Raw genomic sequence first — 115,343 nt, forward strand, 5'->3', positions numbered from 1 at the left:
GCGGTTGACCAGGCGGTTTCCTCGGCGCGGGCGGGTCACATGTTCTGCGCGCCGGCTTTGATGGCCCTGCGGATTCGGGTGTAGGTGCCGCAGCGGCAGATGTTGCGGATCTCGTCCAAGTCCGCGTCGGTGATGTCGCGGCCTTCCTCGGTGACCTGCCGGACCTTCGCGACGGCGGCCATGATCTGGCCGGGCTGGCAGTAGCCGCACCGGGCGACGTCCTCCTCCAGCCACGCCTCCTGCATCGGGTGGAGGTCCTGGCCCACGGTGCCGGGCAGGCCTTCGATGGTGGTGACCTCGTCCTCCGGCGTGATGTCACCGACCCGCACCGAGCAGGGGTTGAAGGCCTTGCCGTTGAGCGGCCCGCGCCACGGGCTCGCGCCGGGCGCAGCAGCACTGCCCGCTGGATCGGGTGCTGCACGCGTGGCGGCTCGGCGGCCAAGTGCTGTGGGCCGACCTGGCCTCCCGCACCGGCGCGCAGAGCCCCGAGGAGGTGCGCCAGCTCGTCGGCGCGGCCGGTGAGCTGTGGGGCGTCACCGAGCGGTTCTCCACCGAGATGGCGCTGAGCTACCACACCTCGGAGCAGGAGAGGCTCGGCGGCGTGGAGCTCCGGCACACCATGATCCTGGACGCGCTGCTGGACGGCCGGGCCGCCGAGGTCCGCGCCGAGGCGGAGCACCTGCTCGACCTGGGCCGGGGCCGCAACTTCGTGGTGGCGGTCGCGGAGACATCGGGCGAGCACCAGGTCTCCCCGCGCGAGCTCACCCAGGCGTTGCAGCGCCGCGGGCTGCGCTCCGCGTGGCGGCTGCGCACCGGGTGCCAGGTCGGCATCATCGGCGTCGACGACGGCCGGGTAGGCGAGGTCGCCGCCGCGTTGCGCGAACACGCGGTGTCCCGCATCGGCGTCTCGCAGACGCTCACCGCGCTGATGGAGGTGGGCGCCGAGTACCGGATGACGATGCTCGCGATGGCCACGCTGCCCGCGCACCGGCGGGGTGCGGTGGCGCTGGACGACTGCCTGCCGGACGCGCTGGCGCTGAGTTCGCCGGAGCTCGCGGACCGGATGGTCGCGGTGCCGTTCGGCCCGGTGCTGGCCCTGCCCGCGGCCGAACGGGAGGAGCTGCTGCGCACCACCTCAGTGTGGATCAGGTCGCTGGGTTCGACGCTGCGCGCGGCGAAATCCCTGTACTGCCACCGGAACACGGTGCTCAACAGGTTGCGCCGACTGGAGTCCCTGACCCACCTGGACCTCAGCGATGTCACGGTGGCCGCAGGTGCTGCTGGCCCTGTCCATCCTCCGCCGCGAAGGCCGCCTCCCGGCGGAACTCGACTCGGGGTGACGGCTCCCGCGCACGACGAACGCCGACGGCGCGGTGCCCCGACGACCGCCGTCGTCGGGACACCCGGCCGTCAGCTCACAGGTCGCCGGTGGCGTAGTAGGCGCGGCAGGTGTCGTTCTCGTCGTAGTCGGTGGCGATTTCCAGGATCTTCGCCGTGTCGGCCAGCGGGGTGAGCGAGGAGCTGTAGTTCGGGCAGGGTTCGTTGCGCGCGCCCGGAACCTGGACGGGCGCGGCGATCTCCGCGTTGTCGCCCGAACCCGGCTGGTCGCTGACGAACAGGGTGGCGCCGTTGCCTTCGGCGACGGTGCCGTCGGGGTGCTTGAGCTCCTGGCCGACGGTCACCACCTTCCCGTCCGGAGTGCCGTCGCCCACCACCGTGATCTTCGGCGCGTGCGCGAAGAACCTGCCGTCCGGGAGCGCGAGCAGCGTCCCGGCCTCGGCCGGATCGCCCCAGTTCGAACCGTCCTCGGAAACCCGGAAGTACGCGGCGCAGTCGTACGCGTCGCCGGTGCCGCAGATCTCGTAGGAGAAGTAGTACCGGTCGTCGGGCAACCGGCGGATCACCGGCATTCCCGGTCGCTGCCCCGGATTCTCCAGCGCCACCACGTTCTCCGGCGCTGCCCAGTTCACCCCGTCCGTGGACGCGGTGCGGCGCAGCACCTGGCTGTGCGCGGGCTGGTCGTTCTCATCGGCGAAGTAACAGCCGAGCGCGCCGTTCGCGTCCACCGCCAGCTCCGGCTCCCAGAAGCCCTTGTCCCCCGAAGCGGTCCCGCAGGTCGACAGGTACGACCAGGTCCGTCCCTGGTCGCGGCTCTGGAACACCGGCAGGTGCATCCGCCGGTTCTCCTCGTTTGCCCCGACGCTCGCCGTCCACAGCAGGGTCCCTGCCGGCAGTTCGCCCACCTGCCGGGGCAGTTCGAGCATGCTGCCGCAGCACAGCCCGGTCTCGAACGACGGGTCGCTGATCCGCCCGACCTCGGTGAACGTGACGCCTTCGTCGGTGCTCTCGTAGATCGGCGCGGCGCCGCCGTCCGCGCCGAAGCTGACGGTGGCGGCCAGCACCGTGCCCGACGCCTCGCCCGCGTGCTGCAACCGCACCGACGTCGGGTACAGCCCCATGTCGTCGGACAGCGGAGTGCCCGTCGCCGCGGGAGACGCCGCACCGGTGGTGGGGAGCGCCAACGCCACCAGCGCCGCGCACAGCAGGAACGTTCTCAGTTTCGCACCACGCATAGGTTCACTCTCCCCAGAGCGGGTTCGGTGAGCGCACGGACCACCCGGCGACCACGCCGAAGTCTGCCCCGGCGAGCGCGGGCGTGACGACCGCCACCGGGGTGGGGAGGGCTTTCCCCGCCCCGGAGCGGGATCAGAGGGGGCCGGTGGCGAAGTAGGCGTGGCACTGCTCGCCTTCGTCCTCGTCCGCCGCGATCTCCAAGATCTGCGAAGGCTCGCCCAGCGGGACCAGCGCGGAGCTGTAGTTCCCGCACGACTCGCCGTCCGCGCTCGGCACGTGGACCGGGGCGGTCGAGCCGGTGAACTCCGCCGTTCCCGGATGTTCGCTGACCAGCAGGGTGCCGCCGTTGCCGTCCGCCGTCGTTCCGTCTGCGTTCTTGAGCTGCTGCCCGACGGTGACGAGCAGTCCGTCGGGGGTGCCGTCGTCGATCACCGCGATCTTCGGGGCGTGCGCGAAGAACGTGCCGTCGCCCAGCGCGATCGGCGTTCCCGGATCGGTCTCGTCGCCCCAGTCGACACCGTCGGGCGACACTCGCAGGTACGCGGCGCAGTCGTGGGAACCGCCCGAGCCGCAGATCTCGTAGGACATCACCGATCGCCCGTCCGGCAGCCGCCGGACCACCGGCATTCCCGGCCGCCGTTCCGGCTGCTGCAGTGCCACCACGTCCTCCGGATCGGACCAGGTCACGCCATCGCCCGAGGTGGTCCGGACGATCCGCTGGCTGTGCTGGAAGTCGGCGTTCTCATCGGCGTACGAGAAGTAGCAGTACAACCGGCCACCGGCCACCGTCAACTCCGGTTCCCACAGCCCGTCCTTGCTGGTCGCCGCCGCGCAGGGGTGCTCGAGCGGTGTCCACTCGACCCCCTGGTCCCGGCTTTGGAACACCGCCAGCCGCATCCGCCGATCGTCGTTCGGGTCCTCCGGGGGCTGGGGGTTCTCCAGGTCGGGGCCGTTCGCGCCGACGCTGGCCGACCACAGCAGAGTTCCCGCGGGCAAGTCGCCGACCTGCTGCGGCATTTCGAGCAGGCTGCCGCAGCACAAGCCGGTCGTGAACGACGGATCGGTGATCCGGTGGATCTCGGTGAACGTCGCGCCGCCGTCGGTGCTCCGGTAGATCGGTGCGGATCCCTCGGGGCCGAAGCTGACGGTCGCCGCGAGCACCGTTCCGTCGGCCTCGCCCGAGTGCCGCAACCGCACCGCCGCCGGGAACTTCCCGTTGTCCTCCGCCAGCCGCGTGCCGGTGGCCGCCGCAGCGCGAGTGGCGTGCTCAGCGGCCGGTGCGGTGACCGCCCCGCACCCCGTCGCTCCCAGCAGCACCGCTGCCAGCGCCGCGCACACCAGTCTCCCCGATTTCGAACCCACCCTCGCCCCTTCCTCCGCGCGGCCCGGACCGCGACGTGCCCGCGACATCGCGCGGTGATCGGAGCCCAGTGTCATCGGAGGCCGACTCCCGGCATACCGCGACACGGAGGCCTCCCCGCCGTCGATCGGGCATTCATGCCTGCCCGATCGACGCGCCGCCCTCCCGCTACCGACGTAGGTGTCCGGGCACCTGCACCGGCACATCACCGAAGGCGACCTGCTGCGGCTGAGCGCTCCGTTCGGCGACGTCACCCTCGGCGACGGCGACGGGGCGGTGCTGCTGGCCTCCGCGGGCATCGGTTGCACCCCGGTGATCGGCATGCTCGCCCACCTCGCCGCGACCGGATCACCGCCGCGTCGTCGCCGTGCACGCCGACCGCAGCGAGCGCACGCACGCCCGCCGGGCCGAGTTCGACCAGTTCGTCGCGAAGCTGCCCGACGCGACTGCGCACGTCTGGTACGAGGAACCGGAAGGAGCCGAGCACCCCGGTGACCGGACCGGCTTGGTGGACCTCGGCACCGTCGACATCCCGGACGGGACGACCGTCTACCTGTGCGGCCCGCTGCCGTTCCTGCGCGCGGTGCGCGCCCAGCTGCTGAACCGCGGAGTGCCCGCGGACGCCATCCGCTACGAGGTCTTCGGTCCCGACATGTGGCTGGCGCAGTGACACCGGAGCCGACGCGGTGCCGACGGGCCGGGGTCGGCGGAGCCCCCGGGCCGCCCGGTCGACGTCAGGACCACTCCGGTCCGTCTGGGTAGCTGAAGCGGCGCAGCGAGTCGCGGTGGATTTCCGCGCTGTAGCCCGGATTCTCCGGCGGGAGGTAGTGGCCGTCGCGCATCCGGACGGGATCCACGAAGTGCTCGTGCAAGTGGTCGACGTATTCGACGACGCGGTCGTCGAGCGAGCCGCTCACCGCCACGTAGTCGAAGATCGACAGGTGCTGTACCAGCTCGCACAGGCCCACGCCCCCGGCGTGCGGGCACACCGGAACGCCGCGCGCCGCCGCGAGCAGCAGCACCGCGACGGCCTCGTTGACCCCGGCGAGGCGGCACGCGTCGAGCTGGCAGATGCCGATCGCCTCCGCCTGCAGGAACTGCTTGAACATCACCGCGTTGTGCCCGTGCTCGCCGGTGGCGACGTGTGTGGGGGCGATGGCGCGCTGGATCGCCGCGTGCCCGAGCACGTCGTCGGGGCTGGTCGGTTCCTCGAACCAGTGGATGTCGAACTCGGCGAGGCCGCGGTGCCAGCGGATCGCGTCCTGCACGCCGAGCGTCTGGTTCGCGTCGATCATCAACCGCCGCCGCGGACCGAGCACCTCGCGGGCGATGCGGCAGCGCCGCCGGTCGTCGTCGAGGTCAGCGCCGACCTTCAGCTTCACTGAATCCCACCCGGCGTCGACCGCTTCCCGGCACAGCCGCCGCAGCTTGTCGTCGTCGTAGCCGAGCCACCCCGCGCTGGTGGTGTAGGCGGGATAGCCGGACTCGCGCAGGTGCCGCTCCCGTTCGGCGCGGCCGGGTTCCGCGGCGCGCAGCAGGTCGAGCGCCGCCGCCGGGCTCAGCTCGTCGCGCAGGTACCGCCAGTCCACCAGGTCGACCAGCTGCTCCGGGGGCATGTCGGCGAGCAGCTTCCACACCGGCTTGCCCGCGGCCTTCGCCGCCAGGTCCCAGACCGCGTTGACCACGGCCGCCGTCGCCAGGTGCAGCACTCCCTTGTCCGGGCCGAGCCAGCGCAGCTGGCTGTCGGCGGCCAAGTGCCGGGCGAAGCCGCCGAGGTCCGCGGTGATCTCCTCGACCGGCAGCCCGCTCGCCCGCCGCGCCACGGCGGCGATGGCGGCGACCACGAGTTCGTTGCCGCGGCCGATGGTGAAGGTGAACCCGTGGCCCTCGGGGGCGCGCGGGTGGTCGGTGCGCAGCACCAGGTAGGCCGCCGAGTAGTCCGGCGCCGGGTTCATCGCGTCGGAGCCGTCGAGCTCCCGCGACGTGGGGAATCGCAGGTCCACGGTCTCGAAGTCCAGGATGCGGGCGGTCATCGGCGGCTCCTCGCTGCGGGATCGGCACCGGCTCCTGCCCGAACCCACCAGAGGAGCCGCCCGCGCGCAAGGAGGAATCCCGCCGCCTCGCGCGGAATTCCTCCATCCGGCCCCGTGCCGGGCGCGGACCTCAGCCCACGGGACGCCGGGCGCGCTCGACCGCCGCGACCAGTTCGGAGTCCGGGCTGGTCAGGAATTCGCGGATCCACGCCACGTGCTCGGGCTTCGCGCGCTCCGGGGTGCCCGCGTCGAACGGCGGCGCCGGGTCGTACTCCAGGACGAGCTGCGCGAACTCGGCGGTGGCATCGCCGAACATCCGCGCCACCAAGGTGAGCCCGAAGTCGATGCCCGCCGTGACGCCGCCGCCGGTAATCCGGTTGCCGTCCGCGCACACCCGCTCCGCGGACACCTCCACCCCGAGCCCGCCCAGCAGGTCCCGCGTGCTCCAGTGCGTCGCCGCCCGGTGCCCGTCGAGCAGCCCGGCTGCCGCCAGCACCATGGAACCGGTGCACACGGAGGTGACGTATCCGGCCGTGGCGCCGCGGTCGGCGAGGAACGCTAGCGCCGTCTCGTCGGCCATCACCCCGCTGACATCACCGCCGGGCACGAACAGCACGTCCACCTCGGCCGGGCATTCCGCGGTGGTGGTCGTCGGTTCGATGCGCACGCCGGTGTCGCAGCGCACCGGTCCCGGTGCGACCGCGACGAGCGACACCTGCATGCCCGCGGCCGTGAACACCGTCTGCGGTCCCACCAGGTCCAGCAACGCCATGCCGTCGAACACCAGCATCGCCACCGTGCGGGTGGGCGCGTCCGCGTCGAGGGCGGGAATCGGCGTGTCGGTCATCAGGCCTCCGTCGTTCGATCGATCCGATGACCTCACGCTAGGGATGATCGACTCCGGGTGACCGGGGCGAAATCGCCAGGTTCCGCCGGGTTCCCGCCGTTCACCGGCGGCCCGGCGCCGAGCGGTCCAGGCCGAACAGGTCGTAGAGCCGCTGCTGGACCTCGGTCCGGTCGGTGATCACCCGCCGGGTGCGCGGCCTGCCGCCGGTCGAGGGGTAGCGCAGCACCGTCTCCTCGATGCCGGCGAGCTGCTCGAACAGCTCCCGCACCGACAGGTCCAGTCCGGCTTCGGTCGCCTCCTGCCGCATCAGGTGCAGCACCGCCACCGCCAGCACCGAGATCATCCGGTGCACCGCGATCCGCTCCGCGTCACCGCGCTCCGGCGCCTGCGGTGCGCTGAGCCTGCCGAAGGTGGAGTCCAGGTGGTAGCGGGCGCGGTAGGCGGTGATCACGTCCGCGGCCCGCCACGAATCCCGGTCGGTGACCAGCAGCTGCTTGCCGAAGAACTCGGCGGCGACCCGGCGGCGGGCGGTCTCGTCGATGTGCCAGTGCAGCCGCAGCTCGCCCGGCGTCGACCCGTGCAGCACCGTCACCAGCACGCGCTCCACCCAGCGCACCCGGGTGATCCGGGAGATCTCCGCGAGCACGTGGTCCCGCGAGCGGCGGTTGCCGCCCGCCGCCAGCGCCTCGGCGAGCCCGTCCAGCCGCCGCGCGGCCTGGCCCAGCGCTTCGGTGAACCCGCGCGCCTGCGCCGCGTGCAGCGTCTCGGAATGGGTGAGGATGACCCGCCTGCTCACCCCGTCCATCACGATCCGCGTGTCGAGCGCCGTCAGCCCCGGCAGCCGCCGCTGGTCCACCGGGCGGCGCGCCGTCGCCGGGTAGGCCAGCAGCTCCGGGTGGTCGCCGGGCAGCAGGCCGCCCACGAAACCGAGCCCGGTATCCGGGTGCGGCCGGGGGTGGGTGCCCGCGTCGTAGACCACGGTGATCTCCCCCGCGCCCGCGTGCTCCCGGTACCGCTCGGCGAGCCGTTGCGCGAGCACGCCGTAGGGCGCGCAGTCGTCCCGGTCGCGCAGGTGTTCCTGCGTCAGCAGCGGAATCGCGCCGTCCCGGCTCACCAAAACGCTCATCCCGGCGAGCTCACCGCAGTCCGGGACCGCCGGTGCGCCCAGGTGCGGCACGTCCACGATCAGCGCAGGCAGGCCGCCGGAGGCGCCCAGCTGGCCGCGCACGGCCGCCGACACGCGCGCCTCGACCTCGCCTCGTTCCACCGGCCCCAGGCGGCGCATCGCACGCCGGAAGCGACCGCGTTCCCACAGCTGCGCGGGCGGTTCCGGCCGGATCAGCCGGGAGACCTCCGGCCACCAGCGTCCTGGATCGGCGCGGCCCGCGGTGGCCCGGTGCAGCACGGCCAGCGCCAGGCAGGTGCCCGCGGAGACCGCCGCGCGCTGCCTGCCGACGACCTCGTCGACGATGCCCGCCAGGTCGAGGCGCCGGATCACGCCCCACACCGCGGCCACCTCGCCGAACGGGAGGTGCCGGGTGTGCTCCGGCTCCGCGGCCACCCGGCTCAGCGCGGCTTCGACGTCCTCGGCGGTGCCCAGGTAGCGCTGGGCGACGATGCGCGGCCGGCCGTCGACCCGGGCCGAGTCGGCGGCGTAGTAGTACGTCCGGCCGTTCACCCGTTTGCCGATGATCGAAGACACCCTTTAGGTAATACACTCGCCGACCCCGCCGGACAACCCGATGTGACGCGCTGATCAGGGAGAACACCTCGTCCCGCAGGATACTGCCGACGACGCGCGTTCGTGCAGTGGCGGACGCGTGCGGCAGCCGCTTAGCGTTTCGCGCATGGCTTCCGACGACGTTCCCACCACCTCGGCCGCCCCGAACGCCTCCGCGATGCGCCGCGCGCTCGCCCGCGCGCGCGACGGCAAGGCGCTGGACCACGACGAGGTCACCGTGCTGCTGCAGGCGCGGGACTCCGACCTGGACCGGCTCGCCGAGTACGCGGCCCGCACCCGCGACGCCGGGCTGGAAGGCGTCGGCAGGGAAGGCGTGATCACCTACAGCCGCAAGGTCTTCATCCCGCTGACCAGGTTGTGCCGGGACCGCTGCGGGTACTGCACGTTCGTCACCGTGCCCGGACGCGTCGAGTCGCCCTACCTCTCCCCCGACGAAGTCCTCGACATCGCCCGCAAGGGCGCGGCGATGGGCTGCAAGGAAGCCCTGTTCACCCTCGGCGACCGCCCCGAGGACCGCTGGACGGCGGCCCGCGACTGGCTCGACGCGCACGGCTACGACGACACGCTGTCCTACGTGCGGGCGATGGCGATCCGGGTGCTGGAGGAGACCGGCCTGCTGCCGCACCTCAACCCCGGCGTGATGAGCTGGCAGGACCTGCAGCGGCTCAAGCCGGTCGCGCCGTCGATGGGCATGATGCTGGAGACCACGGCGAGCAGGCTCTACACCGAGAAGGGCGGGCCGCACTTCGGCTCCCCCGACAAGGACCCCGAGGTCCGGCTGCGGGTGCTCGACGACGCGGGCCGCACCACGGTGCCGTTCACCACCGGCATCCTCATCGGCATCGGCGAGAACCACGACGAACGCGCCGACACGATCTTCGCGATCCGCAAGGCGGCCCGCGCCTACGGCGGCATCCAGGAAGTCATCGTGCAGAACTTCCGCGCCAAACCCGACACCAAGATGCGCGCCACCCCGGACGCCGACCTGCAGGAACTCGCCGCGACGATCGCCGTCACCCGGCTGGTGCTGGGCCCGAAGATGCGGGTGCAGGCACCACCGAACCTGATCGGCGACGAGTACGCGCTGATGATCCGCGCGGGCATCGACGACTGGGGCGGAGTGTCCCCGCTGACCCCGGACCACGTGAACCCGGAACGAGAGTGGCCGCAGATCGACGAGCTGGAGAGGCTCACCGAGCAGGCCGGGTTCGCGCTGCGGGAACGGCTCACCATCTACCCGGAGTACGTGCGGGCGGGCGAACCGTGGCTGGATCCGCGGGTGAGCGCGCACGTCGCCGCGCTCGCCGACCCGGAGACGGGCCTGGCGAAGGAAGGTGTGCAGCCGACCGGGATCACCTGGCAGGAACCGGACGGCGGTTGGCAGAACCTCGCGGGCAGCGGGCGCACCGACCTGCACGTCGAGGTGGACACGGTGGGCCGCACCGGTGACCGGCGCGGCGACTTCGACTCCGTCTACGGCGACTGGGACGAGCTGGCCGAGCGGGTGCCGAACGCGCCGGAGCGGATGGACACCGACGTGCGGGACGCGCTGCGCCGCGCCGAGCAGGACCCGGCGGGCCTGTCGAACGAGGACGCGCTGGCGCTGCTGCACGCCGACGGCGCCGACCTCGACGCGGTGACCCGTCTGGCCGACGGCCTGCGCCGCGACGTCGTGGGCGACGACGTCACGTTCATCGTCACCAGGAACATCAACTTCACCAACGTCTGCTACACCGGCTGCCGGTTCTGCGCGTTCGCGCAGCGGCGCACCGACGCCGACGCCTACACGTTGTCGCTGTCGCAGGTCGGCGAGCGCGTCGACCAGGCGTGGGAGGCGGGCGCCACCGAGATCTGCATGCAGGGCGGCATCCACCCCGACATGCCCGGCACCGCGTACTTCGACCTCGCCGCCGAGGTCAAGCGCAGGCAGCCGGACATCCACCTGCACTCCTACAGCCCGATGGAGGTCGTCAACGGCGCCTCCCGCACGAACCTGTCCATCCGGGACTGGCTCGGCAGGGCCAAGGAATCCGGCGTCGACTCGCTGCCCGGCACCGCCGCGGAGATCCTCGACGACGACGTCCGCTGGGTGCTCACCAAGGGCAAACTGCCCACGTCGAGCTGGGTCGAGGTCGTCGGCACCGCGCACGAGCTCGGCATCCCGACGACCTCCACGATGATGTACGGGCACGTGGACACCCCGGAGCACTGGGTGGGCCACATCAAGCTCATCGCCGAACTCCAGCGCAAAGCCCTGGACAAGACCGGCAAGCCCGGGTTCACCGAGTTCGTGCTGCTGCCGTTCATCCACCAGAACTCACCGATCTACCTGGCCGGGCTGGCGCGGGCGGGCACCACGCCGCGGGAGAACCGGGCGGTGCACGCGGTCGCCCGGATCCTGCTGCACGGGCTGATCGACAACATCCAGTGCTCCTGGGTGAAGCTCGGCGTCGACGGCTGCCGCGACGTGCTCGCGGGCGGGGTGAACGACCTGGGCGGCACCCTGATGGAGGAGACGATCAGCCGGATGGCGGGTGCCGACAACGGCTCCTACAAGACGATCAGCGACCTGGAGGAGCTCGTCGGACCGACCGGGCGCCCGCTGCGGCAGCGCACCAGCCTCTACGGCACCCCCGCCGCCGAACGCGTCGAAGCCGCCCGAGCCAGCGACGGCGTCACCCCCGCGGTCCGCAACTCCCTCCCCATCGTGAGCTGACACCCGGGTCGCCCACGTCGACCCGCCCGGCGCCGGGATCAAGTGAACGGACCGTTCGCCCAACGGGATTGGTCGAACGGTCCGTTCGCCCCTCCCCGAATTCGAGTCAACGGACCGTTCGCCCAACCAGCCCGGACAAACGAGCCGCTCACCCCTCCCCGGAGCCGAGTCAACGGACCGTTCTTCCAACGGGATTGGTCGATCGGTCCGTTCACTCCGCGAGGTCGTCGTGGGGGATGTGGCCGGAACCGGTCCGGGCGGCCGGGGTGAGCCGATAGGGTCGGGGAAGCTGATCTTCCGGAGGCGGAGTCGATGCCGCACCGGGGGCATCGGTGACGACGACCCCTACCCCGGAGCGCGACGCTTGGTGCCCGACGAGGCTGGACAGGAGCAGGCCCGCGCGCAGCGATCGGGCTCCCGCCGCACGTTCGCCCCCGGTGGGCGCCGATGACCTCGCCGCAGCTCATCGTGCTCATCGCGGCCTGCGAATCCGCGGGGGTCGGCCTGCTCGGGGCGACGGTGCTGCACCTGCTGCGGCGCCAGCCGCTGGGCCTGTCGCTGATCGTGGTCGTCGTGATCACCGTGTGCGCCACCAACATCAGCGTGATCACGGCGATGTTCGTGACCGGGTCCGACAGCATGCCGGTTACGGTGGGCCTCGCCGTCAACTGCGTCGCCGGGGTCGTGTCGGTCGGCGTGGGCCTGGTGCTGGGCCGGTCGGTGATGACCGGCGGCAGGCAGCTGGCCGACGCCACCCGAGCCTTCGGCCGCGAGCAGCGGTTCAGCGCTCCCGCCGACCTGCCGAGCGCCGAATTCGCCGAGCTGGCCCGAGAACTGCGGGTCACCAGCGAGAACCTCGCCGAGTCGCAGCGCAGGGAGCGCGCCCTGGACGCGTCGAGGCGGCGGGTCGTCTCGTGGATCTCGCACGACCTGCGCGCCCCGCTGCAACGGATGCGGCTCAAGGCGGAGGCCGTCGAGGACGGGATGTCCGCGGACCTGCCGCGCTACTTCCGGGAGGTCCGCGCCGATGTGGACCAGCTCACCGAGATGGCCCAGGACCTGTTCGAGCTCTCCAAGCTCCAGGCGGGGACCTTGCGGCTGAAACCGGTGCGGCTCCCGCTCGACGACCTGCTCAGCGACGTGGTCGCCCGGACCGACGTGCTCACCGACAAGCGCGACGTGCGGCTGCGGGCGGAGCGGATCGACCCGGTGGTCGCGACCGTGGACTACGACGCGATGAGCAGGGTCTTCACCAATCTGCTGGTCAACTCGGCGCAGTACGGCCCGGTGGGCGGCGCGGTCTCGCTGGAGCTGCGGTCCGATGGCGACCACGCGGTGGTCTCGGTGTCCGACGAGTGCGGCGGAATCCCGGCGGCGGACCTGGATTCGGTGTTCGACACGGGATGGCGCGGTGACGCCGAACGCGACGCGGCGCCCCAGGGCGGCGGACTCGGCCTCGCGATCGTGCAGGGCTTGGTCGAGGCGCACAGCGGGCGAGTCCGGGTGTTCAACGTCGTGGGCGGATGCTGCTTCGAAGTCCGGATTCCGCTGGAGGCCGCCTGATCATCCGCCGCCGTCCACCCCGATTCACCCCCGGACGGCCCTGCGGTAGCGTCGGTTCGCGAGAAATCGATCACCTTGCGTGAGATTCGGATGCGGATGCCTCGATTCGACGATCAGCCCGTCGACCAGCCACACGACGAGATGTCGCCGAACCCCCGCTCAGACCATCCGGCCGACGCGAGGCCGGACGCGCCTCACCGGCAGAATCGGATGGGACTGCTGGTCGCCTCCGTCTGCGGCATCGCGTTGATCGCCGCTCCGCTCGTGTGGGCGGTCACCGCGCAGCGCCCCTCGTCCGTTCCCGCCGGTCTCGGCGCACCGGCCCAGCCCGGCCCGGCCGAGCACGCCGGATCGTTGCCCGCGGGCCCCGCGAACCTCGACGCCAGGGGACGGCTGGCGCTGGTGGCGCGGCAGGCCGACGGATCGGTCGGGCTGAAGTACCAGCGCGAGTCCGACCGCGGCCAGTGGGACGGCTGGTACGCGATCGGCCGAGGAGCCGCGGGCGACGTGGTGACGGCCCAGGACTCGCGCGGTGGCATGGGCGCGTTCCTGATCGACACCGGCGGCGCCCTCCAGTTCGCCGCGGAGGCCGGGCCGGAGTCCCCGCGTCCGGCCGAGTGGACCGACCTGGGCGGCACCGACCTGCGCGGCACGCCCGCCGCCTCGCGGAACGCCGACGGTCGTTTCGTCGTCGTGGCGCGGGATTCCGGTGGACGCCTGCACGAGACCCACCAGGTCGGCGACGGCTGGAGCGACCTGCGGGAGCTGGCCGGGCCGCCCGTCGACGGCGATCCGGTGCTGCGCCAGGACAACCAGCAGCGCCTCAACCTGTTCGCGCTCGACGGCGAGCAGCGGCTGCGCGTCCAGCGCGAATCCGTCCCCGGCGAGTGGGAGCCGGCGCGACCGGTCGGCGAGCGGTTCGCGGGACGCCCCAGCGTGGTCGTCGACTGGGACGGCAAGCAGCGCGTCTACGTGCGGGGAACGGACGGCGGCGTGCAGGAGATGGTGGAGACCGAAGCCGGTTCGGGCCGGTGGGCCGACTCGACCGAGCTTTCCGGGGACGCGCCCGCGAAAGGCGATCCGATCGCCACCGTCGACCCCAACAGCACCGTCGTCGTGTTCGCCGTGGCCGAGGACGGGTCGGTGCACGAGCGCTTCATCGGCCCGAAGAAGAAGCGGTGGACGGAGTGGCGCCCTCTCGACGGCCAGGTCGAACGACTGCTGGCCGCGGTGCAGGACGGTGGCGGCACCCTGGTCGTGCTGGGGATCGGGAAGACCGGTTCGATGGAGCAGAACTACCAGAGCTCCGGCCCCGCTCCTTGGGAAGGCTGGCAGCACGGCCTCGGCGGCCGGTTCGCGCCGCGGTGACGGCGCTCAGGCCGGTCCACCATCGCGCGCGACCGGCCGCACTGGCCCCAGGCGCCCTCGCACCATCGTGGATTTCACCGGGACGGCGCGGCATTCGCCGCATCGCGGCGGGTGTTCGAGGCGGATCCCCTGGGCAAGCCCCACCCGGTACGGTCAGGAGCGGCGATCATGGAACTAGCGCGGGGTGGTGTCGTTGCCGCAAGCAGAGGGATCGGGGCCGGCGGCCGGGCCGGAAGAGCACACGCCCGCCGACCCGGGCCGACGACCGCGCAAGGACAGGCGGTTCATGCTGGCCACGGGCCTCGGCGGGATCGGCCTGATCGTCGCCCCGCCCTCCGTGTTCGGTCTCCTGACGAGCGCCCGCCCCGAGGAGGACGGCACCGCCGCCCGCCCGCGCCTGTCCCCCGATCCCGGCGGGCCGGTGCACTCGGACGAGCAGAACCAGATCGTGGTGCTGGCGAAGGGCACCGACCTCGCCGTGCAGCGCAACCACCAGACGACCTCGCGGGACGGGGCGGCCGGTGACTGGCTGCGCCTGGGCGAGCGCGCGGCGGGCCAGCCGATCAGCATCATCGGCCGGGACGGCAGGCTCGCCGCGTTCGTGATCGACACCGCGGGGTCCCTGCGCTACGCCGAGCAGATCGCGCCGAGCGAGCAGGCGGCGCCGCGGTGGCAGAGCCTCGGCGGCGGCGAACTCGTCGGATCGCCCGCCGCCTCGCAGAGTTCCGCCGGGCTGCTCGCCGTCGCCGCGAGGGACCGCGGTGGAGCGCTGTGGGAGACGCGCCAGGACCTGTCCGGCGGCTGGAGCGAGCTGCGCCGCCTGCACGGCTCGCCCGTGCGCGACGATCCGGTGCTGCGCTTGAACCGCGACGGTGCGCTGGCGCTGTTCGCCTTGGGCCGGGACGGCCGGGTGCGGGCGCATTCCGAGCGCGGGGAGGGTTCCGGCGAGTGGCTCCCCGCCGTCGACATCCCGGGAGTGGTCGAGACCTCCCCCGCGACCATCGTCGACAAGCAGCAGCGGCAACGGCTCTACTCGATCCGCGCGGACGGGACGATGTGGGAGAACGTCGAGACCGCCGCGTCCTCCGGCCAGTGGCGGGGATGGCGCGAGTTCGGGCTCGGCGGCCCGTTCGCGGGCAGGCCCGTCGCCGTGGCCGACGGCAACAGCACGCTGGTCGTGCTGGCGCGGCACGCGGACGGAACGGTGTGGGAACGCTTCCAGCGCAACCGGGCCGAGGACCGCTGGTCGCTGTGGAAGCGGCTCTACGGCGACCTCGCCGAACTCGTCGGGGCCGCGCAGGACGCCAACGGCGTCCTCGTGGTGTTCGGAATCGGGAACAACGGCGCGATGCAGCGCAACTACCAGGTCAAGGGCCAGCTGACGCCGTGGTCGGGATGGCACGCGGACTTCGGTGGCGAATTCCCGGCTCAGCGAACGCCGTGATCTCCCCTTTGTTCAACACCGCGACCGGGAAATTCCCGAACCATGGGAATGGCGATCGAGTCGCGCGGAAATCCCTTCTCCGGCGCAATGCCGCGGACCGGGACGCGGGCGATTCATGAATTCCGCCCACGCGCCGCCGACCTGTCGCGCGACCACCGCGGTGAGCACCGGTCCAGCGGTGGACGACCACGTCGCGGTCGAGCCGGAACGCGCCTCCCCGAACTGCTCCTATCACTCGATTCCGCAGTGGTGAGACCGGAACGCGCCCCACGCGCGCCCCGATCCGCACCACTGCGGTCGACACCGCGAACGCCGGCCTCCGCCGGTCCGCTCGAGCCGGTGAGCGGGCCGCGGCCGGTCGTTCAGCCACTCCTCACCGCACGGCCCGCGAAGCCGGGAGACGGGCTTCGGAACCGATTCCGATGACGAGCACCGCAGAGTTAACAACACGGCCATAGCAGCGTCAAGACCGAAGCCGTCGATCTACGCAAACTGCTCGTTCCCATTCACATTTCCGCGAACACCTCGGCCGATCACCCCCTTGACATTCCGGAATCGACGTTTAAATTCGTGAGAGCGTTCTCATGGAGTGCGTTCCCACCGCTCTGAGCACTCCGCGAGCAACGGCGAGCCGGATGGATCCCCGCGTCGACCTTCGCTTCCGCGATGGTCGGCGAACTTCGTCGGAAGGGCTCGCCGTGCCGCTGTCACCTCCCGTTCAACCCCCGGACGTCCCGCGCCGCGGGACCGCTCGCGGCTAGCGGCGCCGAGGAGTTCAGCGCGCCCGGATCCGACGGCCGCCCCCGAACCACCCGCCTCCGGGCGGGTCTCCCGCCATCCCCGACGAAAGGACGAGACCACCTCCCTCCCCCAACGCAACACGATTCACCGGCGAGGAGCCGACCGGCACCTCACCCCGTCAGACAGGCAGAACCATGAAGATCTTCGGTAGAACCGAGACCCGCCCCCGGCAGGCGGTGATGGCGCTGGCGACGGCGTCGGCCGTGGCCGCCGGGCTCGTCACCGTCACCGCTGCGGGAGCAGAGCCGCAGGCTCCGGCGCCGCAACCGGCGCAGGCGGTGCGCGACACCGACCCGAAGAACCCGGACCTCGGTCCCAACACCTACATCGCGACCCCGTCCACTCCCGCGGGCGAGTTGCAGGGCAAGCTCGACGAGATCGCCGAGCGCCAGCACACCAACCAGTTCGGCCCGGAACGCGACGCGGTCCTGTTCCAGCCCGGCGACTACTCCGCCGACGTCAACCTCGGCTTCAACACGCAGGTCGCCGGTCTGGGCATGTCGCCCGACGACGTGAACCTCAACGGCCACGTGCGGGTCGAGGCGGACTGGCTGGGTGAAGGCAACGCCACGCAGAACTTCTGGCGCTCGGCGGAGAACCTGGCGGTCACGCCGCCCTCCGGCGAGATCGAGCGCTGGGCGGTCTCCCAGGCCGCCCCGTACCGCCGGATGCACATGCGCGGCCAGATGCAGCTGTGGAACGGCTACGACGGCTGGGCCAGCGGCGGTTACATCGCCGACTCCAAGATCGACGGCCTGGTCGAGTCCGGTTCGCAGCAGCAGTTCCTCACCCGCAACAGCGAACTGGCCGGCGGCTGGTCCGGTTCGGTGTGGAACATGATGTTCACCGGCACGGTCGGCGCTCCGGCTCAGCACTTCCCGGACCCGTCGCACACCAACGTGCCGGAAACCCCGAAGTTGCGGGAGAAGCCGTTCCTGAACATCGGCGAGGACGGCAACTACAACGTGTTCGTCCCCGCGCTGCGGGAGAACACGCAGGGAGTCAGCTGGGCGAACGGCGCACCGGAAGGTGAGCAGATCTCCTTGGCGGACTTCTACGTCGCCAAGGAGGGCGACAACGCCGCGACCATCAACGCGGCGCTGGCCGAGGGCAAGCACCTGCTGTTCACCCCCGGTGTCTACCACTTGGACGACACCATCAAGGTGGACAACCCGAACACGGTGGTGCTCGGCATCGGCATGGCCTCGTTGGTGCCCGACACCGGCAAGCCCGCGATGTCGGTGGCCGATGTGGACGGCGTGAAGCTCGCCGGACTGTTCATCGACGCGGGTGAGCAGAACTCTCCCGCGCTGATGACGCTCGGCGAGGAGGACGCGAACGCGAGCCACGCGGAGAACCCGACGCAGCTCTCGGACGTGTTCTTCCGCATCGGCGGCCCCTGGGCGGGCAAGGCGACGACGACGCTGGACATCAACAGCAACGACGTCCTGCTCGACCACTCCTGGCTCTGGCGCGGCGACCACGGTGAGGGCATCGGTTGGGATGTCAACACCGCGGAGACCGGGCTCGTCGTGGACGGTGACAACGTCACCGCGCACGGCCTGTTCGTGGAGCACTACCAGAAGAACAACGTGGTGTGGAACGGCAACGGCGGTCGCACCTACTTCTTCCAGAACGAGTTCCCCTACGACCCGCCGGACCAGGCGGCGTGGGGCGGTGACGGCGGCTGGGCGGCCTACAAGGTCGCCGACAACGTCACCGACCACGAGGCGTGGGGCCTGGGCAGCTACTGCTTCTTCAACACGAACCCGGCGGTCACGGCCCCGCGTTCGTTCGAAGTGCCGGTGAACCCGGGCGTCAAGATGCACGACCTCGTGTCCGTCTCGCTGGGAGGCACGGGCACCATCAACAAGGTCATCAACGACCAAGGTGACACGGCGAACGCTGACAACCAGATCAGCTACGTTCCCGAATTCGGCGGCTGAGCAGCACTTCCGCCACAACTCCGTTGCCCGAGCGCGATTCGCGCTCGGGCAACGGTGCGTCCAGCCGCGGTCGGCACGGGCTCCGGTACCGGGTGGATCTCCTCGGTGATGCGCCGGGATCTCCGCCTCACCCGGCACGGGGGATGTAGGCGGGGCCGTGCGCGCCGACCTCCCCGGCCTTGGCCGGCTCGACTCGCGAAAGCAGTCGCAGCGAGCCCAGGTCGACGACGTCCACTACGGAATCGACGACGCACGACACGTACCCGAGGGCGCCGTCCGGCGAGGACGCGATGGTGAGCGGGCTCCGCCCGATCTCCAGCTCTCCCAGCCGCTCGTGGCCGTCCGCCGCGAACACCGTCAGCCGTCCGGGATCCTGGCTGGTGACGCCCGAAGAGCCCGAAACCGGCCGGATCTCGCCCGCGAGCAGCTTCCCGCTCGCGCTGAGGTGCACCGGCATCACCCGGTTCTCGGTGGGCAGCACCTCGACGACCGATCGGGTCTTCGCGTTGATGACCCGGACGCCGTTGGCGCTCGCGGCGCCGTCATCGGCGAACGAGACGTACGGCCCCCCGACGTACAGCGGGAACCGTCCGCCGACACCGCCAGGCCTTCACTGCCCGGGACCTCGACCTCGTCCACGAGCCGGCCCGCGACGAGATCGACGACGGAGACGAACGGCGCCTCCTTGTTGGTGGCGTACCCCGTCGTGCCGTCCGGGCCGACCGCGAACCAGTGCGGACCGGGCGCTCCGGTGTCGATCCGGTCGAGGGGCTTGCGCGTGCCGGTGTCCACGACGACCACACCACCGGAACGGTCCGGCGAACCCTCCACGCTCACGTACAGCCGACCGAGTCCGGCGTCGAGGGCCAGGCCGTGCGGAGCGTGCTTCGGGGCGAAGTCGACCGCGTCCACGATCCGCCTGCTGCCGGGGTCGATCGCGGTGATCTCGCTGCGACGGCCCGTGTTCGCGTGGTAGTAGCCCGATCGGTACGTGTGCGTGCACCACAACACGCGCTGGATCGGGTCGAACAGCAGCTCGTGCGGTTCGGACAGGACCTCGACGGTGCCGACGTGCTGATCGGACTCGGCGTCGAAGAAGGAAACGGTGGAGCCGCTTTGGCTCACGACTGCCAGCAGGTCGCCGGATCTCCCTGGGTTCGCCGAACCGTTGCTCTCCAGGATCCAGGCGCGGGCACCGGCCGTGAGCATCGTCTTCCTGCCTGAGTCCGCTGAGGACACTCCCGCGCTCCGGCAGGGCGTGGTGGATCTGGAACTGGGCGTGCTCGGCCACCTCGACCCGGAGACGTGCGCCGAACGGCTGATCACCACGTCGTTGCTGGGCGTGGCCCGGCAGGGCCATCCGCTGGTCGACGGTCCCATCGATGCCCGCCGGTTCGCCGAAGCCGACCACATCGGCACGTCCCGGACCGGCAAGCGCCACGGCCCCATCGACACGGCCCTGGCCGAGGTGGGACTGCGGCGCAGAGTCCCGATCGTCGTGCCAAGCCACACCAGCGCGATGCTCCTGGCCAGGACGACCGATCTGGTCTGCCTCGCCCTGCCCGGAGCTCCCGCGGCCGACCGGATCAGCGCGCTCGGACTGCGCACTTTCCCCGTAACGCTGGAAATCCCGCCAATCGAGATCGGCATGGCCCGGCACCCCCGGAGCGACGCCGACCACGCGCACCGGTGGTTCCGCGACCAGGTCCGCGCCGTGCTCGCTCAGCAGCGCCCGGCCGGCTAGGCGTCCGCGGGGAACGATCTTCTGGTCGTTGTCCTGGCCGTGGCGGAGGCGCTGGCAAGACGTTCAGCGGTCGTTCCGCGAGGACTCCCGAGCGTCAGAGCTGAGGAATCCGGGCCCGCAGGAGGCAGAACTCGTTGGCCTCCGGGTCGGCGAGGACGTGCCAGGGTTCCTCGCCGCTCTGGCCGATGTCGGCCGGTCGCGCACCGAGCGCCAGGAGGCGTTCGAGTTCGGCCTCGTGATCGCGGTCGGTGGCGTTGACGTCGATGTGCAGCCGGGGTTTGCCCGGCTCCGGCCGCTCCCGGCGACTGAGGATGATCGTCGGCTGCGCGCCGCCGAACCCCTCGCGCGGGCCGATCTCCACCATCTCGTCGCCCTCGCGGTCGAGCACGACGAAGTCCAGGACCTCGCACCAGAACCGCGCCAGCACCTCCGGGTCGTGGCAACCGAGCACGAGCTCACTGATCCGACACGCCATCGACGAAACCCGCTCTCAGCTCGGAACCACGTCGCACGAGCTCCCCCAGCGCGAACCTGCCCGAACCGTAGCGGGCGACGAGCACGGCCGCGACGGATTTTCGACGCTTCGCGGTGAACCGCACGTTCATCGCGCAACGGCCCCATCCCCCACCGTTACGGCAGAACAGCAGTGCCCGATTCGACCGCTACGGCCGACGTCGTGAACGAGAGCACGTCGACCGCCACCAGGCAGGCGACGTCCGCCGTGAGACGTTCCGCGCCGACCGGTCCCCACTCGAACCGCACCCCGCCGCCGACCCGCGCACGCCGGTCTTCGCCCTCCGGCCAGGCGAGGCACCGCCCACGCCGCGGACATGCCTAATCTGGGTCGCGGAAGATCAGGGCGAAGGGCGAGGGCGGTATGGGGTCGCGGAGTTTGCTGGTGGTGGACGACGAGCCGACGGTGCGGGAGCTGCTGGCGGCGACGTTGCGGTTCGCGGGGTTCCGGGTGACGGCCGCCGCGACCGGGGCCGAGGCGGTGCGGGCGGCGGTGGGCGAGCGCCCCGACCTGGTGCTGCTGGACGTGATGCTGCCGGACGTGGACGGCTTCGAGGTGCTGCGGCGCCTGCGGGAGGAGCGCGGCGGGCAAGTGCCGGTCCTGTTCCTCACCGCTCGCGATGCTCCTCGGGACAAGGTGCAGGGGCTGACGTTGGGCGGTGACGACTACGTGACCAAGCCCTTCGACCCGGAGGAGCTGATCGCCCGAATCCACGCGGTGCTGCGTCGTTCCGGGCACGCTGCGACCTCGGGCGCGATGACCGTCGCGGACCTGGAGGTCGACCCGGACAGCCACCAAGTGCTGCGCGGCGGGGAGCCGATCCGGTTGTCCCCCACCGAGTTCCGGCTGCTGGTCTACCTGGTGCGCAACTCCGGGCAGGTGGTGTCGAAGCGGCAGATCCTCGACGAGGTGTGGCAGTACGACTTCGGCGGCGACCCGAGCATCGTGGACACCTACATCAGCTACCTGCGGCGCAAGGTGGACACCGCCGAGCCGAAGCTGATCCACACGGTGCACGGGGTGGGCTACGTGCTGCGCGGACCGCGCTCATGATGGCCCGGCTGTCGTTGCGCGCTCGCGTGCTGCTGATCGCGGTCGGCCTGCTCGCCGCTGGGCTGGCGATCGGCAGCGCCGTGGTGATCGGCTCGCTGGAGCGCAACCTGGTCGGCAAGCTCGACGCGCAGCTGGTGGCGGTCGCGGGGGCCGGAGCGCAGATCTACAAGGTGCCCGAACCTGGTGCGACCCATCCAGGCACGGTCGGGCAGGGCACGGTCGTGGTGCGGGACAACTTCGCGCTGCCCGGCTCCACCTTGTACACCGCGCGGCTCGGCGCGGACGGGACGATCGCCGAGGAGCGCCGGGCTGCCGGGCTTCCGACGGCACGGCCCGAACTCCGGGGGCTCCCCACCGCCGAGCGACCGGTCGACGTGCCGAGCCGGTCGGGTCCGGAGCGCTGGCGCCTCCTTGCGCTGCCCCGCCCGGACGGGATGGCGGTGACCGCGATCTCCCGGGCTGAGGTGGACGACACCGTGGGCCAGCTCCGCGCGATCTCCGCGGGCACCGCCGCCGCGCTGCTGACCGTGCTGGCGCTGGCCGGGTGGTTCGCGATGCGCGCAGGGCTGCGACCACTGCGGCGGATCGAGGAGACCTCGGCCGCCGTCGCGGCGGGCGACCTGGGCAGCCGGGTGCCGGAGTCGGGCGGGCCTGGCACCGAGATCGGGCGGCTGTCGCGGGCGCTGAACGCGATGCTCGGCCAGAACGAGGCCGCGTTCGCCGCGCGCAGCGAGTCGGAGGCGCGGATGCGCCGCTTCGTCGCGGACGCGAGCCACGAGCTGCGCACCCCGCTCGCGGGGATCAAGGGGTTCAGCAAGCTGCACCGGATGGGCGCGCTGCCCGAGGGCGTGGATGCGATGTCCCGGATCGAGAAGGAGTCCGACCGGCTGGAGCGCCTCGTCGAGGACCTGCTGCTGCTGGCGCGGCTCGACGAGCAGATCCCGTTGCAGCTCGCCCCCATGGACCTGCGAACGCTGGCCGCCGACGCGCTGCACGACGTGCACGCGCTCGATCCGACCCGGACGGCCGAGCTCACCGGTCCGGGCGGCGGCCCTCCCGCCGCCGCGCCCGCGCTGGCCGACGAGGAGCGGCTGCGGCAGGTCGTGACGAACCTCGTCGGCAACGCGGTCCGCCACACGCCGCAGGGCACGCCGGTGCGGATCGGAGTCGGCGCGGTGGAGGCGGGCGCGGTGCTGGAGGTCGCCGACGACGGCCCCGGACTCGCCGCCGAACAGGCGGAGCGGGTGTTCCAGCGGTTCTACCGGGCAGACGACTCCCGCAACCGCTCCAGCGGCGGATCCGGGCTGGGCCTGGCGATCGTGCGCTCGCTGGTGGAGGCCCACGGCGGGCGGGTCGAGCTCGACACCGCTCCCGGGGCGGGCACGCGGGTCCGGGTCCTGCTGCCGTCGGCTGCCGATTCGGAGTGATCTCGGGGAAGTTCTGGGAATTCTCCCGGAGAAGCACCCGCGCCGGTCCGCCGCCGCCGGTCCGTCCGGGAGGAACGGGCCGCGGCTCCCAGGAATCTCCCAGATTCGCTCCGACTTCACCAAGATCGACCGGTCAACCTGAGTGGGTCAGCTTCCACGAGGAAAGGAAATCCCATGCGGCTCACCACTCTCCGACGCGCCTCCGCGATCGCCGGAATCGCCCTGATCCCCGCGCTGGCCTTCGGCGCCGCGGCGCAGGCCGCGCCCGCCGCGCCGACCTCCGCGTCCGCCGAGCAGGCCCCGGCCGCGGCGCCTCAGGACGTCATCGCCGAGACCGGCACGATCTCCCAGGTCGGCCAGGTCGAGACGCCGGAAGGGCGGTTCACCACGTTCCAGTTCGGCCCCGAGGGCACCTGGTGGCTCGCGGGTGCGGACACCGTCGTGATCAAGGGCGGCCAGGTCGTCGCGCCGGAGGCCCTCCAGGTGGGCGACCACGTCACCGCCGAGGGCGAGTTCGACGGCCGGACCGCCTCCGCGTCGCGCGTCGAGGTTCGCTGAGACCAGCCGTGCCGCGGAGGGACGAGGAGCCCCTCCGCGGCACGGCCGCGCTCTCCGGTCCGCGTCTCATCAACGCCGCTGGGGCGCGGCCCCGTCCGACTCCGCGCATCGTCCCGCGGCCTCCCCAGGGCGTGCGCGCCACCGCGGCGAAGCAGACGGCGTTGCGCGGGTTCTCCGCGGCGAACTCGTCCCGGCTCCTCCCGCAGCTGAGGATGACGATTCACCGCCCGCACGGGAGCAGTTACGGTTCCGCAGCAACACAGGTGGCCGCTCAAAGCACCCGGCGATATGCAACTGTCCACAAAAGACATTTGGCCGGGTCGTGAACTGACGTAAGCCCGAGGGCACCTCGAACTGGGAAAGTTCCGCCGCAGCGCCGTCAACGGAGGTCATCTCCGGTCCACGGAGGAGCAACGCGGGGCACCGGACCAACCGGGCGGAGTCGTGATGAACGCCACTCCGCATCTTTGATCAACCCGCATTTCAGCTCGCTGATCCAAACCTACGGTGTTCACGTTCAGAGCAGTGGAACGTCTACTCCGAGGTTGCTGAGAACAATGCGAATGAGGATGCTACTCACTTCCGTCGCTGCCGGTGCCGCAGCGCTGACCGCTGGAATCACGGCTGCAGTTCCGGCCTCGGCAGGCCCCGCCGTGACAGTGGGGGGAGCTCACCAGGCCGCTCCGAGCGAAGTCCGCAGCGTCAAAACCGCCATCGACGACGTGACGGTGCGCCGAGGCCCGGGAACGTCGACGGAGGCGCTCGGCATCATTCCCAAGGGCGGTGTCGTGCCGCACACGTCCGAGCACAACGTCCAAGGTGAGGTCTACATCGACTGCACCAACCAGGAGAACAACTACTGGGTACCTGTGAATTGGAACGGGGCCAGTGGTTTCGTCGCGGCCGGATGCGTCATCGCCCAGTAGGCCGGCTAGCCGGGTGCGGTGTTCGCACGGCAGCGAGCGCTCCGACAAATGAAGCCGCCCTTCGCAAGTCGTGAAAATGCGGGTCGACGACCACCGTCGAGTGCGATCACCGCGGCGGGACCAGCGTGAGATCCATTGACCCCGGCCGGGTGCCGCGGAGGGACGAGGAGTCCCTCCGCGGCACGGCTGCGCTCTCCGGTCCGCGCCCCGTTCAACGCCGCTGGGGCGCGGCCCCGTCCGACTCCGCGATTCGTTCCGCGGCACCCGGCTACGGCTTGCGCGCCACCGCGGCGAAGCAGACGGCGTTCTGCGGGTTCTCCGCGGCGAACTCGTCCACCTCGGTCAGGTCGGAGCGCCATTCCGAGGTGAACGCGACACCGGGGTCGAGCAGTTCCCAGCCGGTGAAGAAGCGGCGGAACTCCAGTTCGTCGCGGGCGGTGAAGCCGGGGTTCTGGGTGTCCTTGTAGGAGTCGATGAAGTCCAGCGTCTGCGACCGGACGGGTTCCGAGACGCCGTCGACGGTGGCGTGGCTGATCGCGAGCCTGCTACCGGGGGGGAGCGCGTCCTTGTACTGCTCCAGCGCGGCTTCCGGATGCTGGTCGCGCGGGATGAAGTGCAGCAGCGCCACCGCGAGCACGCCGATCGGGCGGCTGAAGTCGAGCAGTTCCCTCGTGGCCGGTGCCGCGAGGATGGCCCCGGGTTCGAGGAAGTCCCCCTGCACCACGTCGGTTCCGGGCACCGCGTCGAGCAGCTCCTTGGTCTGCACGACCGCCACCGGCTCGTTGTCCGCGTAGAGCACGCGCGCGTCCGGATTCACCTGGTGGGCGATCTCGTGCGTGTTGCCCACGGTGGGCAGGCCGGCGCCGATGTCGAGGAACTGGTCGATGCCCTCTTCGGCCATGGTCTGCACCGCGCGGCGCAGGAAGGTGCGGTTCCACCGCGCCACGTCGGCGATGTGCGGCAGCTTCTCCTTGGCCTGGGCCACGAACGCCCGGTCCGCCGCGAAGTTGTGCGCTCCGCCGAGGTACGCGTCGTACACGCGCGCCGCGCTCGGGAGCTCCACGTCCACACCGAGCGCCCGCCACCTGTCTTGATCACCAGCCATTCACCCAAAGTAGTGATCACCGGAGGTGACGACAACCACCCGATGGACGGTCGGATTCCCCCTTCCAGTGCCGGAGAGCAGGCGTGACCTGGGTAATCCCGATCTTGAAACTTCGCTCAGTAACGAACCTCACCAGCGATCACCGCGCCGTCGTGCCCAGGGCGCCGGCTCAGACCGCGGCCTCCTCCCGGGACCGCTGGCGTTCGAGGCCGCTTTCGGTCTGCAGCGGGATCTCCTTGATGCCGAGCACGGCGATCAGCGACACCGCGCCCAGCACCGCGGCCACCACGAAGATGGTGGCGGTGCCGTTGCCGTAGGCGCCGCGCACGATGTCGGCCAGCGCGGGCGGAAGCTGGTTGAGGCTGCCCAGCCCCACACCGGCCGAGTCGCCGCCCGCGGGGACGTGGACGCCGATCGCGGCCAGCCCCTGCGCGATCCGGTCGCTCACCTCGGTCGCCAGCACCGCGCCCAGCACCGACACACCGACGGTGCCGCCGAGCGAGCGGAAGAACGTCACCGTGGAGCTCGCCGCCCCCAAGTCCGACGGGGCGACGGTGTTCTGCACGGCCAGCACCAGGTTCTGCATCATCATGCCCATGCCGCAGCCGAGCAGGAAAAGGTAGCAGCCGAGCAGCACCATGCTCGTGCTCTCGGTGATCGTGCCCAGCAGACCGAATCCGACGACCGTGAACACCCCGCCTGCGCCCAGGTAGCCCTTCCAACGGCCGAAACGAGTGATCAGCGCGCCGGACCCGGCCGAGGAGAGCATCGATCCGATCACCATCGGCAGCGTCAGCAGCCCGGCCGCGGTGGGGCTGTAGCCGCGGGCGATCTGGAAGTACTGCCCGAGGAACACCGCACCGCCGAACATGGCGATGCCGACGGCGATGCTCGCGATGGTGGCCAGCACGGTGGTGCGGTCCCGGAACAGGCGCAGCGGGATGATCGGCTCCGGTACCCGCGCCTCCACCGCGACGGCCAGCGCCAGCAGCACCGCGCCGAACCCGGCCAGCCCCCAGGACGTGCCCGATCCCCAGGCGAACTGCTTGCCGCCGAGCGTCACCCAGATCAGCAGCGCGCACACCCCGCCCGCGATGAGGGCCGCGCCGAGGTAGTCGACCCGCACCTGCCGCTTGATGACGGGCAGGTCGAGGGTGCGCTGCACGACGATCAGGGCGACCACCGCCAGCGGCACCCCGATGAAGAAGCACCACCGCCAGCCGAGCCAGCTCGTGTCCACGATGAAGCCGCCCAGCAGCGGCCCGGCGACGGTGGCCACCGACATGACCGCGGCGATGGGGCCGGTGTACTTGCCGCGTTCCCGCGGGCTGATCATGGCCGCGACCACGATCATCACCAGGGATTGCAGGCCGCCGAGCCCGAGTCCTTGCAGCGCACGCCACGCGATCAGCGTGTCGACGGACTGCGCGAGGCCTGCCGCGACGGAACCGGCGGTGAAGATACCGATCGAGACCTGCACCAGCAGCTTCTTGCTGAACAGGTCGGCGAGCTTGCCCCAGATCGGGGTGCTCGCCGTGGAGGCGAGCAGGGTCGCGGTGACCACCCAGGTGTACTGGTCCTGGCTCCCGCGCAGCTCGGTGATGATCGTGGGCAGCGCGGTGGAGACGATGGTCGACGACAGCAGGGCCGTCATCATCGCCAGCAGCATCCCGGTGAGCGCCTTGATGATCTGGGGTTGCGTCATCCGGCCGCTCTCCTCGGCCGTGGACTCCGGTACGGGCGCGTCCGCGTTGGGCACGGGTGGTCTCCTGTGGGGAACGTCGTGGGAGTCAACCTGGACCGCCCGACGGCCCCTCCAGACCGCCACCGCTGCACGGTGACCCGCGGGCAATGGTTGATACCTTCAACCATACGCGATCCGTTGCATCGTGCAACCAGTCCCCGTCCGGAACGCGCGGCGGCTCGCTCGCCCCCGCAACGAGGAAGCCTCCGCACGAACGACTCCTCAGCTCCCGGCGGCGGCCCGGACATCGGCCAGGTACCGATCGAAGGTCTGCCGCCCCCGGACGTGCTCCCCGCGCGGCAGCAGCCCGCCACCGCGCATGTCGACGCCGACCCTCCCGGGCGCGGAGACCGGCAGCACGAGCTTGCGCAGACCGCGCGCCCCGACCAGGCGGCGTGCCATGTCGACGACGTCCATCCGCTCGGGCCCGGCCAGCTCCGGCGCGCGGCCCGCCGCTTCCTGCTCGGCGTGCGCGACCAAGGCCGCCGCCACCTCCGCTGCCGCCACCGGTTGCGACAGCATCCGCGGCACCACCGCGACGGGCGAGCGGTTCGCGAGCAACGGCGCCGGGAACTCGAAGAACTGCGTGGCGCGCAAGATCGTCCACGGTACGTCCCCGCCCGCGACGACCTCCTCTTGAGCGCGCTTGCCGTAGTAGTAGCCGAAATCGACGACGTCGCAGCCCACGATCGACAACGCGACCACGTGCCGCACACCCGATCGCCGCGCCGCCGCCAGCAGGTTCTCGCTCGCGCGGGCGAAGAAGTCGACCGAGGCCCGCTTCCGGACCGTGACCACGTTGCTCACGTCGATCACCGCGCGACAACCGGACAGCTCCTCGTCCAGCCCGGTGCCCGTCATCAGGTCCACGCCCCGCGAACGCGCCAGCACCACCGGCTCGTGCGCCGCGGCCAGCAACTCCGCCACGACCAGGCGCCCCACCAACCCGGTGCCTCCCACGACCGCGATCTTCATCGGCTCCTCCTCCCGCCCTCGGCCGGTGCTCACCGGCGTCGAGTCGGGGACGAGGCGGCCCGCGCCCGATGTGACAGGAGGTGATCGGAGTCACCACCCCGAGCGGACCCGCAGAAGCCTTGTCACACCTGCGGCGTCGCTCTCGTCATCAGAGCGCGGCACGGCGGACGAGCCGGACGGCCCGAACTCCCCGGGGACGTGCAACGGCCGGTCCTCCGCCCGTCCTCGGCACCGCGGCTCGCGAACCGGAAACCGATCAACGAAAACCGGGAAGGACACCGACCATGTCGAACGAAGCACGGCCCGAACGCGGCACCCGAACGAAGGTCGCCGTCGACCGCACCAGCCTGGCGGCGCTGGCGCTGATCGCCGTCTACAGCGGTTGCTGGGCGTATGTCGCCCCGCTGTCCTGGCACCGGTCGTTCCCCGGCTTCGGCCTGAGCTGGCTGCCCCAGCTCGGCCCGTACAACGAGCACCTCGCGAAGGACACCGGTGCGATGTTCCTGGCGCTGGCGGTGCTCAGCGCGCTCGCGCTCTGGCGGATCGCCGACGGGGTGCTCGTGCGCGTCGCGGGTGCGTCGTGGCTGGTGTTCGACGTTCTGCACCTCGGCTACCACCTGACGATGCTGCACATGTACGGCTTGCGGGACCAAGTGCTCAACGTGCTCAGCCTCGGTCTCCTGGTCGTGCTGGCACTCGTCCTCGTCCTGCCCGCACGCCGCCGCTGAACGAGGACCGCTCAGAGTTCCGCCTCGCCGAGGCGGTGCAGGAGGCGGGTGAGCTCGGCGATGTCGTCGGGGTTCCAGCCGCCCAGCGCCTCGCGCCACCGCCGCGCTTGGTCGTCGAGCTGCTCGGCGACCTTCGCGCTGCCCTCCTCGGTGAGCACGACGAGGCGGGCGCGGGCGTCGCTGGGGTCGGGCACCCGCTCGGCGAGGCCGATCCGCACGACGGCGTCGACCTGCCTGCTCACGGTGGACTTGTCCAGCGACAGCGCACCGGCGAGGGCCGACATGCGCATCGCCCCCTCCTTCGACAGCAGGACGACCAGCGGGTAGGCGGTCGGGTCGAGCCGGGGGTGCACCGCGCGGGCGAGCTCGCGGGTGCGCAACCGCGTGCGGCGCCCCAGCTCGCGCATCTCCTCTTCCAGGGCTGGCAGGTACTCCTCCGCGGACACCTGGCTCCTTCCGTGCCGAACCGATCAGTTGATCTTAATGCCCACTTCGCGGATCGATCGGGTCATCGCCCGATCACCCTGGGTGCACGTCGCGCCCTCCCCGGTGCTCACACCCGGTGCGGGACCAGGCATCCTGGGCACCGTGCCGTCCGCCAGGCGGCACCCGTTGAAGAACCGGAACCAGAGGAGGCCACGGCATGAGCGAGCCCGACCCGTTGATCGACCCGTCCCGCGACCCGAACCCCGGCGTCGCCGACCACGCCGCCCCCGAGGGCGCCGGCATCGATCCCTTGATCGACCTGTCCCGCGACCCCAACCCCGGCGTCCCCAACCACGCCAAGCCGGACGAGGACTGAGCGGTCCCTCCCTGAACGACTTGCGCAGCGGGTCAGGTAGCGGAACCTCAGCGGTTTCCTCGCTGCGGGACCGATCATCCGAGTGGCGCCGCCACGAGGGACATCGCCGTCCTCGCGAGGAACCGCTGAGAACCCGCCGGTGGTCGATCCGCGCAGGTGGTCACTGCTCGGCGGCTCCGCCGACGAGCCCCAGAACCGAAGGCCGCCGTGACAACGGCGGGCCCTACGGGCTGTAGCGCAGCACCGGGTCCTCCGGTGGTCTGCGCCGGCCCTTCTCCGCCGGGCGGCCCTTGAGCTGCCAGCCGATGCCGCGGGCCATCTCGCGTTCCGCGTCGCGGGCCGCGATGTCGCGGCGCTTGTCCCAGTTCTTCTTGCCGCGGGCCAGCGCGAGCTCGACCTTGACCCAGCCGTCGCTGAAGTACATCGACAGCGGGACCAGCGCGAACCCGGTCTCCCTGGCGCGCACGTTCAGGCTTCGGATCTCCTTGGCGTGCAGCAGCATCTTGCGAGTGCGGCGCGGTGTGTGGTTGGTCCAGCTGCCGTGCCAGTACTCGGCGATGTGCAGGTTGCGCAGCCACACCTCCCCGCCGTCGACGGTGGCGAAGGCCTCCGCCAGCGAGGCGCGGCCGAGCCGCAGGCTCTTCACCTCGGTGCCGACCAGGACGAGCCCGGCCTCGTAGGTGTCGACGATCGTGTAGTGGTGCCGCGCCCGGCGATTCGTCGCGATCACCGAGCGGTCGCCGTGCTGGACCATGCGTCCGACTCTACGACCTCCGCCGGAGATCGTGTTCCGGCCGCCGCGATCATCCGATCGGGTGGGTTCGGCGCCGGCAGGGCGGTGATCGGCCGCGCGCCTGCTGGACTGGCCGTGATCGCTTTCCGCCTTCCGGGAGGACCACGGTGCGACCCCGACTCGACCGCCTGCGCGGCGCGGCCCTGCTGCTGCTCGTCCCCACCTTGATCGCGCTCGGCTGCCCGCCGGCGAGCGCGACGCCCACCCGCGACGGGGAGTCCTGCGCGGCGACGCTGGACTGCTCGGCGCTGGAACTGGACCGGTTGCCGTTGAGCGAGCGGCTGGTGTTCGTGCGCGCGATCCAGGACGAGATCGCCGCCGAGTACATCCCCGGGTTCCGGCACTGGCGCAACATCGAGGGGATCATCCGGTTCTTCGCCGAGAACGGCTTCGGCGAACCCGGCACCTGGGTGTCCTATGTGGACGCGGGGATCCTGGAGGGCGTCGAGCGCGGCGCGGCCATCGCCCTGGGCCGCTCCGAGGACGACTTCGGCAATCCCGGGTCCGAGCTGTGGGCCGACTACCTGCGCCGCCTGCACCGCGGCGAGCTCACCGAGCGGTGGGTGCACGACCCGGCGTGGGGCAACGCCGAGCAGGCCTCCACCGAGCACGGCGTGCGCTTGGCGGCGGCCCACGGCGCGGTGGCGAGCAGGGTGGACCAGCAGATCTACGACTTCTCCGAGTTCTACCGGTGGTTGCTGCGCAACCCGCAGACCGCGCTGCTCGCGCTGAACGAGGCGCTGCGCGGGACGGTCGGGCTGCCGCTGCCCCCGGCGGACTTCCTGCGCTGGTTCACCGACGTCACGATCTCCGAACCGACCTACCGGGGCGGGCACCTCGCACGTGATGTCGCGGTGCCCGACCCGGTGGCCGCCCCGATCAGCGCGCTGCGGCTGCTGCTGGCCTACGCGCCCGAGCTGCTCGCCGGCGACCGGGTCAGTCCGTAGGCCAGCGGGGTTCGGCGAGCGGGTCGATGCCGAGCGCGCTCTTGCCGATCGTCTCCAGCGCCACGTCGTTGTTCGGCGGGTGGAACTGCCCGGCCCGCACGTCGCGGTAGAAGCGTTCCAGCGGCAGCTTCCGGAAGATGCCGTGCCCGCCGACCATCCGCACACACTGGTCCACCGCCTCGTCCGCGGCGTTCACCGCCACGTACTTGAGGGTGTTGAGGTCGGCGGGCGCGAGCACCTCGCCCGCCGCGCGCCTGCGCAGCCCGTCGGAGACCAGCGCCTCCGCCGGTCGCAGCAGCAGCTCGATCCGGCTGGCGTTGAACACTTGGGCGGGCTGGCGCGCCATCGGCAGGCTCGCCCCGGTGACGGTCCGGTTCGTGACGTAGTCGAAGGCGAACCGCACCGCGGCCCGCGCCACGCCCAGGTAGATCGACGCGACGGTGAACGCGAACCACGCGAAGCCCCGCTCCTGCACCTCGTCCCACACCGCCGGATCGCTCGGTTTGCGACCGCGCTGCACGGCGGCGTCGGGGACGAACACGTCGTCGAACTTGACGTCCCACGAGCCGGTGCCGCGCATCGCCATCGTGTCCCAGGTGTCCACGAAGTTCAGGCCCGGAGCGTCGCGCTGCAGCCCGAACAGCAGCAGCTCGCCGGTCTCGGTGTCGGCGGCGGTCCCCCAGAAGAAGCCGAGCACCGGAGCCAGCGAGCAGAACGACTTGCGCCCGCTGATCACGTAGCCGCCGTCGGTGCGCTTCGCCGGGGTCGACGAGGTGCGCACGTTGAGCCCGGTGGCGGCGTCGGTGAGGCTGCCACCGACGATGGTGCCTCCCGCCACCATCCGGAAGATCGGCTCGGTGGCCGGGTCGCCGGCGGCCCAGCTCTCGGCGGCCGAGCCCAGGCCGAACACGTGCATGTTCGCTGCCAGCGCCGTCGAGGCGCAGCCGCCAGCGAGGATCCGCTGGCATTCGGCGACCGTGGCGAGGTCCGCGCCACCACCGCCGAACTCCGCGGGCACCGCGATGGTCAGGTATCCGGTCTCCCGGAGGCGCTCCAGGTTCTCGACCGGAAATCGGCCGGTGCGGTCGACCTCGGCCGCCCGTTCGGCGAATTCCGCCGCCAGGTCGGTGGCGAGCGCGGTCCAGTTCGTCATTGCTTCACGGCTCCACGATGATCTTGCAGTGTTCTTCGGGATCGCCGAGGGCGTCGAACGCCCACGGCACGTCGTCCAGCCCGACCCGCGCGGTCACCAGCGGGGCGACGTCGACGTCCCCGGCGGCGATCGCCCGCAACGACTCCGCGAACTCCGCGGGTTCGTAGCCGAAGGCGAACCGGACGGCGAGCTGCTTGGTGATGGCGAAGTAGGGGTTGATCACGTCATCGCCCATGCACACGCCCACCACGACGACCTGGGATCCGGCGGGCGCGTGGCGCAGCACGTCGTTGAGCACACCGGGCACGCCGACGGCCTCGAACACGACGAGCCGCCGGTCCCCGCCGACCCGGCGCCACGCCGCCCATCCGGTCTCGGTCGCGGGATCGACCACGTGGTGGGCGCCGAGGCGTTCGGCGAGGAGGCGCCGCGCCGGGGAGAAGTCCGCGGCGACGACCGGCGCGACGCCGCGGGTGCGCAGCGCGGCGATCACGGCGAGACCGACCGGCCCGCAGCCGAGCACGACGGCGCCTTCGTCGGTGGGTGCGGCGAGGTTCACCGCGTGCAGCCCGACGGCCATCGGCTCGGTGAGCGCGGCGTGGTGCGCGGGCAGCCCGTTGGGGACCGGGAGCACCAGCGGCGCCGACAGCAGCATCCGCTCGCCGTAGCCGCCGTGCACGGTGTTCGAGTACACGATCGGCACCGGCCCGTTCTCCGAGAGCAGCACGGGGAACGACGTGACCAGGTCACCCGGGCGCACCGCGGTCTCGGCGCCCGGCCCGACTTCCAGCACCTCGGCCGCGAACTCGTGTCCCATGTGGACATCGCGGTGCAGTTCCACCTCGTCGGATTCGAACGGCAGGCCGCTCATCTCGCGGCCCAGCGCGAGCATCTCCGCGCCGTGCCGGGCGAAGTGCAGGTCCGAGCCGCAGATCCCGCAGGCCCGCACCCGCACCAGCACCTGCCCGAGGTCCGGCCGCGGTTCGGCGACGTCGTCGCGCACGAGGACCCGGCCCGAGTTGAGCACCGCGGCGCGCATCAGGGTCGCTCCTGCTCGGCGGCGTGCGACTTGATCGCGTTGCCGATCGCCTCGCCCGCCCGGCCGAACAGCTCCTCGCGCTTGCCGGTGGCCCACTCGTGCGAGGCCCGCGGCGCGCTGAGCCTGCCCTTGAAGTGCGGCAGGACGTGCTGGGCGAACAGCCGGTACGAGTTGAGCGTGCGTTCCGGCGATGCCCAGTCGTGGCCCAGCAGCAGGAACGTGCCGAACCCGCCGGACTGGTCGAGCAGCACCTCGATGTGCGCGATGGCGTCGTCCGGGGTGCCGATGACCACGCTGTCGGATTCCGCGTAGGCCGCCGCGTACTCGTGGCGGGACTGCGGCTCGCCGTCGACCTGCTGGGCCAGCGGCACGAATCCGGCGCCACCGCCGAAGTACGCGCCGAACTCCGGCAACCCGTAGGCGCAGTCGGCGATGGCCTGCTCCTTGGTCTCGGCCAGGTGCATCGCGCCCAGCACCCGCCAGCTCGCCCGGTCCGGCGCGGGACGGCCTGCTCTCTCCGCCTCCTCCTCGACGACGCCCCAGGCTCGTCCGATCGCGGCGAAGCCGTCGGCGAGGGCGGACATCGACAGCGACAGCAGCGAGGTGCCGTGCAGACCGGCCAGCCTCGGACCGGACGGCGAGACCATCGCCGCCACCGCGACCTCCGGGTGCGGCCACGAGTAGGGCCGCAGCTGGAGCCGCGCCTCGTTCATCTCGAACCAGTCGGTGCGGCGGGTGATCGGCCCGTCCTCGGTGAACAGCGCGAGGACGGCCTCCAGCGACTCGGCCATCATGCGGCGCTGCTCGACGGGGTCGATGCCGAGGATTGCGGCGTCGGTGGGCAGCGCGCCGGGTCCGGCCCCGAAGATCAACCGGCCGCGGGTGAGGTGGTCGAGCAGCACCAGCCGGTCGGCCAGCAGCCAAGGGTGGTGGTACGGCAGCGACACCACGCCGGTGCCGAGCTTGATGTGCCGGGTGCGCTGCGCGGCGGCGGCGATGAAGATCTCCGGGCAGCCGATGATCTCGTAGCCGCCGGAGTGGTGTTCGCCGAACCACGCCTCGTCGAACCCGTACTCGTCGAGCGCTTCGACGCGCCGCAGGTCGTACTCCAGCGCCAGCGTCGGGTCCTGGCCGGTCGGGTGGAAGGGGGCGTAGAAGACGCCGAAGTTCATGGGTTTCATGCGCGCTCCTGCTCGGCGACGAAGTCGAGGAACGCCAGCAGCGCCGCGTTCACCTCGTCCGGTTTCTCCTGCTGCACCCAGTGGCCCGCGTCGGGCACCAGCACGTCGCCCTGGTGCCGGGTGAGCCACCCGCCCTGAGTGGACGATGGCGCGCCGACGAGCACCGGATCGAGCTCGCCGCCGATGAACGCGCTCGGCACCTGCACCTTCGCACCGGCCAGCTCGGGGGTGATCTCCCAGTTGCGGTCGAAGTTGCGGTACCAGTTCAGCCCGCCGGTGAATCCGGTGCGGGCGAACTCCGCGGCGTAGTGGTCGAGTTCGGCCTGGCTCAGCCACGCGGGCAGGCCGTCGGGTTCCGGGAAGCGGTCGAGGAAGTCGCGCCCGTCGTCGGCGGAGACCAGACCCGATTCCGCCCCCGGCTCCACGCGGACACCGCAGAGCAGCCTGCGCATCGTCACCGCCGGGTCCGCGGCCAGTTCCGCGTCGGCGACTCCGGGCTCCTGGAAGTGCAGGATGTAGAAGAACTGATCGCGGAACGCCTCCCGCCACAACTCCGTCGGCGGACGCGGCGGTCGCGGCGAGAACGGCACGCTCATCCCGCACACCCCGGCGACGCGGTCCGGGTGCAGCAGCGCCGTCTGCCACACCACCATCGATCCCCAGTCGTGGCCGACGAACACGGCCCGCTGCTCCCCGAGGTCGTCGAGCAGCGCGATGAGGTCGCCCGCCAGGTGCCGGATGTCGTAGGCGGCGATGTCGTCCGGCTTGCCGGAGCGGCCGTATCCGCGCTGGTCCGGTGCCACCGCGCGGTACCCGGCGGCGGCGATGGCGGGCAGCTGGTGGCGCCACGAGTAGGCGAGTTCCGGGAAGCCGTGCGCGAAGATCACCGGCGGACCGGCGCCCTCCTCCACGACGTGCAGCTCGACGCCGTTGACGGCGACGGTGCGCTCAGGCATCGGCGGGTCTCCTTTGACATGAGCCGGGAGCGTGCGGGCTGCTCGACCAGGCGGCCGGAGCGGATTTTCCTTGTGGTGCGGGAGAAATCGTCGATCCTTCATTTTGGCAACGCCTGTGTCCAAATATAGGGCATGGCAACACCCGTTGCCAATACCCGATCACTCGCGGCCACCACCCCGCCTCCAGGACCGCCGCCGCGCACGGTGAGGCGGCCGAGGCGAAGTAAGGTGAGCACCGTTGTCCACCTTCGATGAACCCGGCAAACCCGGCCGCTGGGCCGGAAAACCGCCCGCGGACCGAGTCGCGGAGCGGCGAGCGCTGCTGCTCGACGCGGCCCTGGACCTGCTCGGCACCGAAGGCTGGTCCGGCACCTCGGTGCGCGCCGTGTGCCAGCACGCGCGGCTGAACCCGCGCTACTTCTACGAGAGCTTCCCCGACCTCAACGCCCTGGTCATCGCCCTCTACGACCGCCTCATCGACGACCTGCACACCGAGGTCCGCACCGCTGCCGAGGCAGCCGGGAACGAACCCCACGAGCGGGTGCGCGCCGTGGTCGACACGACGACCCGCTTCGTCGCCGAAGACCGCCGCCGCGCACGCGTCCTCTACGTGGAGGCGCTCGGCAACGAGGCCCTCAACCGCCGTCGCATCGAAACCGGCCACCTCATCGCCCGCTACGTCGAAGCCGACGCCACCCGCGGCGCACCGGGAGACCCGGTCGTCGCCATCACCGCCGCCGTCCTCGTCGGCGGCTTCAGCGAACTCCTGATGAGCTGGCTCGACGGCCACCTCCCCATCGACCGCGACCGCCTCGTCGACGATGCGACGACGCTGTTCACCGGCCTCGGCGACACCGCCGCCACCATCGCCACCCGACGCGGGCGCGGCTGATCCGCGGCCAGTACCGGCAACCGACGGCCGACCTGGACGTCCTCTGGTCGAGGACGAATGCGAACCGCGTCGCCGCCGCCGACGACCTGCTGGAGTTCGCCACCTCGGTCGCGCACAGGGCCGGACGAACATCCGCCGAGCACTTCTTCAACGGCCCGCCGAAAAGGCTGACGGCCGACGGCACCGAGGTGACCGACGCCGACCGGGCAGCGAACGCCCTCGCCTTCGAATACGACGCACGGGCCCGCGATCGGCTGGCCACCTGCCCCCTCCCGTTGGCATGGTCGTGCCACTGGACGTAGCGGGTCGCCCGGCCGTGGTCGGGCTACAGAGCGGGGACATGCCGTGAACTTGGATCTTGTCGCGATCGTCGTCGACGAATACGACCCAGCGATCGATTTCTTCGTGGGCACCTTGGGGTTCGAGCTCGTCGAGGACTCGCCGTCCTCGACCAACGATGGCCGAGCGAAGCGATGGGTCGTCGTGCGGCCACCTCAGGCTCGAACAGGAATCTTGCTGGCGCGAGCCGATGGGGACAGGCAATCCGCCGTCGTGGGCGAGCAGGTCGCTGGTCGTGTCGGGTTCTTCCTCCGCGTCCACGACTTCGACGCCGCCTTCGAGCGGATGCAGGCGGCCGGGGTCGAGTTCGTGAGCACACCGCGCACCGAGCCCTACGGTCGCGTCGCGGTCTTCCTGGACATAGCAGGAAACAGTTGGGATCTTCTCGGCCCTCCCGGCGCCGACTGAGATCACCAGCGCGCCTCACGCGCACGCAACGATGCCGGATGCCGGCAACTGACCCCCTAGCACGTCCGCTCGCGCGTGCGATCGAGGCAGGCATGCGGGATGGCGGCAAGTGACCCACAACGACGGCGCCCCTGGCCGGTTGATCCTGGGCTCCAGGTTCGGCCGAACACGCCTGTCTCGTGTCGGGCACGTCGACCAAGGGCACATGCGGCCCGCAGACGACCGAGGACGATGGCCACTGACCGATGCGGCGCAGCTGCCTACCGCGGAGGCGGCCGGCCGCGCCGCTGGTAGGCGCTGCGGCTGGAACGCCCTCCGGCGGCCGTGGTCGTTCGCCAAGGCGGCTCGTGGACTTTGAAGGGCGGGGGTCGTACCGGTGTGACCAGTCCGTCTCTCTGGCGATCATGGGAGCTCTCGCTACGCATCCACCTCGTCGGTGCTCGCCGCTGCCAGGCCCTGCTGCAGGTCCGCGATCAGGTCGTCCACGCCTTCCAGGCCGACGGACAGGCGGATCAGGCCTGGGGTGACTCCGGCGGAGCGCTGGTCCGGTTCGGGGAGTTGGGCGTGGGTGGTGGACGCCGGGTGGATGACGAGGCTGCGGACGTCGCCGATGTTGGCCAGGTGGCTGAACAGGGTCAGGGAGTCCACGAAGCGGCGTCCGGCGGCCACTCCCCCGGCGAGGTCGAACGCGAGGACCGCGCCCGCGCCCTCGGTGAGGTAGCGCTTCGCCGAGGCGTGCCACGGGCTCGACGGCAGGCCCGCGTAGTGGACTCGCGTCACGCTCGGCTGATCCTCCAGCCAGTCGGCGATCGCGCCCGCGTTCGCGGTGTGGCGGGTCATCCGCAGCGACAGCGTCTCGATCCCTTGCAGCAGCAGGAAGCTGTTGAACGGGGACACCGCCGGTCCCAGATCGCGCACCAGCCGCGTGCGGACTCGCATCAGGTAGGCGAGCTCGCCGAACTCGGCGTCGAAGATCAGGCCGTGGTAGCTGCGATCGGGCCGGGTGAGCTGCGGCCAGCGCTCCGGCTCCGCGGCGTAGTCGAACCGGCCGCTGTCGACGATGATGCCGCCGATCCCGGTGCCGTGGCCGGAGAGGAACTTCGTCGTCGAGTGCACCACGACGTCCGCTCCGTGATCGAGCGGGCGGCACAGGTACGGGGTGGCCACCGTGTTGTCCACGATCAGCGGGACGCCCGCGGTGTGCGCGACGGAGGCGACGCCTTCGACGTCGAGCACGCCGCCGCTCGGGTTCGCGATGGTCTCCGCGTACAGCGCCCTGGTCCCGGGGCGCAACGCCCCCCGCCACTGGTCGAGGTCGTCGGGGTCGGCGACGAAGTCGACGGTGATGCCGAGGTCGGCGAGGGTGTGGGCGAACAGGTTGTAGGTGCCGCCGTAGAGCGCCGAGGACGCCACCACGTGATCCCCGGCCTTCGCGATCGCCAGCAGCGCCAGCGTCGAGGCGGCCTGGCCGCTGGCCACCGCGACCGCGCCCAGCGCGTTCTCCAAGTCGGCGATGCGCTGCTCGACCACCGACGTCGTCGGGTTCGACAACCTGCTGTAGGCGTAGGTGTCCAGGTCCTGCAGGGCGAACGCGGCGGCGGCGTGCTCGGCGTCGTCGAACACGAACGAGCTCGTCTGGTAGATCGGGGTCGCCCGCGCCCCGGTCGTCTCGTCCGGTGCGGCACCGGCGTGCACCTGCCGGGTCTCGAAGGACCAGCGTCGATCGGTCACGGTCAGCGCACCTCCTGCGCGTCGAGCACGTCGGACCACCAGCGCCGCGCCACCTCCGGGTGCGAGCGCAACCAGCCGAGCACCGCGTTCTCGCCGAACGCCGCCAGCAGCGGGTTGTCCGCGTCGGCGCTGATCCCGCGCGCCTCGGCGGCGAGTTCGGCGGGCAGTTCCAGCGGTTCCACGACGGCGTCCAGCCGTGGTGCCAGGAAGAACGGCACCGAGTAGCGATCCACCCCGGCGGCGGGGCTGCGGACGCGATGCCTGGTCGCGGTGAGGTAACCGCCGGTGGCGATCTCCAGCATCTCCCCGATGTTGACCACGAATGCGCCCGGCACCGGGTCGGCGTCGATCCAGCCGCCCGCGGCGTCCTGCACCTGCAGGCCGGCGATCGAATCCTGGTGCAGCAGCGCCAGGTAGCCGTAGTCCTTGTGCGCGCCGACGCCCTGATCCGAGTCCGCGGTGCCCGGGTAGTGGATCAGCTTGAGGTGGGTGCTCGCCTCCTCGTCGAACCACGTGTCGAAGTGGTCCTCGGCCTGCCCTAGCGAGGCGGCCAGCGCGCTCAGGACCTCCCGGCTCACCCGCAGCACCTCCGCCTGCCAGGCCAGCGTGGTCTCGCGCAGCTCCGGCAGCGCCGCCGGCCACTGGTTCGGGCCGATCAGCCGCCGCCAGGCCGGATCTCCCGGCCCGGTCGGCACCGCGTCGCGCTCCGGGCCGATGTCGAGCTGCTCGCGCTGGTCCGGGGCGCCGCCGGTGAGTTCGTGGCCGGTGGCGGTGTAGCCGCGGAACTGCGGCGAGCGCACGTTCTCGATCTCCCGGCGCTGCTCCAGCGGCAGGGCGAAGAACCGGCGGGTCGCGGTGAAGATCCCGCGCATGAGCTCGTCGGGGACGCCGTGCCCCACCACGTAGAAGAACCCGACCTCGTGCGCGGCGTGGCGCAGTTCGGCCAGCAGCGCCTCGCGTTCGCGGGGGTCGCGGAACCGGGACAGGTCGATCAGCGGGAGCGCGGGCTGCGGCATGGTGGCACCTCCGAGCGGGAGCGTAGGCCGCGAAGATCCACCTGTGGTGATCTCCCACTGGACGGGACCCGATCGGGTCACGAGATGACGCCGAGCGCGTGATCCGGTGCGACGCGGGGAAAAGCCGCCGCTCGATACCAGACCCGATCGCACGCGCATGGCTCTTATGAAAATGATTTCCATCTTCAGTTACACTGTGCTCGTCATCGCGAGAACGGGAGGGACGAATGAAGGTTCGGGCATCGCTCAAGTCGCTGAAGGAGAAGGACGGCTCCCAGGTCGTGCGCAGGCGCGGCAAGCTCTACGTGGTCAACAAGCGCAACCCCCGCTGGAAGGGCCGCCAGGGCTGACCCGAGGCCGGGGTTCCCGATCCGGCGAACCCCGGCCGGACACCCCGCCACCGCGACGAAGGCCGCGGCGAACCGGACTTTCGCGATGAACCGCGCACCCGGTCTCCGCAGCTCAGCACACCCCTCGACACGGGCCCCGTCGCCCGACCTGCGGCGCGAGGTGTAACGCCGAGATCAGCGATCTCGAAAAGCTGGTGAGCGACAGGGAACAGCGCCACCTCCGGGCTGTTCGTCGCGGCGGACAGCGAGGGGACCTGTCATGTCGTGGGGTTATGCGGTGATCGACGTGGAGACGACGGGCCTGCTGCCGAGTGCGGGCCATCGCGTCGCGGAGATCGGAGTCGTGCTGCTCGATCCGGCCGGTGCGGTCGAGGACGAGTGGCGCACGCTGGTCAATCCCCTGCGCGACCTCGGCGCGCAGCGCCTGCACGGCATCACCGCCGCCGATGCGCGGCAGGCGCCGACCTTCGCCGCGCTCGCCCCCGAGCTCACCCGCCTGCTGACCGGCCGGGTGCTGGTGGCGCACAACCTGAGCTTCGACGCCCGGTTCCTCGCCGCCGAGTACGAGCGCATCGGGCACGGCGCGCTGCACCTGCCCGCCGCGGGCCTGTGCACGATGAAGCTGTCCAACAGCTTCCTGTACGCGGCCGGTCGCAGCCTCGTCGCGTGTTGTGAGGCCGCCGGGGTGGCGCTCGCCGAAGCGCGCTCCGCGTTGCACGACGCGCGGGCCGCCGCCGGGCTGCTGCGGTACTACCTGCAGCTGTCGCCCGACGATCCGCGCTGGGCATGGGCGGAGCGGACCGCGCAGTCCTGGCCGTGGCCGGTGCTCGACGGTCCCGATGTGGCGTTGGCGCCGCGCCGTCGCCCCGACGCGGTGCCGGACCACTTCCTGGCGCGGATCGTCGAAGTGCTCCCGAGCGTGCTCGAACCGCCGCAGGCCGACGAGTACCTGACCGCGCTCGACGCGGCCCTCGTCGACCGGAACCTGTCGATCGGCGAGCAGGACGCCCTGGCGCAGACAGCCGAGCACTGCGGCCTGGACCAGGAGCAGGTCACGGCGCTGCACGACGACTACCTGCGCGCGCTGGCCGCGGCGGCGACCGCCGGTGGCGTGCTCGGCGAGCCGGAACGCGAAGACCTGGTGCTCGTGGCCGAGCTGCTCGGCTCGTCGCGGGCCGGTCTCGACGTCGCGCTCGCCGCGGATCACCCGGCGTTGGCGCCGCGCCTCCGGCAGGCACCGGAGGCCGCCGTGCTCACCCGCTAGAGCCACCGGCCCCGTCCCGCCTGGCTCAGCCGGGCGGAACGGACGACGTCGGCGGCGACTCAGGTTCGGGCGGGCAGGATCCGGTTGGTGAGTTCACCGAAACCGAGCCGAGCGCCGGAGGCGGTGGGCGCCGCGGCGGTGAGGGTGATCTCGTCGCCGTCCTCCAGGAACGTCCGCTCCGCACCGTTGACCAGCACCGGTTCCGCGCCGCCCCAGGTGAGTTCGATGAACGCGCCGCGCTGGTCCCGCGCCGGCCCGGAGACGGTGCCGGAGGCGAACAGGTCGCCGGTGCGGCAGGTGGCACCGTTGACGGTCAGGTGCGCCAGCATCTGCGCCGGGGACCAGTACATCTCGCGGTAGGGCGGGCGGCTGACCTCCGCGCCGTTCCACCGCACGCTGAACTCGACGTCCAACCCCCACGGTTCGACCTCCCGGAGGTACGGCAGCGGCTCCGGGTCCTGGTGCGGCATGGGCACCCTGGCGCCGTCCAGGGCGAGCAGCGGCACCACCCACGGCGAGATCGAGGTGGCGAAGCTCTTGCCGAGGAACGGCCCCAGCGGCACGTACTCCCAGGCCTGCAGGTCGCGCGCGGACCAGTCGTTGACGAGCACGGCGCCGAAGACGTGCGAAGCGAACTCCTCCACCGGCACCGGGACGCCCAGGTCGGATCCGGTGCCGACGACGAACCCGAGCTCCGCTTCGATGTCCAGCCGCCTGCTCGGCCCGAAACCGGGAGCGGGCTCGTCCGGCGCTTTGCGCTGGCCGCTGGGCCGCACGATCGGCGTGCCGGAGGCGATGACCGTGCCCGCGCGGCCGTGGTAGCCGACGGGCAGGTGCTTCCAGTTCGGCATCAGCGGTTCCGAGTCGGGCCGGAACAACCTGCCCAGGTTGGTCGCGTGGTGCTCGGAGGCGTAGAAGTCGACGTAGTCGGCGACCTCGAACGGCAGGTGCATCGTCACCTGCTCCACCGGGTGCACCGCTGCGTCGGGCACGTCGCCGGACACCAGCGCGGTGATCCGGTCGCGGACCTCCCGCCACTCCCGCGCGCCGCGACGCATGAACGGGTTCAGCGACGGGGCCGCGAAGACGTCGTCGCGCAGCGCCTCGGCCAGGTCGATGACCTGGTCCGCGAGCCGGACCCCGACCCGCGGCGGTGCTCCGGGCGTGCTGAACACGCCGTAGGGCAGGTTCTCGGTGCCGTAGGGGGAATCGGCGGGAACGTCGATGATCACGCGGTGGCTCCTTGCGGGTGCGCCAGGTCGTCGGGGATGAGGCCGAGCTCGGACAGCTCGACGAGCGGGTCGGTGATGCTGCAGGTGCCGAAGGAGACGAAGCGCTCGCGCGCGGCCCGCACCCGCGGCTCGCCCAAGTCGGTGATCCGTGCGGCGATGCCCGCCGCGTCCCGGTCCGCGAGCTCCCGTTCCAGGTCGGCGGCGGCACCGCCGCGCAGCGCCGAGTCCACGGCGAGCAGGATGTTCAGGAACCCGTGCTGGTCGAAGCCGGTCTCCGGGTCGGTGTTGCGGACGGCGTGGTGCAGGCCCGCGGTGGCCTTGAAGGGGATTCCGGCGCGCACCACCGCCTCGATCGCCGCGGCGAGCTCGGGGACCGACGGGTAGAGCTCGGCGCGGACGCCGCCGGTGCGGAACTTCGCCCGGCAGCCCAGCGGTGCGAGCGACGCGAGCACGTCGAGGCGCCGCTCGTCCCTCGGGACCTCGACGAACACGTCGGCACCGGTGGCCGCCCGCACCCGTTCCAGCTCGGTCCGCAGGGAGTCCACCGCCATGCGCTCGGGAACCGGAATCTCCAGCGCGCGCAACGAGAACCGCCCGGACATCGCGTCGAGCACGCCGGAGACGCCCGCCGGCCCCTCGGGCACGGTCACCGACAGCGGCGCGGCGCCCACCGGTTCCAGCTCCTCCGGCGTCGCCAGCGCGGACGCGGGCACCACCAGCGGTCCGACGATCTCCGCGCGGCCCGCCGCGCGGTGCCGGGCGTGCGCCCGCGCGGCCTGCGGCAGCGGCAGCAGGCCGGGCGGGAACACCGCCGCGTCGTCGAGCAGCCCCCGGACCAGGGCGGGCACCGTCATGATCGCTTCCCACCCGCCCAAGTCCACGCGTACTTCCCGTCGTCGCAGGCGGTACCGCCCTCGCCGAGCTCCAGGGGGCGGAACGTGTCGACCATGACGGCCAGCTCGTCGAAGAACTCCACGCCGATGCTGCGCTCGTAGGCGCCCGGCTGCGGCCCGTGCGAGTGGCCGCCGGGGTGCACCGAGACCGAGCCCTGCCCGATGCCGGATCCCTTGCGCGCCTCGTAGTTCCCGCCGCAGTAGAACATGATCTCGTCGCTGTCCACGTTGGAGTGGTAGTACGGCACGGGGATCGACAGCGGGTGGTAGTCCACCTTGCGCGGGACGAAGTTGCAGATCACGAAGTTCTCGCCCTCGAACGCCTGGTGCACCGGCGGCGGCTGGTGCACCCGCCCGGTGATCGGTTCGAAGTCGTGCACGCTGAACGTGTACGGGTACAGGCAGCCGTCCCAGCCGACGACGTCGAACGGGTGCTGCGGGTAGACCAGGCTGGTCCCCACGACGCCGGTGGACCCGCGGTGCTTGAGCAGCACCTCCACGTCGGTGCCCTCCCGCAGCAGCGGCTCACCGGGCCCGTGCAGGTCGCGCTCGCAGTACGGCGCGTTCTCCAGCAGCTGCCCGAACCGGGACAGGTAGCGCTTCGGCGGCACGATGTGCCCGTTGCCCTCGATGGCGTAGGCCCGCAGCGGTTCGCCGTCGTGCGGCAGCCAGCGGTGCGTCGTCGCGCGCGGCAAGAGCACGTAGTCCCCGGTCTTCACCTCCAGCGCGCCGAACACCGTCTCCACGGTCGCCGCACCGGACTCGACGTAGACGATCTCGTCGCCGATCCCGTTGCGGTACAACGGGGAATCCTTGCTCGCCACCACGTAGGAGATCCGCACGTCCGCGTTGCCCAGCACCAGCCTGCGGCCGGTGACGACGTCGGCGGAACCCGCCGCCTCAGCCGTGAACAGGTCGTGCAGCTTCAGGTGGCGCGGCGTGAGCGGGTGGTTCGGGGTGGTCGCCTGCTCCGGCAGCTCCCACACCCGCGAGTCCACGATCGCCGACGGCAGGTTGCGGTGGTAGAGCAGCGAGGAGTCCGAGGAGAAGCCCTCCTCCCCCATCAGCTCCTCGTAGTACAGCCGGCCCTGGTCGTCCCGGTGCTGGGTGTGCCGCTTCGGCGGCACCGCACCGACCTGGCGGTAGTACGCCATGACTTCCCCTCCTCGATCCTTCGTCCACGCTGCGCGGTCATTGCACAGAACGAGCCGCGAGCCCACCACCGCTGAACGCCTGAGGCTCACCCGGCCGTCGGGGCCGAGCCCGCGGACCGCTTCCGCTCAGCACCGTCGTCCCTGGGTACCCGCACCGCCAGCAGCATCACCGCGCACACGATCAGGCACCCGATCGGGAAGTACAGGCCCACGGACACGTCGCCGTCGCCCGCGTTGATGCCGATCACGTACGGCCCGAGGAACCCGCCCAGCGCCGCGATCGAGTTGATCGCCGCGAGGCCGACCGCGGTGTGCTCGCGGGAGAGCACCCGCGCGGCCATCGCCCAGTACGGCGCCATGTAGCCGAGCACCCCGATCGCCACCAGCGACAGGCACACCAGCGCGGGCACGGGTTGGTCGCGGAAGGCGATGGTGCCCGCGAGTCCCGCCGCGGCCAGCACCATCAGCACCACCACGTGCCCGCGCCGCTCCCCGGTCCGGTCCGAGTTGCGCGCCACCAGCAGCATGCCGACCGCGCCGATCAGGAACGGGATGGCGCCGAGCACGCCGATGTTGGTCGCCGAGTAGTCCGGGTCGAGCTGGCTGATGATCTGCGGCAGGAAGAACGTGAAGCCGTAGAGCCCGCAGGCCGCGAACAGGTTCGCCACCGCCAGGTACAGCACCTTGCGGTTCTTCAGGATCCGCAGCTGCCCGAGGAGCGTCTCGGGCTCCTCCGAGTGGTACTCGGCGCGGATCTCCCGCTCCAGCCACTCGCTCTCCTGCTTGCTCAGGAACCGGGCCTGGCTGGGCACGTTGGGCAGGTACAGCAGGGTGAGCGCGCCCAGCAGCAGCGCCGGGGCGCCTTGCAGGATGAACACCCAGCGCCAGCCGCTGAGCCCGAACCACTGCACGTGGTCGAGGATCACGCCACCGGTGAGGCTGCCCAGCACCATCGCCACGGGCTGCGCCAGCGCGAGCGCCGCGATGGCCCTGCCCCGCTCCCGCGTGCGGAACCACAACGTCATGTACAGCAGCAGACCGGGGAACAGCCCGGCCTCGGCGATGCCGAGCAGGATGCGCGCGCCGTAGAGCTGCGGCACGTTCTGCACGAATCCGGTGAGCACGGTGACCAGGCCCCAGCTGATCGCGATGCGCGCCAGCCAGATCCGCGCCCCGATCCGCTTCATGATCATGTTGCTGGGGATCTCGAACAGCACGTACACCAGGAAGAAGATCGATGCGGCGACGCCGAAGGTGGCGGTCGTGATCGCGAGCTCGTGCTGCATGCCCAGCTGGGCGTAGCTGATGTTGGCCCGGTCCATGTAGTTGAACACGTAGAGCAGGCCCACGATCGGCAGGATCCGGGTCGAGACCTTCCGGACCGTTCTGCTGCCGATGTCACCGCCTTCTACCTCGGCGGGTGCTGACATGACGTTCTCCTCGACGTTGAGCAGGTGGATCCTCGCCCTGAACGAGTCGCTCAGGGACGGTGTTCAGGACCGGTCGGCGCGGTTCGCCGCCGCCCGGCCCGCGATGCGGCCCATGGTCACGGCGTTGGCCACGGCGTTGCCGCCGCCGACGTAGCGAGCACCGAGCACGCCCGCCCCGGCCTCACCGGCGGCGAACAGGCCGGGCACGACCGCTCCGTCCTGGTCCAGCACGGCCGCCGAACCGTTGATCTCCAGCCCGGCGTGGGTGCAGACGAGTTCCGCCGGCAAGGTGCGCACCGCGTAGAACGGCGGCTCCGCGATCGGGTCGGGGTGCGCGACGGATCCCTTGTTGCGCAAGGTCTCGTGGCGCCGGAAGTCCTCATCGGTGCCGTGCGGCAGCTGGTCGTTCCAGCGCCGCACCTCCGCGCTCAGCGCGGCGGCGGGCACCCCGATCAGTTCCGCCAGCGCGGGCAGGCTCCCGGCGCGCGCGGTGCGCCCCTGCTCGGCCTCGCGGTGGACCTCCGCCGCGTCCCAGTCGGCGTACCCGGCGGGCAGCGCGCGACGGGCCCGTTCGTCGAAGACCGCCCACACCGGGCCGGGCTGGGCCTCGATGATGCCGGTCGACACGGCGTAGGAGGCGTCCTCGTCCATGAAGCGGCGGCCGTGCGCGTTGACGTGGATGCGGGACTTCGGCGGGAAACCGGACTGCCAGTGGTGCATCCGCTGGAAGTACGCGGTGGGCAGCATCAGGCCCCAGCCGTCCCCGGCGAGCCCGGCGCGCACCTGCTCGCCGAATCGCAGGTGGTCTCCCCGGCTGCCCTCGGCGGCGACGACGAACAACGCCTCGCCGGCCCGCGCCGCGGCCGGGTAGTACCGCGCCACCAGCTCCGGATCGCGGGCGAAACCGCCGGAGGCGACGACCACGGCGTCCGCCGAGACCGCCACGTCGTCGGCGACGACACCGGTCACCCGGCTCCCGTCGGTCAGCAACCGCTGCACGCGGGTCGCGAGCACGGTCTCCACGCGGTGCGCTCGGCGGGCCGCGTCCAGCGCCCGCACCACGCCGTAGCCCTGGTCCTTCGGCACGTGCCCGCGCCACACGTCCTCCACCCCGGCCTGGCACAGCCCCGGCTGGTGCGCGTTCCCGGATACCTGCGCGGGAATCTCCACGCCGAGCCCGATCAGCCATTCCAGCGCCGCCCCGGCGTTCGCGCAGAACGCGCGGATCAGGCCGGGCCGCAGCAGCCACTGGTTGAGGTCCATGTAGTGCTGGAAGAACGCGTCCGGCGAGTCCCGCACGTCCAGCGCCGCCTGCACGCTGGTTCCCGCGGCGGTGAACATGCCCGCCGACAGCTGCGTGGAGCCGCCGAGTTCCCGTTCCGATTCGAACAGCAGCACCGAAGCGCCTCGTTCGGCGGCCGAGACCGCAGCGGCCAGCCCGGCTCCGCCGCCGCCGACGACGATCACGTCGTAGTGCTCGGTCATCAGAGCTCACCTCCGGCGTCGGCGAGGATGCGGTGGTAGAGGCCGTTGGAGACGAGGCCGCCATCGACGGTGACCTCGCTGCCGGTCATGTACGCCGAGCGGTCGGAGAGCAGGAACAGGACCGCGTCGGTGACCTCCTCCGGGGTTCCGGTGCGCCCGGCGGGAATGCTCGCCACCGCGGACTCCACGAAGGTGTCCGATCCGGCCAGCAAGCCGGTGTCCACCAGCCCCGGGTGCACCGAGTTGACCCGGATCCCCCACTCGGCGAAGTTGCCCGCCGCCGACTTCGACAGACCCGTCAGGCCCCACTTGCTCGCCGAGTAGGCGGGTGAGAAGTAGCCGATCTGCCCGGAGATCGACGAGATGTTCACGATCGAACCGCCGCCGGAGTCCCGCATCAGCCCGGACGCGGCCCGCATCCCGTGGAACGGCCCGTACAGGTTCACCCGCAGCACCAGGTCCCAGATCTCGCCGGTGGTCTCGGAGAACTCCAGCCGCCGCGAGATGCCCGCGTTGTTCACCAGCCCGCCCAGCACGCCGCGGTCCGCGCGGATCTCGTCCACCACGCGCTCCCACCCGGCAGGGTCGGTGACGTCGAGCTCGTGCGCGGAGGCGGACCCGCCCGCCTCCGCGATCTCGGCCGCCACCGGTGCCGCGTCGGCGACGTCGGCGAGGCACACGTGCACTCCGCGCCGCGCCAGCGCCCGCGCGTGCGCCGCGCCCATCCCGGCCGCGGCGCCGGTGATCAGCACGACGTCCGGGTAGCGCACGGACTCGGTCGCATCAGACATGCCGGGACCCGCCGTCGACGGCGATGCTGTGCCCGGTCACGTAGCGGGCGCTGTCGGACAGCAGGAACAGCAGCGCGCCGAACACCTCCTCCGGGGAGCCGATCCGGTGCAGCGGCACGGTGTCCACCGCGTGCTTGAGGGCCACCGGATCCTCCTTGACCCAGCGGGTCATGTCGGTGTCGATGTAGCCGGGGGCGATGGAGTTGACCCGGATCCCCTTGTCGCCGAACTCCACCGCGAGCGATTCGGTCAGGTGCGCCACCGCCGCCTTCGAGCTGCAGTAGGCGCCCCGGCCGCGGCGCACCCTGGTCGCCGACACCGAGGACATGTTCACGATCGCGCCACCGGGGGCGAGGTGGCGCGCGGCGGCCTGCGCGCCGTAGAGGACGCCTTCGACGTTGACCTTGAGGGTGCCGCCGAACTGGTCCGGGGTGATCTCCTCGGCGAGCGCGAAGGGGAAGATCCCCGCGTTGTTGACCCAGAAGTCCAGCCTGCCGAACTCCGCGAGCGCCGTGGCGGCGAGCCGCTCGTGCTGCTCGGCGAGCGCGACGTCCACCTCCTGCCCGACCACGCGCCCAGGTCCGTCCACGAAGGACTCCTCGGCGACGGCGGCGTTGATCCGCTCGGCCTCGGCCGCCATCCCGGCGGCGTCGATGTCACCGCCGACCACGTGCACGCCGCGCGCCGCCAGGCCGCGCGCGAACACCGCTCCCATGCCGCGGGCGGCTCCCGTCACGACGGCCACCTTTCCGGGCAGTTCCGGGTAGACGGCGCCGATCGGCCGGTGCAGCGCCCCGCCGGGGCCGGTCGCAGTGCTCATGGGTTCTCCTTGCGCTATCAGAGGGATCGGCGCGGTTCGTCGTCGCGGCGCACCACGCGGCGGCGGATGCGCCACTGCTCGTCGAGCAGCACCAGGTCGTCGGTGAAGGTGGTCATCCGCGCCAGCCGCGACGCGCCGCCCGCTTCGGTGACGACGATCTGGAGGTAGCCGCGCACGACGAGCGCGTCGCCGTCCTCCGGTTCGACGTCGAGGTTCGTGATCACGTGCCGCGTCCTGGTGCCCGCCTGCTCGTCGGCGTCGGCGAAGCGCTCGGCGAAGGCGACCAGCGCGGCGGTGCCGACGGCGGGCTCGGGGTAGCTCGGCGACCAGAACTCGCCGTCCGGGGTGAACGTCGCCGCCCACTCCCGCGCGCGAGCGCCGTCGATGCGGTGGCTCTGCGCGCCGTAGAGCCGGTGGACGTGCCCGATCACCTCGCCGCTGACGACTCCTGCCGGCACGGAGCACCTCCTCGGATCAGCCGTCCGAGTTCGGGTCGATCACCGGAAACCAGACGTGCTATTATCGCACTCGGTGTGCGATTTAAGAGGACTGTAAGCGGGCTCACCTACCCCGTCAAGAGCCGTACGAGAGGTGCAGCATGTCCGAGACCAACGCGGAACCGACCGCGCCCGGCGTTGCCGAACTCGACTCGGGAATGTCGAAAACCCTGCACAACGGGCTGCGCATCCTCGAAGTGCTCGCCGAGCACCCGCGCGGGCTCACCCTCAACGAGATCGCCGAACGCGTCGGCGTGCACCGCACCGTCGCGCACCGGCTGGTCCGCACCCTCGAAGCGCACCGGCTGTGCCGCCGCGACGACGTCAAGCGCATCTCGCTCGGCACCGGGCTCGTGCACCTGAGCGAGCCCGTCGAGCAGGACCTGCGCACGCTCGCCCGGCCCGTGCTGGAAGAACTCACCGAACGCACCCAGGCGACCGCGCACCTCGTGGTGCAGGAGGACGAGCAGCAGGTGCGGATGCTCATGATCGTCGAGCCGCGCCGCGCCCGGATGCACGTGTCGTTCCGCCCCGGCCAGGTCGACCCGATCGACCGCGGCTCGGCCGGCCTCGCGCTGCTGGCCGCCGCGCCCGCCCGCGAGCACGAGCGGGACGAGGTGCGCAGCACTCGCGAACGCGGATTCGCCGTGTCCTACGGGGAGATCGCGCCGTCGGTCACCGGAATCTCCGCGCTGGTCCCGGGAACCGAGCGCCCCACCAGCCTCGGCCTCTCCCTGTTCGAGGTCGACGACGAACGCGAACTGGGCCGCGCGGTCCTCGACGCCGCCCACCGCCTGAGCACGCTGCTGCGCTGACCAGGGCCCGCCGCGCTGCTTCGCGCCAAGGCGAAACCGCTGAGCAGTGACCGCCCACGGCACCGGCGCCGAGGCGGGTTCTCAGCGGCCTTCTCGCGAGGACGGCGATTCCGCCGCGCATCGAACACCGATCCCGCAGCGAGAAGACCGGTGAGGTTGCACCACCCGACCGCCCGAGCAGACCGGGAACGGCAGGTCAGTCCTCTTCGTCGGGATCGCGGACGTAGAGCGGCTTGCCGCGCAGCACGGTGCGCTGGCAGCGCGGCAGCGGAGCTCCGGGGCTCAGGTCCGGCAGCGGCGGCACGCCCGCGCGCGGGTCCGTCGACCAGCGCTGCACCCGCGAATCCGGTGCGGTCACGACCAGATCGCCCGTTTCCCACACCGCGTAGGTCGCCGGAGCGCCCGGCACCAGCGCGCCCGTCACGCCGTCGTCGAAACCGGCGGCGCGCCAGCCACCTCGGGTGTGCGCGGTGAACGCGGCTCGCGGCGAGATCCCGAAACCGTCCGTGCGGTGGTGCACCGCGGCCCGCACCGACGCCCACGGGTCCACCGGTGTGACCGGGGCGTCCGAGCCGAAGGCCAGCACGATCCCGTTCGCGGCGAGCGCCGAGAACGGGTTCAACCGGGTGCCCCGCTGCACGCCCAACCGGCGCGCGTACATGTCCGACGCGCCGCCCCAGGCGGCGTCGAACGACGGCTGCACCGAGGCGACGACGCCGAAGGAACCGAGTTCGGCGGCCTGCTCCGCGTCGACCATCTCCAAGTGCTCCAGGCGGTGCCGCATGCTCGCCAGCGCGGGAACACCCAGCACCTTCGCCGCCCGGCGGAAACCCTCGCAGGCCTCGGCCACCCCAGCGTCGCCGATCACGTGGAAACCGGCCTGCAGACCCTGCCGGGTGCAGTCGATCAGGTGCTCGGCCACCGCTTCGGCGTCCAGGTAGAGCACGCCCGACGTGGCCGGGTCGTCCGTGTAGGGCTCGCCCAGCGCAGCCGTGCGCGACCCCACCGCGCCGTCGATGAACAGATCGCCGCCTAGTCCGCGCACCCCTAGCTCGCGCGCGGTCTGCAACGCGCCCAGTTCGCCCCAGTAGCCGATGACCTCCGGCACGTCGCCGCGGGCGGAGAGCTCCATCAGGTCCCGGAGGTCGTCGGCACCGGAGATGTCCGGGCCGGCGCATTCGTGCACGCTGGCCACGCCTTGCGAGGCGGCGTGGCGCAGGAACGCCAGCTGGGCCTCGCGGCGCTGCCGCAAGCTCAGGGATTCCCGGGCGGCGCTGCGCGCGTGGTGGTGCGAGACGCGGGTGAGCGGGCCGTCCGGGCTCCAGCCCTCGGTGTCCTTGGCCAGCGGTGCGCGGTCGATCAACGCGCTCGACACCAGGGCCGAGTGCACGTCGATCCGCGACAAGTAGACGGGCGCGCCACCGCAGGCGGTGTCGATCTCCGCGCGGGACGGCGGGCGGCGCTCCGGCCACCACGTCTCGTCCCAGCCGTGCCCCCACACGAGCGCACCGGGATGTTCCTCCACGTGATCGCGCAACGCGTGCAGGAACTCGGTGAGCGAAGCGCAGCCGGTCAGATCCAGGCCGTTGATCAACAACCCGGACGAGGTGGCGTGCACGTGCGCGTCGACGAACGCGGGCGCGACGAACGCCCCGCCGAGGTCGACGATCTCTGCCTCGGGATGCAGTGCACGGCCGACCCTGTCAGAACCGACCCAGGCGATGGTGCCGTCGATGACGGCCATCGCGGTGGCGTCGGCATCGGCGGGCGAATGAATCCGGCCGCCGAGCAGCAACGTGGTCTCGGACATGTCCTGTGTTCCCTGTCCTGGGGATCTCCCCCGGCTTCGGCTTGCTGGCGGCGCAAGGCGTGGCGACCTGTTTCACCTGGTCCCCGCCCATCGGCGGACCCCTCCACTCCGGGCCGCGCCGACCGCCTCGGTCGACGCGGGACCGCCGGTTCCGCATGGCCGACCTGGTCCGGCCGATCAGGGCGGCACTCTTCCACCCGAACGACCCCACCCGCTCGGTCAGGAGCCGGGTCGATCACCTTACGCGGATCACCGCGGCTGGGGTCGATCGAGGTCCGCGCCGTCCGGACTTCGCCCGTGCGCCACCGTGGCCGGCGCCTGGAGCGTCGCTCCCGACTCCGGCCACGATCGTTCGCCGAAGCTTACCCGCAGTGCCCGCGGGATCGACGTCACGCCGTGCGGTTCACCGAGCCGAGCCGCCGTCCGGCCGCTCTGCCTGCGTCGATGCGTCCAGGGACGGGTGCTGCTTCGGGATGTCGTCCTCACTGACCGACACGACCTCGCCGTCGATGACGTCGCCGTCGTCGCGGTAGCCCGCGCCGGGCCGTCCCGCGCCGGGGAACCGGGCGCCGGGCATGCCGCCGCCCCAGCCGACGTTCGCGCCCGCGCGCATCCGCTCCTGCATCTGCTCGGCGCGGCGTTCCGCGGCGCGCCGCAGGCGGCGGCGCAGGAACGCCCTGGTCGGCGGCAGCAGGCACAGCAGGCCGAGCACGTCGCTGACGAAGCCGGGGAGCACGACGAGCAGCCCGCCCGCGACGATCAGCACGCCGTCGGCGACCTCCCGCTCCGGTGGCCTGCGCAGCCGGGCGGCCTCGTTGAACGCTTCGAAGGCGCGGCGGCCCTCCCTGCGCAGCATCCAGCTGCCGAGGGCGGCGCCCGCGATCAGCAGGCCGATCGTGGGCAGCACACCGATGGCGCTGCCGACCAGCACGAGCACGCTGATCTCCACGACGCCGATGGCCAGGAGCAGCAGGAGAATGGGCAAAGCGAACCTCCGGAGGCATTTCGTCTCACTTGCTCAACGCACGGGATGCCCGATTTTCTCCCAAATCGGACGACCGATCCGCGCGGTGTTACCGGCACCACTCCGGACACCGCCCATGATCGAGTTCGGCTGCTCATAGACTGCTCGGCGATGCGGGCGCACAAATCGAGATTCCTCGCACTGCTGGCGGTCTGCGGCGTCTTGGCGCTCGCGATCCTGGTCAGTGATCAGTACCTGCCGAGCCTGCCGCAGCAGCCGCAGCGGCTGCCCCCAGCGGTGGTCACGCTCGGCGACAGCACGCTGTCCGGCGAGGGCGGCGGGCGTTACGAAGCGGGCACGAACGGTGAGAACGGCGACTGGTGCCACCGCTCGCCGGCCGCCGCGGTGCACCAGCTGGCGCTGCCGCCGCAGGTGACGCGCATCAACCTCGCCTGCTCCGGAGCGCAGGCGAAGCTGGTCGGTTCCGCCGACGACCCCGAGCACGCCGAGGGTTCCCAGGCTGCGCGGCTCGCGGAGCTCACCGAGCGGTTCCGGATCACCGACATCGTCGTGCAGGTCGGCGCCAACGACGACCCCGGTTTCACCGACGTCGTCAACCGCTGCGTGGAGGCGTGGGCGACCCGCGCCCCCGGGGGCTGCGCCGAGCCGATGCGCGACGCGTGGCCGCAGCGGGTGGCGGCGATGCGCCCGAAGGTCGTCTCCGCGCTGCGCGACATCCGCTCCGTGATGGACGAGGCCGGGTACACCCCGAGCGCCTACTCGCTGGTGGTGCAGTCCTACGCCTCCCCCGTCGGCCCGGACGTCGACCCACGGCTGAACAACCTCTCCGGCTGCCCCTTCCAGCCGGGCGACCTGCGGTGGATCCGCGACACCGGGGTTCCGCAGCTGTCCGAGGGGTTGCGCGCGGCGGCCGACGAGACCGGGGCGCGCTTCCTGGACCTCTCCCGGGCGGGCCACGGGCACGAGGCCTGCACCGCGGCCCCCACCGGCGGCACGCCCGCGGGCCAGGTGCCCGCGCCGCGCAACGACGCCGAGTGGTTCACCCGGCTCACCGTGGATTGGGAGAGCCTGCAGGACGATTACCGCGCGCCGCACGCGATGCAGGAGTCCTTCCACGCCAACCCCGCCGGGCACGCGGCCCTCGCGGGGTGCCTCGGTGAGTTCCTCGCGGGCGACGACCAGCAGGCGGCCTGCGTCGCCGACGAGCGAGGAGAGCTCAAGCCCGTTCCCGAACAGGCACCTTGATCCGGTCCGCTCCCCCGATCGCGCTTCGCGGTCGCGCGTGCGCGCGTCGTCATCCCCCGCGACGTGGTGGCGATCGGGCGGCGTGAGGCTCGTTCTCGTTGGCGGACCTGGACGTTCGCCCCGAACGGCGGCTCCGCCGCGGCGGGCGGGGCTGAGCCCCCGGCTTCCGCGATGGGACGATCTCAGCGGTACCGGACCGTTCGGAGGGGAGCCGTCATGGCGACAACGCCGGAGACCGCAGCGGACGGGGCCTGGGACGTTCCCGCGCTGCTGCGCTCGTTGACGATCGAGCAGAAGGTGGCGCTGCTCGACGGCGCGGACTTCTGGACGACCGAACCGCTGCGCGAGCACGACGTCCCGTCGATCATGCTCACCGACGGTCCGCACGGCCTGCGCAAGCAGCGCGCCGGTGGTGATCACCTGGGTCTCGCCGACAGCGTGCCCGCCACCTGCTTCCCCACCGCCTCGGGCCTGGCGAGCTCGTGGAACGTGGACCTGCTCGACGAGATCGGCCGCGCGCTCGGCGCCGAGTGCCGGGCCGAGGACGTCGCGGTGCTGCTGGGGCCGGGCGTGAACATGAAGCGGACCCCGCTGTGCGGGCGGAACTTCGAGTACTTCGCGGAGGATCCGCTGCTGGCCGGGCACCTGGCGGCGGCGCTGGTGCGGGGCGTGCAGGCCCAGGGCGTGGGCACCTCGGTCAAGCACTTCGCGGTGAACAACCAGGAGACCGAGCGGCTCACGATCTCCGCGGAGGTCGACGAGCGGACGCTGCGGGAGATCTACCTGCCCGCGTTCGAGCACGTCGTCCGCGAAGCCCGGCCGTGGACGGTGATGTGCTCCTACAACCGGATCAACGGGGTGTACGCCTCGGAGGACCGCTGGCTGCTCACCGAGCTGCTGCGCGAGGAGTGGGGGTTCGACGGGCTGGTCGTGTCCGACTGGGGCGCGGTCAACGCCCGCGACGAGAGCCTCGCGGCCGGGCTGGACCTGGAGATGCCCTCCTCGGGTGGCGCGGGAGCCGAGGTGATCTTGGAGGCCTGCCGGGCGGGAACGCTGCGCGAGCAGGACGTCGACGTCGCCGCCGGGCGGGTGCTGCGCCTGGTCGAGCGCGCCGCTTCGGCGCCGGCCGCGCCCGGTTTCGACCCGGAACACCACCACGCGCTCGCCAAGCGGGCCGCGATCGAGAGCGCGGTGCTGCTCAAGAACGACTCCGGCGTCCTCCCGCTGCGGCCGGAGTCGACGAAGGTCGCCGTGCTCGGCGAACTCGCCCGCACGCCGCGCTACCAGGGCGCGGGCAGTTCCCAAGTGCGCCCGACGCGGCTGGACGACGCGCTGAGCGCGCTGAACGCCGCCGGGTTCGCCGAACTGCGCTTCGCCCCCGGTTACGAGGTGGAGGCCGGCGCTCCCGATCCGGACCTGGCCGCCGAAGCGGTGCGCCGGGCCGCCGACGCCGACGTCGCGGTGCTGTTCCTGGGCCTGCCCCCGTCCGCGGAATCCGAAGGCTACGACCGGGATCACCTGTCGCTGCCCGCGAACCAGCTCCGGCTGCTGCGGGAGGTGGCGGCCGTCAACGAACACGTCGTCGTGGTGCTCGCGGGCGGTTCGGTGGTCACCGTCGACGAGTGGCAGCACCACGCCACGGCGATCCTGCAGGGCTGGCTGCCCGGCCAAGCGGGCGGCGGCGCGCTCACCGACCTGCTCACCGGCGCCGCGAACCCGTCCGGACGGCTCGCCGAGACGATCCCGGTGCGCGGCGCGCACGCCCCGGCCGTCGGCCGGTTCGCCGGGGAGCACGGGGCGGTCCGCTACGGCGAGGGCCTGCTCATCGGCTACCGCTGGTACGACGCGCACGAGCTGCCCGTGAGCCACGCGTTCGGGGAAGGCCTGTCCTACACGACGTTCGACTACACCGAACTGGACGTGTCGGTGCTGGAGGACGGGCCGCGGCCGAGGGTCAGCGTCTCGCTCACCGTCACCAACACCGGTTCCCGCGCGGGCCAGGAGGTCGTGCAGCTCTACGTCGCCGATCCGGAGTGCTCCGTGTCCCGGCCGGAGCAGGAGCTCAAGGCGTTCGCGAAGGTCGCGCTGGAGCCCGGCGACAGCACCCGCGTGGCGCTGGAGCTCGATCAGCGCGCGTTCGCCTACTGGCACCGGCCGCTCGGCCGCTGGGTCGTGGAGGGCGGCGAGTTCGAGCTGCGGGCCGCGTCGTCGTCCCGTTCCGTGCGGCTGTCGGCCGTGGTGGAGCTAGCGGGTGAGCGGATCCTCAGCCCGCTCGCGCCGGAATCCGAGCTGGGCGCCTGGCTGGATCACCCGGTGGCGAGCCGCCTGCTGGGCGAGGCTCTCGCGGCGAGCCCGATGAGCGAGATGGCCGCCGATCCGCAGCACGTGCGGATGATGCGGTCGTTCCCCGCCGCGCGGCTGGCCAGGTTCCCCGGCGTGCCCATCACCCACGAGCAGTTGCGGGAGTGGGCGGAGCAGGCGAACAGCGCGCAGCGGTGACCGGCATCTCGCGGCGCACGCCCCGGTCGAGGCCGGTTCGGCCGGGGCGGCACACTGGGGGTGTGGAGACGGTGAAGAACGCACGCCCCCGGCTGGACGCCTCGTCGGTCGCCGTGTGCGCACACGTGGGCATCGGAGCGGACGACTCGGTGGCGCGGGCCGCGCGGGACCGGCTGGGCAACGCGCTCGCGAATTACCGCAGGCACTGGTCGGCCAACTCCGAGCCGCAGGTGTTCGAGGATCGCCTCCTTCCCGGCGACGAGGCCAAGAACCCCGCCTGACCTCCCGTTCCCGGGCGTTCCCTGGTCATCTTCGGATCCGCCGCCTCCTCCGACGGCGGGGTGCCCGGCGGCCCTCGACGATCGCGGCGGCGGGCAGCACCGCCGGATGCACCGGTTCCGGTGCGGCGTGCCCCGGTTCCCCGTTCAGCGGCAGCAATCCTGGCCGGTGGTGCGGTTCCACCCGCAGCAGCCCCCACAACCCGGCGTTGACCTGGTTGATGGTCAAACCGTCCCGGATGAGGAAGTCACCGGTCCGGCCCCTGGGGCCACCGGCACCACCGATGAGCTCGATGGTCGCCTCGGTCTCCGGCAGCATTCCGCCGACGGCGGAGCGGATCGCGGCGTTCGCGTCGCCGCGCTGGTAACGCCACATGTGCCCCGCCACCAGCATCGTGTGCACCCGCCCCCGATCGGCGCCGTGCACGAACCGCACGGTCACCGGATCACCTCGGTGAGCGCGGAACACCGGCGTCGCCGGGTCGCCGTGCACCCGCGAGCTGAACACGTGCGCCTGTTCCGGATCGTCGCGCAGCCGCGGGGCGAAGCGTTCGTTGCGGTAGTTGATGCCGCGGTTGCCCCGCTCGTAGGGATCCAGGTCGACGTCCTCGCCCGACACGGCCTCCGGGATCGGTTCGCCGTCGCGGTCGAACAACCGCACGCCGTCCTGCCAGATCGCCACGAACTCGCGGGTGGCCCGCGCGGCGCCCTCCTCGACCCAGCGGACGTCGGCAACCGCGCCGGTGGCCGGTCCGCCGGTCACCGGATCCGTCCAGCTCGCCCCCGGTGGTTCGATGATCAGCGTTCCGAACAGGCCGTGGTGCGCGTTGCCGCGGCGGTCCCCGAAGTCGGACAGCGCGATCGTCGAACCCGCGATCTCGGGTGCGGCGAACCAGTAGGTCGTGATCGACTCGCCGGGCCGCACCGTCTGGTCCGCGTTGAACCCGACGGTCGACCCGTCGGAGGTCCGCACGTCGTAGTCGACCATCCCGCCGTGCAACGACACCCGGTCACCGCGCGGGAACGGAGCGTCCGCGGGCAGCGGCACGTGGTCGCCGTGCGGTGGCTGGCCGCCGGGGCGCAGCCCGTTGGTCAGCGTGATCTCGATGCACTCACCGGCGCTCGCCCGCAGGACCAGCGGTGCCGGTTGCCGGAGCCCCGCGCGCACCGCCGCCGCGTCCTGCGACCTGACGTAGGCCAGCCCGAACGGATCGTGGTCCCGGTCCTCGGGGTTGAACCTGAGCGGATGCTCGACCGCGTCGACGTCGAACGAGCGCACCGGTGCCGTGCGCGGGCAGGTGTTCACCGGTTCCGCGCGCGGTGGCGCGTGCCCTGGAGGCCGAGGCCGGTCGACGACCGGCCTCGGCTCGGGCGCCTGCCCCGGGAGGCCGTGATCGGGCAGCGGAGCCAGGTCCCGCTGCGGCCGGTCGGTGGTGCGGAAGATCCCCCACAGCCCCAGCCACTGGTCGTCGAGCGCGGTCGATCCGTACATGAAGTCGCCCGGACCACCGGCACCTCTGTTCACGATCGCCGGGCCGCCGTTGCCCGGTGTCACTTCGGCTTCGTCCTTGAGCTCCTCGCCCTCCATGCCCCGGTGGACGATGGTCGACCCGACGATCTCGTAGTTGAAGTACTCGGCGAGCCCGAGGGCCTGCTGGTCGGTGAGATCGCTGTTCGGGTTGTCGGGCTCGTTGAGCCATTTGTGCCCGTGCAAGGTGAAGTCGTGCATCTCCTCGTGCGCCGCGGCGATGTTGCGGATCAGCACGGGTTCACCGGTGTAGGCGCGCAGCACCGGAGTGGCCGGGTCGCCGTGCACCGTCGAGGAGTACGCGTAGGCCGGGTCACCGCGAGGCCCCGGCACACCTGGCCGGGTGCGGATCTGGAACGGCTCGTTGCGGTAGTTCACCGCGTACCCGCCCTGGTCTTCACCGAAATCACCGGGAACGCCGGGCGGCTGGACCGGCGGCCCCGCGCCGAAGTTCCGCCACAGCGGGACGCGGTCGGCGTAGTAGAGGGTGAATTCGCGGAAGTCCATGCCCAGGTCGGACTCGATGATCGCCACGGTGCCGACGCCGTCGGTGGGCTCGCCGGTCCGGGTGTCGCGCCAGATCGCGTCCGGCGGTTCGACGTTCATCGACGCGTACAGCCCCTTCTGCTGGTGCAGGCTGGGGTACTGGTGGTCGTGGAAGAACACCGATCTCAGCGGTTCGTCCACGTACCACCGGAACGCGGCCGTCTGCCCGAGCATCGCGGTCTGCGCGTAGTTGAACCCGACGGACGTGCCGTCCGAAGCGAGCTCGTCGAACCGGACCAGGTGCACGTGGGCGGAGACCTCCGAGGTCTCCTCCGGCAGCATGTAGTCGCCGTCGAGGCGGTTGACGTGGTCGATCGGCTCGTCGGGATCCTCGTCCAGGTGCAGGTCGTTGGTGAGCAGGATCCGCATGCAGTCGCCCTGGCGCGCTCGGATCGTGTACGGCTCGGGTCTCTCCCGCCCGGAGGTGACCGCGTCGAGGTGGCTCTCCTCGACGTACAGCCGGCCCTGGCGGTCCTTCCACCCCGCTTCGTTGTAGAGCAGCGGCATGTCGACGGCGTGCGGCCGGTAGGTGCGTTCCGGGCGCTCCGGCGGGCACGGGTCGACGAACCCGGCGCCGGGCTTGTCCGGGTCCAGCGCCGGCATGTTCGCCGCCTCCATCGGCGTAGGCCCGCGGACCGTGTCGCCGGGGCGCCGAAGCTCCGCGAAGTCGTCCTCGATGACGGTGTGCGGCGGTTTGTACGCGCGCTGGCCGAATTCTCCTTTGACGAACAGCGGAAAACCGGGATGCCGGGCGTCCGGCGCGGGTGTCGCACCGGCCCGGTCCGGCAGCTCCTGCAGCGCTTGCAGCGGCGTGCCGTCCGGGTTGGACGCGGTGCCGTCGCGCAGCCGGTCGAAGATCCGCAGGTGACCCCAGAAGCCCTGCGCGAAGTGCGGGTAGAAGTGGCAGTGGAAGACCGAATCGCCGATGGTGCCCTGCACTCCGCCCGCACCGCCTTCCAGGCGCAGCTCGAACGCCTCACCCGGCCCGATCGCCTGGACGTCCTTGCGCGGTGACGCCGGGTTGTTCGGGTCGGCGAACCAGCGTTGGGTGTGCTGGTGCCAGGGGTGGGTCTCGCGGACGCCGGGGTGGATGAGCGCGAACCGGACCGGGTCGCCCAGGTACGCCTTGGAGATCATCGCGTCGGTGTCCACCACCGGCGGTCCGCCGGGTTCGCCCGGTCGCGTCAGCTTGCCCTCGTCGCCGAAGACCCACGACTGCAGGTGCGATTCCTCGCTCTGGCACTTCGCGCCGGGATCTTCGACGACCCGCCCGAGGTCCGCCACGAAACCGTCGCAGAAGTGATCTTCCGTGGTGAAGGTGCGCCCGTTGGGCAAGGTGATGGTCTTCGCCACGCCCGACGGGTTCTCCGGGGTGGGCGTCCCCCGATGTTCCAAGATCGCCCGCAACCGGTTCCGCAGCGGCTCGCTGCGGTAGTTGATCCCGAACGTGGAGTCCGGCAGGCCCGTGGTGGGGAAGGTGGGTTGCTCGCCGTCGCGGTCCCGGACCCCTTCGACCTCGTCCATGATCATGATGGCGAGGGAGCGGTGGTCCTCGCCGTCCGGAACCCGGACGTCGGCGAACAGCTCGGACTGCACCGCCCGGCCGGTCCCGCGGTCGAGCAGGTCCGCGCCGGTGATCGGGTCGTGCCAGGTCGAACCCCGCGGGTGCACGATCACGCCGCCGAACAAGCCGCGCTGGGTGCTCGTGGAGCCTTCGGCCGCGCTGTCGAGGTTCGCGATGTCCACGACCGGCGCCTGCCCCTCGTGGTCGGCGTACCAGGTGAACGTGCCCTGCTCGCGGTGGCCGAGCGAGGTGTCCGGGTTCCCGCCGACCATCGCCCCGTCGGAGTCCCGCGGGTCGAACTGCACCAGGCCGTCGGGATGGATGCCCACCCGGCGGTCTCGGATGTCGTTGCGCAGCTCGATCCGCACGCAGTCCCCGACGTTCGCCCGGATCGTCAACGGCTGGGACAGCTGCGGATTCCGCTGCAGGTCCCGCTTGCCGACGCGGGCGTCGTCGTTCTTCAGCGCGTAGACCAACCCGTCCGGCAGGTGGTCTCCCCAGCCGTTGAGCGGGATGTCCAGCTGGAACGCGGACAGGTCGTAGGTGATCTGCCGAGCTCCGGCCGGGCACACCCCCGACGGCGGCGGCGCGGCGGGAGCAGGCGACGTCCGGCCGGGATCACCTGTCGCCGGTAGCGCGCAGAGCGGCACCACCACGAGCACCGACAGCACCCCTGCCACCGAAGCCCGCCGCCACGACCGCTCGCGCCACCACCGGCCGACCGCCACGATCGCCGCCGTCGGCAGGCAGACCACGGCCGCCGACGCCAGCATCACCGGCGCCGCCACCGCCGCCTGGTGCACGACCCCACCCGCATCAGGCAGCGACTGCGCCCTGCCGAGGAGCAGCCCGGACAGCGCCGTCCTGGCCGGGAGCACGACCGACAGCGCCGCGCACATCGCGAGCGCGGTGGCGCACGACCGCTGCACCCACCGGGTCGCCGGCGCGGCGGCGCCCACCGCGACGTCGGCACCCGCCAGTGCCAAGACCACGGCCGCCATGGCGAACGCGAACGCGAACAGCCCGAATCCCACCGCTTGCACCGGCGCGGGAAATCCGCCGACGCCGATCCACCCGACGCCGCGCGGATCGGCCAGCGCGACGCCCGCGGTGATCACCGCAGACACGGCGCTCCGGGCCAGCACCGACGACCGGTACCGGCGCTGCATCGTCGTCCGCACGAGGCCTCCTCCCGCTTTCTTCCGTCGAGCTGTCGGATGAATCGCTGTGCGGGCGGGCCCCTCGGACTCCACCGCCGCGCGAACCGCCTAATGACCGCCGTGACCGCGCCCCAACGGCTCGGGTTCTCGCGGCGGGACCGGCTCCTGCTCCATCGGCCGAACCGGCAGGCCGACGGTGATGTCGTCGTCGCCGTCCGGAACGGTCAGCCGGACGTGCTCGGCGCCGTCCGGGGCGCGGAACCGCAGCCGTTCCTCGACGGTGCCGCCCGGCCGGATCCGCCGCGGCCCGCCGACTCCCGCGACCGCCTCGGCCGGTCCGACCGCATCGTCGATCCGCAGCTCTACGTCCTCAAAGGACAGTCGCACGGGTGCGCCGGTCGTGTTGCGCAGTTGCAGCACGATCTGAACTTCGGGGCCGTGTTCCATCGGCATCGGCGCGATCATCTGATCCATCGGCGGTGACGGGATCAACGTGGCCGTGGCGTCCAGCCAACCGGAACCCCACCGCGCCGGGACGCCGACCGCGGGTTCCGGTGCCGCGACGCCGAATCCCACCGCGCAGGCGGCGAGCAACGGCAACGGCAGCAGGCCGAGCGTCCGCCACCTGCGACGGGACCGAGCGGGGAACCGCATGTGCACCTCGCATGCGCGGCCGAGCGTGCACCGCATCCAGACGGACCTTCACCAAGGGGAGCACGACGAGATGTACCGCTCCGCCCACTGCTGCGCCAACAAGCGCAACCAAGAAGAACCCGAAGGGATCAGTGTTGTCCGGCATTCAGAGCGCGTCTCGTCAACGGGGCGCGAATCTCGTGCCATGCGGGGGATCCGGTGAGGTTCTGAGCTGAGTTCCGCTCGCGGGCGAGGAGTTCGTCGCGACCGCTCCCGAGGAATCTCCCCGGAAGAACCCCGATCAGATCCGGGTCAGTCGAGCACCATCAGCCATCCGGCCAGCGCGAGCAACGTGACCAGCAGCACCGGCACGGTGAGCACGATCCCGGTGCGGAAGTAGCGCCCCCACCCGACGTGCAAGCCCTTGCGGTCGAGCACGTGCAGCCACAGCAAGGTGGCCAGGCTGCCGATCGGCGTGATCTTCGGCCCCAGGTCGGACCCGATGACGTTCGCGTACACCATCGCCTCGTGCGCGAGCCCGGTCGCGCCCGCGCCCGCGATGGCCAGCGCGGCGATCAGCACCGTCGGCAGGTTGTTCATGATCGACGCCAGCACCGCCACCACCACCCCGGTGCCCACGGCGGCGGCGACCGCGCCGTGCTCGCCGAAGTGGCCGAACAGCGTCCCCAACTCCCGCGTCAGGCCGAAGTTCCGCAAGCCGTAGACGACGAGGTACATGCCGATGCTGAACAGCACGATCTGCCACGGCGCCTCGCGGACGACCTTGCCGACGGCGATGCGCCGCCCACCGGAGTCCGGCATCGCGGGGCCGCCACCGGGCACGACGAGCGCGGTCCGCTCGGCGCGGAACAGGAATCCGGGCCACCGAGCCGCCACCGCGAGCAGCACCACCGCGCCCGCCCCGATCACCGCGGACAGCGGCACCCCCAGCGGTTCGGCCGCGAAGTACCCGACGAGCAGCATGCCCAGCACCGCCCAACCGGCGCGGAACGTCGCCCGGTCCCGGATGGCGGACGCGGGCTCTGCGAGCGCGGTCAGGTCGTAGGCCGCCGGGATGTCCCGGCGGAAGTACCAGAGCAGCACCACCAGGCTCGCCGCCACCGAGACCAGGCCGACCGGCACCATCACCAGCGCGTAGCGGGCGAACCCGATCCCGAAGAAGTCCGCGGACACGATGTTGACCAGGTTCGACACCACCAGCGGCAGGCTGCCGGTGTCGGCCACGAACCCCGTGGCCAGGGCGAACCCGAGCGTGGCGGTTGGGGTGAAGCGCAGCGCCAGCATGATCTGCAGCACGATGGGGGTGAGGATCAGCGCGGCGCCGTCGTTGGCGAACACCGCCGAGATCACCGCGCCGAGCAGCACCACCAGCACGAACAGCCGCCGCCCTCGCCCGCCTCCCCAGCGGGCCACGTGCAGCGCCGCCCATTCGAAGAAGCCGGACTCGTCGAGCAGCAGCGAGACCAGCACGATCGCCACGAAGGCCAGCGTCGCGTTCCACACCAGTCCGACCACAGTGGACACATCGGAGACCCCGACCACGCCGGTCAACAGCGCCACGGCGGCCCCGCCGAGCGCGCTCCACCCGATCCCCAGACCACCGGGACGCAGGATGACCAGCGCCAAGGTCAACACGAAGATCGCCCCAGCGACCACCGTCATCACGAGCTCGCACCCCTCCGCCATGCGCGGTGGAACCCTCGCCGCCGCCCCGGGAGACTAGGCCATCCCCCGCCCGCGAGGACGACCTGCCGTGGCCGAGGCCACGTCCATTTCATGGGAATCGGTTCCCGCTGGATGGGCGACGAGCGTTACCCTACGTGTGCTCATTTTGGTCTGAACGTGTGAACAGGGAGGTTCCGGACCATGGCGGTCGGCCACGTTCCCGATGCCGTCGCGGATGACGCCGCGCCGCGCAACTCCACTCGCCAAGTCGTGGTGGCCAGCCTGGTGGGGACCTCCATCGAGTTCTACGACTTCTACGTCTACGCCACCGCGGCCGTGCTGGTGTTCCCGAAGCTGTTCTTCCCCGCCGGAGACCCCGCCGCGGCCACCTTGCAGTCGCTGGCCACGTTCGCCATCGCCTTCATCGCGCGGCCCGTCGGCTCCGCGCTGTTCGGGCACTTCGGCGACCGCATCGGCCGCAAGTCGACCCTGGTGGCGTCGCTGCTGACGATGGGGATCTCGACGGTGCTCATCGGGCTGCTGCCCGGTTACGCGTCGATCGGCGTGGCCGCCCCGCTGCTGCTGGCGCTGTGCCGGTTCGGGCAGGGCCTCGGCCTCGGCGGCGAATGGGGCGGCGCGGCCCTGCTGGCCACCGAGAACGCGCCCAGCGGCAAGCGCGCCACCTTCGGCACCTTCCCGCAGCTCGGCGCCCCCATCGGCTTCTTCGTGGCGAACGGCCTGTTCCTGCTGCTGTCCGAGACGATGGACGACGCGACCTTCCTGGCCTGGGGCTGGCGGGTGCCGTTCCTGGTCTCCGCGGTCCTGGTCATCGTCGGCCTGTGGGTCCGGCTGAGCCTGCACGAGACACCCGCGTTCGCGAAGGTCGTCGAGTCCGGCGCACGCGCCAAGGTCCCCTTCGTGCAGGTCTTCCGCACCGGCCTCAAGGGCCTCGTGCTGGGCACGTTCATCATGCTCGCGACGTACGTGCTGTTCTACCTGATGACCGTGTTCACCCTGTCCTACGGCACCGCCGAGTCCGGACTGGGCTACAGCCGCTCCGAGTTCCTGGTGTTCCTGCTCATCGGAGTCGTGTTCTTCGGCCTGACCGTGCCCATCGCCGGTGTGCTGGCCGACCGCTTCGGCCGCCGCTCCACGCTGCTCGTGATCACCTCGGCGATCATCGTGTTCGGGCTGCTGATGGGGCCGTGGTTCGGGAGCGGTTCGCTGCCCGCGGTGCTCAGCTTCCTCATCGTCGGTCTCGCCCTGATGGGCTTGACGTTCGGCCCGATGGGCGCGGTGCTGCCGGAGCTGTTCCCCACCGCGGTGCGCTACACCGGAGCATCGGTGTCCTACAACCTGGCGAGCCTGCTCGGCGCCTCCGTCGCGCCCTACATCGCGACCTGGCTGGCGGGCAGCCACGGCGTCGGCTGGGTCGGCGTCTACCTAGCCGCGATGGGCGCGCTGACGCTGATCGCACTGCTGATCAGCCGCGAGACGAAGGACTCCGCGCTGGACTGAACGCGCCGTCGCCGGTTCCGGAGGGAGCCGGCCACGCTCGTCCTCCAAGGCCGGAATCACGTGGCACGGCGGCGAAGTCTCGTCCTTTCGGCCGCCCGCCACCGACCTCGAGTCCGATGCGCACGTCCCGCCCGCGCCCTAACGTGAGCTCATCGCCGACGGACGGCGGCACGAGCACTTCGAGGTGAGCGAATTGATGCACGCGGACGTGGAAGCGGTCACCTGGACCCTGGAGCACGGCGGCACCCGCCCGTCCGACTCCGACCGGGCGCAGGGCCAACGCCTCCTCGACGAGCACGTGGCGATGGGCCGCCTCACCTCGGAGGAATTCGGGGACCGCGCCGCGCAGGTGCAGCACGCCCGCACCAAGTCCGAACTGCTCGCGGCGTTCCAGGGCCTGCCGCGATCGCACCCCCGGTTCGACGAGCAGGTGCAGCCGCGGCGCTTCGCGATCCCGGAGCCGACCGCGGACGTCCCCCACCTGCGCTACGCCGTCACCGCGATCGTCTCGTCGTGCGCCGTCGCGGGCGCGATCGGCACGCTGCTGCTCGCCCTCCAGGAGCCGGCCGTCCTGTTCGCCGCGGCCGGGGTGCTGCTGACGGTGTACTTCGCACTGGTCATCCTCGGCCACCGCACCGAAAGCTGACCCTCACCCCAAGCCCAGTCCGCCCAGCAGCCGGGAGAGGAATTCCGCCTGCGCGGCAACGATTTTCCCACGAGCCGTCACCGGATCGAACCACTCGGCCCGGTCCACCTCGGGGAAGCTCTGCGTGCGCCCGGACCGCGGCGGCCAAGCCAGCTCCACGAGGTTGCTGCGCAACGAACTCACCTCGAACTCGCCCGGCACCGCCCACGCCGTGACCACCTTGCCGCTCTTCTGCCGCACCTCGCCCAGGTCGATCGTCGAGTCCGCGGCGAGCCGCATCCCCGTCTCCTCCTCGAACTCGCGCAACGCGGCGGACAGCGGCGCCTCGTCCTCGGCGTACTCGCCCTTCGGGATCGACCAGGCGCCGAGGTCCTTGTTCTTCCAGAACGGGCCGCCCGGATGCACCAGCAGCACCTCCGGAACGCCCTCGCGCATCCGGTACAGCAGGATCCCCGCGCTGCGCTTCGCCATCCGCCGACCGTACCGCCGAGCTGCCGCGACACCGCGCACCAGGCAAGCTGAGGACGTGGAGCAGGTGGTGCTGCACGTGGACCTCGACCAGTTCATCGTCGCCGTGGAATTGCTGCGACGCCCCGAACTGCGCGGCGAACCCGTGCTCGTCGGAGGCACCGGAGACCCCACCCGCCGGGGCGTCGTCGCCGGAGCCTCCTACGAGGCCCGCGAATCCGGCGTGCACTCCGGAACCCCGTTGCGCACCGCCGCGAAGCGCTGCCCCCGAGCGGTGTTCCTCCCCCTCGACAAGGACGCGTACCTGGCGGCGTCGGCGACCTTCGTCTCCGCCCTGCGCGACCGCTCCGAGGTGGTGGAGGAAGCAGGCTGGGACGAGGCGTACCTCCTGCTGGACACCGACGACGCCACCCGATCCGCCACCGAACTCCGCGTCCACGTGCACGCCCGGACCGGACTCGCCTGCTCCGTGGGAATCGGCGACAACAAGCTCCGCGCCAAAACGGCCTCCGGCTTCGCGAAACCCACCGCCGGCTTCACCGACACCGGGATCTTCCGCCTGGACAGGCGCAACTGGCCGCACATCATGAACGAACGCCCACCCGAAGCCCTGCGAGGCGTGGGCCGCCGCACCGCGACCCGCCTGGCCGAACACGACCTCCACACGGTCGGCGACCTCGCCGCCACCGACCGCTTCGCCCTGGCCGAGCACTTCGGCCCCCGCACCGGCCCGTGGCTCGTGGCCCTGGCCCGCGGCTACGACCCCACCCCCGTGCAGCCCGAGCCGTACCGCCCGCGCTCCTACGGCCGCGAGATCACCTTCCAAACCGACGTCACCGATCCCGAGCCCCTGCGCACCGAACTCACCCGCCTCGCCCACCTGATCGCCGAAGACCTGGCCGCGCACGACCTCCTCGCAGGCCGGGTCGTCGTCAAACTCCGCAACTCCCACTTCCGCACCCACTCGCACGGCGTCCGCCTCACCACACCCACCCGCGAGCCGACCGCCCTCGCCGCCGCCTCCCACAAGGCCCTCACCGCCTTCGCCCTCACCCGCCCCGTACGCCTCATCGGCACCCGCGCCGAACTCCTGACCAGCACGAACACCGAAACTGAGGGGCGATGAAGATCCTCTGCGAACAGTGCGCTAAGCTTTCCGCACACCGCAAACAACGGGTGTGGCCGGGACGTGGCGCAGCTTGGTAGCGCACTTGACTGGGGGTCAAGGGGTCGTGGGTTCGAATCCCGCCGTCCCGACGGTCGAGAGGGTCTTCGCAGGTCAGACACTGCGAAGACCCTCTTTTTATGATCTTGGCGAGTGCCCCGAGGCCGTGCACGCCGCTCGCCGACCCCTTTACCTCAGGTCAAGCAGCCAACCACCCACTGGCGCCCAAGAACGCCCCCTGGCCCTGAAAAGGCAAAACTTCTCATAGCGCTCCCTCGAAGGGTGCGGCGAATCGACGTTTAGCCACCTTGACCAGCCCTGCCGAGCGAGATCCAGCCGGCCTCGAACGAAACCGACACGCACTACTCCCCTGGTCGATACGATCCGATATCGATCGAATTCGGGAGGACGCCGATGAAACGTGAGCGTGCAACGGAGATGCTCGAAGAACTCATCCAGCGCGCCTCCGGGCACGACTGGCCGGTAGAAACGGTCCAAGCGATGTGGGTCTTCGGCTCATATTCCCGAGGAGCCGTCGAACCAGGTGACGTCGATGTCGCTATCGACCTCGACCGCAGCAACGACCGCTGGCGCTCTCACTTCGTCAACAGCATGATGCACGGACGGTCCCCCTTCGGAGTCCTTCGGAAAGCACTGCGCGGACGGCGCCGCGGCTACGAGTTCGTGTTCGAACGCGAGCACGGATACGACGACGTGCCCATGACCCTGCTGTGGAAACGCGGCGAATCCCTCGCCACAGCGAGGAAGCGACTTCAAGCCATTCCCATCGACCCACAGCAGGACGAGCTCCCCGAGACGCGATGCGCCCCTGCTTCGAAGGACTCGAACACCGAATACCCCGCGCACTCCGGGAAGAACTAGGCGAACTGATCGACGACGACGCCGTCACGGTCGACCAGATCACCCTTGAAGACTCCAAGATCAATGACCTGTGGGTGCGCGAACAGATCGACCACCGCTGGAACCAGGACAGTCCCCTCCGCAGAGCGGCACACGCTGCCCTGGCCCATCTCGAAGCCCACGGCATCGATCCACACGCCGTCCACCTGCACGGCAAAGACGTGCACGACAGCCGAACCCCGCACTTCGTCGGCTTTCAACTCAGGTATCTGAGTGGGGCGCTGAACTGCTTCGTCGAACACGACGGAGTCCAATGGCTCGAAGTCCTGCATCCGACACGTCGCGGCCCGCTACACGCGCTCATCCTGCGCCCCGGCAGGCAAGAGAAACTCACTCGCCGCCCGACGGATGCCGGCAGGTTCTTCCACTGACTTGAAAGCTTCAAGCGACCTCGCCCCGCGCACAGGCGTGCCGTATACGGGGCGCAGAGGGATGCAGGTGGAACGACCGGCAGCCTCGCGCAACACACTTGTGATCGTGTGACCGAGGCGTTCCGGAGTGGTGCGTTCAAATGCCTTCGTGGACAGCGTCAACTCTTGCCCCGTGGCCACCGTGTCCACAGTGGCCGTGACTATCCCGTCTCGCGAGGTCACCTCCGTCGTCCGCTGCGTAGCTTCGGCCCGCTTCTCACCCAACTGCGCCGTCCGACGCCGCAGATCAGACAACATCGAGTCGATCTGACTCCGAAGTCCCGCGTTGCGCGCTTCGAGCTCTTCCCGCCGGGCATCTGCTTCGGACGTTCCTGAACCCACTGCTGGCTACCCTCGACCGGGCGACAAGTTATCAACGGAGCACACGACGCAGGCCAGATTTAGCAAGATCGAACCGCCCAGTGACTGAGCTCATGCCACCGTGTCCGAGCTCGCCGCCACGATCCAACTACCGGCTCGCGACGAGTCGTCCGCTCCCGGGGAGACCCATCAGCTCGCTTCAGATTCGGCCTCCCCCGCGGGGTGACGCTCGCGATCTTCGAGGGCGTCGATGGCAGAGCCCGTGAGGCTGCGTTCAATGTGCGCGCTCATGAGTGAGCGCGCCCCGGCGGCGTCTCCGGCCGCGATGAGGTCGACCAGGTCGTGGTGTTCGCGGTGATCGCGGGTCCGGGGTTCCTCGCCGGGCGGGAGTTTCAGGCCGATGCGCCGATAGCGGTCGGACTTGTCCCAGAGGTCGTCGAGCATCCGGATCAGCACGTCGTTGCGGGACGCGAGGTAGAGGGCGCGGTGGAAGGCACGGTGGGCGGTCAGCGCTTCCTCGCCCCAGGCGCGGGTGACCGGCAGCAGTCGTGCTGCCGAGGAACGAAGGGCTGCGACGTCGGAGTCGGTGCGGCGCTGCGCCGCGAGTTCCGCCGCCGTCGGATCGAGTGAGAGGCGGACCTCGAACAGCTGGCGTGCCTCGGCGGCGCTCATGCTCGCGACTCGCGCATCGCGCTGGGAGTCCAGGTCGATCAACCCCTCACTGCTGAGCCGGCGAACCGCCTCCCGAAGTGGCGTGAGGCTCATGCCCAGCTCGACAGCAAGTTCGTGCTGTGCGAGCCGTGCGCCCGGCTGCAGCCCACCGGAGAGGATGCGCTCCCGGAGCTCGACGTAGGCGACGTCGCCCTTGCTCGAAAACATCTTGATGTCGCCCACCTTCGCTCCGAACCAGGGGTTGTGCTGAGACTCCTTACCACCCTACCCTCCGGTTGCAAATTATAAATTGCAACGAGGAGGACGGCGTGAAAATCACCGCTGTGCACGAGGGCGTGGTCCCGATCAGTTCGTCGATCCGCAACGCGTGGATCGACTTCAGCTCGATGGACTGCTCGATCGTTGCCGTCGTCTCGGATGTCGTGCGCGATGGCGAACCCGTCGTCGGCTACGGGTTCAACTCCAACGGCCGGTACAGCGCAGGCGAGATCCTGCGCCGCCGGGTCATCCCCCGCCTGCTCGACGCCGCCCCGGAGGCCCTGCTCGGCGAGGACGGCCAGCTGGAACCGACTCGTGCCTGGGACTTCTTGATGAACAACGAGAAGCCCGGCGGTCACGGCGAGCGCTCGGTCGCGGTAGGCGTGATCGACATGGCGCTGTTCGACCTCGCCTCCAAGATCGCCGGACAGCCGTTGTACCGCTGGCTCTCAGACCGCTACGGCGACGGCGCACCCGACGACAGCGTCTTCGTCTACGCCGCCGGCGGCTACTACGCCCCCGGCAAGGGCCTGCGCGAACTGAAGGACGAGATGAAGGGATTCCTCGACCAGGGCTACCGCGTGGTCAAGATGAAGATCGGCGGCGCCGACCTCGCCGAGGACCTCGAGCGCATCGAAGCCGTCCTGGACGTGCTCGACGGCGACGGGTCCCGCCTCGCCGTCGACGTCAACGGGCGCTTCGACCTGGCCACCGCGCTGGAGTACGGCAAGGCCATCGAGCCATACGGCCTGTTCTGGTACGAGGAGGTCGGCGACCCGCTCGATTACCGGCTCAACGCCACCCTCTGCGAGCACTACCGCGGCCCGGTCGCCACCGGCGAGAACCTGTTCTCGTTGCAAGACGCGCGCAACTTGATCCGCTACGGCGGCCTGCGCCCGGACCGGGACTACCTGCAGTTCGACCCCGCGCTCAGCTACGGGCTCACCGAGTACCTGCGGATCCAGGAAGTCCTCGCGCAGCACGGCTGGTCATCCCGCCGCTGCGTCCCGCACGGGGGACACCAGTTCTCGCTGCACATCGCCGCAGCGCTCAAGCTCGGCGGCAATGAGTCCTACCCCGGCGAATTCCAGCCGACCGGCGGCTTCGCCGACGGCGCCGTGGTCGAGGACAGCCACGTGAGCCTGACCGAGACGCCCGGCATCGGATTCGAGAGCAAGTCCGCCTTCTACGAAGTCCTGCGCGAGCTGCACACCTGAGCCCGCCCGGCGGGATCCGCTCGCCCACCGCTGCCCGCTGCCCGCGGATTCCGCCGATCCGGCCGGCAAGGCCGCCGTCGTCCCCCGAAGCCCCGAGCTGTGCGGGACACGAACTCGACCGCCACATCTTCGCGCGAAAGGGAGCAACAACGATGTCGCTCACGACCACCCCAGGCCGCCCGCAGCGGCCTCGCGTTCGCAAGTTGCTGGGACAACTCTGGTTTCAGGTAGTAGTAGCCGCCGTCCTCGGCGTCGCGGTCGGGCTGCTGCTGCCCGGCGTCGGAGCCACTCTCAAGCCGCTCAACGACTGGTTCATCGCCCTCGTCAAGATGATCGTGATCCCAGTGGTCTTCTGCGTCGTCACCACGGGTATCGCATCGATGGACAACCTTCGCAAGGCCGGCCGGATCGGGGTGAAGGCCATCGGCTACTTCTTGGTCCTCTCACTGGTGTCCATGCTGATCGGCCTCGCGGTAGCGAACGTGTTCAAGCCGGGTGCGGGCATGAACGTCGACCCGGCGACCCTCGACGCAGGCAGCGTGCCCTCGACCGGTACCGACGAACATCTCACCTTCACCGGGTTCATCTCCGACCTCATCCCCGACTCACTGCTCGGCGCGATCACCGGGGACAACATCCTCGCCGCGCTGGTCGTCTCGATCGTGTTCGGCGTCGCGCTGAACACGGCGGGCCCCGCGGCAGCACCACTGAACAAAGGGATCTCCGCACTGTCGGTCGTGGTCTTCCGGATCGTCGGCTGGGTCATGCGCCTGGCGCCGATCGGAACGTTCGGCGCTCTGGCCACCGTTGTCGCCACCTACGGCGCCGAGAGCCTGCAGCAGCTCGGCTACCTCATCCTGCTCTTCACCGGCACTTGCGTCGCCTACGTGATCATCGTGCTCGGCGCGATCATGCGGGTCTGCAAGCTCAGCCTGTTCGGGCTGATGCGCTTCCTCAAATCCGAACTGCTCATCGCGCTGTCAACCTGCTCCAGTGAAGCCATCCTGCCGCAGCTCGTGCGCAAGCTGGAGATGATGGGAATCGGTCGACCGGTGGTGGGCATCGTGATCCCGTCCGGGTTCTCGTTCAACCTCGACGGATCCGCGATCTACCTGACGATGGCCTCACTGTTCCTCGCGCAGGCCCTCGGGATCGATTTGTCCTGGCAACAGCAGCTGGCGATGGTCGGGATCATGATGCTCACGAGCAAGGGCACCGCCGGTATCGCTGGTGGCGCCTTCATCGTGCTGGCCAGCACCATCACGGCCGTTGGCCACATGCCCCTGGCCGCGCTCGCCCTCATCGTCGGGATCGACCGGATCCTCAACGAGGGCCGGGTGTTCATCAACGTCCTCGGCAACGCCGTCGCCGCCATCGTGATCGGCAAATGGGAGAACGACCTCGACGCGGAAAGGGTTCACACCGTCCTGCGCGCCTCGCCCGCCGAGCGCGAACTACTCGAAGCCGAATACGACGCGACCGAAACCCACGGTAGAGGCCGCCCTACCACGCCCCACACGACCGACGAAGCCACCGATCCGGCGAGCGCCTGATTGTGGTGTTCACAATGGCTGTTCCAAACATGATCGCGCGACACGCGTTCGTCGTCCTTTGAGGTATGAGGAAGGCCTCCGGGCTCGCAGTGGTGAAGATGCGAAGCAACCACTCCCACAACCTGGAGGCCTTCCGGGCCGCCCCAAGGCGCTGTGGACGTTCCCAGGTGTCGTCGTGATCAGAGGAAAGGAAGCAGTGTGGAGTCGAGCGTGCAGGACGAATCCCGGGAGTGCTGCTGGCAGCTGCCCTGGGGCCTGCGTTATGCCAAGAGCAGTCGTAACCACGGCTGCGGCCACGCCTCGACACGACCGACGCCTCCCTGCCATCCCGTCACCCGTCTTCGAGCCGGTCCCCATTGCGGCGCGTTGGTTTCGCCGAACGGCCTCCACGGATACAGGCTGCCACCAACTTCCCAAGCCGGTCCTCAGCTTCGAACGGTGTTCACAGGTACCCGGCAACCCAATGAGCTTTCGACCGACTTTCGTCAGTGACACAACCTTGCCCTCGTCACTACACCCTCAGCGGTTCGACGACCGGCTATTCTGGACCCGTGCGCTATGAACACCTACGGCGAAACACACTCCTTTACTTTGCCAAGTACACTGGGAACTGGCCTCGAAGAACAGACCTGAGCATGCCGCTGACCCCCGATGCAACTGGGAGTCAAGGGGTCGTGGGTTCGAATCCCGCCGTCCCGACGGCCACGAAAGCCCGCCGATCTAGCACGTAAGTGCAGGTCAGCGGGCTTTTTGATGTTGCGAAGTCGATCTCGTAGTGGATCTTCCCGGCCCGGCTGTGCCGATTTTTGGGAGGATTTTGGGAGGATTCGTGCGCGTCCCGCGAAATGGGGTCGCGAGGTGGGAGGATTTCCCGGTCACCCAGCCGGGTGATCTTCACGGCAACGCCCACACCCGCCTGCACCGCCGCACTGCGAACCGAGAACACATGAACCCGACGACCAAGCTCCACGCCGACCCGCGATCCGGAGTGAATGAAAACCAGGCCTGCCCGAGATAAACCACCAGGTCAAAAAGTGTCGGCCCCGCGCACGCGGGGATGGTTCCCGTGACAGGCCGCCGCATCCGCACACACCGCAACCCCGGTGCTCCCGGCGGCGAGTCGTGTGCACTGCTGCTCAACCCGCAGCCCGCGACACAGGCGGAATCGCCCCGTAGGGGCGCCAGTCACCGGACACGATCTGCCCCGTGCCGATCACCGCCCGTGCACGCACCGCCAGATCGGCCCCGGCAGCGACCCGGTCACCAGCGCGATGTGCTGATCGAGGCCGGCCAGCTCCACCGGCCAGTGCGGCACGACCCAGCCGTCGGGCGAGGTGGCCGGCGTGCTCGCCGCCGCCCGGTAATCCTCGGCTTGAGCGAGGACCTTGTTCACGTACCAGTCGGCGTGGTTGATGCTTCTCATGCCGTCAAGGCGCGAGCGGCGGGATCTGCCACGCGCTCGCGGTGGAGACTGTCTGGACACCGGCTCCGTGTCATCGTTTTGTGGAAATCTGTGATCGTGGGGATAGACATGCCTGCTTGGTGTGTATAGATTTCGGTCCTCTACGGGCGAGCGTGGTGTTGACGTGGGTAAGAGGAACTACCCAGGAACGTGCGAGGCAGTCAGGGGCGCCGAGGGCCGAGGTCTGTGATGGGCTCTGGGCGACTGGCTGTACAGGGTCGACCGGGTTTCGCGTGTGTGGCAGGGCTCGGGCCGGTGGCGTGGTTCCGTGCGGAGAAGGGCCGAGTGTGACGTGTACGGGCGAAGGGAGGTCGTACTCCATTGGATTACCTGCTCGCAGCGATGATCGAGCCGGGTAGGTGAGCATTTTCGCTGGATGGAAGGTGATCTCTGGTTACGCGCATGCGCTTCCCGCAGTTCACCCCTCTGGGGAGACAGCGGAGACAGCAGGCCGGTGCACAGATCGGCTGATGGATAGTATGACCTTTAGTTGAAGGGGCCCGGCGCGTGATGTGCCGGGCCCCTTCAACTGGCGCAGGCTAGCGGTGGGTTTCGTCGATGCGGAGTGCTGCGCCGAGTGCGAAGAACGCTGGAGCCCACTCGCCGACGAAAATGCCCCATCGATCGGCACGGGCGACGTCTTCGGCTTTCCGGGACGACGCCCAGCTCGCCACGCTCAGGCCGATCGAGACTACACCTGCGGTGAACAGGTAATCTGAGCGCACTCCGTAGTTCCGCAACGTCGTCAACATCGCCGCCCCCTTGTGTCCTGCTCGGTGTGATGCGGTGTCCCCACCAGCATGGGCACTGCCCCGCCCACGTGCATCCCGCAGCTGCGGGTCAGCACCGAAGTCCCACCCTGGCTCCGCGAATCGACCGCTTCGGCCGCAGGCGGCACGAGTGACTGATCTGCGCACTGCGTTCATGCCGTCAGAGTGTCGCGGTGAGCAGGACGAGCCAGATGGTGATGTGGTGGCAGACCGCGGCGGCGGACACGGTGGTGTGGAAGAACTCGTGGTAGCCGAAAGTGTGTGGCCAGGGGTCGGGCCAGCGGGTGGCGTAGAAGATCGCGCCGAGGGTGTAGAGGCCGCCGCCGGCCAGGAGAAGGCTCAACGCGACGGGTCCTGTGGTGTGCAGGAGGTCGCCAAGGACGAACACGGCGACCCAGCCGAGGGCGATGTAGAGGGGGACCCCGACCCAGCGGGGCGCGTTCGGCCAGGACAGTTTCAGTGCGACGCCGCCGAGCGCACCGGCCCAGACCACGGCCAGCACGGTGCGGGCCGTGTCCGGAGGCAGGGCCAGTAAGCAGATCGGGGTATAGGTGCCCGCGACCAGCAGGAAGATCATGGAGTGGTCGAGGCGGCGCAGCCAGGTGCGCGTGACCGTCGAGTTCCAGGTCTTGAGGTGGTAGAGGGCGCTGACGCCGAACAGGCCGAGCACGCTGGACACGTAGATCGTGATTCCGGCGACGACCGCAGGCGGGCCGATTGTTGCGGCGGCCTTGATCAGGACCGTGCCGGCCCCGACGAATCCCAGGGCCGTGCCCAGGTGTATCCAGCTCCGCAGAGCGGGTTTGACCGTAGCGTGTGGCCGTCGGGTGGTGAGTGCTCGGCTCATGCCCCCAGCATAAAAATCCCCGGCCTCGACCTCGCCGTGGTGGTGCTCACGCAGCGGTACACGCCTCGACTGGGGAAGGCGTGAACGGGGTGCGCAGGACGCGCATGTTCTCCGCACTGCGGTCCGCACCAGGGTGATGTTCGGCAGCGTTGTCGCTGCGGTCGGGCTCGGTGAATTCGACCGGGTCGATCGCAGGTGTGGCCTGACGGGGCCGGACGCCGTGGGGCGTTGCCGGAGTGCCGGGCCTCGGGCGGGTGCGGGTGCGGTCAACGGTGGAGACGTTCATCAGCGAGATCCTTTCGGAAAAGTGTTGCGCCGCGTAGGCCGCAGGGCGGTGCCGTGGGAACGGCGGTGAGGACGTCAGTCCAGGGAGGTGACCAGCACGGTGCCGCCGCCGAACGCGGCAAGTTGGCGGTGGGCTCGGGTGACGGCGTCGTGTTCGGTGCCGGAGAGCCGGGCGGTGTGCTGGCCTTCGCCGTCGGTGATCTGCCAGGCATCGTCGGACAGTGTCCGGGCGATGTAGCGGGTCGGCCGAGCAGCGGGCCGGGGCGTTGAAGAACGCGCCCTGGTCGCCCTGAGTCGATCGTCCACTGCGGACAAAGCAGGGGAAGCAGGCGTGCCGAGGTAGGGAGTCATGGCCCGCGTCGGGCCTCCAATATGGTCGAGGGGCTTTCTACCGGCCCGTGCGTACCGGATCGTGCACGCACGTACGAACGAGGCGGGGAAATGCGATGTGCCCGGGAGTCGGCTACTGATCGGCAGCGGCACTCGGCTCAACCGGGCGAAGAGGAAAGCGTGTCAGCCCACGGTTCGCGGCACATCAGCTGCGGTGGGCTCTCAAGCAGAGCGGCAGCACCGCGAGCCTTCGGACGTGCCCGGGAATGACGGGATTGCGACCGTCTCACCGTGCCGTCATCACGAGGCGAATAAACGGGAGTGGCACGGGAACCCGGCCCCCAGCACGGATCGGGGGCCGGGTGAACTCAGTGCGGCCTCAGGAAGCGCGGACGAGTTCGGCCTGCGGGCCCTTGGGGCCCTGGGTGACGTCGTAGGACACCTGCTGGTTCTCGTCCAGGCTGCGGAAACCCGCGCCGTCGATGGCCGAGTAGTGCACGAACACATCCGGTCCGCCCGCGTCCGGGGCGATGAAGCCGAAGCCCTTGTCGGCGTTGAACCACTTCACGGTTCCCTGAGTCATGTGCGTCTCCATTCGGGAGCTGAGAGATAATCACGGGCGCCACGCACCGTGCGGGAGGCCCGGGCCGGGGATCTTCAGACGGCGGCTTAACTCCAGCTACACCAAAGACAGCAGCTCGCCCGCATCAACATCCTGCGAGCATGCGCGAAACACGAACCCAGAAACAACGACCACCACAGACGCTACACGTCACAGGCGATCTTGGCCAATCCGCCCTCCGGTCGAGCCGATCTCTGCTCGACAAGCGCACAACCCACTGGTGGTTCGGCGCAGTGGTTGTGGTGACCGGTGCTAGTCAGCGGGAAGATCCGAAGCGCGCAGTTCCAGATAGGACTGCCCGCGGTGGAATCGCAGCGCGCTGTGCAGGACCGGCAGGACGAGCCGGTTGCCGACGTTGACCGCGACCGGCGTGTCACCAGCGTCGGTCTCCTGCAGCTGACCCAGCACGGCCGCGAGCTCATTCACGGTCGTCTGGGCTTGGTTGTTGACCGGTTCGGCCACACCGCACCGGCTTTCTCCTCGGATCGGGACACAGCACGCTACCTGCTCCTCCGACCACGATCGCCGCCCGCCAGACTCCGGGCGCAGTGGAAGAACTCGTGGCAGCCGAAGGTGTTGTGCGACCAACGGCCCGGCAAGCGGGTGACCTAGAAGATCGCACCGACGACGCAGAGGCCGCCAAGCAGCAGGAGGGTCAGTGCGGCTGGTCCACTGGCGTGGCGCCCAACCCGGCGAGCTGATCTTCCAAGGCGATGATGCGGCAGGCACCCCATACCGGCATGCCCTGGTCCACCAACTCGCGCACTCGCGACGCCCGCCGCAACTGCGCGCGGGAATACCGCCGATGCCCACCGCCGGATCGCACCGGCACCAGCAGCCCCGACTCCTCCAGCGAACGCAGGAACGGCTGCGTCACGCCCACCATCTCCGCGGCCCGGCCCATCGTGTAAGCCGGGTAATCGGCATCGTCGAACTTGTCCTCGATCTCGACGTGTTCCTCGCCCATGCACTCTCCCCACCGCCCCCACGAACAAGGCCCCCGGCGCACCATCGGTGCACCGGGGGCCGGAGGGAGATGTTCTAGTCAATTACCACTGCCGCTCATCCACCCACGAACACGAGGATGACGCGGCGTCGAACATCGCGATACGACACCTTCCTTCCCGCTCGCCTGCAGATGACCTTCACTTGGCCCCGGGGCGGAGACCACCCTGCCTGTCCCCGCCCCCTGGCTGACCATTGCACACTCATTCCACTGATCGCGCCGATTCATCGATGATCGCGCTGCAATGACCTCTCCCGTTTGCTTGACAGGAAGCCTAGCAGGGCCGTGGCCGCATGTCTACACCCGCCAATGCAGAAAACTTCGCGGCTTATCAGGTGATCACCTGTTTGCGTCCCGACACAGAGCTGGCGCCGCCTGCTGCCGGTAGAACGCGACGGGATCGACGGGCTCGCCGACACGCTCAAGCTGGAAATGCACGTGCGGCCCCGTGGACTCACCCCGGTCGCCGACCTCAGCGATCAGCTGTCCTGCCTGTATCGGCTGCCCCGGCTGGACGAGGTTGCGGCGGTTGTGGCCGTAGGTGCTCACCACGCCGTCGGGGTGCTGAATGCGGACCCACAGGCCGTACCCGCTGACGGGCCCGGAATCGATCACAGTGCCGTTACTGGCCGCCATGATGGGTGTGCCGATGCCGGCAGCTAGGTCCTGCCCGGCATGGAATTCTCCCTGCCTCGGACCGAATCCGGAGCTGCACCGCCCGTGGACGGGCAAGGCCCAGGCCCCCGTCGAGGAAGCTGCGGCCCGATACGTCTGGGCTTGGCCGAGAACCTCGCGCCATCATCGGCGGGCAGGCCGAGTGTTTCGGACAGGATCCGGCAGCGCTCCGCGCCCAGATGGCCACGCTCGTTCCCATGGGCCGCCTCGGGCGATCCGAGGAGCTCGCCGCCGCCCTGTTCCTGGCCTCGGGCGACAGCAGCAGCTTCGAGACCGGCGGAGAGGTCTCCGTGGACGGGTGACATGGGCCAGGTGTAGCCGCCCGCGCCGTCGGAGAACGGTCGCGACGCCGGCTTCGTGATCATGCGGATCGAGGACATCGACCATCGAGCTCGCACTGACCGCCGCAGAGATCTCGCCCCGCGGTGTGGTCATCGCGCCGATGCCGACTCCCCCGCACATCACTTCGTCGATCGAGCCCCACGACCGTCACTACGGCGCGCTGTTCGGTCACCGACCTGACCTGACCAACTACCGGCTTCACTCGCCCCATCACATCCGGCGCGTGATCGCCGAACGCCGCCAACGCCCGGCTTCGTCCGATGCGCCCCGGCTGTGACCGCTCCGGCTCCGTCCTGCGAGTTCAGCGGTGATCGGACGGAACCGGCCGAGCCATCCCCGGCCTGCCGCGCCTGTCTGCAACACCCCGCCCGGTCACCCGGCCCGCAGCAGCCGACCGGGCGGCGAGCCACCACCTGTCCGTGGTGTGCGACCACCTCGTCGGCACCCGCACACTGCTCGCCCGCATAGCCGCGGTGGGTCCGCTGGGTCGAGGTCGTCGTCGCCTGACCACCGCGACGCCCCCCTGCCGGACCCTGACCCTGGGAAAAATCACTTGCCCTGAAACAGCCTCTAGACATGAGCGATTGACCGATCGTATCTTGATTTCATGGTCACTCGATCAGAGTCACGGGTCTGTCTCGTCGCCGGGGCAGGGCGAGGCATCGGGGCTGCGGTCGCCCGGCGGCTCGGCGCCGCGGGGCACCGGGTCGCCCTGGCCGCCCGCACCGCTTCGGAGCTGGAGGCGGTCGCCGCCGAGCTGCCGGGGCCGACCCTCACCCTGCCCCTGGACCTGACCGCACCGGAGGCCGCGGAGACCGCGTGCGCCGCGGTCGAATCCCGATGGGGGCACGTCGAGGTCCTGGTGCTCGCGGCGGGTGCCGGGACGTCCGCCCCATTGGCGTCGACCACCGATGAGCAGTGGGAGCAGATGCTCGCGCTGAACCTGACGGCTCCGTTCCGCCTGCTGCGCCGGGCGGCCCCGCCGATGGCCGACGCGGGGTGGGGCCGGGTGGTGTCGATCGCGTCGGTGGCTGCCCGGCGCGGCGAGCGCTACATCAGCGCCTACGCCGCCAGCAAGCACGGCGTGCTGGGCCTGGTGCGCTCGGCGGCGGCCGAACTGGCCGGGACGGGCGTCACCGTCAACGCCGTGTGCCCCGGGTACGTCGACACGCCCATGACCGACGCCACGGTGGCCGCGATCAGCGCCCGCACCGGCCGCGACCTCGCGGCGTCCCGGGCGGTCCTGGCCGCCAAGCAACCGATCGGCCGGCTCATCACCGCCGAGGAGGTCGCCGACGTCGTGGCCGTCTGCATCGCCAGCGGTGCGGTCAACGGCCAGGGCATCGTCATCGACGGCGGCGGGGTGCACTCGTGATGGACCGCGTGAATCCCCCCGAGCTGGCCCGGCCCTCGGGCTTCAGCCACGCCGTCGTGGCCGAGGGCCGGATGGTGCTGCTGGCCGGGCAGACCGGAACCGACTCCGAGGGGCGCATCGCCGACGCCGGTGTCCTCGACCAGTTCGACCGCGCGCTGGCCAACCTGGTGGCGGCGCTGCGCGCGGCGGGCGGATCCCCTGACGATCTCGCCCAACTGACGATCTACCTGGTCGACGTCGAGGCGTACCGGGCCGCCGGCCGCGAGCTGGGGGCGGTCTGGAAGCGGCACGTCGGCGCGCACTACCCGGCGACCGCGGCGGTCGGGGTGACCCGGTTGTGGGACCGCGCGGCCCTGGTCGAACTGCAAGGAATCGCCGTGCTCGACGTCGAGCCGCGGAACCCGTAGTCACCTGCGAGCGAGGAGGACCTGGCCGTGGTGCCGACGTCGTCCCTCAACCCGTCCGCGCACATCGACACCTTCTGCCGGAACCGGCTGCCCGCCGAGGAGGACTGGCCGGAGCTGCTGTTCGACTCGCCGGAACTGCGCTACCCCGCGCAACTCAACGCGGGCTCGGAACTCCTCGACACCACGATCGCGCGGTACGGCCCGGCCCGCCCGGCCCTGCGTGCACCGGCGCCGCACCCGGTCGCGTGGACCTACGGCGAGCTGCGGGACCGCGCCGCCGCCGTGGCCGCCGCGTTGACCAGGGAACTCGGTGTCGTGCCGGGGAACCGCGTGATCCTGCACGGGCCGAACACCCCGTGGCTCGCGGCCGCCTGGCTCGGAGTGCTCAAAGCGGGCGCGGTCGCCGTCACGACGACCGCGATGCTCCGGCCCGGCGAACTCGCCACCGTCGGCGGGCTGACCCGGCCGACCGTGGCCCTGTGCGACCACCGCTTCGCCGCCGCACTGGCGTCCGCGGGGATCGCCGGGATGCCGATCGTGCCGTTCGGCGGTGACGGCGCCGACGACCTCGCGGTGCGCGCGACCCGGCAGGACCCGTTCGACGACGTGCCAACCTCGGCGGACGACGTCGCGCTGCTGGCCTGCACGTCCGGCACGACCGGCGAGCCGAAGGTCACGATGCACTTCCACCGCGACCTGCTCGCGATCGCGGACACCTTCGCCCACCACGTCGTGGCGCTCCGCCCGGACGACCTGGTGACCGGGACCCCGCCGTTCGCCTTCACCTTCGGGCTCGGCGGGCTGCTCGTCTTCCCCCTCCGGGCCGGTGCCGCCGCGCTGCTGCTCGAACGCGCCACTCCCGAGGAACTGGCCGCGCACGTGGCCGAGAACCGCGCGACGGCGCTGTTCACCGCCCCCACCGCCTACCGCGCGCTCGCCGGGGACGGCCGACCCGAGCGGCTGGCGAGCCTGCGCCGCTGCGTGTCGGCGGGTGAGCCGCTGCCCGCCTCGGTGTGGCACGGCTTCCACGCGGCCACCGGGATCCGCGTCATCGACGGGATCGGGTCGACCGAGATGCTGCACGTGTTCGTCTCGGCCGCCGACGACGACATCAGGCCCGGGGCCACCGGCCGGGCGGTTCCCGGGTACCGGGTCGACGTCGTCGACGACCTCGGGCGCAGCGCGCCCGACGGCGTGGCGGGTCACCTCGTGGTGCGGGGGCCGACCGGCTGCCGCTACCTCGATGGGCGCCGGCAGCGGGAGTACGTGGTGAACGGCTGGAACCGCACCGGCGACATCTACGTCCGCGACGCCGACGGCCGGTACTGGTTCCAGGCCCGCTCGGACGACCTGATCATCACCGCCGGGTACAACGTGGCCGGGCCGGAGGTGGAGCAGGCGCTCCTGCAGCACCCCTCGGTCGCCGACTGCGCGGTCGTCGGCACCCCGGACGCGGAACGCGGCCACGTCGTCACCGCCCACGTCGTGCTGCGGCAGGGGGAAACGGCCACCGCCGCCGAGCTGCAGGCGTTCGCGAAGGGCGTGATCGCCCCGTACAAGTACCCCCGCCGCATCCACTTCGTCGACGCGCTGCCGCGCAGCAGCACCGGGAAGTTGCAGCGGTCCGCGCTCCGCGAGGCGGTCTGAGATGGCGAGCATGCGGATCGCGATCGCGGGCGGCGGACCGGGCGGCCTGTACCTGGCCGCTCTGCTGGCGCAGCTCGGCCGGCACGACATCACGGTGTGGGAGCAGAACGCCGCGGACGACACGTTCGGCTTCGGCGTCGTGCTCTCCGACGAGACCCTCGGTGGGATCGAGCAGGCGGACCCCGCCGTGTTCGCCGCGATGTCGGAGCGGATGGCGCGCTGGGACGACATCGACGTGCACCACCGCGGGGCCGTGTCCACCTCGGGCGGGCACGGGTTCGCCGCGATCGGCCGCCGGGACCTCCTGGGCGTGCTCCAGCGCCGCTGCGCGGAACTCGGGGTCACCGTGCACTACCGCACGCGGTGCCCGGACGCCGCGGTCCTGCAAGCCGATCACGACCTGGTCGTCGCGGCCGACGGGGTGAACTCCGCGGTCCGGGCGGCGCGCGCGGAGGACTTCGGCGCGCGCATCGCGACCGGGCGCAGCCGGTACATGTGGCTCGGCACCGACCGGGTCTTCCCCGCGTTCACCTTCGACGTCGTGGAGACCCCCTGCGGCGTCGTGCAGCTGCACGGCTACCCCTACTCCGACCGCGCCTCGACGATCGTGGTGGAGACCTCGGAACCGGCCTGGGAGCGACTCTTCCGCGACCGCTGCTCCCGCGATCCGGGACCCGGCGAGAGCGACCTGGGGTCGCTCGAGCTCGTCGAGGAGCTGTTCACGGACCGGCTCGACGGCGCCGCGCTGCTGGCGAACGCCTCGCGCTGGTCGCGGTTCCGGACCCTGCGCACCGACCGCTGGCACGCGGGGAATCTGGTGCTGCTCGGCGACGCCGCGCACACCGCGCACTTCTCCATCGGATCGGGGACGAAGCTGGTGATGGAGGACGCGCTCGCCCTGGCGGCGTGCCTGCACGAGCAGGAGGACGTCGCGACCGCGCTCGCCGCGTACGAGGCGGAGCGGCGGCCCGTGGTCGCCTCCACCCAGCGCGCGGCGGCGGCGAGCCAGGCCTGGTTCGAGGACGTCGACCGCTACGTCGGCCAGGAACGGCAGCAGTTCGCGTTCAACCTTCTCACGCGCAGCCGCCGCGTCACCCACGACAACCTGCGCACGCGGGACGCCGCGTTCGTCGAGAGCGCCGAGCGCTGGTTCTGCGGCGGGAGCGCCGAAGCCGACCCCGTGCCGCCCATGTTCACGCCCGTCCGGATCGGTGGTCTCGCGCTGCCGAACCGGGTCGTCGTCTCGGCGATGGACGTCTACTCGGCCCGCGACGGGGTGCCCGCGGACTTCCACCTCGTCCACCTCGGCGGCAAGGCGCTCGGCGGTGCGGGGTTGGTGATGACCGAGATGGTGTGCGTCTCGCCGACCGGCAGGATCACGCCGGGGTGCACCGGCCTGTGGAACGCCGAGCAGGAGGCCGCGTGGCGCCGGGTGGTCGACTTCGTCCACTCGTCGACGCCCTCCCGGATCGGTGTCCAACTGGGGCATTCGGGCCGCAAGGGCTCGACCCGGTTGATGTGGGAGGGGATCGACGAGCCGCTCGACGACACCGGCGGGTGGCCGGTGGTGGGGCCGTCGGCGATCCCGTACTCCGCGAGGAACGCGGTGCCGCACGAGCTGACGGCGGGCGAGATGCGCGGGATCCGGGACGAGTTCGCCGCCGCCGCCCGCGCCGCCGCCCGCTGCGAGTTCGACCTGCTGGAGCTGCACGTCGCGCACGGCTACCTGCTGTCGTCGTTCGTCTCCCCGCTGTCGAACCGGCGCACCGACCGCTACGGCGGCGACCTCGACGGGCGGCTGCGCTACCCGCTGGAGGTCTTCGACGCCGTCCGCGAGGCGTGGCCGGCGGAGCGGCCGATGTCGGTGCGGATCTCGGCGACGGACTGGCATCCGGGCGGCATCGACGCGGGCGCCTCGGTCGCGATCGCCCGCGCGTTCGCCGAGCACGGCGCCGACGCCATCGACGTGTCGACCGGCCAGGTGGTGAGCGAGGAGGCCCCCGAGTTCGGCAGGAGCTACCAGACCCCGTTCGCCGACCGGATCCGCAACTCCGTCGGGCGACCGCACGACGGGCCCGCGGTGATCGCGGTGGGCGCGATCTCCAGCTGGGACGACGTCAACTCGATCCTGCTGGCCGGGCGCGCCGACCTGTGCGCCTTGGGTCGCCCGCACCTCTACGACCCGCAGTGGACCCTGCACGCCGCGGCCGAGCAGGACTACGCCGGTCCCGCCGCGGTGTGGCCGGAGCCGTTCGCGGCGGGTTCCCGTCGTCCGCGGACGGGCCGCACCGACGGGCCGCCGCCACGGCTGGACCTCCTCCGGCGCGGCCCGGTCCGCGCGCGCCACGCCAGGTGGAACCCGGCCGGCTTCCCGCCCGAGCCGGCCCGAGGATGACCGCCCCGGCGGGCCATGCTCGGGCTCGCATCGACACAGCCGCAACCAGACCGATCAAACGTCTTGCCCTATGCCCAATCACAGATACACTTGAATAATATTGTGCGGTAAATACGATCAATCGTTCATTTCTGACCGGTTCATCCGAGGGGTTGCCAGATGGCGCGCGTACCGCAGCAGGATCGCCCCGCCGAGGCGAGCACGATCACCTACACCCGGCGCGAGGGGCAGGCGATCATCGCGATCGACCGCCCGAAAGCCCTCAACAGCCTCAATTTCCTCGCCTTCCAGGAGATCCAGGACGCGCTGCGGGTGGCCGAGCGGGACGACTCGGTGGCCGTCATCGTGATCACCGGCACCGGGAGCAAGGCGTTCTGCGCGGGTGCCGACCTGCACGAGCACTGGGAGCTGTGCCAGCGCCCGCGCGACTACGTCCCATGGGTGCGCGAGTTCATCGCCATGCAGACGGCCATCGTGCGCTGCGGCAAGCCGACGATCGCCCGGCTGAACGGCCTGGTGGTCGGCGCCGGGAACGAGCTGGCCCTCGCCTGCGATCTCGCGATCGCCAGCGACGACGTCGTGATCCGGGAAGTGGGCCCCCTGGTCGGCAGCGTCTCCGGCATCGGCGTCACGCAGTGGCTGCCGCTGATGATCGGCGACCGGCGCGCCCGCGAGGTCGTCCTGCTCTCCGAAGACCTCCCGGCCGCGACGGCGCGCGACTGGGGAATGATCAACAGGGTCGTTCCGGCCGCGGAGCTGGACTCCGCCGTCGACGCCGCGGCGCGGCGGCTCACCGACACCTTCCCGGAGTCCCTCCGGTTCACCCGCGCACTGGTCAACCAGGCCAAGGAAGCCGCGTGGGCCGCGAGCGCCGCGCTCGCGGGCGAGTGGTTGGCGATCCACAGCGGGTCCGTCGAGACCCGCCGGGGCATGGGGTCGTTCATCGAGAAGCGCCCCGTCGACCACGCGGAGCTGCGGGAGCGGGCGGCCCGGGACGAGTCGCCGGAGTTCCCGCACGGCCCGCCGGTCGGATCGTGTCCCAGCTGCGGGACCGCGGACCTGCCCGCGACGTTCCGGTGGTGCGGGGCGTGCGGCGCGGAACTGGCCGCGGACTGAGGGCGGCGACGATGGACCACACCGCCGACGAGGGGCTCGCCTCGGTGCTGATCGACGACGCCGCCCGCTCGGAGTTCCGGGGACGGCTGCGCGAGTGGCTGCCGGAGCACCTGCCCCGCACCCCGGAACCGGACGGCGTCGAGGACCGGTTCTGGTGGCGCCACGCCTGGCACCGGACGCTGCACCGCGGTGGCTGGATCGGCGTCGACCTGCCCGCCGAGCTCGGCGGGCACGGGCTCGACGTGCTGCACCGGGCCATCGTGATCGACGAGCTCACCGCCGCCGATGCCCCGCCGATCGCGAACTGGGTCGGGGTCGAGCTCGTGGCGCCCACCCTGGTGGCCTGCGGCAGCGCGGACCAGCGCGCCGAGCACGTGCCGGCGATCCTGGACGGCAGATCCGTGTGGTGCCAGGCCTTCTCCGAACCGGAGGCCGGTTCGGACCTGGCCGCGGTGACCACCCGGGCCACCCCGGACGGCGACGGTTTCGTGCTGCGCGGGCGCAAGCGCTGGAGCAGCTGGTCGCGGTTCGCCGACCAGGTCCTGGTGCTGGCCCGCACCGGGAGCGCGGAGGCTCGGCACAAGGCCCTCTCGTGCTTCGTCGTGCCGCTCTCGCACCCCGGGGTGAGCGTGCTGCCCGTCCCGATGCTCTACGGCGACGCCGAGGAATCCGACATCGTGTTCGACGACGTCCGCGTCGGGGCGGACGCCCTGGTCGGGCAGCTCGACCGCGGCTGGTCCGTGCTGATGACGAGCCTGTCCCTGGCGCGCGGGCTCTCCACCCTCACGCGGGTCGGCGCGCTGCGCCGAGCGCTGGCCCGCCTGATCTCCGAACGCATCGAGGCCTGCGGGTCAGCCGCGGACCTGCCGCCGACCGAGGTGATCGCATTGACCGACTTCCACGCCAGGGCGGAGGCGCTGCGCGGCCTCGCCTACCGGAAGGTGGCCGACCTGGCGGCCGACGGGGTGCCGGGCCCGGTCGCGTCGACCGAGAAGCTGCTCTGGGGCGAGCTGTCCCGGCAGGTCGCCGATCACGCGGTGCTGCTGGGCGGGCTCGACGCGCTGGTCCCCTCCGGCGGGATGGCCACCGGGTGGCTGATGGAGCTCTACCGGGGGATCGGCAACGCCATCGAGGGCGGCACCAGCGAGATCCAGCGCACCACGATCGCCCGCCACGTCCTGGGACTGCCCGCATGAGCCCGGAACGCGCCGCAGAACCGTCCCCTGTGGACGGTGATGCGCTCGCCGAACTCGCGCTCGGCTGCCTCTCCGCGGAGCGCGACGGGACGGCGGAGTGGCCGGCCGGTGCGGCCGTCGCGGAGTGGATCCGGGCGCAGCTGGCCCCGGACTCCCTCCCGGGCACCGTCGCCACCGGGACCGGCGGGCGGTTCGACGTCGTCGCGGTCTCGCCGCCGGACGTGCTGCTCGAGCGCCGGGAACCCGGCGCGGGGTGGGTACTGCGCCCGATCGGGTCCGCCGAGGGCACCGAGCTCACCGACCCCTCGGTCCGCCGGTGGAGGGGCGCGGTGGAACCGGACTCCCCGGCCGAACCCGCCCGTCTGCCCGAGGACGCGGCCGAGCGGCTCGCGGTCGTCGACGACATCGCCGTGGCCGCCGCCCTCGTGGGGGTCGCGGACCGCTCGCTCGGCCTCGCCGTCGCCCACGCCCGGGAGCGCACCCAGTTCGGGCGCCCGATCGCGTCCTTCCAGTCGGTCGCCCACCGACTGGCCGACATGTACTGCGCCGTCGAGCTGGCCCGCTCCGGAGTGCTGCTCGCGGCGGCCACCGGCACCGCGACCGACGCCCGGCTGTCGCGCAGGCTCGCGGTCACGACAGCACCCGACGTCGTGATCTCCGCCGTGCACCTGCACGGCGCGATCGGTCTGACCGGCGAGGTCGCGGTGCACACCGCTTTGCGCCGGGCGCTCGTGCTGCGCGCACTGCCCCCGCACCCGGACCACGTCCTCGATGCGCTGTGCGGCGACCTGCAGGACCTCGCCGAGCGCGCCCGGCGGACGACCTCGATCCCAGGAGACCAGCCATGATCGTCGAGCTCGAGGACCACCGGCCTGCCCTCCCCGGTCCGGACGCGGTGCCCGGCACCCGCGTGCGCCGGCAGGACCTGGCCCGCACGACGTCGAACTACCCGAGGACGGTGGCGCGATGACCCGGCCGACGAACGACGCGACCGTGCACTACGCGGACGAGGGGCGGGTCCCCCTGCTGCCCGACCGCCGCGTCGCGGTGCTGGGCTACGGCTCGCAGGGCCGCGCGCACGCGCACAACCTCCGCGACTCCGGGATCGCGGTGCGGGTCGGGCTCCGGCCGGACTCGGCCCGAGCGGCCACCGCCCGCGACGAGGGCTTCACCGTGACCGACACCGGATCGGCGGCCGGGTGGGCCGATGTGATCGTCATGCTGGTCCCGGACACCCTCGCGCCCGCGGTGTTCGCCGAGTCGGTGGAGCCGAACCTGGCACCCGGCGACGCGCTCGTCTTCGCCCACGGGTTCGCCGTGCACCACGGCCTGATCACCGCACCGGACGAGGTCGACGTGGTCATGGTGGCCCCGAAAGCACCCGGCCGGGACGTGCGGGCGAGCTTCGAGCGCGGCCGTGGCTGCCCGGCGCTGGTAGCCGTGGCGCAGGACGCCACCGGCACCGCGTCCTCGCTCGCCCTGGACTACGCCGACGCGCTGGGGGCGACTCGGGCCGGGGCGTTGGAGACGACCTTCGCCGAGGAGACCGAGACCGATCTGTTCGGCGAGCAGGCCGTGCTGGTCGGCGGGGTCACGGAGCTGATCAGGACGGCCTTCGACGTGCTGGTCGACGCCGGATACCAGCCGGAGTCGGCGTACTTCGAATGCCTCCACGAGCTCAAGCTGACCGTCGACCTGATCCAGCGGCACGGCCTGGCCGCCATGACCGACCACATCTCCGACACCGCCGAGTACGGCGGCTACAGCCGGGGTCCGCGCGTGATCGACGCGCACGTCCGCGCATCGATGGAGGCCGTGCTCGACGACATCAGGTCCGGCGGGTTCGCCTCGGAGTGGGTGGCCGAGGACCGGGGCGGTCGCCCGCACTTCCGGGCGGCGCGGGCCACCGCCAGAGCGCACGCGATCGAGGCGGTGGGGGCTCCGCTCCGCCGGATGACCGGCGGCCCGGCCACCTCCTGACGCGGCGCCCGACAACACGTTCCTCACCTTCTGATCTATGGAGTGGTTATGCGGGTGGACTTCGCTTGGATTGCCCGGGCATTGGAGGAGGGCGCGGAGAGCGCTGCTCGGTACCGCACGGCGGGTGGTCTCGACGTCGAACGGCGCGCTCGCCCGCTGCCCGGGCCGAACGCCGCTTCGAGGTCCCTGAGCCGAGTCGCCGCCGCGCTCGATTCCGCGCCGGGGGCGCTGTTCCACGGGGCGGTGACCCAACCCGGGCGCTACTCGCCGTGGACCCGCGCCACGGAGCGGGTGGCGCTGGCCTTCGAGGCCCGAGGCCGCGCGTTCCGCGTGCTCGCCCTCGACCCTGGCGCGGGCCCGCTGCTGGAGCTGGCCAGCAGCGCGCTGGCCACCGACCCGCAGGTGCGCGGCCTCGCGGCGCTGCCCGACGGCTCGGGACTGCGCGGCGCCGTCGCCCCCATCGGCACCGGCTTCGCCGAGGAGGAGCGCACCCGGCAACCGTCGACGGTCGGCGTGCTGCGCACGCTCACCCGGGCCCTCGCCCATCCCGACGAGCCGGTGCTGGGCTGGTATGGGGCCTTCGGCTACGACCTGATGCTCGGGTTCGACCCCATCACACGGCGGCACCGCCGACCAGCGGGCTACCGGGACCTCGTCGCGTTCCTGCCCGCCTCGGTGATCGTGGCCGATCCCGAGCGCGAGCTGGCGGTCGAGGTCGACTACACCTTCTCGGGTCCGACCGGCACCTCCGGGCCGGTCGCGACCGTTGACCTCGCCGGTGCTCGCCGGGCCCCCGATCCGCCCGCGCGGACCGATCCAGGGCACTACCGGGCAGGTGTGCGCGCGGCGCTGTCGAAGTTCCACGCGGGCGATGCCTTCGAGACCGTGCTGAGCCAGACCCTGACCGTCGACCGCGACGGCGAGTCGGCGAGCGTGGTCTTCGAGCGGCTCACCGCCGCGAATCCCAGCCCGTACGGGTTCCTCATCAACCTGGGGCGCGGTGAGTCGCTCGTCGGCGCCTCACCGGAGATGTACGTGCGGGTCGCGGACGGCGTCGTGGAGACCTGCCCCATCTCCGGCACCATCGCGCGGGGCGCGTCCGCGATCGAGGAGTCCCGGAACGTGGCCGCGCTGCTGGCCTCCGAGAAGGAGGCCGCCGAGCTGACGATGTGCACCGATGTCGACCGCAATGACAAGAGCCGCGTCGCGGTCCCGGGCTCGGTGCGGATCGTCGGCCGACGCCAGATCGAGCTCTACTCCCGCCTGATCCACACCGTGGACCACGTCAAGGGCGAGCTCGAACGCGGTTACGACGCCTGGGACGCCTTCCTCAGCCACATGTGGGCCGCCACGGTGAGCGGCGCGCCGAAGCGCGCCGCCGCCGAGTTCATCGAGCACTGGGAGACCTCGGCTCGACGCTGGTACGGCGGTGCGGTCGGCTACGCCACAGTGGACGGAGCGATGGACACGGCGCTGACCCTCCGGACGGCGCGCTTGACGGACACGACCACCGAGGTCCGCGCGGGAGCGACCCTGCTCATCGGCAGCGACCCGGACGCCGAGGAGGCCGAGACACGGCTCAAGGCCTCCGCCGTGCTGGACGCGCTGCGCGGCCGGGCGGCTGCACCCCCGCGCACCGAGCGACCGGTCGGCTCGCGCGGCGGAGCCAGGACCAGCGCGCGAGGGCCGCGCGTCACGCTCGTGGACCACGAGGACTCCTTCGTCCACACGCTCGCGGGCTACCTCCGGCAGAACGACTGCGAGGTCGTCACGCGGAGGTGGTCCTCGCTGACCGGGTTCGACGAGGGCACCGATCTGGTGGTGCTCTCCCCCGGGCCGGACCGACCGGCGGCCTTCCGCATGAGCGACACGGTCGACGCCGCACTCGCGGCGGGCGCCGGTGTGTTCGGCGTCTGCCTGGGGATGCAGGGGATCGTCGAGCACTTCGGCGGGCACCTGCGCGTGCTCCCCGATCCGATCCACGGCCGCGCGTCGCAGATCCGCGCGGTCGACGGCGGCGGCGCGCTGCTGCGCGGACTGCCCGCGCGGTTCACCGCCGGGCGCTACCACTCGCTCTACGTCACCTCCCACGAGGTACCGCCGCCGCTGCGCGTCACCGCCGTCACCGACGACGGCGTCGTCATGGCCGTCGAGCACCCCGCGCTCCCCATCGCCGGGGTGCAGTTCCACCCCGAGTCCCTGCTGTCGCTCGACGGCGAGGTGGGGCATCGCGTCATCGCGAACCTCATCGACAGCTGCCGGACCGGTTCGGCTTCTGGTGGGCGGCGCGCCGCCACGGCCCAGGTCAGGCCGGCATGATCCACAGTCGCACTGCCGAGGCCCGGCGCACCCCGTGGACACCTGATTCCTGGCGTTCACTCGTCGCGCACCAGCAGCCCGCGTGGGATCCCGCCGAGCTGGAGCGGGCCGTGGCGGAGCTGCGGAGCCTGCCCGCCCTGGTGCAACCCGGCGAGATCTCGAACCTGCGCCGAGCGCTCGCCGACGCGGCGCACGGCAGGGCGTTCGTCGTCCAGGCGGGCGACTGCGCCGAGTCCTTCGAGGACGCCACCACCGAGCACATCACGAGCCGGGGTCGGCTCATCGCCCGGCTCGCGCGCGGCTTCGAGGAGATCTCCGGTCGGCCCGCCGTCGCGATCGGCCGCATCGCCGGGCAGTACGCGAAGCCGCGCAGCGCGCCGACCGAACTCGTGGACGGACGGGCCCTCCCGGTGTTCCGCGGACACATGGTCAACGGTGCCGCACCCACGGCCTCGGCGCGGCGCGCCGACGCTTCCCGGCTCCTGCAGGGCTACTACCGATCGGCCACCACGCTCAACCTGCTCCGCACCCTGCACGCGCACCCGGCCGGGCAGCTGTGGGTCAGCCGCGAGTGCCTGCTGCTCCCCTACGACCGGTCGACCCTGCGCAACGACCCCGCCAGCGAGCAGTGGTTCCTGTCCAGCACCCACTTCCCGTGGATCGGCGAGCGGACCCGTGACATCGGAGGAGCCCACGTCGAGCTGCTGAGCGGCGTGGTGAACCCGTTGGGGGTCAAGGTGGGGCCGGCGGTCACACCGGAGGAGATCGTGGCGCTCTGCGCCCGGCTCGATCCGGAGCGCGCACCGGGCCGACTGACCTTGATCACCCGGTTCGGCGCGAACGCCGTCCGCCGCGTCCTGCCCGGGCTCGTCGCGGCCGTGTCCGCCGCCGGGCACCCGGTGGTCTGGATGTGCGATCCGATGCACGGCAACACGATCCGGCTCCCCTCGGGGATCAAGACCCGCCGGGTCACCGATCTGTTGGCCGAGCTCGACGGCTGGTTCGACGTGCTCGCCGGAGCCGGGGTGTACCCCGGTGGGCTGCACCTGGAGTGCACGCCCGACGACGTCCGGGAGTGCGTGGACGAGGACACGTCCGAGGTCGGCGAGGAACAGCCCCTGTGCGATCCCCGCCTCGACGCCGACCAGGCCTCAACCCTGGTGCGCGGCGCGGCTCAGGGCCTTCGGCGCGGTGCCCGGCCGGTGCCCTGAGCCGACGACGTCACGCCTCGTCGCTCGCCGTCTGGCTCTGCTGGTTCCCGGCGACCGCGACGGGCCGCCGGGCCCAGTAGGTGGCGACCAGCGAACCGGAGATGTTGTGCCACACCGAGAAGATCGCCCCGGGCAGCGCCGCGACCGGGGAGAAGTAGGTCGACGCCAGGCTGGCCGCGAGGCCGGAGTTCTGCATGCCGACCTCCAGCGCGATCGCGCGCCGGGCCGCCTCGTCGATCCCGACCACCTTGGCGGCCACGTAGCCCAGGGCGACGCCGAGCAGGTTGTGCAGCACGACCGCGAGCACCACGATCGGTCCCACGCTGAGCAGCTTGTCCGCGCTGCCCGACACCACGGCGACCACCACGCCGGTGATCCCGATGACCGAGATCAACGGCAGCACCGGCAGCGCCTTCGCCACAACGGATCCGGCGACCCGCCGCAAGGTGAAGCCGAGGATCACCGGGATCAGCACGATCTGCAGGATCTCGACGATCAGCGCGGCCGGATCCACCGGCAGGTAGCTGCCAGCCAGCCAGAGCACCAGGAACGGCGTCACGAGCGGGGCGACCAGGGTGGACACGCTGCTCATCGCCACCGACAGCGCGGTGTCCCCCTTGGCCAGGAAGACCATCACGTTCGACGAAGTGCCGCTGGGAGCGCAGCCGACCAGGATCACCCCGACTGCCAGCTCGGGGCTCAGCGGGAGGACCAGGGTCAGCAGCCAGGCGAGCAGCGGCATGATCACGAAGTGCGCGACGACCCCGATCGCGAACGCCACCGGACGGCGTGCCACGTAAGCGAAATCCCGCGGTTCGAGGGTCATGCCCATCCCGAGCATGATCACCGCGAGGAGCCAGGGAACCACCGAGGTCAACCCCGCGAAGAAGCTGGGGAAGGACAGTGCGATCGCCCCGGCGATCAACACGATCAGCGGGAACCAGCGGCCGACCAGCTGGCTGAATGCGCCTATGCGCGAGGTCATCGTTCCTCCACACCGGGCGGTCCCGGCTACGCTGCCGATGCCACGGTCGATGGCACGTGGCGAAGCGAAGCTACCGCATGCGGGCCGACGACTTCTAGATCGCGAGGCACGATCGCGGAACATCTCGCATTTCCCCTTGGGCCGGAACGGTTTCGCCCACGAGCGGGCCGGTTCTCCGCGCCACTGCTCGGATTTCGGATCGACGAAGGTGGTGCTGCCCGTGGACACCGGGGCTGAGTCCCGTCCGGAAGCGACGGACGAGCGCGGCGAACCGCGCCGCTGGCTGATCATGGCGGTGCTGAGCGCGGTGGCGTTCATGGCCCAGCTGGACTTCTTCATCGTCAACGTCGCCGTGGACGGCATCGGGCGGTCCTTCGGCGGGGCGTCGACGCCGGCGATGTCCTGGGTGCTGTCGGCCTACGCCATCGTCTTCGCCGCGCTGCTGGTGCCCGCGGGGCGGCTGGCGGACCTGCACGGCCGCAAGCGGATGCTGCTGGCCGGGGTCGCGGTGTTCACGCTCGGTTCCGCGCTGGCGTCGTTCGCGCCCTCGCTGCCGGTGCTCGTGGCAGCCCGGGCCGTGCAGGCGATCGGTGCGGCGATGAGCGTGCCGCCGTCGCTGGGGCTGCTCTACCCCAGCTTCCCGCGACGCCAGCACGCCCTCGTCGTCGGGTTGTGGGCCGGGGTGGCCGGAGTGGCCGCCATGGCCGGGCCGCCGCTCGGCGGGCTGCTCGCCAGCCTGGACTGGCGGTGGATCTTCCTCATCAACCTGCCGATCGGTGCCCTCACGCTCCTCGGGGGCGTCCGGCTGCTGCCGGAGGTCCGGGAGCCGAGCGGCCGTCCCCTGCCCGACGTCGTGTCCACCGCGACCCTGCTCGCGGCGGTGAGCGCGCTGGTCCTGGCCACCACCCAGGGCCCGCAGTGGGGCTGGGGCAGCCCGTGGACGATCGGGCTGTTCGCCGCGGCCGCGGTGCTCGCGGCGGCGACGGTGCGACGCGGCTTCACCGCAGCCGCACCGATCATCGAACCCGCGCTGTTCCGCAGCCGGGAGTTCACCGCCGCTGCTCTCGCGCTGCTCAGCCTGTTCGCGGGCTTCGCCGTCTACTTGTTCGGCGGAGCGCTGTTCCTCCAGCAGGTGTGGCACTTCAGCGTGCTGGAGGCCGGGATCGGCATCGCCGCCGCCCCGATCGTCTCGGTCGGCTTCGCGATGAACGCCGGTCCGATCCGGCGCAGGTTCGGCCGGGTGCTGCCCGCCGCCGTCGGAACCCTCACGATGTCCGCGGCGGCGGGGTACTGGCTGCTCACCGTCACCGACGTCCCCGCCTACTGGTCGGCGATGTTCCCCGGTCTGGTCCTGATGGGCGTCTCGGGCGGTCTTTCCCAGGCGCCCCTGTTCGCCGCCGCCGGTGCGCTCGCACCCGACCGCGCCACGACCGGCAGCGCGGTGCTGAACATGAGCCGCCAGATCGGCAGCGCGATCGGGGTGGCCCTGCTGGTGGCGCTCGTGGCCGCCGCACCGTCGGCCCGGACTTTCGGCCATGCGTGGGTCCTGCAGCTGGTGCTGGGGGTCCTGGCCTCGGTCAGCGTCCTGCTTCCGCACCGGCGCGGCCCCGCGGACCGCGCGCACCGGCGCACCACCTCGCGGGCAGCGGAAGGGTGACCGCGCTGGCGAGCGCCCCCTACACCGCTGTCGGGGGCGCGTTCGAGGTGGCCGCCGCCACGAACGCTTCGAGCGCGCTCAGCGTGCGCTCGTCCTCGCTGTCGACCAGGGGCAGGTAGTAGTCGACGATGTCCCGCCGGGCGCACGACGAGGCCAGGTCCGGGTCGCCGAGCCGGATCGCGTCGACGACGGCGCCGTGCCGGCGGACGAAGTCGCGCTTGACGGCAGCACCGCCCTTCAGCGTGGCGTCGCCGATCAGTCCGGCCATCGCCGCCCGCACGGCGCTGGTGGACAGCTCGAGCAGCCGATTGCCCGAGGCCCGCGCGACCGAGACGTGGAACTCGACGTCGGCGGCGATGTACTCCTCGTTCGTGCCGCTCTCGACGGCCGCCTCGACGGCCCGCTGGGCCCGGACGATGCCGTCGATCTGCGCCTGGTCGCGACGTTGCGCGGCGAGGTGGCAGGCGGTCGTCTCGACCAGCATGCGGAACCCGATGAGGTCGCCGAGCGAGAGCTGGGAGTACCGGACGAGGTCGAGCAGCGAACGCTCCAGGTTGGCGCCGTCGGGCATCCGGACGATGGCACCGCCGGTGGGGTCGTTCGGGCGCAGGACCACGACTCCCGCGCTCTCCAGCGTGCGCATCGCCTCGCGCACGGTCGGCCGGCTCACGCCCATCTGGGCGCAGAGTTCGCGTTCCGACGGCAAGCGGTCGCCCGGCTGGAGCTGCCCCTGGAGGATCTTTTCCTCGATCTGCGCCTTGACCGCCTCGTGCGCGCGCGTTCGGGCGACCGGAGCGAACTTCGGGGTGGGCACCTTCGCACTCCACTCGTCGAGCCGTTTGCGTGACAGCAACCTCTCCGCCTCCGCCGACCCGCGGAGCGGCGCCGACGTGCGCAGCATAGACACGTCGACCTGCGCGGATGCCCCGGCCCCGCAAGCGGGCGCCGCCTGACCCGCGCGCCGTCACCGGATCGTCTGGGTCAACCGCAGCAGCGTCGACGGCCCGCCGGTCGTGCCGGTCGTCGCCCCCTGCCGACCGTGCGCCACCGGGAGCAGCGCGATGTCGGCCTCGTGCCCGAGCAGCGTGTCGCCGCCGGGAGCACCGCACGCGGCGAAGCAGGACTCGGCCGCCTCGATCATGTAGTCCCAGCCGGAGGACAGGACGTGCACGCGCTGCACCCCCGCGAGACCGCTCAGGTCGCCCGCGGTGGGACGTCCGTCCCCGGTGAACCGCACGAAGGCGAGCACGCAGCCCTCGGCGACCGCGCGGGCGCTGATCCGCGCGTGGTAGCCGCGCACGACCCCCGAGCGCTCCAGCCGTCGCAGCCTCACGCGCACCTGGGACCGGGACAGGCCGATCCGGCTCGCCAGGTCGTGCGTCTCGGCGCAGGCGTTCGATCGAAGCAGGCTGATGAGCATCCTGTCGGCGACGTCGACCTCGGGTCGGGGCGACGTCTCGGTTTCAGGACAGCCGGTCCACTGGTCCATCTCTGCCTCCGTCTCGACACCGGAGAGCTGGTGGCTCCGGTGGTTCTCCCGACGGCGGAGCTCGGCGATCGGCCGGAGTCCGTCATCGGTGCGCGGGAAACCTGGTCGGCCGGTCCGCCGCAGCAGGGGGCGAGCACGGACGAAGTGCGGCAACCGGGCGGACGCGCTCGCCCCTTCGGCCGCACCTCACGGGTTCTCGCTCCAGCGCTTCCCGGCGGTGGCCCCGGTCACTGGATCTGGGTGACATCAGCATGCTGGTCAGTCCAGTAATCCATGTCAATCGTGCAAGTCGTGCGATCGCGGAGGGTGCTGCGGCGCGAAGCGCACCGCGACCCCGCGGAACAGACGTACGATATGCGCGCCGAAACATTGTCAAGTGTCATCCGGCACCGGCAGAGGAGGAGCGTCCGATGACGGAGAAGGTGCGTGCGGCCCCGGTCGACCATCAGGCGACGGCAGGACCGGTCGTCCTCGACGAGTTGGATCGATCGGTCCTGGCATTGTTGCGCGCGGATGCGCGGATGTCCGTGCGGGCGATCGCCCGGGAGCTGAACCGTTCGCCGGGCGCCGTGGGCGAGCGGATCGCGCGACTGGAGGCGGCGCAGGTCATCACCGGCTACCACGCCGAGGTCGACCTGGCCCGGCTCGGGTACATGCACACGCTGGTGGTGGTGCGCACCAACGACGACCAGCACAGCGACAGCTGCGCGGAGGCGCTGTCGCACCTGGAGGAGGTGCACACGGTCTGGACGGTGACGGGATCGTGGGACCTGGTCGTCGAGTGCTACGTCCGGGACGCGTTCCACCTGCGGGAACTCCTGCAGGGCACGTTGCGCGGTGTCGAAGGCGTGATCCACACCGAGGCCATGATCGTGCTCGACAGCGTCGGCGCCGCGGGCCAGCAGACGGACGAGCGCGAGCGGCCGGTCAGCTGACCTCGACGCTCCGCCGACCACCTGATCGATCACGCGGTCACCATGATTCCCCGCAATCAATCAAATGTCGTTTGATGCATGTCAAATCTGATCGATTGACTGCTAGGCTGCCGGGATGGGAGCACTTCGATCAGCGACGATCACCGGTGTCCGATCCATGTCCGGGGCGCGATCCCTGCTGATGGCGGCGGGGGTGGCGCGGCGTGATCTGGGCAAGCCGATCGTGGCTGTCGCCAACAGCTACACGCAGTTCGTGCCGGGGCACGTGCACCTGGACCAGGTGGCCGAGATCGTCGCCGAGTCGGTGGTCGCGCACGGCGGCGTGCCGCGCGAGTTCAGCACGATCGCCGTCGACGACGGCATCGCCAACGGTCACCTGGGGATGCTGTACTCCCTGCCCAGCCGCGAGCTGATCGCGGACTCCGTCGAGTACATGACCAACGCCCACTGCGCCGATGCGCTGGTGTGCGTCTCCAACTGCGACAAGATCACGCCGGGGATGCTGATGGCGGCCCTGCGGCTCAACATCCCGACCGTGTTCGTCTCCGGCGGACCGATGGAAGCCGGTCGCCCCCCGGCCTCGATCCCCGAGCGGTTGCGCACCCAGGACCTGGATCTGATCAGCGCGTTCTCCGCCTCGGCCGACCAGCGGCTGTCCGACGAAGAGCTGGCCGCGGTCGAGGACAGCGCGTGCCCCACCTGCGGATCCTGCTCGGGCATGTTCACGGCGAACTCGATGAACTGCCTGGTCGAGGCGATGGGGCTGGGCCTGCCCGGCAACGGGACGCTGCTTGCCACGCACGCCGACCGGCGCGCCCTCTGCGCCGACGCGGGCCGCGCCGCGATGGACCTGGTCCGGCGCTTCTACGACCACGACGACGAGACCGCGCTGCCGCGCGCGATCGCCTCGCGGGCCGGATTCCGCAACGCGATGGCCCTCGATCTCGCCATGGGCGGGTCGACCAACACGATCCTGCACATCCTGGCCGCCGCTCGCGAGGGCCAGGTCGACTTCGCGCTGGAGGACATCGACGAGCTGTCCCGGTCGGTGCCCAACCTGTGCAAGGTCGCGCCGAGCAGCCGCTACCACGTGCAGGACGTGCACCGGGCGGGCGGGATCCAAGCCATCCTCGCCGAGCTGGACGGAGCCGGACTGATCGACCGATCGCTGGCGACCATCAGCGGCGCCACGGTGGGCGAGCAGCTCGACGCGTGGAACATCCGGTCGGCCTCGGCCGCGCCGGAGAAGGCCCGGTTCTTCCGAGCCGCTCCGGGCGGAGTGCGCACGATCGCACCGTTCAGCTCGACGCAGCGGTACCCGGACCTCGACACCGACCGGGAGAACGGCTGCATCCGCTCGCCGGAGCACGCCTACTCGCCCGATGGCGGGCTGGCGGTGCTGTTCGGGAACCTGGCGCTCGACGGCTGCGTGGTGAAGACCGCCGGGGTCGCCGCCTCGATGCTGCGGTTCACCGGCCCGGCGAAGGTGTTCGAGAGCCAGGAGGAGTGCACCGAGGGCATCCTCGGCGGCCAGGTCGAGCCCGGCGACGTCCTCGTGGTCCGGTACGAGGGACCGCGAGGAGGCCCCGGCATGCAGGAGATGCTGCAGCCCACGTCCTTCCTCAAAGGACGCGGCCTGGACACCTCCTGCGCCCTGATCACCGATGGCCGGTTCTCCGGAGGATCCGCCGGGCTCTCGATCGGGCACGTGTCCCCGGAAGCCGCCGCGGGCGGGACCATCGCCCTGGTGCGCGACGGCGACCTGATCACCATCGACATCCCGGAGCGGGCGGTCTCGGTCGAGGTGCCCGATGCCGAGCTCGTCCGGCGGCGCGGTGAGATCCGCGAGCAGCCCGGCGGTTTCCGGCCCACCGCGCGGGTCCGGCCCATCAGCGAGGCGCTGCGGGTGTACGCCGCGCTCGCGACCTCCGCGTCGACGGGCGCGGTGCGAGATCTGGACGAGGCGTTCGCGCAACGCCCGTGACGATCCGCTCTCCGCGCGACCGCGAGGACGTCCTCGGCTGACGGGGCCGCGCGGGTCCGGCCGTGGAACCGGGTGGTCTCGGCGAGCGCGGCCCGGGGTATCCGCAGCGCGTTCGCCGGGTCGGACTCGTCGGCGCAACCGAAGGAGACGGCCGGCAGCGGTCTCCGGTCCGGCAAGTCCAGCTGCTCGCGGACGGTGTCGGCGTAGAAGCTGATCAGGCCCTGCGGCCCTGCTCGACTTCTCGCGCCAAGAGTCCTGGCACGCGCCCGCCACCGGCTCACCGGCGCCGACGAAGCGCCTCGACCAGGACGGCCGGGTTCGGGTGGCGCCCTTGACCTCGGCCAACGGCGCCGCTCGGCTAGAGGCCGGCCGGGTGGGCGCGAACGATCTCGGCCGGGCCTGACGAGTCGCGGCGATCACGGGACGGTCCGCCCGGCTCGGAGCCGGGTGGACTTGCCCGGCCGGGCGGCGCGCGGGGTCCATGGGCCGATCATGATCTCTGCCATCGTTCTCGTCCCCTGGTGGCGATGGCGGGCGGTACTCGACGACGAGCAGGGCGCACCTGGAGTGAACCTCAGCCGGCGATGCCGCCCTCCCCGGCGAATGCGCAGGTGCCGGCTGACTGCTGCGTGGTCCCCCGTGAGAGCTACCCGGATCGTCCACTCGCCGGTGACGCGCCGGGGGTCGCGGTGCTCGTACCTTTTCCGTCGGGTCGCCGAGCCGTGCGGCCAACGTCATGCGGAGGTCACCTTTGAACACGACGCCGATCGCGAACACGGATCGCCAGCCTGGGCGACTCGTTCGCATCCTGCGGTTTCCGATCGTCTGGATGCTGGTCGGGATAGTTGGTGTGGGCGCGGTGTCGTCGCTGTCCTCTGGTGGCTCGCCGGTACTCGGGGTCGTTGCCGCGGTCGCCGCGGTCGCCGTCTACTGGGCGGTGATGCGGTACGTCGCGCAGCGAGGCACGCCGGAGATCGCGAGGGCACGGTCTGGTATCCACGCGTTGCTCGGCATCGGGCTTGGCTTCCTGTTCATCGCCGTGTCCATGCTCATGGTGATCACCGAGTTCTCGTTCACCTGGGCCACCGACAGCGCCATGTCGACCGTCGTGAGCATCGTGGCGGTGCAACTCGGCGCGGCGGTGACCGAGGAACTGCTCTTCCGCGGCCTGTTGCTGCAGGGGCTGGAACGGCTGGGGGGCAGTTGGCTCGCGCTGACGAGCACCGCGGTGCTGTTCGGTGCCATCCACCTGGCCAACCCCGGCGCAACGCTGTGGACCGGGTTCGCGATCGCGATTGAGGCCGGCGTCCTGTTGGGCGCCACGTTCCTGTGGCTGCGCAGCATCTGGGTGGCAGTGGGCCTGCACTTCGCCTGGAACACCACCGTCGGGCTGCTCGGCGTCCCCGTCTCGGGTCACGCGTCGCCGGGACTGCTGGTCGCCGAACCGACGGGCCCGGAGTTGGTGACCGGCGGCCAGTTCGGCATCGAGGGGTCGATCATTCCCGTCGTCGTGAGCCTGCTGCTCGCCGTGCCCATGCTCATCGCCGCCCACAAGCGCGGCAACCTGGTGCCCCTGCGACGGGCACGTCGCTAAGCTTGCCAGATGCTTGCCAGCACAATCTCCCGCCTCCGCACCACGCTCACGGGATGGCACGACCTCCCGTCGTCCACAAAGGACAGTGCGTTGGCGGCGTTGGTGACCGTGCTGGCGTTCGCGCCGACCGTCGCGCACCTCGGACCGGAGATCGGCGATCTCCCCCGGCGCGAGACGAACGGCATCGGCGCGGTGGTCGGTGCGGCGCTGACACTGGCGATGTGCCTGCCGCTCGCGGTCCGTACCCGCATGCCGGGTGTGTGCCTGTCGGTCATCGGTGCCGCGTTCGCGGCCAGTCAGATGCTGGGCCACCCGGACACGTTCGGCAAAGTAGGGCTGCTCCTGGCGCTGTACGCCGCCGGCGCACACCTGGTGCGGGTGCGCCGGCGGCTTGCCGCAGCACTGACCGCCGGCTACCTGATACTCGCGCTGGTGCTGCACAACCTCGGCTCACCGCAACAGTTTCCGGATTTTCTCGCGTTCTATCTCGTGTTGGTGGTGATCTGGTTGGCTGGCACCGGCATGCGTCGACGGCGCGCGGACGAGGCTGAACGGAGACAGCTGGCGGCCGAGGTCGCCGCGTCCGCCGAGCGGGCACGCATCGCCCGGGATCTGCACGACGTGGTCACGCATCACGTGACCGCGATGGTGGTGCAGGCCGACGCGGCGCAATTCCTGCTCGACACCGCGCCGGAACGAACCGGGACCGGCCTGTGCGCCATCAGCGACACCGGACGCCGGGCGTTGACAGAGCTGCGGACCCTGCTCGGCATTCTCGAGGCGACCGGCGAGTCCAGGACCGCGGACCGGACACCGACCATGGGAAAGGTCGCCGACCTGGTTGAACAGACCCGGCTGTCCGGTCAACCCGTCGAGTGGACCGAGCAGGGCGAGCAATTACCGCGGTCCCTCGACGTGGAACTGACCACCTACCGCGTGGTGCAAGAAGCGCTCACCAACGCACTCAAACACGCAACCGGAAACCCGACCAAGGTCTTGATCCGACACGACCAGGAGCATATCGAAATCGAGGTCATCACCGTCGGCCCCATTGCAGGCAACCCGGTCACGCCATCCGGCGGGAGAGGACTGACGGGACTACGGGAACGGGTGCGAATGCTCAGCGGGGACCTGGTTTCCGGCGCCCTTCCCGACAACGGTGGATTCCGCGTCTGGGCAATGATTCCAGGGAGCCCCACATGACCGAGCCGATCCGGGTGCTGATCTGCGAAGACCAGGAACTGGTCCGCACCGGATACGTCACCATCTTCTCCGCACAGCCCGACATGACCGTCGTCGGCGAGGCAGCAGACGGCCGCGAGGCGGTGGAGGCGGCACGACGGCTGCACCCCGACGTGATCGTGATGGACATCCGCATGCCCGTTCTGGACGGCATCAAAGCAACCCGCCAACTCGCCGGCCCCGGCACCGGAACACCAATAAAGATCCTGGTCGTCACCACCTTCAACGTCGACGAATACGCATACGAAGCACTGCGCGCCGGCGCCAGCGGATTCCTCCTCAAGGACACGCCGCCGGCGCAGCTGGTCGACGGCATCCGCACAATCGCCCGCGGCGAGTCCCTCCTCGCCCCCGCGGTCACCCGCGAGCTGATCGGCCACTTCGCCGAACGACTGCGCCCCACCGACACCTCCCGCCCAGCACGCGACACCATCGTGCAAGCACTGACCCACCGCGAACTGGAAGTGCTCCAACACATCGCCGCCGGCCTGTCCAACGCCGAAATCGCCGCCAACCTGGTCATCTCCCCGGAAACCGTGAAAACCTACGTATCCCGCATCCTCACCAAACTCGACCTGCGGGACCGCGTGCAAGCAGTCGTCCTCGCCTACCGAACAGGCCTGGTACCCACCACAGACTGACACCACCCATTCGCCAACGAACTAATGGCAGGCAGGCGTCTTTCTCGTACCGGCCCCAGATTCCCGGGCTCTATTCGACACGCTTCGGAACCTACATGCGTATCGCCCGGCGCTCCAGGTCCCGAAGCGGTCGACCGCGCAAACGAGTCCTGCGCAGAACGCGAACTTTCGTCCGGGTGGCGAACGACCTTCACAATGGCGCCCGCGTTGATTTCCGCGGGAATGCCGGACCCGCCGCCGCTGCTTCCGGAAGGCAAGACGGCCGCCGTGGTGCAAGCGCTGCTGCCGGTGGCCGGTGCCGCCGCGTGATCATGATGATGTTCTTCCGCAGCGGCTTCGCCGCGCTCGGCGCGGTCGTCGTGCTCGTGTCGGTGTGCACGGCGGGGCTTTGCTACTTCACCCAGCGCGGCCAGGCCACCCGCAAGCGCCGGGAGCAGCGCGAGCGCTACCTCGACCACCTGGAGCAGCTCCGGGAAGACCTGCGGGGTGCGAGAAAGGATTCCAAGCTCGCGCGTCGGTGCCCGATCCGCCGGTGAGCAGGTTGCCGACGTCGTGCACGACCCCGCGCGCCTGCGGGTGGTACCGCAGGGCCTCAGCCGTCCTGGCGCTGCTTGGAATCAACGACCCGGCGGGCTTGGACGTGGCACGGTTGTGGGCCGAGCGCGGCGAACGCGACTTCCTGCGGGTACCGATCGGAGTCACCGGCCGGGGTAGCCCCACGCTCCTCGACCGGAAGGGACCAGCCCAATCCGGCACGGGGCCGCACGGCCTGTGCGCAGGTTGGGGAAACGTGCCAGATCGGCGTAGCTGCGCACTTCACTGATCGGGTCGAAACCCGGCGAACCGGCCCGGTCCAGCCAGAACCTCGAACCGGTATCCGGCGAGAAATGCCAGCATCGCGGCCGACAGAAAGGCCAATTCGCCGAACTCCGGAGTTTCGTTCCAGTTTCAGTCCACAGATTTCTCCGAATTCGGTGCTACTGCTCGCCGGCGCGCGACGAGCAGCGGGGGCGTGGCTGAGCTGGTTGTTCGCTCGCGCGTGCGGGCCTGCGGAATACGCGCGAGCGGAAAGGGCAACGATGACATTCCGGTACCGACCCGGTTCGGTGCAGGACCACATCAACAGGAAAGCACACGATGCGATCCACCGGAAGGCGCAGCGCATGCGGCCATAGTGACGATCATCACTAGCCCTACTGCGCGGTAGCGATGCCCGGATAAGCTGCCCCCGTCGCTTATCGAAGACGCCGAATGCGACGCATCGCGGGAGCCCTATCCCGTTTCCATTGTTTTGACATTGCGTTCACCTGAGCAGTGTTTTCAAGAATCCGTCGTCCGGTAATTCAGTGCGGTCTTTCCGTGCTGTCCGAAAGGAAATTCCTGATGAACTCCCCGAGTGATGTCGTCGGCATGTTCCCAGGGCAAGGGGCATATCGGCAGGCGGTGTTCGCCCGGTGCTGGCACACCGGAGTCCCGGAAGTCCGGGAGGTGTACGAGGCGGTCGACTCGGCCGCGCAGCGCGTGCTGGGCAGGGCCGTGACGCCGGTGGTCTTCGCGTCCGAGCCGCCGACCGCGTCCGAGCTGCTCGCCGCCGACCCCGATGCCCTGCAGTTGGCGATCTTCGCGCAGTCGGTCAGCTCGTACCGGTTGCTGCGCCGCAACGGGGCGGAGTTGTCCTGCCTGCTCGGGCACAGCATGGGCGAGATCGCGGCGCTGGTGAGCGCCGGGGCGTTCTCCCTCGACGACGGGGCCGAAATCCTGTGCCACCGGATCGCGGCGCTGCGCGCCAACGACACCAGCGGCGGGCGGATGCTCGCGATAGAGGCCGACGCGGAGCGCGTGCGTTCGGTGCTGGCGCTGGTGGGGAATTCGGACACCGTGCTGTCCGTGGAGAACGGCCCCGGCCAGGTCGTGGTCTCCGGTCCGCCGGAGGGGATCACCGCGGTCGGGACGATCGCGGGTGCGCTGGGGCTGACCAGCGTCCGGTTGAAGGCTCCGCACCCGTTCCACAATCCGCTGCTGGCGGAGGCCGCGCGGGCGTTCGAGGACGCGATCGCGAGCTATGAGCAGTGCCGGATGAGCGTGCCGGTGTACTCACCGATCCTGGGCCGCCGCTACCGCGACGGGGACCGGCTGCCCGCGCTGCTGGCCCGCCACCTGGTGCTGCCGGTCGATTTCGGCTCGGCGCTGGCGAGCCTGCTGCGGGACGGCGAGCGCACCTTCGTCGAGTTCGGCCCCGGTGCGACGCTGGGCAGGATCACCGAGCGGTGCGCGCCGGTGGCCACCGTGCTGGACGCCTTCCACGGGCTCGACGAGCAGGCGGCGGCGCTGGAAGTCGCCGCGTACCTGGACTCGGTTCCGCAGCCGCCCGAGGCCCCGGCGGCGCAGACCGCGCCCCTGGGCGCCGTGCCGGAACAGCGGTCCACCCGCGAGCGCCGACCCGAACAACCGCAAGCCGAGCCGGTCTCCACCGAGCCGAACGCAGGTGCCGAGCAGCCCGCAGTCGAACCGGAGGTGGAAGCCGCGGAACCCGGCCCCGCGGGAGCCGAGCTGTTCGAGGAGCTGCGGTCGTTCTACGCGCAAGCCCTGGAGTACCCGGAAGAAGTCCTCACCGAGGACGCGGTGTTCGAGCGCGACTTGGGCGTCGACTCGGTCCAGCAAACCGAGCTGCTGACCTCGCTGCGCGCGAAGTACCGGCTTGAGGACACCGCGACGGTCCGCCCCGGCGAGTACGACACCCTGGGCAAGGTCGCTGAATACGTGCGGCGCAACCGCGCCGGTCTCGTGGCCAGGGCGCAGGCATGAGCCCGGCCGAGCACCCCGCGGTGGTCGACGGGGACCCGATCGCGATCGTCGGGATGGGACTGGCCGTGGTCGGCGCCTCCAGCCCGGCGGAGTTCTGGGACCTGCTGGTCGACGGCGGGAACCAGTTCACCGAACCGGACCCGTCGCGGTGGCTCGCGGCGAACTTCCACGACCCGGACCGCGACGCGCCGGACAAGGGCTACCAGCAGAAAGCCGGTTACATCCGGGACCTCACCCCGCACCCGGCGCTGCGCGCCGAGCAGGAGTCGGGCCGGACCTTCGCCGACAGCAACGGGTTGTGGCTGCGGCACAGCCTGCACCAGGCGCTGGAATCGGTGCGGCTGCGCGACGGCGACCGCTTCGACTACTGCGTCGGCTACACCCCGGACGGCAGCCAGAACCTCGAGGAGGCGATGGTCCTGGGCGCGGTCGGCGACGCCTTGGACGGCGAACTGGGCGGGGAACTCGACGACGAGGTCCGGGGGCGGCTGCGCAAGGCGCTGCACAACCGCTACCAGCGCGGCTACGACGACGCTGCCGAACTCGCCCCGCACCGGGTGGTCGCCGATTCGTGCCGGGGGATCCTGCCCGCCGACACCCGGATCCACCTGCTCGACAGCGCCTGCTCGTCCTCGCTGTACGCGATCGACGCAGGGATGCGCAAGCTGCTGGCCGGGGAATGCGACGTCGCGGTCTGCGGCGGCGTGATGAGCATGACCGCGTCGATGACGGTGATGTTCAGCAAGCTCGGCGGTTTCTCCGCGCGCGGTGAGGTCCGTTCGCTGGACGCCGACGCCGACGGCACGCTGTTCGGCGACGGTGCCGGGTTGGTCGTGCTCAAACGGCTGTCCCGCGCGATCCGGGACAACGACGTCGTGCACGGCACGATTGCCGGGCTCGGGCTGTCCGCGGACGGCAAGGGGAAGGCGATCTACTCGCCGCTGAGCCGCCAGCAGGTGCAGGCGATGCGCAACGCGCTGGCCGGCACCGGGCTGAGTCCGTCCGATGTCGGCTACATCATCGCGCACGCCACCGGGACCAAGGGCGGTGACAAAGCGGAATTCCTGGCCCTGCGGGAGTTCTACGCCGGCGCCGACCCGATCCCGGTGGCCGCGAACAAGTCCCTGACCGGCCACACCGCCTGGGCGGCGGGCGTGGTCTCGGTGATCCACATGCTGCTGGCGCTGCGGCACGCCCGCATCCCGGCCCAGCACCACTTCCGCGCCGCGCCGGAGTCGTTCGAGCTGGCCGGATCGAACTTGACGATCACCAGCCAGGAGCAGGCATGGGCCGCCGGGTCGGACGGAGCCCCGCGCGTCGGCGCGGTGTCCGGTTTCGGGTTCGGCGGCACCAACGCGCACCTGCTGATCCGGGAGTACCGACCCGGCTCGCCGGTCCCGGCCGCGCATCGCGCGCCTTCGGCGGATCCGGTGGTACTGGTCGGTTGGTCCGGGCTGCTGCCGGGGGCGGCGGACAACGAAGCGGTCGCCCGCTGGGCGGCCGGTGGCGGGCCCGGCTCAGGCAGCTTCGGCGAGCACTACCCGGCCCCGCCGTTGAACGAGCTGTTCCTGACCCCGGCGATGGTCCAGCACCTCGACCGCGCCCAGCTGATCATGGTCGACTGCGTGCGCAGGCTGGACCCCGCGGTCTGGGCGGCGTGCCTGCGCCACCAGGACCGCACGGGGGTCGTGGTCGGGCACAGCGGGCCGACCAGGCAGGCCCTCGTCGGGCACCTGCGGCTCTACCTGGACGACATCGAGGCCACGTTGCGCGAAGCCGACGACGGGGCCGGTGCGCGGCGGTTCGCCGAACGCTTCCGGAAGCACGTCGGCGGGCTGGCGCCGCCCACCGCCCAGCACTCGTATCCGGGGATCATGCCGAACATCGTGGCGTCCCGGCTGTCGAACTACTACGACCTGCGCGGACTGAACCTGACCGTCGACGACGGGGAGGCTTCGCTGCTCAAGGCGTTCGAGGTCGCCGCGGACTACCTGCGGTTCGGCGACCTGGACTTCGCCGTCGTCGGGGCGGCGAACGGGAACAGCCGTCCGGAGTGGACCGCCGCGCTGGACGAGATCACGCCGGACGTCGCGGAGGCCGGCGTCCTCGAAGGAGGGTTCACGTTCGTGATCACCACCGCGCGGACCGCGCAGCGCGAGGGGCTGCCGGTGCTGGCGAGCATCGAGGCCGGTGCGTCGGAACCGGCCGGACGGGGGAACGCATGAGCCGGACACCTTCACTGCTCGGCGCGGAGGGCGCGCGGGAGCTGATCGCGTTCCTGTCCTCGGGGCGGGCGGCGGCAGGCATCGAGCGCAGCCCGGACGCCGGATCGCGGGCTAAGGCGCTGCGCCTGACCGCGCCGACCCCGGCCGCGCCGCCGACTCCGGCTCCGGCCGTGTCGTCGGCCTCGGCTGTGTCGTCGGCCTCGGAGCCGGAGCGGACCGTGCTGCGCCGCCACGTCCTGGAAGCGCAGCCGGAGCCCGCCCGCGAGGTCCGTCCCGCGGTCTCCCACGACGAGCCGGGAACGGTGCTGCTGACCAACTCTGCCGAGGCGCTGGCGGAAGCCGGCCTCGCCGGCGACGCGATGGCGCTCGTGCCGGGCGAGTCGTCCGCCAGAGCCGGGCAGATCAGCGGCTTGCGGGACCACGACGACCTGTCCGCCGCCGTTGCCGGTGTGGTGACCGCGCAGCGCACCCGACACGTGCGGGTGCTGGTGGACCTGCGGGACGTGACACCGGGCGGCCCTGGCTGGGCGGAACTGCTCCGGCTGCACGACGCCGTGTTCCTCGCGGCGCAGAGCTGCGCCGGGTTCATGGGCAGCGGCAACACGTTCGCGGTCGTGCTGGTCGGCGGTACGGGCCGCGACCAGGTGCCGCATCCGGCCACCGGACTGTTCACCGGACTTGCCGCGGCGCTCGCGCACGAACTCGACGCCGAACTGCTCGTCCTGGTCCACGACACCCGTGACACCGCGGTCGCACTGCGCGACCTGGCCGTCGAGACCGCGCACGCCCGCGAATCCCCGGTCGTGCACCACATCGCCGGGCAGCGCTCGGTCGTCGCCGCGCGCCTGGCACCGGTGCAGGACGGGCCTCGGCGGCTCGGCCGGGATTCGGTGGTGGTCGCCGCGGGCGGCGGGCGCGGCATCGGCGCGGCCATGCTCGCGGAGCTGGCGCGCACCAGCGCACCGCGGATCTTCGTGCTCGGGTCGAACGCCATCGACGACGTCGATCCGGAACTGCTGGCCGCGCAGGAGTTCTCCAAGGCGGAGTTCATCAAGCGGCGCACGACCGGCGACGGCAAGGTCTCGGTCGCCGCGGCCAAGGCCGAGTTCCAGCGCATCGCGCAGGCGCGGGAGATCTCCGCGACGCTGGCCCGGCTGGCCGCGCACTGCGGCCCGGACCGGGTCCACTACCTGGCCTGCGACCTGCGCGATCCGGATTCGGTGGAGTCGGCCATCGGGCAGGTGCGCGCCTCGGCGGGCACCGTCGAGCTGCTGCTCAACATCGCGGGCACCACCAAATCCGCCGCGCTCGGCGTGAAATCCCTCGACGTGTTCCGGTCGGTGCGGGACCTGAAGCTGTGCGCCTACGTCAACCTCAAGCGCGCGTTCGGCGACCGTCCGCCGCGCCGGTGGCTCAACTGCGGCTCGCTGGCGGGAGCGATCGGGCTGCGCGGCGAGATGGACTACTCGGCGGCGAACGGATTCCTGTTCACCGCGGCGCAGGCCGCCGCCGCCCGCGGCCTCGACGAGTTCACGATGGGCTGGGGTCTGTGGGACGAGACCGGCATGGCCGCCGACCCGTTCCTGAAGTCGGTGCTGAGCACCAACGGTGAGCTGACGCCGATGCCCACCGCCGAGGGCGTGCGGCACTTCGCCGCCGAACTCACCCAGGAGCCGGTGTCCGCGATGACCGCTTTCGTCGGGGAGCGGGAGGAAAAGCTGATCAAGCTGGCAGGTGCGGACGCGCGGCAGCCGAGCTCGCCCGCGGAGCGGACGCTGATCCGCACGCTCGACCCGGTCGCCGATCCCTACCTGGCGATGCACCTGGTCGACGGGACGCCCACCGTCCCCGGGTTCTTCGTGCCGGAACTGGCCACCGCCGCCGCTGCCGAACTCGCCCCCGGCCGGGTCCCGGTGCTCTTCGAGGACCTGCGGTTCGGCCGGTTCCTGCGGGTCCACGCCGAACGCCCGGTGCGGCTGAGGGCGGAGCTGGTCGCGTCGGACGAGCGGGAATCCGTGGTGCGGGTCCGGGTGCTCGCCGACGTCCAGGCGCCGAACGGGCGGGTCCTGGTGCGGGACCGGGAGCACTTCAGCGTCTCGGTCCGCCTGCGCGACGAACCGCTACCCGCGCCGGAATGGCAGCCCTGGCGGGAGTTCGCGACCCAGGAGCTACCCGATCCGTACTGCACGGACAACCCGTTGGTGCGGCTGGACGGCGTTTTCCGCTGCACGCAGCGCACCCGCTCCCACCCGCTCGGTGCCCGTGCGCGTTTCGAGCTGCCCGCGGAGCAGACGGGCTGGCTGGCGGAGTTCCGCACTCCCGCGGTGCTGCTGGACGGGATGGTGCGGCTGATGGCCATCCGGGACGTGCACGATGGCTGGACCCCGTTGTTCGTGCCGAGTCGGGCGCGTCGGGTGGAGCTGTTCGCAGCGCCCACCGACCTGTCGGTCACGCGGGCCGGTGGCGCCGAGCTCTACAGCAGTCCCGGTGACAACGACCTCGAATCCGATCAGCCGAACCAGGCGGTCGCGGTGGACGTTGCCGGGAAGGTCATCGCCCGCGTGCACGACGTGCGCGGCGTGGTCCGCGGCTACCTGCACCGCGCCAGCGGTGAGTTCGTCGATGCCGCCGAGTTCGACGCCCGCCGCGGTCAGGGGACGATCCGATGAAGGCAGCGCACCGGCCCGCGGTCCGCCCGCATCTGAGCGCGTGGGCGGAGGAGGACTTCGACGGCGCGCTGCGCCGGGTCGTCTGGCGGCCCGAGCCCCAGCCGTTGCCGCCGGGAGAGGCGCACGAAGTCCGGCAAGTCCTGCTGCTCGGGTCCGACCAGGAACTGGTCCGGGCCACCGCCGCGCGGCTGGCCGAACTCGGCATCTCGGCGGTCACCGGCGGCGCGGACACCGACGGGATCATCGACTTGAACCCGCTCGGCGGGCCGGGCGAGGACTCCGCGGATTGGCGGGCACCGCTGCGGCGGACGATCCAGGCGCTGCACCAGGTGCACGACGAGTGGGCCGCAGAATCCCGCTGCGGGCGGCACTTCTACCTGCCGGTGACCGCGCTCGGCGGGCTGCTGGGCGAGCCGGGCGGCGACCGGATCAGCGGGCCGTTCGGGGGCGTCTGGGCGGGCCTGGCCAAAGGTCTCCAGTACGAGCTGCCGAGCGTGGCCACGAAGATCGTCGACGTGGACACCGCCACCGCGAGTTCGGCGGACCGGCTCGGCGACATCCTGCGGCGGGAGATCGGCAGCTGGGATCACTTGGAGGTCGGCTGGTTCCGGGACGAGCGCTACGCGCTCGTCGCCCGCCCGGAAGCACCCGGGCCGCAAGCGCTGCACCTGGGACCCGACGACACCGTGCTCATCACCGGCGGGTCGCGGGGAATCGGGTTCCTCATCGCCGAAGGGCTGGCCGAGCGGACCGGGTGCCGCGTCGTGGTCACCGGCCGCGACGACCCCACGGCCGAGCACCCGGCGGCGCTGCTCGACGACGACGAGTTCGCCCGGTGGCGGTGGGCGGAGCTGAAGGACAACGGCCGCACCGAACCCGTCAGCGAGATCCGCGCCCGGCTGGCCCGCGCGGAACGCCTGCGCGAAGGCCACCGGAATCTGCGCAGAGCCGCCGCTGCGGGGTTGCGGATCGAGCACGTCCGCTGCGACTGCACCGACCCGGAACAGGTCCGCGGCCTGCTCGCCGGCCTCGCCGCGCAGCCCACCGTGCTCATCCACAACGCGGGCGTCGACCAGTCCCGGCGGTTCGCAGAGCAGAGCTTCGACGACATCGCGAGCACGATCGCGGTCAAGGTGGACGGGCTGCGCACCGTGCTCGACCAGCTGCGCGGCCACCCGGACTCGAAGCTGCGGCTGGTGTCCGGAGTGGGTTCGCTGTCCGGGCGGCTCGGCGGCATGGTCGGTCAGGTGGCGTACTCCGCGGGCAACGACGGACTCGCCCGGCTCGGCCGGTGGATCGAGCAGGAAACCGGGCTTCCCGCGCAGACGACCATCTGGCACAGCTGGGGCGGTCCGGGCGGGATGGTGAATCCGCGCACCGCCCTGCGCTACACCTCGCTGGTGGATCCGGAGGAGGGCGTCGCGCACTGGGTGCGGGAGATCCTGACCGGCGCTGCCGGGGAGGTGGCCCTCCTCGGCCGGTACGGGAACGCTGTCCTGCCGACCCAGCTGCCCCGGCTGGCGGCGGCTTTCGGCACCAGCGACCACTCGCGGTGGGCCTCGGCGCGCCACTACCTGGGCGATGTGCGGTCGTTCCGGATCCACGACGGCGTCGAGTGCGACAGCACCTTCGTCGCCGGGTCCCATCCGTGCCTGGGCGAGTGCACCGTGGACGGCCGCCCGGCGCTACCGGTGTCGGTGGTGCTGGAGCACGCGATCGCTCTCGGCGACTGGATCGCTCCGCACGGGTGGCCGAGCCTGCACCTGCGGGAGGTGCGGGACCTGGACGTGGCGCTGGGCGCGCTCGCGTTCGACGGGGACCGGTACGTGTTGCGCAAAAGCGCGCAGGGGCGCGCCGATCCCGGCGGCGGCTGGAACGTCGAGGTCCGGCTGCGCCGCGGCGACGATCCGGTGCTGTCGGCGACCCTGCACTACGGCGAGTCCCCCGCCCTGATCGACGGGCCGGTGGAACCGGGCGAGGCCGGGACGGCGGCGCAACCCGTTCGCGAGGGCCGGTTCTCGTGGCACCGGCGGCTGTTCCCCCGCCCGGCCCGGTTCGACCTGGCGGGCGGCGGTCGCCAGGTGCTGCTCAGCGGCACCACTCCGGCCGAGCTGTGGGCGTTGCCCGCCGGACCGGAGGTCACCGTTGACCCGGCCGCGCTGGAGGAGATCACCTGCGACGCGCTCGCCGAGGTTCCCTCGGCTGCCCGGCTGGAGGTTTCCCGGTTGGTGCTCGCCCCCGGAGCCGCGGCGGCGGACCGGCTCGTCCGCCCGGCGCGGGACGACCGTTGGTTCGGCCTGACCGCCGATGGCGATGCGGTACTGCTGGCGGAGGGAGTGCGCGCGTCGAGCTGAGGCTGATCGGGCGGTTCGCCCTTCCCGCAGCGCGTGTTTCTCTGCACCCAGGCAACGCGACGCGCCGGACGTCCGCGATTTGCGTACGTGGGGCTCACGCCCACGCGGTGATCGCCAAGCTGAACCCGATCATCACTTGGCCGACGCCCCGGAACGGCAACCGACCACGACCGAACTGGACGACGGCGTCGTCTACAGCCGCAGCGGCTTGACCCACCAGGCTGGGCTGTTGGAGATGGCTGGCCTCATCACCCGTGGCTCCAGCCCGGACGACCAGCGCGCCACCCTCGTCACCGTCACTGACGCGGGTCTGGCTCTAGCGGCCGAAGTCCTGCCCGGCCACATCCAGGTCGCCCGCAGGGTGCTGTTCGACCCACTCTCCAAAAAGGACCTGCACGACCTTGGCGAGGTCATGGCCCGCGTCCGCGACCACATGCGCTCCCAGCCACCCCGATCCGCCTCCGGTCGCAGACGCCGGGGCCGGAAATCCACGGACCCGGCCGACGCGGAACAGGCGCGGCGGGCCGGGCGGGCCTGTCC

The 115,343-nt window shown here is 71.2% G+C and carries 99 protein-coding genes, 1 tRNA gene and 1 pseudogene; 52 read left to right on the forward strand and 49 right to left on the reverse strand.

Features of this window, described 5'->3' with window-relative positions; all coding sequences use genetic code 11:
- Positions 1-35 precede the first annotated feature (35 nt).
- Positions 36-359: pseudogene (locus OOZ19_RS09650) on the reverse strand ((2Fe-2S)-binding protein); the annotation flags it as partial.
- Positions 360-412: 53 nt separating this feature from the next.
- On the opposite strand from OOZ19_RS09650, the gene OOZ19_RS09655 reads away from it, so the two are divergent.
- Complete coding sequence (locus OOZ19_RS09655; protein ID WP_266089711.1) at positions 413-1,513, forward strand: PucR family transcriptional regulator; 1,101 nt, start codon at positions 413-415, stop codon at positions 1,511-1,513.
- Here the strand turns inward: OOZ19_RS09655 and OOZ19_RS09660 are convergent.
- Positions 1,416-2,573, reverse strand: coding sequence for a sialidase family protein (locus OOZ19_RS09660; RefSeq protein ID WP_266089712.1), 1,158 nt, complete (start codon positions 2,571-2,573; stop codon positions 1,416-1,418). The genes OOZ19_RS09655 and OOZ19_RS09660 overlap by 98 nt on opposite strands.
- 133 nt (positions 2,574-2,706) lie before the next feature.
- Positions 2,707-3,936: an exo-alpha-sialidase gene (locus OOZ19_RS09665; protein ID WP_266089713.1), complete on the reverse strand. Its 1,230-nt coding sequence runs from the start codon at positions 3,934-3,936 to the stop codon at positions 2,707-2,709.
- A gap of 365 nt (positions 3,937-4,301) precedes the next feature.
- Here OOZ19_RS09665 and OOZ19_RS09670 point away from each other — a divergent pair, with 365 nt between their 5' ends.
- Positions 4,302-4,604 (forward strand): ferredoxin reductase domain-containing protein, encoded by a 303-nt coding sequence (locus OOZ19_RS09670; RefSeq protein WP_266089714.1) that lies wholly within the window; start codon positions 4,302-4,304, stop codon positions 4,602-4,604.
- Between the two features lie 64 nt (positions 4,605-4,668).
- Here OOZ19_RS09670 and OOZ19_RS09675 read toward each other — a convergent pair whose 3' ends face one another.
- From OOZ19_RS09675 to OOZ19_RS09685, 3 genes are all read right to left on the reverse strand, one after another.
- The gene (locus OOZ19_RS09675) at positions 4,669-5,967 is read right to left on the reverse strand and encodes an enolase C-terminal domain-like protein (RefSeq protein ID WP_266089715.1); all 1,299 of its coding nucleotides are present in this window, start codon (positions 5,965-5,967) and stop codon (positions 4,669-4,671) included.
- Between the two features lie 130 nt (positions 5,968-6,097).
- The gene (locus OOZ19_RS09680; protein ID WP_266089716.1) at positions 6,098-6,814 is read right to left on the reverse strand and encodes a DJ-1/PfpI family protein; all 717 of its coding nucleotides are present in this window, start codon (positions 6,812-6,814) and stop codon (positions 6,098-6,100) included.
- A gap of 100 nt (positions 6,815-6,914) precedes the next feature.
- Positions 6,915-8,516 carry an IS1634 family transposase gene (locus tag OOZ19_RS09685; RefSeq protein WP_266089717.1) on the reverse strand — a complete coding sequence of 534 codons (1,602 nt, stop codon included), beginning with the start codon at positions 8,514-8,516 and terminating at the stop codon, positions 6,915-6,917.
- A gap of 145 nt (positions 8,517-8,661) precedes the next feature.
- On the opposite strand from OOZ19_RS09685, the gene OOZ19_RS09690 reads away from it, so the two are divergent.
- The 5 genes from OOZ19_RS09690 (at position 8,662) to OOZ19_RS09710 (ending at position 18,393) form a co-directional block, all read left to right on the forward strand.
- Entirely contained in the window at positions 8,662-11,271 is a 2,610-nt protein-coding gene (locus OOZ19_RS09690; RefSeq protein ID WP_266089718.1) for a bifunctional FO biosynthesis protein CofGH, read from the forward strand.
- Positions 11,272-11,718: 447 nt separating this feature from the next.
- Entirely contained in the window at positions 11,719-12,834 is a 1,116-nt protein-coding gene (locus tag OOZ19_RS09695) for a sensor histidine kinase (RefSeq protein WP_266089719.1), read from the forward strand.
- A 210-nt stretch (positions 12,835-13,044) separates the two neighbouring features.
- Entirely contained in the window at positions 13,045-14,202 is a 1,158-nt protein-coding gene (locus OOZ19_RS09700) for a DUF8189 domain-containing protein (protein WP_266089720.1), read from the forward strand.
- A gap of 286 nt (positions 14,203-14,488) precedes the next feature.
- Positions 14,489-15,646, forward strand: a complete 1,158-nt coding sequence (locus OOZ19_RS09705; protein ID WP_266089721.1) for a PLL family lectin — start codon at positions 14,489-14,491, stop codon at positions 15,644-15,646.
- A 935-nt stretch (positions 15,647-16,581) separates the two neighbouring features.
- Positions 16,582-18,393: a pectate lyase-like domain-containing protein gene (locus OOZ19_RS09710; RefSeq protein ID WP_266089722.1), complete on the forward strand. Its 1,812-nt coding sequence runs from the start codon at positions 16,582-16,584 to the stop codon at positions 18,391-18,393.
- Positions 18,394-18,520: 127 nt separating this feature from the next.
- On the opposite strand, the gene OOZ19_RS09715 is transcribed toward OOZ19_RS09710, so the two are convergent.
- Entirely contained in the window at positions 18,521-18,874 is a 354-nt protein-coding gene (locus OOZ19_RS09715; protein ID WP_266089723.1) for a hypothetical protein, read from the reverse strand.
- On the reverse strand, positions 18,850-19,602 hold the full coding sequence (locus OOZ19_RS09720; RefSeq protein ID WP_266089724.1) for a YncE family protein: 753 nt from the start codon (positions 19,600-19,602) through the stop codon (positions 18,850-18,852). Before OOZ19_RS09720 ends, OOZ19_RS09715 begins: the two co-directional genes overlap by 25 nt.
- Here OOZ19_RS09720 and OOZ19_RS09725 point away from each other — a divergent pair.
- Complete coding sequence (locus tag OOZ19_RS09725) at positions 19,595-20,137, forward strand: LysR substrate-binding domain-containing protein (RefSeq protein WP_266089725.1); 543 nt, start codon at positions 19,595-19,597, stop codon at positions 20,135-20,137. The genes OOZ19_RS09720 and OOZ19_RS09725 overlap by 8 nt on opposite strands.
- Positions 20,138-20,231: 94 nt before the next feature.
- Here the strand turns inward: OOZ19_RS09725 and OOZ19_RS09730 are convergent, their stop codons facing one another.
- Entirely contained in the window at positions 20,232-20,612 is a 381-nt protein-coding gene (locus tag OOZ19_RS09730; RefSeq protein ID WP_266089726.1) for a VOC family protein, read from the reverse strand.
- A 402-nt stretch (positions 20,613-21,014) separates the two neighbouring features.
- On the opposite strand from OOZ19_RS09730, the gene OOZ19_RS09735 reads away from it, so the two are divergent.
- From OOZ19_RS09735 to OOZ19_RS09750, 4 genes are all read left to right on the forward strand, one after another.
- Positions 21,015-21,704: a response regulator transcription factor gene (locus OOZ19_RS09735; protein WP_266089727.1), complete on the forward strand. Its 690-nt coding sequence runs from the start codon at positions 21,015-21,017 to the stop codon at positions 21,702-21,704.
- Positions 21,701-23,131, forward strand: a complete 1,431-nt coding sequence (locus tag OOZ19_RS09740; protein WP_266089728.1) for a sensor histidine kinase — start codon at positions 21,701-21,703, stop codon at positions 23,129-23,131. The genes OOZ19_RS09735 and OOZ19_RS09740 overlap by 4 nt, the downstream gene beginning before the upstream one ends.
- Positions 23,132-23,305: 174 nt before the next feature.
- Positions 23,306-23,689 (forward strand): hypothetical protein, encoded by a 384-nt coding sequence (locus tag OOZ19_RS09745; protein ID WP_266089729.1) that lies wholly within the window; start codon positions 23,306-23,308, stop codon positions 23,687-23,689.
- 653 nt (positions 23,690-24,342) lie between these two features.
- Positions 24,343-24,615 carry an SH3 domain-containing protein gene (locus OOZ19_RS09750; RefSeq protein WP_266089730.1) on the forward strand — a complete coding sequence of 91 codons (273 nt, stop codon included), beginning with the start codon at positions 24,343-24,345 and terminating at the stop codon, positions 24,613-24,615.
- A 268-nt stretch (positions 24,616-24,883) separates the two neighbouring features.
- Here the strand turns inward: OOZ19_RS09750 and OOZ19_RS09755 are convergent, their stop codons facing one another.
- From OOZ19_RS09755 to OOZ19_RS09765, 3 genes are all read right to left on the reverse strand, one after another.
- Positions 24,884-25,720, reverse strand: coding sequence for an SAM-dependent methyltransferase (locus OOZ19_RS09755; protein ID WP_266089731.1), 837 nt, complete (start codon positions 25,718-25,720; stop codon positions 24,884-24,886).
- 169 nt (positions 25,721-25,889) lie between these two features.
- Positions 25,890-27,479 (reverse strand): MDR family MFS transporter, encoded by a 1,590-nt coding sequence (locus tag OOZ19_RS09760; RefSeq protein ID WP_266089732.1) that lies wholly within the window; start codon positions 27,477-27,479, stop codon positions 25,890-25,892.
- 207 nt (positions 27,480-27,686) lie between these two features.
- Positions 27,687-28,439 (reverse strand): SDR family oxidoreductase, encoded by a 753-nt coding sequence (locus OOZ19_RS09765; protein ID WP_266089733.1) that lies wholly within the window; start codon positions 28,437-28,439, stop codon positions 27,687-27,689.
- A gap of 284 nt (positions 28,440-28,723) precedes the next feature.
- On the opposite strand from OOZ19_RS09765, the gene OOZ19_RS09770 reads away from it, so the two are divergent.
- Entirely contained in the window at positions 28,724-29,167 is a 444-nt protein-coding gene (locus tag OOZ19_RS09770; protein ID WP_266089734.1) for a hypothetical protein, read from the forward strand.
- Positions 29,168-29,178: 11 nt separating this feature from the next.
- Here OOZ19_RS09770 and OOZ19_RS09775 read toward each other — a convergent pair whose 3' ends face one another.
- A complete protein-coding gene (locus tag OOZ19_RS09775) occupies positions 29,179-29,613 on the reverse strand; it encodes a MarR family winged helix-turn-helix transcriptional regulator (RefSeq protein ID WP_266089735.1) in 435 nt (144 codons plus the stop codon).
- 197 nt (positions 29,614-29,810) lie between these two features.
- On the opposite strand from OOZ19_RS09775, the gene OOZ19_RS09780 reads away from it, so the two are divergent.
- Positions 29,811-29,969 carry a hypothetical protein gene (locus OOZ19_RS09780; RefSeq protein WP_266089736.1) on the forward strand — a complete coding sequence of 53 codons (159 nt, stop codon included), beginning with the start codon at positions 29,811-29,813 and terminating at the stop codon, positions 29,967-29,969.
- Between the two features lie 223 nt (positions 29,970-30,192).
- On the opposite strand, the gene smpB is transcribed toward OOZ19_RS09780, so the two are convergent.
- A complete protein-coding gene (gene smpB, locus OOZ19_RS09785) occupies positions 30,193-30,723 on the reverse strand; it encodes an SsrA-binding protein SmpB (RefSeq protein ID WP_266089737.1) in 531 nt (176 codons plus the stop codon).
- Positions 30,724-30,869: 146 nt separating this feature from the next.
- On the opposite strand from smpB, the gene OOZ19_RS09790 reads away from it, so the two are divergent.
- A complete protein-coding gene (locus OOZ19_RS09790; protein ID WP_266089738.1) occupies positions 30,870-31,709 on the forward strand; it encodes a hypothetical protein in 840 nt (279 codons plus the stop codon).
- Here OOZ19_RS09790 and OOZ19_RS09795 read toward each other — a convergent pair.
- From OOZ19_RS09795 to OOZ19_RS09810, 4 genes are read right to left on the reverse strand one after another with little or no spacing between them, the layout of a single operon-like run.
- Positions 31,699-32,862, reverse strand: coding sequence for an acyl-CoA dehydrogenase family protein (locus OOZ19_RS09795; protein WP_266089739.1), 1,164 nt, complete (start codon positions 32,860-32,862; stop codon positions 31,699-31,701). The two genes, OOZ19_RS09790 and OOZ19_RS09795, sit on opposite strands and share 11 nt — an antisense overlap.
- A gap of 4 nt (positions 32,863-32,866) precedes the next feature.
- Positions 32,867-33,901: a zinc-binding dehydrogenase gene (locus tag OOZ19_RS09800; RefSeq protein WP_266089740.1), complete on the reverse strand. Its 1,035-nt coding sequence runs from the start codon at positions 33,899-33,901 to the stop codon at positions 32,867-32,869.
- Positions 33,901-35,082, reverse strand: a complete 1,182-nt coding sequence (locus OOZ19_RS09805) for an LLM class flavin-dependent oxidoreductase (RefSeq protein ID WP_266089741.1) — start codon at positions 35,080-35,082, stop codon at positions 33,901-33,903. Before OOZ19_RS09805 ends, OOZ19_RS09800 begins: the two co-directional genes overlap by 1 nt.
- On the reverse strand, positions 35,079-36,038 hold the full coding sequence (locus tag OOZ19_RS09810; protein ID WP_266089742.1) for an alpha/beta fold hydrolase: 960 nt from the start codon (positions 36,036-36,038) through the stop codon (positions 35,079-35,081). The genes OOZ19_RS09805 and OOZ19_RS09810 overlap by 4 nt, the downstream gene beginning before the upstream one ends.
- A gap of 238 nt (positions 36,039-36,276) precedes the next feature.
- Between OOZ19_RS09810 and OOZ19_RS09815 the strand changes: the two genes are divergently transcribed.
- A complete protein-coding gene (locus tag OOZ19_RS09815) occupies positions 36,277-36,930 on the forward strand; it encodes a TetR/AcrR family transcriptional regulator (RefSeq protein ID WP_266089743.1) in 654 nt (217 codons plus the stop codon).
- A 345-nt stretch (positions 36,931-37,275) separates the two neighbouring features.
- A complete protein-coding gene (locus OOZ19_RS09820; RefSeq protein WP_266089744.1) occupies positions 37,276-37,677 on the forward strand; it encodes a VOC family protein in 402 nt (133 codons plus the stop codon).
- Between the two features lie 417 nt (positions 37,678-38,094).
- Here the strand turns inward: OOZ19_RS09820 and OOZ19_RS09825 are convergent, their stop codons facing one another.
- Both OOZ19_RS09825 and OOZ19_RS09830 read right to left on the reverse strand, forming a co-directional pair.
- Complete coding sequence (locus tag OOZ19_RS09825) at positions 38,095-39,408, reverse strand: O-acetylhomoserine aminocarboxypropyltransferase/cysteine synthase family protein (RefSeq protein WP_266089745.1); 1,314 nt, start codon at positions 39,406-39,408, stop codon at positions 38,095-38,097.
- Between the two features lie 2 nt (positions 39,409-39,410).
- Entirely contained in the window at positions 39,411-40,424 is a 1,014-nt protein-coding gene (locus OOZ19_RS09830) for an isopenicillin N synthase family dioxygenase (protein ID WP_266089746.1), read from the reverse strand.
- A gap of 227 nt (positions 40,425-40,651) precedes the next feature.
- Between OOZ19_RS09830 and ykgO the strand changes: the two genes are divergently transcribed.
- Entirely contained in the window at positions 40,652-40,774 is a 123-nt protein-coding gene (gene ykgO, locus OOZ19_RS09835; protein WP_184479917.1) for a type B 50S ribosomal protein L36, read from the forward strand.
- Positions 40,775-41,033: 259 nt separating this feature from the next.
- Positions 41,034-42,038, forward strand: a complete 1,005-nt coding sequence (locus OOZ19_RS09840; RefSeq protein WP_266089747.1) for a 3'-5' exonuclease — start codon at positions 41,034-41,036, stop codon at positions 42,036-42,038.
- Positions 42,039-42,097: 59 nt separating this feature from the next.
- On the opposite strand, the gene fahA is transcribed toward OOZ19_RS09840, so the two are convergent.
- The 8 genes from fahA to OOZ19_RS09880 form a co-directional block, all read right to left on the reverse strand.
- Positions 42,098-43,270 carry a fumarylacetoacetase gene (gene fahA, locus OOZ19_RS09845; RefSeq protein ID WP_266089748.1) on the reverse strand — a complete coding sequence of 391 codons (1,173 nt, stop codon included), beginning with the start codon at positions 43,268-43,270 and terminating at the stop codon, positions 42,098-42,100.
- The gene (locus tag OOZ19_RS09850) at positions 43,267-44,124 is read right to left on the reverse strand and encodes a hypothetical protein (RefSeq protein WP_266089749.1); all 858 of its coding nucleotides are present in this window, start codon (positions 44,122-44,124) and stop codon (positions 43,267-43,269) included. Before OOZ19_RS09850 ends, fahA begins: the two co-directional genes overlap by 4 nt.
- Positions 44,121-45,317 carry a homogentisate 1,2-dioxygenase gene (locus OOZ19_RS09855; protein ID WP_266089750.1) on the reverse strand — a complete coding sequence of 399 codons (1,197 nt, stop codon included), beginning with the start codon at positions 45,315-45,317 and terminating at the stop codon, positions 44,121-44,123. Before OOZ19_RS09855 ends, OOZ19_RS09850 begins: the two co-directional genes overlap by 4 nt.
- Before the next feature lie 86 nt (positions 45,318-45,403).
- The gene (locus tag OOZ19_RS09860; protein ID WP_266089751.1) at positions 45,404-46,747 is read right to left on the reverse strand and encodes an MFS transporter; all 1,344 of its coding nucleotides are present in this window, start codon (positions 46,745-46,747) and stop codon (positions 45,404-45,406) included.
- Between the two features lie 63 nt (positions 46,748-46,810).
- Positions 46,811-48,232 (reverse strand): FAD-dependent oxidoreductase, encoded by a 1,422-nt coding sequence (locus OOZ19_RS09865; protein WP_323055114.1) that lies wholly within the window; start codon positions 48,230-48,232, stop codon positions 46,811-46,813.
- On the reverse strand, positions 48,232-49,023 hold the full coding sequence (locus tag OOZ19_RS09870) for an SDR family NAD(P)-dependent oxidoreductase (RefSeq protein ID WP_266089752.1): 792 nt from the start codon (positions 49,021-49,023) through the stop codon (positions 48,232-48,234). Before OOZ19_RS09870 ends, OOZ19_RS09865 begins: the two co-directional genes overlap by 1 nt.
- The gene (locus OOZ19_RS09875; protein ID WP_266089753.1) at positions 49,016-49,843 is read right to left on the reverse strand and encodes an SDR family NAD(P)-dependent oxidoreductase; all 828 of its coding nucleotides are present in this window, start codon (positions 49,841-49,843) and stop codon (positions 49,016-49,018) included. The genes OOZ19_RS09870 and OOZ19_RS09875 overlap by 8 nt, the downstream gene beginning before the upstream one ends.
- Positions 49,844-49,860: 17 nt before the next feature.
- Entirely contained in the window at positions 49,861-50,301 is a 441-nt protein-coding gene (locus tag OOZ19_RS09880; RefSeq protein ID WP_266089754.1) for a nuclear transport factor 2 family protein, read from the reverse strand.
- A 140-nt stretch (positions 50,302-50,441) separates the two neighbouring features.
- Here OOZ19_RS09880 and OOZ19_RS09885 point away from each other — a divergent pair, with 140 nt between their 5' ends.
- Complete coding sequence (locus tag OOZ19_RS09885; protein ID WP_266089755.1) at positions 50,442-51,155, forward strand: IclR family transcriptional regulator; 714 nt, start codon at positions 50,442-50,444, stop codon at positions 51,153-51,155.
- A 196-nt stretch (positions 51,156-51,351) separates the two neighbouring features.
- On the opposite strand, the gene OOZ19_RS09890 is transcribed toward OOZ19_RS09885, so the two are convergent.
- Positions 51,352-52,965, reverse strand: coding sequence for an amidohydrolase (locus tag OOZ19_RS09890; protein ID WP_266089756.1), 1,614 nt, complete (start codon positions 52,963-52,965; stop codon positions 51,352-51,354).
- Between the two features lie 403 nt (positions 52,966-53,368).
- Positions 53,369-53,950, reverse strand: a complete 582-nt coding sequence (locus OOZ19_RS09895; RefSeq protein WP_266089757.1) for an FxsA family protein — start codon at positions 53,948-53,950, stop codon at positions 53,369-53,371.
- A 150-nt stretch (positions 53,951-54,100) separates the two neighbouring features.
- Here OOZ19_RS09895 and OOZ19_RS09900 point away from each other — a divergent pair, with 150 nt between their 5' ends.
- From OOZ19_RS09900 to OOZ19_RS09910, 3 genes are all read left to right on the forward strand, one after another.
- Positions 54,101-55,195, forward strand: coding sequence for a GDSL-type esterase/lipase family protein (locus tag OOZ19_RS09900; RefSeq protein ID WP_266089758.1), 1,095 nt, complete (start codon positions 54,101-54,103; stop codon positions 55,193-55,195).
- 216 nt (positions 55,196-55,411) lie between these two features.
- Positions 55,412-57,694 carry a glycoside hydrolase family 3 C-terminal domain-containing protein gene (locus OOZ19_RS09905; protein WP_266089759.1) on the forward strand — a complete coding sequence of 761 codons (2,283 nt, stop codon included), beginning with the start codon at positions 55,412-55,414 and terminating at the stop codon, positions 57,692-57,694.
- 62 nt (positions 57,695-57,756) lie between these two features.
- On the forward strand, positions 57,757-57,975 hold the full coding sequence (locus OOZ19_RS09910; protein WP_266089760.1) for a hypothetical protein: 219 nt from the start codon (positions 57,757-57,759) through the stop codon (positions 57,973-57,975).
- Positions 57,976-58,000: 25 nt separating this feature from the next.
- Here OOZ19_RS09910 and OOZ19_RS09915 read toward each other — a convergent pair whose 3' ends face one another.
- The 3 genes from OOZ19_RS09915 to OOZ19_RS09925 all read right to left on the reverse strand — a co-directional run bounded on the left by OOZ19_RS09915 (position 58,001) and on the right by OOZ19_RS09925 (position 65,086).
- On the reverse strand, positions 58,001-62,791 hold the full coding sequence (locus OOZ19_RS09915; protein WP_266089761.1) for a cupredoxin domain-containing protein: 4,791 nt from the start codon (positions 62,789-62,791) through the stop codon (positions 58,001-58,003).
- An 87-nt stretch (positions 62,792-62,878) separates the two neighbouring features.
- Positions 62,879-63,424 (reverse strand): hypothetical protein, encoded by a 546-nt coding sequence (locus tag OOZ19_RS09920; protein WP_266089762.1) that lies wholly within the window; start codon positions 63,422-63,424, stop codon positions 62,879-62,881.
- A gap of 291 nt (positions 63,425-63,715) precedes the next feature.
- A complete protein-coding gene (locus tag OOZ19_RS09925) occupies positions 63,716-65,086 on the reverse strand; it encodes an arsenic transporter (protein WP_266089763.1) in 1,371 nt (456 codons plus the stop codon).
- Positions 65,087-65,290: 204 nt separating this feature from the next.
- On the opposite strand from OOZ19_RS09925, the gene OOZ19_RS09930 reads away from it, so the two are divergent.
- On the forward strand, positions 65,291-66,607 hold the full coding sequence (locus OOZ19_RS09930) for an MFS transporter (protein ID WP_266089764.1): 1,317 nt from the start codon (positions 65,291-65,293) through the stop codon (positions 66,605-66,607).
- A gap of 184 nt (positions 66,608-66,791) precedes the next feature.
- Positions 66,792-67,253, forward strand: a complete 462-nt coding sequence (locus tag OOZ19_RS09935; protein WP_266089765.1) for a DUF1707 SHOCT-like domain-containing protein — start codon at positions 66,792-66,794, stop codon at positions 67,251-67,253.
- A gap of 3 nt (positions 67,254-67,256) precedes the next feature.
- Here the strand turns inward: OOZ19_RS09935 and OOZ19_RS09940 are convergent, their stop codons facing one another.
- The gene (locus OOZ19_RS09940) at positions 67,257-67,724 is read right to left on the reverse strand and encodes an NUDIX hydrolase (RefSeq protein ID WP_266089766.1); all 468 of its coding nucleotides are present in this window, start codon (positions 67,722-67,724) and stop codon (positions 67,257-67,259) included.
- Positions 67,725-67,779: 55 nt separating this feature from the next.
- On the opposite strand from OOZ19_RS09940, the gene OOZ19_RS09945 reads away from it, so the two are divergent.
- The 3 genes from OOZ19_RS09945 to OOZ19_RS09955 all read left to right on the forward strand — a co-directional run bounded on the left by OOZ19_RS09945 (position 67,780) and on the right by OOZ19_RS09955 (position 69,768).
- Complete coding sequence (locus OOZ19_RS09945; protein WP_266089767.1) at positions 67,780-68,847, forward strand: DNA polymerase IV; 1,068 nt, start codon at positions 67,780-67,782, stop codon at positions 68,845-68,847.
- Between the two features lie 57 nt (positions 68,848-68,904).
- A tRNA-Pro gene (locus tag OOZ19_RS09950) sits at positions 68,905-68,978 on the forward strand.
- A 322-nt stretch (positions 68,979-69,300) separates the two neighbouring features.
- Positions 69,301-69,768 carry a nucleotidyltransferase domain-containing protein gene (locus tag OOZ19_RS09955; RefSeq protein WP_266089768.1) on the forward strand — a complete coding sequence of 156 codons (468 nt, stop codon included), beginning with the start codon at positions 69,301-69,303 and terminating at the stop codon, positions 69,766-69,768.
- Here OOZ19_RS09955 and OOZ19_RS09960 read toward each other — a convergent pair.
- The 3 genes from OOZ19_RS09960 to OOZ19_RS09965 form a co-directional block, all read right to left on the reverse strand.
- Complete coding sequence (locus tag OOZ19_RS09960; RefSeq protein ID WP_266089769.1) at positions 69,765-70,079, reverse strand: hypothetical protein; 315 nt, start codon at positions 70,077-70,079, stop codon at positions 69,765-69,767. The genes OOZ19_RS09955 and OOZ19_RS09960 overlap by 4 nt on opposite strands.
- Before the next feature lie 18 nt (positions 70,080-70,097).
- On the reverse strand, positions 70,098-70,475 hold the full coding sequence (locus OOZ19_RS30245) for a YbaB/EbfC family nucleoid-associated protein (RefSeq protein WP_507028804.1): 378 nt from the start codon (positions 70,473-70,475) through the stop codon (positions 70,098-70,100).
- 252 nt (positions 70,476-70,727) lie between these two features.
- Positions 70,728-71,432 (reverse strand): GntR family transcriptional regulator, encoded by a 705-nt coding sequence (locus OOZ19_RS09965; protein ID WP_266089770.1) that lies wholly within the window; start codon positions 71,430-71,432, stop codon positions 70,728-70,730.
- An 86-nt stretch (positions 71,433-71,518) separates the two neighbouring features.
- On the opposite strand from OOZ19_RS09965, the gene OOZ19_RS09970 reads away from it, so the two are divergent.
- Positions 71,519-72,685, forward strand: a complete 1,167-nt coding sequence (locus OOZ19_RS09970; RefSeq protein ID WP_266089771.1) for a mandelate racemase/muconate lactonizing enzyme family protein — start codon at positions 71,519-71,521, stop codon at positions 72,683-72,685.
- A 152-nt stretch (positions 72,686-72,837) separates the two neighbouring features.
- Positions 72,838-74,238: a cation:dicarboxylate symporter family transporter gene (locus tag OOZ19_RS09975; RefSeq protein ID WP_266089772.1), complete on the forward strand. Its 1,401-nt coding sequence runs from the start codon at positions 72,838-72,840 to the stop codon at positions 74,236-74,238.
- A 1,213-nt stretch (positions 74,239-75,451) separates the two neighbouring features.
- Here the strand turns inward: OOZ19_RS09975 and OOZ19_RS09980 are convergent.
- The 9 genes from OOZ19_RS09980 to OOZ19_RS10020 form a co-directional block, all read right to left on the reverse strand.
- Positions 75,452-75,661, reverse strand: coding sequence for a hypothetical protein (locus OOZ19_RS09980; protein ID WP_266089773.1), 210 nt, complete (start codon positions 75,659-75,661; stop codon positions 75,452-75,454).
- 578 nt (positions 75,662-76,239) lie between these two features.
- Complete coding sequence (locus tag OOZ19_RS09985; protein WP_266089774.1) at positions 76,240-76,452, reverse strand: hypothetical protein; 213 nt, start codon at positions 76,450-76,452, stop codon at positions 76,240-76,242.
- A gap of 178 nt (positions 76,453-76,630) precedes the next feature.
- Positions 76,631-77,317: a PAQR family membrane homeostasis protein TrhA gene (gene trhA / locus OOZ19_RS09990; protein ID WP_266089775.1), complete on the reverse strand. Its 687-nt coding sequence runs from the start codon at positions 77,315-77,317 to the stop codon at positions 76,631-76,633.
- Positions 77,318-77,363: 46 nt separating this feature from the next.
- Positions 77,364-77,603: a hypothetical protein gene (locus OOZ19_RS09995; RefSeq protein WP_266089776.1), complete on the reverse strand. Its 240-nt coding sequence runs from the start codon at positions 77,601-77,603 to the stop codon at positions 77,364-77,366.
- A 74-nt stretch (positions 77,604-77,677) separates the two neighbouring features.
- Positions 77,678-77,908 carry a hypothetical protein gene (locus tag OOZ19_RS10000; RefSeq protein ID WP_266089777.1) on the reverse strand — a complete coding sequence of 77 codons (231 nt, stop codon included), beginning with the start codon at positions 77,906-77,908 and terminating at the stop codon, positions 77,678-77,680.
- A 403-nt stretch (positions 77,909-78,311) separates the two neighbouring features.
- Positions 78,312-78,515, reverse strand: coding sequence for a cold-shock protein (locus tag OOZ19_RS10005; protein WP_266089778.1), 204 nt, complete (start codon positions 78,513-78,515; stop codon positions 78,312-78,314).
- A gap of 291 nt (positions 78,516-78,806) precedes the next feature.
- Positions 78,807-79,016 (reverse strand): hypothetical protein, encoded by a 210-nt coding sequence (locus OOZ19_RS10010; RefSeq protein WP_266089779.1) that lies wholly within the window; start codon positions 79,014-79,016, stop codon positions 78,807-78,809.
- 193 nt (positions 79,017-79,209) lie between these two features.
- On the reverse strand, positions 79,210-79,521 hold the full coding sequence (locus OOZ19_RS10015) for a helix-turn-helix domain-containing protein (protein WP_266089780.1): 312 nt from the start codon (positions 79,519-79,521) through the stop codon (positions 79,210-79,212).
- A 378-nt stretch (positions 79,522-79,899) separates the two neighbouring features.
- Positions 79,900-80,292, reverse strand: coding sequence for a M23 family metallopeptidase (locus tag OOZ19_RS10020; protein WP_266089781.1), 393 nt, complete (start codon positions 80,290-80,292; stop codon positions 79,900-79,902).
- 892 nt (positions 80,293-81,184) lie between these two features.
- Between OOZ19_RS10020 and OOZ19_RS10025 the strand changes: the two genes are divergently transcribed.
- The 11 genes from OOZ19_RS10025 (at position 81,185) to OOZ19_RS10075 (ending at position 94,223) form a co-directional block, all read left to right on the forward strand.
- Positions 81,185-81,952 (forward strand): SDR family NAD(P)-dependent oxidoreductase, encoded by a 768-nt coding sequence (locus tag OOZ19_RS10025; RefSeq protein ID WP_266089782.1) that lies wholly within the window; start codon positions 81,185-81,187, stop codon positions 81,950-81,952.
- Positions 81,952-82,359 (forward strand): RidA family protein, encoded by a 408-nt coding sequence (locus OOZ19_RS10030; RefSeq protein WP_266089783.1) that lies wholly within the window; start codon positions 81,952-81,954, stop codon positions 82,357-82,359. Before OOZ19_RS10025 ends, OOZ19_RS10030 begins: the two co-directional genes overlap by 1 nt.
- A gap of 30 nt (positions 82,360-82,389) precedes the next feature.
- A complete protein-coding gene (locus OOZ19_RS10035; protein WP_266089784.1) occupies positions 82,390-84,006 on the forward strand; it encodes an AMP-binding protein in 1,617 nt (538 codons plus the stop codon).
- A 10-nt stretch (positions 84,007-84,016) separates the two neighbouring features.
- A complete protein-coding gene (locus OOZ19_RS10040) occupies positions 84,017-86,401 on the forward strand; it encodes a bifunctional salicylyl-CoA 5-hydroxylase/oxidoreductase (protein WP_266089952.1) in 2,385 nt (794 codons plus the stop codon).
- A gap of 159 nt (positions 86,402-86,560) precedes the next feature.
- The gene (locus OOZ19_RS10045) at positions 86,561-87,517 is read left to right on the forward strand and encodes an enoyl-CoA hydratase/isomerase family protein (protein WP_266089785.1); all 957 of its coding nucleotides are present in this window, start codon (positions 86,561-86,563) and stop codon (positions 87,515-87,517) included.
- A gap of 11 nt (positions 87,518-87,528) precedes the next feature.
- Positions 87,529-88,713: an acyl-CoA dehydrogenase family protein gene (locus OOZ19_RS10050; protein WP_266089786.1), complete on the forward strand. Its 1,185-nt coding sequence runs from the start codon at positions 87,529-87,531 to the stop codon at positions 88,711-88,713.
- Positions 88,710-89,561, forward strand: a complete 852-nt coding sequence (locus OOZ19_RS10055) for an acyl-CoA dehydrogenase family protein (protein ID WP_266089787.1) — start codon at positions 88,710-88,712, stop codon at positions 89,559-89,561. The genes OOZ19_RS10050 and OOZ19_RS10055 overlap by 4 nt, the downstream gene beginning before the upstream one ends.
- Positions 89,558-89,683: a hypothetical protein gene (locus tag OOZ19_RS10060; RefSeq protein WP_266089788.1), complete on the forward strand. Its 126-nt coding sequence runs from the start codon at positions 89,558-89,560 to the stop codon at positions 89,681-89,683. Before OOZ19_RS10055 ends, OOZ19_RS10060 begins: the two co-directional genes overlap by 4 nt.
- Positions 89,680-90,693, forward strand: a complete 1,014-nt coding sequence (gene ilvC, locus OOZ19_RS10065; protein ID WP_266089789.1) for a ketol-acid reductoisomerase — start codon at positions 89,680-89,682, stop codon at positions 90,691-90,693. The genes OOZ19_RS10060 and ilvC overlap by 4 nt, the downstream gene beginning before the upstream one ends.
- Before the next feature lie 54 nt (positions 90,694-90,747).
- Positions 90,748-93,012, forward strand: a complete 2,265-nt coding sequence (locus tag OOZ19_RS10070) for an anthranilate synthase component I (protein ID WP_266089790.1) — start codon at positions 90,748-90,750, stop codon at positions 93,010-93,012.
- The gene (locus tag OOZ19_RS10075) at positions 93,009-94,223 is read left to right on the forward strand and encodes a 3-deoxy-7-phosphoheptulonate synthase (protein WP_266089791.1); all 1,215 of its coding nucleotides are present in this window, start codon (positions 93,009-93,011) and stop codon (positions 94,221-94,223) included. The genes OOZ19_RS10070 and OOZ19_RS10075 overlap by 4 nt, the downstream gene beginning before the upstream one ends.
- 10 nt (positions 94,224-94,233) lie before the next feature.
- Here OOZ19_RS10075 and OOZ19_RS10080 read toward each other — a convergent pair whose 3' ends face one another.
- Positions 94,234-95,208 carry a bile acid:sodium symporter family protein gene (locus tag OOZ19_RS10080; RefSeq protein WP_266089792.1) on the reverse strand — a complete coding sequence of 325 codons (975 nt, stop codon included), beginning with the start codon at positions 95,206-95,208 and terminating at the stop codon, positions 94,234-94,236.
- 220 nt (positions 95,209-95,428) lie between these two features.
- Between OOZ19_RS10080 and OOZ19_RS10085 the strand changes: the two genes are divergently transcribed.
- A complete protein-coding gene (locus tag OOZ19_RS10085) occupies positions 95,429-96,865 on the forward strand; it encodes an MFS transporter (protein WP_266089793.1) in 1,437 nt (478 codons plus the stop codon).
- A 19-nt stretch (positions 96,866-96,884) separates the two neighbouring features.
- On the opposite strand, the gene OOZ19_RS10090 is transcribed toward OOZ19_RS10085, so the two are convergent.
- Both OOZ19_RS10090 and OOZ19_RS10095 read right to left on the reverse strand, forming a co-directional pair.
- The gene (locus OOZ19_RS10090; protein WP_266089794.1) at positions 96,885-97,679 is read right to left on the reverse strand and encodes a FadR/GntR family transcriptional regulator; all 795 of its coding nucleotides are present in this window, start codon (positions 97,677-97,679) and stop codon (positions 96,885-96,887) included.
- A 150-nt stretch (positions 97,680-97,829) separates the two neighbouring features.
- Positions 97,830-98,354, reverse strand: coding sequence for an Lrp/AsnC family transcriptional regulator (locus tag OOZ19_RS10095; protein ID WP_266089795.1), 525 nt, complete (start codon positions 98,352-98,354; stop codon positions 97,830-97,832).
- Positions 98,355-98,764: 410 nt separating this feature from the next.
- On the opposite strand from OOZ19_RS10095, the gene OOZ19_RS10100 reads away from it, so the two are divergent.
- The 10 genes from OOZ19_RS10100 (at position 98,765) to OOZ19_RS10145 (ending at position 114,803) form a co-directional block, all read left to right on the forward strand.
- On the forward strand, positions 98,765-99,289 hold the full coding sequence (locus OOZ19_RS10100; RefSeq protein ID WP_266089796.1) for an Lrp/AsnC family transcriptional regulator: 525 nt from the start codon (positions 98,765-98,767) through the stop codon (positions 99,287-99,289).
- A 115-nt stretch (positions 99,290-99,404) separates the two neighbouring features.
- Positions 99,405-101,273, forward strand: coding sequence for a dihydroxy-acid dehydratase (gene ilvD, locus OOZ19_RS10105; protein ID WP_266089797.1), 1,869 nt, complete (start codon positions 99,405-99,407; stop codon positions 101,271-101,273).
- 751 nt (positions 101,274-102,024) lie between these two features.
- On the forward strand, positions 102,025-102,867 hold the full coding sequence (locus OOZ19_RS10110; protein WP_266089798.1) for a CPBP family intramembrane glutamic endopeptidase: 843 nt from the start codon (positions 102,025-102,027) through the stop codon (positions 102,865-102,867).
- Between the two features lie 90 nt (positions 102,868-102,957).
- A complete protein-coding gene (locus tag OOZ19_RS10115) occupies positions 102,958-104,070 on the forward strand; it encodes a sensor histidine kinase (RefSeq protein WP_266089799.1) in 1,113 nt (370 codons plus the stop codon).
- Positions 104,067-104,750 (forward strand): response regulator, encoded by a 684-nt coding sequence (locus OOZ19_RS10120; RefSeq protein ID WP_266089800.1) that lies wholly within the window; start codon positions 104,067-104,069, stop codon positions 104,748-104,750. The genes OOZ19_RS10115 and OOZ19_RS10120 overlap by 4 nt, the downstream gene beginning before the upstream one ends.
- A gap of 305 nt (positions 104,751-105,055) precedes the next feature.
- Complete coding sequence (locus OOZ19_RS10125; protein WP_266089801.1) at positions 105,056-105,286, forward strand: hypothetical protein; 231 nt, start codon at positions 105,056-105,058, stop codon at positions 105,284-105,286.
- A gap of 847 nt (positions 105,287-106,133) precedes the next feature.
- Complete coding sequence (locus tag OOZ19_RS10130; RefSeq protein WP_266089802.1) at positions 106,134-107,555, forward strand: acyltransferase domain-containing protein; 1,422 nt, start codon at positions 106,134-106,136, stop codon at positions 107,553-107,555.
- Complete coding sequence (locus OOZ19_RS10135; RefSeq protein WP_266089803.1) at positions 107,552-109,780, forward strand: beta-ketoacyl synthase N-terminal-like domain-containing protein; 2,229 nt, start codon at positions 107,552-107,554, stop codon at positions 109,778-109,780. Before OOZ19_RS10130 ends, OOZ19_RS10135 begins: the two co-directional genes overlap by 4 nt.
- On the forward strand, positions 109,777-112,449 hold the full coding sequence (locus OOZ19_RS10140; RefSeq protein WP_266089804.1) for an SDR family NAD(P)-dependent oxidoreductase: 2,673 nt from the start codon (positions 109,777-109,779) through the stop codon (positions 112,447-112,449). The genes OOZ19_RS10135 and OOZ19_RS10140 overlap by 4 nt, the downstream gene beginning before the upstream one ends.
- Complete coding sequence (locus OOZ19_RS10145; RefSeq protein WP_266089805.1) at positions 112,446-114,803, forward strand: KR domain-containing protein; 2,358 nt, start codon at positions 112,446-112,448, stop codon at positions 114,801-114,803. The genes OOZ19_RS10140 and OOZ19_RS10145 overlap by 4 nt, the downstream gene beginning before the upstream one ends.
- Positions 114,804-115,343 lie beyond the last annotated feature (540 nt).

This window comes from Saccharopolyspora sp. NFXS83, from assembly GCF_026241095.1.
Taxonomy (GTDB): domain Bacteria; phylum Actinomycetota; class Actinomycetes; order Mycobacteriales; family Pseudonocardiaceae; genus Saccharopolyspora_C.

Excerpts from the sequence above, each read along its gene's own strand:
- OOZ19_RS09900 (WP_266089758.1), top strand. The coding sequence starts at position 54,101 with ATGCGGGCGCACAAATCGAGATTCCTCGCACTGCTGGCGGTCTGCGGC.
- OOZ19_RS09975 (WP_266089772.1), top strand. The coding sequence starts at position 72,838 with ATGTCGCTCACGACCACCCCAGGCCGCCCGCAGCGGCCTCGCGTTCGC.
- OOZ19_RS09810 (WP_266089742.1), bottom strand. The coding sequence starts at position 36,038 with ATGCCTGAGCGCACCGTCGCCGTCAACGGCGTCGAGCTGCACGTCGTG.
- smpB (WP_266089737.1), bottom strand. The coding sequence starts at position 30,723 with ATGGTCCAGCACGGCGACCGCTCGGTGATCGCGACGAATCGCCGGGCG.
- OOZ19_RS09805 (WP_266089741.1), bottom strand. The coding sequence starts at position 35,082 with ATGAAACCCATGAACTTCGGCGTCTTCTACGCCCCCTTCCACCCGACC.
- OOZ19_RS10100 (WP_266089796.1), top strand. The coding sequence starts at position 98,765 with ATGACGGAGAAGGTGCGTGCGGCCCCGGTCGACCATCAGGCGACGGCA.
- OOZ19_RS09765 (WP_266089733.1), bottom strand. The coding sequence starts at position 28,439 with ATGAAGATCGCGGTCGTGGGAGGCACCGGGTTGGTGGGGCGCCTGGTC.
- OOZ19_RS09940 (WP_266089766.1), bottom strand. The coding sequence starts at position 67,724 with ATGGCGAAGCGCAGCGCGGGGATCCTGCTGTACCGGATGCGCGAGGGC.
- OOZ19_RS10025 (WP_266089782.1), top strand. The coding sequence starts at position 81,185 with ATGGTCACTCGATCAGAGTCACGGGTCTGTCTCGTCGCCGGGGCAGGG.
- OOZ19_RS09745 (WP_266089729.1), top strand. The coding sequence starts at position 23,306 with ATGCGGCTCACCACTCTCCGACGCGCCTCCGCGATCGCCGGAATCGCC.
- OOZ19_RS09795 (WP_266089739.1), bottom strand. The coding sequence starts at position 32,862 with ATGACGAACTGGACCGCGCTCGCCACCGACCTGGCGGCGGAATTCGCC.
- OOZ19_RS10140 (WP_266089804.1), top strand. The coding sequence starts at position 109,777 with ATGAGCCGGACACCTTCACTGCTCGGCGCGGAGGGCGCGCGGGAGCTG.
- OOZ19_RS09885 (WP_266089755.1), top strand. The coding sequence starts at position 50,442 with ATGTCCGAGACCAACGCGGAACCGACCGCGCCCGGCGTTGCCGAACTC.
- OOZ19_RS10040 (WP_266089952.1), top strand. The coding sequence starts at position 84,017 with ATGCGGATCGCGATCGCGGGCGGCGGACCGGGCGGCCTGTACCTGGCC.
- OOZ19_RS10030 (WP_266089783.1), top strand. The coding sequence starts at position 81,952 with ATGGACCGCGTGAATCCCCCCGAGCTGGCCCGGCCCTCGGGCTTCAGC.
- OOZ19_RS09980 (WP_266089773.1), bottom strand. The coding sequence starts at position 75,661 with ATGAGAAGCATCAACCACGCCGACTGGTACGTGAACAAGGTCCTCGCT.
- trhA (WP_266089775.1), bottom strand. The coding sequence starts at position 77,317 with ATGAGCCGAGCACTCACCACCCGACGGCCACACGCTACGGTCAAACCC.
- OOZ19_RS10055 (WP_266089787.1), top strand. The coding sequence starts at position 88,710 with ATGAGCCCGGAACGCGCCGCAGAACCGTCCCCTGTGGACGGTGATGCG.
- OOZ19_RS09735 (WP_266089727.1), top strand. The coding sequence starts at position 21,015 with ATGGGGTCGCGGAGTTTGCTGGTGGTGGACGACGAGCCGACGGTGCGG.
- OOZ19_RS09705 (WP_266089721.1), top strand. The coding sequence starts at position 14,489 with ATGCTGGCCACGGGCCTCGGCGGGATCGGCCTGATCGTCGCCCCGCCC.
- OOZ19_RS09730 (WP_266089726.1), bottom strand. The coding sequence starts at position 20,612 with ATGGCGTGTCGGATCAGTGAGCTCGTGCTCGGTTGCCACGACCCGGAG.
- ilvC (WP_266089789.1), top strand. The coding sequence starts at position 89,680 with ATGACCCGGCCGACGAACGACGCGACCGTGCACTACGCGGACGAGGGG.
- OOZ19_RS30245 (WP_507028804.1), bottom strand. The coding sequence starts at position 70,475 with ATGTTGTCTGATCTGCGGCGTCGGACGGCGCAGTTGGGTGAGAAGCGG.
- OOZ19_RS09720 (WP_266089724.1), bottom strand. The coding sequence starts at position 19,602 with ATGCTCACGGCCGGTGCCCGCGCCTGGATCCTGGAGAGCAACGGTTCG.
- OOZ19_RS10080 (WP_266089792.1), bottom strand. The coding sequence starts at position 95,208 with ATGACCTCGCGCATAGGCGCATTCAGCCAGCTGGTCGGCCGCTGGTTC.
- OOZ19_RS10075 (WP_266089791.1), top strand. The coding sequence starts at position 93,009 with ATGATCCACAGTCGCACTGCCGAGGCCCGGCGCACCCCGTGGACACCT.
- OOZ19_RS10135 (WP_266089803.1), top strand. The coding sequence starts at position 107,552 with ATGAGCCCGGCCGAGCACCCCGCGGTGGTCGACGGGGACCCGATCGCG.
- OOZ19_RS10130 (WP_266089802.1), top strand. The coding sequence starts at position 106,134 with ATGAACTCCCCGAGTGATGTCGTCGGCATGTTCCCAGGGCAAGGGGCA.
- OOZ19_RS10045 (WP_266089785.1), top strand. The coding sequence starts at position 86,561 with ATGGCGCGCGTACCGCAGCAGGATCGCCCCGCCGAGGCGAGCACGATC.
- OOZ19_RS09755 (WP_266089731.1), bottom strand. The coding sequence starts at position 25,720 with ATGGCTGGTGATCAAGACAGGTGGCGGGCGCTCGGTGTGGACGTGGAG.
- OOZ19_RS09930 (WP_266089764.1), top strand. The coding sequence starts at position 65,291 with ATGGCGGTCGGCCACGTTCCCGATGCCGTCGCGGATGACGCCGCGCCG.
- OOZ19_RS09875 (WP_266089753.1), bottom strand. The coding sequence starts at position 49,843 with ATGAGCACTGCGACCGGCCCCGGCGGGGCGCTGCACCGGCCGATCGGC.
- OOZ19_RS10060 (WP_266089788.1), top strand. The coding sequence starts at position 89,558 with ATGATCGTCGAGCTCGAGGACCACCGGCCTGCCCTCCCCGGTCCGGAC.
- OOZ19_RS09680 (WP_266089716.1), bottom strand. The coding sequence starts at position 6,814 with ATGACCGACACGCCGATTCCCGCCCTCGACGCGGACGCGCCCACCCGC.
- OOZ19_RS10095 (WP_266089795.1), bottom strand. The coding sequence starts at position 98,354 with ATGGACCAGTGGACCGGCTGTCCTGAAACCGAGACGTCGCCCCGACCC.
- OOZ19_RS10120 (WP_266089800.1), top strand. The coding sequence starts at position 104,067 with ATGACCGAGCCGATCCGGGTGCTGATCTGCGAAGACCAGGAACTGGTC.
- OOZ19_RS09995 (WP_266089776.1), bottom strand. The coding sequence starts at position 77,603 with ATGAACGTCTCCACCGTTGACCGCACCCGCACCCGCCCGAGGCCCGGC.
- OOZ19_RS09865 (WP_323055114.1), bottom strand. The coding sequence starts at position 48,232 with ATGACCGAGCACTACGACGTGATCGTCGTCGGCGGCGGCGGAGCCGGG.
- OOZ19_RS09860 (WP_266089751.1), bottom strand. The coding sequence starts at position 46,747 with ATGTCAGCACCCGCCGAGGTAGAAGGCGGTGACATCGGCAGCAGAACG.
- OOZ19_RS09830 (WP_266089746.1), bottom strand. The coding sequence starts at position 40,424 with ATGCCGCAGCCCGCGCTCCCGCTGATCGACCTGTCCCGGTTCCGCGAC.
- OOZ19_RS09985 (WP_266089774.1), bottom strand. The coding sequence starts at position 76,452 with ATGTTGACGACGTTGCGGAACTACGGAGTGCGCTCAGATTACCTGTTC.
- OOZ19_RS09660 (WP_266089712.1), bottom strand. The coding sequence starts at position 2,573 with ATGCGTGGTGCGAAACTGAGAACGTTCCTGCTGTGCGCGGCGCTGGTG.
- OOZ19_RS09780 (WP_266089736.1), top strand. The coding sequence starts at position 29,811 with ATGAGCGAGCCCGACCCGTTGATCGACCCGTCCCGCGACCCGAACCCC.
- OOZ19_RS10050 (WP_266089786.1), top strand. The coding sequence starts at position 87,529 with ATGGACCACACCGCCGACGAGGGGCTCGCCTCGGTGCTGATCGACGAC.
- OOZ19_RS09800 (WP_266089740.1), bottom strand. The coding sequence starts at position 33,901 with ATGCGCGCCGCGGTGCTCAACTCGGGCCGGGTCCTCGTGCGCGACGAC.
- OOZ19_RS09770 (WP_266089734.1), top strand. The coding sequence starts at position 28,724 with ATGTCGAACGAAGCACGGCCCGAACGCGGCACCCGAACGAAGGTCGCC.
- OOZ19_RS09850 (WP_266089749.1), bottom strand. The coding sequence starts at position 44,124 with ATGACGGTGCCCGCCCTGGTCCGGGGGCTGCTCGACGACGCGGCGGTG.
- OOZ19_RS09710 (WP_266089722.1), top strand. The coding sequence starts at position 16,582 with ATGAAGATCTTCGGTAGAACCGAGACCCGCCCCCGGCAGGCGGTGATG.
- OOZ19_RS09690 (WP_266089718.1), top strand. The coding sequence starts at position 8,662 with ATGGCTTCCGACGACGTTCCCACCACCTCGGCCGCCCCGAACGCCTCC.
- OOZ19_RS10015 (WP_266089780.1), bottom strand. The coding sequence starts at position 79,521 with ATGGGCGAGGAACACGTCGAGATCGAGGACAAGTTCGACGATGCCGAT.
- OOZ19_RS09700 (WP_266089720.1), top strand. The coding sequence starts at position 13,045 with ATGGGACTGCTGGTCGCCTCCGTCTGCGGCATCGCGTTGATCGCCGCT.
- OOZ19_RS10145 (WP_266089805.1), top strand. The coding sequence starts at position 112,446 with ATGAAGGCAGCGCACCGGCCCGCGGTCCGCCCGCATCTGAGCGCGTGG.
- OOZ19_RS09740 (WP_266089728.1), top strand. The coding sequence starts at position 21,701 with ATGATGGCCCGGCTGTCGTTGCGCGCTCGCGTGCTGCTGATCGCGGTC.
- OOZ19_RS09840 (WP_266089747.1), top strand. The coding sequence starts at position 41,034 with ATGTCGTGGGGTTATGCGGTGATCGACGTGGAGACGACGGGCCTGCTG.
- ilvD (WP_266089797.1), top strand. The coding sequence starts at position 99,405 with ATGGGAGCACTTCGATCAGCGACGATCACCGGTGTCCGATCCATGTCC.
- OOZ19_RS10005 (WP_266089778.1), bottom strand. The coding sequence starts at position 78,515 with ATGACTCAGGGAACCGTGAAGTGGTTCAACGCCGACAAGGGCTTCGGC.
- OOZ19_RS09870 (WP_266089752.1), bottom strand. The coding sequence starts at position 49,023 with ATGTCTGATGCGACCGAGTCCGTGCGCTACCCGGACGTCGTGCTGATC.
- OOZ19_RS09695 (WP_266089719.1), top strand. The coding sequence starts at position 11,719 with ATGACCTCGCCGCAGCTCATCGTGCTCATCGCGGCCTGCGAATCCGCG.
- OOZ19_RS09955 (WP_266089768.1), top strand. The coding sequence starts at position 69,301 with ATGAAACGTGAGCGTGCAACGGAGATGCTCGAAGAACTCATCCAGCGC.
- ykgO (WP_184479917.1), top strand. The coding sequence starts at position 40,652 with ATGAAGGTTCGGGCATCGCTCAAGTCGCTGAAGGAGAAGGACGGCTCC.
- OOZ19_RS09890 (WP_266089756.1), bottom strand. The coding sequence starts at position 52,965 with ATGTCCGAGACCACGTTGCTGCTCGGCGGCCGGATTCATTCGCCCGCC.
- OOZ19_RS09905 (WP_266089759.1), top strand. The coding sequence starts at position 55,412 with ATGGCGACAACGCCGGAGACCGCAGCGGACGGGGCCTGGGACGTTCCC.
- OOZ19_RS09960 (WP_266089769.1), bottom strand. The coding sequence starts at position 70,079 with ATGCAGGACTTCGAGCCATTGGACTCCGTCGTGTTCGACGAAGCAGTT.
- OOZ19_RS09925 (WP_266089763.1), bottom strand. The coding sequence starts at position 65,086 with ATGACGGTGGTCGCTGGGGCGATCTTCGTGTTGACCTTGGCGCTGGTC.
- OOZ19_RS09920 (WP_266089762.1), bottom strand. The coding sequence starts at position 63,424 with ATGCGGTTCCCCGCTCGGTCCCGTCGCAGGTGGCGGACGCTCGGCCTG.
- OOZ19_RS09675 (WP_266089715.1), bottom strand. The coding sequence starts at position 5,967 with ATGACCGCCCGCATCCTGGACTTCGAGACCGTGGACCTGCGATTCCCC.
- OOZ19_RS09855 (WP_266089750.1), bottom strand. The coding sequence starts at position 45,317 with ATGGCGTACTACCGCCAGGTCGGTGCGGTGCCGCCGAAGCGGCACACC.